Origin of the sequence: Blautia wexlerae DSM 19850, from assembly GCF_025148125.1 — a bacterium.
Taxonomy (GTDB): Bacteria; Bacillota; Clostridia; order Lachnospirales; family Lachnospiraceae; genus Blautia_A; species Blautia_A wexlerae.
In genome coordinates this window covers 2,926,235-3,041,577 of sequence record NZ_CP102267.1, presented here as the reverse complement: position 1 = coordinate 3,041,577, position 115,343 = coordinate 2,926,235, and the positions used below count along the sequence as shown (strand labels likewise).

Annotated in this window: 100 protein-coding genes, 4 pseudogenes, 1 riboswitch and 1 other annotated feature (2 of these 106 running past the window's edge); of the genes and pseudogenes, 90 read left to right on the top strand and 14 right to left on the bottom strand. The window is 40.3% G+C overall.

What is annotated here, in order from left to right; translation table 11 throughout:
- The 10 genes and pseudogenes from NQ550_RS14105 to NQ550_RS14065 form a co-directional block, all read left to right on the top strand.
- Nucleotides 1-186 carry the 3' end of a homoserine dehydrogenase gene (locus tag NQ550_RS14105; RefSeq protein WP_025577274.1) on the top strand. 1,110 nt of this gene lie to the left of the window's left edge, so only the last 186 of its 1,296 coding nucleotides appear in the window; the start codon falls outside the window, past its left edge; the stop codon is at nt 184-186.
- Between the two features lie 343 nt (nt 187-529).
- Nucleotides 530-2,071 (top strand): 2,3-bisphosphoglycerate-independent phosphoglycerate mutase, encoded by a 1,542-nt coding sequence (gene gpmI / locus NQ550_RS14100; protein ID WP_008704048.1) that lies wholly within the window; start codon nt 530-532, stop codon nt 2,069-2,071.
- A gap of 245 nt (nt 2,072-2,316) precedes the next feature.
- The gene (locus tag NQ550_RS14095) at nt 2,317-3,657 is read left to right on the top strand and encodes an MATE family efflux transporter (RefSeq protein ID WP_025577272.1); all 1,341 of its coding nucleotides are present in this window, start codon (nt 2,317-2,319) and stop codon (nt 3,655-3,657) included.
- A gap of 295 nt (nt 3,658-3,952) precedes the next feature.
- Nucleotides 3,953-5,518, top strand: a complete 1,566-nt coding sequence (locus tag NQ550_RS14090) for a L,D-transpeptidase family protein (RefSeq protein WP_025577270.1) — start codon at nt 3,953-3,955, stop codon at nt 5,516-5,518.
- Nucleotides 5,519-5,694: 176 nt separating this feature from the next.
- A complete protein-coding gene (locus NQ550_RS14085) occupies nt 5,695-5,991 on the top strand; it encodes a DUF3784 domain-containing protein (RefSeq protein WP_025577268.1) in 297 nt (98 codons plus the stop codon).
- 195 nt (nt 5,992-6,186) lie between these two features.
- Entirely contained in the window at nt 6,187-7,242 is a 1,056-nt protein-coding gene (gene mutY / locus NQ550_RS14080) for an A/G-specific adenine glycosylase (RefSeq protein WP_025577266.1), read from the top strand.
- Between the two features lie 198 nt (nt 7,243-7,440).
- A complete protein-coding gene (locus NQ550_RS23090; protein WP_416386309.1) occupies nt 7,441-7,599 on the top strand; it encodes a MerR family DNA-binding transcriptional regulator in 159 nt (52 codons plus the stop codon).
- Nucleotides 7,600-7,612: 13 nt separating this feature from the next.
- A pseudogene (locus NQ550_RS23085) lies at nt 7,613-7,873 on the top strand (IS607 family transposase); the annotation flags it as partial.
- Nucleotides 7,821-8,984, top strand: coding sequence for an RNA-guided endonuclease InsQ/TnpB family protein (locus NQ550_RS14070; RefSeq protein WP_259837706.1), 1,164 nt, complete (start codon nt 7,821-7,823; stop codon nt 8,982-8,984). The pseudogene NQ550_RS23085 and the gene NQ550_RS14070, both read left to right, overlap by 53 nt.
- Before the next feature lie 178 nt (nt 8,985-9,162).
- Nucleotides 9,163-10,179: a glycosyltransferase family 2 protein gene (locus NQ550_RS14065; RefSeq protein WP_025580040.1), complete on the top strand. Its 1,017-nt coding sequence runs from the start codon at nt 9,163-9,165 to the stop codon at nt 10,177-10,179.
- A gap of 97 nt (nt 10,180-10,276) precedes the next feature.
- Here the strand turns inward: NQ550_RS14065 and NQ550_RS14060 are convergent, their stop codons facing one another.
- Entirely contained in the window at nt 10,277-10,960 is a 684-nt protein-coding gene (locus NQ550_RS14060; protein WP_025580042.1) for a phosphatase PAP2 family protein, read from the bottom strand.
- A 305-nt stretch (nt 10,961-11,265) separates the two neighbouring features.
- Between NQ550_RS14060 and NQ550_RS14055 the strand changes: the two genes are divergently transcribed.
- From NQ550_RS14055 to NQ550_RS14035, 5 genes are all read left to right on the top strand, one after another.
- Nucleotides 11,266-11,934 carry a response regulator transcription factor gene (locus tag NQ550_RS14055; protein WP_025580043.1) on the top strand — a complete coding sequence of 223 codons (669 nt, stop codon included), beginning with the start codon at nt 11,266-11,268 and terminating at the stop codon, nt 11,932-11,934.
- Nucleotides 11,935-12,145: 211 nt separating this feature from the next.
- Nucleotides 12,146-14,350, top strand: coding sequence for a DNA topoisomerase III (locus tag NQ550_RS14050; protein WP_025580044.1), 2,205 nt, complete (start codon nt 12,146-12,148; stop codon nt 14,348-14,350).
- A 102-nt stretch (nt 14,351-14,452) separates the two neighbouring features.
- Nucleotides 14,453-14,830 (top strand): DUF6483 family protein, encoded by a 378-nt coding sequence (locus NQ550_RS14045; RefSeq protein WP_008704036.1) that lies wholly within the window; start codon nt 14,453-14,455, stop codon nt 14,828-14,830.
- Nucleotides 14,831-14,852: 22 nt separating this feature from the next.
- Entirely contained in the window at nt 14,853-15,521 is a 669-nt protein-coding gene (locus NQ550_RS14040; protein WP_025580046.1) for a YkgJ family cysteine cluster protein, read from the top strand.
- A gap of 9 nt (nt 15,522-15,530) precedes the next feature.
- Nucleotides 15,531-16,328: a helix-turn-helix domain-containing protein gene (locus tag NQ550_RS14035; protein ID WP_025580047.1), complete on the top strand. Its 798-nt coding sequence runs from the start codon at nt 15,531-15,533 to the stop codon at nt 16,326-16,328.
- Nucleotides 16,329-16,414: 86 nt separating this feature from the next.
- On the opposite strand, the pseudogene NQ550_RS22905 reads toward NQ550_RS14035, so the two are convergent.
- Nucleotides 16,415-16,471: pseudogene (locus NQ550_RS22905) on the bottom strand (DUF6783 domain-containing protein); the annotation flags it as partial.
- Here NQ550_RS22905 and NQ550_RS22900 point away from each other — a divergent pair.
- A complete protein-coding gene (locus tag NQ550_RS22900; RefSeq protein ID WP_329280175.1) occupies nt 16,463-16,540 on the top strand; it encodes a DUF6783 domain-containing protein in 78 nt (25 codons plus the stop codon). The pseudogene NQ550_RS22905 and the gene NQ550_RS22900 sit on opposite strands and share 9 nt — an antisense overlap.
- Before the next feature lie 47 nt (nt 16,541-16,587).
- Here the strand turns inward: NQ550_RS22900 and NQ550_RS14030 are convergent, their stop codons facing one another.
- A complete protein-coding gene (locus tag NQ550_RS14030; RefSeq protein ID WP_025580048.1) occupies nt 16,588-18,999 on the bottom strand; it encodes a glycoside hydrolase family 94 protein in 2,412 nt (803 codons plus the stop codon).
- A gap of 78 nt (nt 19,000-19,077) precedes the next feature.
- Nucleotides 19,078-21,777: a GH36-type glycosyl hydrolase domain-containing protein gene (locus NQ550_RS14025; protein WP_025580049.1), complete on the bottom strand. Its 2,700-nt coding sequence runs from the start codon at nt 21,775-21,777 to the stop codon at nt 19,078-19,080.
- 413 nt (nt 21,778-22,190) lie between these two features.
- On the opposite strand from NQ550_RS14025, the gene NQ550_RS14020 reads away from it, so the two are divergent.
- From NQ550_RS14020 to NQ550_RS14005, 4 genes are all read left to right on the top strand, one after another.
- Nucleotides 22,191-23,552 carry an ABC transporter substrate-binding protein gene (locus NQ550_RS14020; protein WP_025580051.1) on the top strand — a complete coding sequence of 454 codons (1,362 nt, stop codon included), beginning with the start codon at nt 22,191-22,193 and terminating at the stop codon, nt 23,550-23,552.
- 131 nt (nt 23,553-23,683) lie between these two features.
- Nucleotides 23,684-24,637: a carbohydrate ABC transporter permease gene (locus tag NQ550_RS14015; protein WP_008704028.1), complete on the top strand. Its 954-nt coding sequence runs from the start codon at nt 23,684-23,686 to the stop codon at nt 24,635-24,637.
- A gap of 3 nt (nt 24,638-24,640) precedes the next feature.
- Nucleotides 24,641-25,486 (top strand): carbohydrate ABC transporter permease, encoded by an 846-nt coding sequence (locus NQ550_RS14010; protein WP_008704027.1) that lies wholly within the window; start codon nt 24,641-24,643, stop codon nt 25,484-25,486.
- 84 nt (nt 25,487-25,570) lie between these two features.
- Nucleotides 25,571-28,069 carry a glycoside hydrolase family 3 protein gene (locus NQ550_RS14005; protein WP_025580053.1) on the top strand — a complete coding sequence of 833 codons (2,499 nt, stop codon included), beginning with the start codon at nt 25,571-25,573 and terminating at the stop codon, nt 28,067-28,069.
- Between the two features lie 162 nt (nt 28,070-28,231).
- Here NQ550_RS14005 and fliB read toward each other — a convergent pair whose 3' ends face one another.
- Together fliB and NQ550_RS13995 are read right to left on the bottom strand one after the other, a co-directional pair.
- On the bottom strand, nt 28,232-29,434 hold the full coding sequence (gene fliB / locus NQ550_RS14000; RefSeq protein WP_025580054.1) for a flagellin lysine-N-methylase: 1,203 nt from the start codon (nt 29,432-29,434) through the stop codon (nt 28,232-28,234).
- Nucleotides 29,435-29,438: 4 nt separating this feature from the next.
- The gene (locus tag NQ550_RS13995; protein ID WP_008704021.1) at nt 29,439-30,278 is read right to left on the bottom strand and encodes an AraC family transcriptional regulator; all 840 of its coding nucleotides are present in this window, start codon (nt 30,276-30,278) and stop codon (nt 29,439-29,441) included.
- A gap of 392 nt (nt 30,279-30,670) precedes the next feature.
- Here NQ550_RS13995 and gnpA point away from each other — a divergent pair, with 392 nt between their 5' ends.
- Nucleotides 30,671-32,827, top strand: coding sequence for a 1,3-beta-galactosyl-N-acetylhexosamine phosphorylase (gene gnpA / locus NQ550_RS13990; protein ID WP_025580055.1), 2,157 nt, complete (start codon nt 30,671-30,673; stop codon nt 32,825-32,827).
- 198 nt (nt 32,828-33,025) lie between these two features.
- On the opposite strand, the gene trpS is transcribed toward gnpA, so the two are convergent.
- Both trpS and NQ550_RS13980 read right to left on the bottom strand, forming a co-directional pair.
- Nucleotides 33,026-34,087 (bottom strand): tryptophan--tRNA ligase, encoded by a 1,062-nt coding sequence (gene trpS, locus NQ550_RS13985; RefSeq protein WP_025580057.1) that lies wholly within the window; start codon nt 34,085-34,087, stop codon nt 33,026-33,028.
- A 456-nt stretch (nt 34,088-34,543) separates the two neighbouring features.
- Nucleotides 34,544-35,755 carry an IS110 family RNA-guided transposase gene (locus tag NQ550_RS13980; RefSeq protein ID WP_259837693.1) on the bottom strand — a complete coding sequence of 404 codons (1,212 nt, stop codon included), beginning with the start codon at nt 35,753-35,755 and terminating at the stop codon, nt 34,544-34,546.
- Between the two features lie 191 nt (nt 35,756-35,946).
- On the opposite strand from NQ550_RS13980, the gene NQ550_RS13975 reads away from it, so the two are divergent.
- The 8 genes from NQ550_RS13975 (at nt 35,947) to ribH (ending at nt 44,795) form a co-directional block, all read left to right on the top strand.
- The gene (locus NQ550_RS13975) at nt 35,947-37,260 is read left to right on the top strand and encodes an IS30 family transposase (RefSeq protein ID WP_173702612.1); all 1,314 of its coding nucleotides are present in this window, start codon (nt 35,947-35,949) and stop codon (nt 37,258-37,260) included.
- Nucleotides 37,261-37,566: 306 nt separating this feature from the next.
- On the top strand, nt 37,567-38,637 hold the full coding sequence (locus NQ550_RS13970) for an IS200/IS605 family accessory protein TnpB-related protein (RefSeq protein ID WP_259837692.1): 1,071 nt from the start codon (nt 37,567-37,569) through the stop codon (nt 38,635-38,637).
- Nucleotides 38,561-38,896: a transposase gene (locus tag NQ550_RS13965; RefSeq protein WP_259837691.1), complete on the top strand. Its 336-nt coding sequence runs from the start codon at nt 38,561-38,563 to the stop codon at nt 38,894-38,896. The genes NQ550_RS13970 and NQ550_RS13965 overlap by 77 nt, the downstream gene beginning before the upstream one ends.
- 283 nt (nt 38,897-39,179) lie before the next feature.
- Nucleotides 39,180-40,670: an AAA family ATPase gene (locus NQ550_RS13960; protein ID WP_025579508.1), complete on the top strand. Its 1,491-nt coding sequence runs from the start codon at nt 39,180-39,182 to the stop codon at nt 40,668-40,670.
- 85 nt (nt 40,671-40,755) lie between these two features.
- Nucleotides 40,756-40,870: riboswitch (FMN riboswitch) on the top strand.
- A gap of 245 nt (nt 40,871-41,115) precedes the next feature.
- Nucleotides 41,116-42,204, top strand: a complete 1,089-nt coding sequence (ribD, locus tag NQ550_RS13955; RefSeq protein ID WP_029677053.1) for a bifunctional diaminohydroxyphosphoribosylaminopyrimidine deaminase/5-amino-6-(5-phosphoribosylamino)uracil reductase RibD — start codon at nt 41,116-41,118, stop codon at nt 42,202-42,204.
- A gap of 1 nt (nt 42,205) precedes the next feature.
- Nucleotides 42,206-42,853: a riboflavin synthase gene (gene ribE / locus NQ550_RS13950; protein WP_025579510.1), complete on the top strand. Its 648-nt coding sequence runs from the start codon at nt 42,206-42,208 to the stop codon at nt 42,851-42,853.
- 164 nt (nt 42,854-43,017) lie between these two features.
- Nucleotides 43,018-44,217: a bifunctional 3,4-dihydroxy-2-butanone-4-phosphate synthase/GTP cyclohydrolase II gene (locus NQ550_RS13945; RefSeq protein ID WP_025579511.1), complete on the top strand. Its 1,200-nt coding sequence runs from the start codon at nt 43,018-43,020 to the stop codon at nt 44,215-44,217.
- Between the two features lie 110 nt (nt 44,218-44,327).
- A complete protein-coding gene (ribH, locus tag NQ550_RS13940) occupies nt 44,328-44,795 on the top strand; it encodes a 6,7-dimethyl-8-ribityllumazine synthase (protein WP_025579513.1) in 468 nt (155 codons plus the stop codon).
- Here ribH and NQ550_RS13935 read toward each other — a convergent pair.
- Nucleotides 44,792-45,877 (bottom strand): RluA family pseudouridine synthase, encoded by a 1,086-nt coding sequence (locus NQ550_RS13935; protein ID WP_025579516.1) that lies wholly within the window; start codon nt 45,875-45,877, stop codon nt 44,792-44,794. The genes ribH and NQ550_RS13935 overlap by 4 nt on opposite strands.
- A 231-nt stretch (nt 45,878-46,108) precedes the next feature.
- On the opposite strand from NQ550_RS13935, the gene NQ550_RS13930 reads away from it, so the two are divergent.
- On the top strand, nt 46,109-47,029 hold the full coding sequence (locus tag NQ550_RS13930; RefSeq protein ID WP_025579517.1) for a ketopantoate reductase family protein: 921 nt from the start codon (nt 46,109-46,111) through the stop codon (nt 47,027-47,029).
- Nucleotides 47,030-47,290: 261 nt separating this feature from the next.
- Here NQ550_RS13930 and pckA read toward each other — a convergent pair whose 3' ends face one another.
- Complete coding sequence (gene pckA, locus NQ550_RS13925; RefSeq protein ID WP_008704006.1) at nt 47,291-48,895, bottom strand: phosphoenolpyruvate carboxykinase (ATP); 1,605 nt, start codon at nt 48,893-48,895, stop codon at nt 47,291-47,293.
- Nucleotides 48,896-49,355: 460 nt separating this feature from the next.
- On the opposite strand from pckA, the gene NQ550_RS13920 reads away from it, so the two are divergent.
- From NQ550_RS13920 to NQ550_RS13815, 22 genes and pseudogenes are all read left to right on the top strand, one after another.
- Nucleotides 49,356-50,120, top strand: a complete 765-nt coding sequence (locus NQ550_RS13920; protein WP_025579519.1) for a PIN domain-containing protein — start codon at nt 49,356-49,358, stop codon at nt 50,118-50,120.
- A gap of 258 nt (nt 50,121-50,378) precedes the next feature.
- A complete protein-coding gene (locus NQ550_RS13915) occupies nt 50,379-50,720 on the top strand; it encodes an arsenate reductase family protein (protein ID WP_025579520.1) in 342 nt (113 codons plus the stop codon).
- A gap of 173 nt (nt 50,721-50,893) precedes the next feature.
- Nucleotides 50,894-51,910, top strand: a complete 1,017-nt coding sequence (locus tag NQ550_RS13910) for an AAA family ATPase (protein WP_025579521.1) — start codon at nt 50,894-50,896, stop codon at nt 51,908-51,910.
- Complete coding sequence (locus tag NQ550_RS13905; protein WP_025579522.1) at nt 51,907-52,428, top strand: hypothetical protein; 522 nt, start codon at nt 51,907-51,909, stop codon at nt 52,426-52,428. The genes NQ550_RS13910 and NQ550_RS13905 overlap by 4 nt, the downstream gene beginning before the upstream one ends.
- 61 nt (nt 52,429-52,489) lie before the next feature.
- Complete coding sequence (locus NQ550_RS13900; protein WP_025579524.1) at nt 52,490-52,966, top strand: DUF1653 domain-containing protein; 477 nt, start codon at nt 52,490-52,492, stop codon at nt 52,964-52,966.
- Between the two features lie 150 nt (nt 52,967-53,116).
- Nucleotides 53,117-53,638: a cysteine hydrolase family protein gene (locus NQ550_RS13895; RefSeq protein ID WP_025579526.1), complete on the top strand. Its 522-nt coding sequence runs from the start codon at nt 53,117-53,119 to the stop codon at nt 53,636-53,638.
- A gap of 88 nt (nt 53,639-53,726) precedes the next feature.
- Nucleotides 53,727-54,329, top strand: coding sequence for an HDIG domain-containing metalloprotein (locus NQ550_RS13890; RefSeq protein ID WP_025579527.1), 603 nt, complete (start codon nt 53,727-53,729; stop codon nt 54,327-54,329).
- A gap of 352 nt (nt 54,330-54,681) precedes the next feature.
- The gene (locus tag NQ550_RS13885; RefSeq protein WP_029677054.1) at nt 54,682-55,278 is read left to right on the top strand and encodes a class I SAM-dependent methyltransferase; all 597 of its coding nucleotides are present in this window, start codon (nt 54,682-54,684) and stop codon (nt 55,276-55,278) included.
- Complete coding sequence (locus NQ550_RS13880) at nt 55,248-57,743, top strand: DEAD/DEAH box helicase family protein (RefSeq protein WP_025579530.1); 2,496 nt, start codon at nt 55,248-55,250, stop codon at nt 57,741-57,743. The genes NQ550_RS13885 and NQ550_RS13880 overlap by 31 nt, the downstream gene beginning before the upstream one ends.
- Before the next feature lie 220 nt (nt 57,744-57,963).
- Nucleotides 57,964-58,110, top strand: a pseudogene (locus NQ550_RS13875) (transposase domain-containing protein); the annotation flags it as partial.
- Between the two features lie 489 nt (nt 58,111-58,599).
- Nucleotides 58,600-60,807 carry an N-6 DNA methylase gene (locus NQ550_RS13870; protein WP_029677055.1) on the top strand — a complete coding sequence of 736 codons (2,208 nt, stop codon included), beginning with the start codon at nt 58,600-58,602 and terminating at the stop codon, nt 60,805-60,807.
- Between the two features lie 29 nt (nt 60,808-60,836).
- Nucleotides 60,837-62,210, top strand: a complete 1,374-nt coding sequence (locus NQ550_RS13865; protein ID WP_029677056.1) for a restriction endonuclease subunit S — start codon at nt 60,837-60,839, stop codon at nt 62,208-62,210.
- A complete protein-coding gene (locus NQ550_RS13860) occupies nt 62,207-63,676 on the top strand; it encodes a hypothetical protein (protein WP_025579532.1) in 1,470 nt (489 codons plus the stop codon). The genes NQ550_RS13865 and NQ550_RS13860 overlap by 4 nt, the downstream gene beginning before the upstream one ends.
- A 482-nt stretch (nt 63,677-64,158) precedes the next feature.
- Complete coding sequence (locus tag NQ550_RS13855) at nt 64,159-64,695, top strand: hypothetical protein (RefSeq protein ID WP_025579534.1); 537 nt, start codon at nt 64,159-64,161, stop codon at nt 64,693-64,695.
- 260 nt (nt 64,696-64,955) lie between these two features.
- Nucleotides 64,956-65,144 (top strand): ATP-binding protein, encoded by a 189-nt coding sequence (locus NQ550_RS13850; RefSeq protein ID WP_173701148.1) that lies wholly within the window; start codon nt 64,956-64,958, stop codon nt 65,142-65,144.
- A gap of 68 nt (nt 65,145-65,212) precedes the next feature.
- A complete protein-coding gene (locus NQ550_RS13845) occupies nt 65,213-65,710 on the top strand; it encodes a hypothetical protein (protein WP_025579536.1) in 498 nt (165 codons plus the stop codon).
- Between the two features lie 120 nt (nt 65,711-65,830).
- A complete protein-coding gene (locus NQ550_RS13840; RefSeq protein ID WP_008703984.1) occupies nt 65,831-66,196 on the top strand; it encodes a PAS domain-containing protein in 366 nt (121 codons plus the stop codon).
- A gap of 108 nt (nt 66,197-66,304) precedes the next feature.
- Nucleotides 66,305-67,108, top strand: a complete 804-nt coding sequence (locus NQ550_RS13835; RefSeq protein ID WP_008703983.1) for an SDR family NAD(P)-dependent oxidoreductase — start codon at nt 66,305-66,307, stop codon at nt 67,106-67,108.
- A gap of 151 nt (nt 67,109-67,259) precedes the next feature.
- Nucleotides 67,260-68,849, top strand: coding sequence for an AAA family ATPase (locus NQ550_RS13830; RefSeq protein ID WP_008703981.1), 1,590 nt, complete (start codon nt 67,260-67,262; stop codon nt 68,847-68,849).
- Between the two features lie 49 nt (nt 68,850-68,898).
- The gene (locus NQ550_RS13825; protein ID WP_020994056.1) at nt 68,899-69,660 is read left to right on the top strand and encodes an inositol monophosphatase family protein; all 762 of its coding nucleotides are present in this window, start codon (nt 68,899-68,901) and stop codon (nt 69,658-69,660) included.
- A gap of 25 nt (nt 69,661-69,685) precedes the next feature.
- A complete protein-coding gene (locus tag NQ550_RS13820; RefSeq protein ID WP_008703977.1) occupies nt 69,686-71,044 on the top strand; it encodes an MFS transporter in 1,359 nt (452 codons plus the stop codon).
- Between the two features lie 79 nt (nt 71,045-71,123).
- Nucleotides 71,124-72,146 (top strand): alpha/beta fold hydrolase, encoded by a 1,023-nt coding sequence (locus tag NQ550_RS13815; protein WP_008703976.1) that lies wholly within the window; start codon nt 71,124-71,126, stop codon nt 72,144-72,146.
- Nucleotides 72,147-72,265: 119 nt separating this feature from the next.
- Here the strand turns inward: NQ550_RS13815 and NQ550_RS13810 are convergent, their stop codons facing one another.
- A complete protein-coding gene (locus tag NQ550_RS13810) occupies nt 72,266-73,606 on the bottom strand; it encodes an MATE family efflux transporter (protein ID WP_008703974.1) in 1,341 nt (446 codons plus the stop codon).
- 26 nt (nt 73,607-73,632) lie between these two features.
- Here NQ550_RS13810 and NQ550_RS22895 point away from each other — a divergent pair, with 26 nt between their 5' ends.
- The 9 genes and pseudogenes from NQ550_RS22895 to NQ550_RS13770 all read left to right on the top strand — a co-directional run bounded on the left by NQ550_RS22895 (nt 73,633) and on the right by NQ550_RS13770 (nt 82,008).
- A complete protein-coding gene (locus tag NQ550_RS22895) occupies nt 73,633-73,785 on the top strand; it encodes a DUF6783 domain-containing protein (protein WP_349826270.1) in 153 nt (50 codons plus the stop codon).
- 325 nt (nt 73,786-74,110) lie between these two features.
- Complete coding sequence (locus NQ550_RS13805; RefSeq protein WP_008703953.1) at nt 74,111-74,383, top strand: hypothetical protein; 273 nt, start codon at nt 74,111-74,113, stop codon at nt 74,381-74,383.
- Between the two features lie 29 nt (nt 74,384-74,412).
- Complete coding sequence (locus tag NQ550_RS13800; RefSeq protein ID WP_020994055.1) at nt 74,413-75,438, top strand: transglutaminase domain-containing protein; 1,026 nt, start codon at nt 74,413-74,415, stop codon at nt 75,436-75,438.
- Nucleotides 75,439-75,493: 55 nt separating this feature from the next.
- Nucleotides 75,494-75,650: pseudogene (locus NQ550_RS22580) on the top strand (MATE family efflux transporter); the annotation flags it as partial.
- Nucleotides 75,651-76,071: 421 nt separating this feature from the next.
- A complete protein-coding gene (locus NQ550_RS13790) occupies nt 76,072-78,693 on the top strand; it encodes a cation-translocating P-type ATPase (RefSeq protein ID WP_025580796.1) in 2,622 nt (873 codons plus the stop codon).
- 161 nt (nt 78,694-78,854) lie between these two features.
- The gene (locus NQ550_RS13785) at nt 78,855-80,360 is read left to right on the top strand and encodes a hypothetical protein (protein ID WP_020994053.1); all 1,506 of its coding nucleotides are present in this window, start codon (nt 78,855-78,857) and stop codon (nt 80,358-80,360) included.
- Between the two features lie 386 nt (nt 80,361-80,746).
- Nucleotides 80,747-81,046 carry a BMC domain-containing protein gene (locus tag NQ550_RS13780; RefSeq protein ID WP_008703970.1) on the top strand — a complete coding sequence of 100 codons (300 nt, stop codon included), beginning with the start codon at nt 80,747-80,749 and terminating at the stop codon, nt 81,044-81,046.
- 3 nt (nt 81,047-81,049) lie between these two features.
- Nucleotides 81,050-81,358: a BMC domain-containing protein gene (locus NQ550_RS13775; RefSeq protein ID WP_330671049.1), complete on the top strand. Its 309-nt coding sequence runs from the start codon at nt 81,050-81,052 to the stop codon at nt 81,356-81,358.
- Nucleotides 81,359-81,504: 146 nt separating this feature from the next.
- Nucleotides 81,505-82,008 carry a gamma carbonic anhydrase family protein gene (locus NQ550_RS13770; RefSeq protein ID WP_008703968.1) on the top strand — a complete coding sequence of 168 codons (504 nt, stop codon included), beginning with the start codon at nt 81,505-81,507 and terminating at the stop codon, nt 82,006-82,008.
- Nucleotides 82,009-82,078: 70 nt separating this feature from the next.
- Here the strand turns inward: NQ550_RS13770 and NQ550_RS13765 are convergent, their stop codons facing one another.
- Both NQ550_RS13765 and eutJ read right to left on the bottom strand, forming a co-directional pair.
- Nucleotides 82,079-82,567, bottom strand: a complete 489-nt coding sequence (locus NQ550_RS13765) for an ureidoglycolate lyase (RefSeq protein ID WP_008703967.1) — start codon at nt 82,565-82,567, stop codon at nt 82,079-82,081.
- A 42-nt stretch (nt 82,568-82,609) separates the two neighbouring features.
- The gene (eutJ, locus tag NQ550_RS13760; protein WP_020994052.1) at nt 82,610-83,446 is read right to left on the bottom strand and encodes an ethanolamine utilization protein EutJ; all 837 of its coding nucleotides are present in this window, start codon (nt 83,444-83,446) and stop codon (nt 82,610-82,612) included.
- A 366-nt stretch (nt 83,447-83,812) separates the two neighbouring features.
- On the opposite strand from eutJ, the gene NQ550_RS13755 reads away from it, so the two are divergent.
- The 15 genes from NQ550_RS13755 (at nt 83,813) to NQ550_RS13685 (ending at nt 96,296) form a co-directional block, all read left to right on the top strand.
- Nucleotides 83,813-84,493, top strand: coding sequence for an ABC transporter permease (locus tag NQ550_RS13755; RefSeq protein ID WP_179961454.1), 681 nt, complete (start codon nt 83,813-83,815; stop codon nt 84,491-84,493).
- 71 nt (nt 84,494-84,564) lie between these two features.
- Nucleotides 84,565-84,969 carry an ATP-binding cassette domain-containing protein gene (locus tag NQ550_RS13750; protein ID WP_008703961.1) on the top strand — a complete coding sequence of 135 codons (405 nt, stop codon included), beginning with the start codon at nt 84,565-84,567 and terminating at the stop codon, nt 84,967-84,969.
- 24 nt (nt 84,970-84,993) lie between these two features.
- Nucleotides 84,994-86,028 (top strand): alcohol dehydrogenase, encoded by a 1,035-nt coding sequence (locus NQ550_RS13745; RefSeq protein ID WP_020994051.1) that lies wholly within the window; start codon nt 84,994-84,996, stop codon nt 86,026-86,028.
- 126 nt (nt 86,029-86,154) lie between these two features.
- Nucleotides 86,155-86,529 carry a class I SAM-dependent methyltransferase gene (locus NQ550_RS13740; RefSeq protein ID WP_008703958.1) on the top strand — a complete coding sequence of 125 codons (375 nt, stop codon included), beginning with the start codon at nt 86,155-86,157 and terminating at the stop codon, nt 86,527-86,529.
- Nucleotides 86,519-86,683, top strand: a complete 165-nt coding sequence (locus NQ550_RS13735; protein WP_008703957.1) for a hypothetical protein — start codon at nt 86,519-86,521, stop codon at nt 86,681-86,683. Before NQ550_RS13740 ends, NQ550_RS13735 begins: the two co-directional genes overlap by 11 nt.
- Before the next feature lie 28 nt (nt 86,684-86,711).
- Nucleotides 86,712-86,840 (top strand): hypothetical protein, encoded by a 129-nt coding sequence (locus NQ550_RS13730; protein WP_020994050.1) that lies wholly within the window; start codon nt 86,712-86,714, stop codon nt 86,838-86,840.
- Nucleotides 86,841-86,957: 117 nt separating this feature from the next.
- Entirely contained in the window at nt 86,958-88,385 is a 1,428-nt protein-coding gene (locus tag NQ550_RS13725; protein ID WP_120062723.1) for an IS66 family transposase, read from the top strand.
- Nucleotides 88,386-88,619: 234 nt separating this feature from the next.
- A complete protein-coding gene (locus NQ550_RS13720; protein ID WP_008703953.1) occupies nt 88,620-88,892 on the top strand; it encodes a hypothetical protein in 273 nt (90 codons plus the stop codon).
- A gap of 29 nt (nt 88,893-88,921) precedes the next feature.
- Nucleotides 88,922-89,944, top strand: coding sequence for a transglutaminase domain-containing protein (locus tag NQ550_RS13715; RefSeq protein WP_020994048.1), 1,023 nt, complete (start codon nt 88,922-88,924; stop codon nt 89,942-89,944).
- A 259-nt stretch (nt 89,945-90,203) separates the two neighbouring features.
- Complete coding sequence (locus tag NQ550_RS13710; protein ID WP_025577079.1) at nt 90,204-90,845, top strand: methylated-DNA--[protein]-cysteine S-methyltransferase; 642 nt, start codon at nt 90,204-90,206, stop codon at nt 90,843-90,845.
- Nucleotides 90,846-90,878: 33 nt separating this feature from the next.
- Nucleotides 90,879-91,208 (top strand): LbetaH domain-containing protein, encoded by a 330-nt coding sequence (locus NQ550_RS22890; protein ID WP_008703942.1) that lies wholly within the window; start codon nt 90,879-90,881, stop codon nt 91,206-91,208.
- A 180-nt stretch (nt 91,209-91,388) separates the two neighbouring features.
- Complete coding sequence (gene pap / locus NQ550_RS13700) at nt 91,389-92,867, top strand: polyphosphate:AMP phosphotransferase (RefSeq protein ID WP_008703941.1); 1,479 nt, start codon at nt 91,389-91,391, stop codon at nt 92,865-92,867.
- A gap of 20 nt (nt 92,868-92,887) precedes the next feature.
- Entirely contained in the window at nt 92,888-93,619 is a 732-nt protein-coding gene (locus tag NQ550_RS13695; RefSeq protein ID WP_008703940.1) for a class I SAM-dependent methyltransferase, read from the top strand.
- A 507-nt stretch (nt 93,620-94,126) separates the two neighbouring features.
- Nucleotides 94,127-94,972 (top strand): S8 family peptidase, encoded by an 846-nt coding sequence (locus NQ550_RS13690; RefSeq protein WP_008703939.1) that lies wholly within the window; start codon nt 94,127-94,129, stop codon nt 94,970-94,972.
- A gap of 115 nt (nt 94,973-95,087) precedes the next feature.
- Complete coding sequence (locus NQ550_RS13685; protein ID WP_008703938.1) at nt 95,088-96,296, top strand: NADP-dependent isocitrate dehydrogenase; 1,209 nt, start codon at nt 95,088-95,090, stop codon at nt 96,294-96,296.
- Between the two features lie 116 nt (nt 96,297-96,412).
- On the opposite strand, the gene NQ550_RS13680 is transcribed toward NQ550_RS13685, so the two are convergent.
- Complete coding sequence (locus tag NQ550_RS13680) at nt 96,413-98,323, bottom strand: ABC-F family ATP-binding cassette domain-containing protein (protein WP_008703937.1); 1,911 nt, start codon at nt 98,321-98,323, stop codon at nt 96,413-96,415.
- Nucleotides 98,324-98,583: 260 nt separating this feature from the next.
- On the opposite strand from NQ550_RS13680, the gene NQ550_RS13675 reads away from it, so the two are divergent.
- The 14 genes from NQ550_RS13675 to NQ550_RS13610 form a co-directional block, all read left to right on the top strand.
- Nucleotides 98,584-99,231, top strand: coding sequence for a redox-sensing transcriptional repressor Rex (locus tag NQ550_RS13675; protein ID WP_022380002.1), 648 nt, complete (start codon nt 98,584-98,586; stop codon nt 99,229-99,231).
- 89 nt (nt 99,232-99,320) lie between these two features.
- Entirely contained in the window at nt 99,321-100,820 is a 1,500-nt protein-coding gene (locus NQ550_RS13670) for a bifunctional ADP-dependent NAD(P)H-hydrate dehydratase/NAD(P)H-hydrate epimerase (protein WP_022380001.1), read from the top strand.
- A gap of 77 nt (nt 100,821-100,897) precedes the next feature.
- A complete protein-coding gene (alr, locus tag NQ550_RS13665) occupies nt 100,898-102,043 on the top strand; it encodes an alanine racemase (RefSeq protein WP_008703932.1) in 1,146 nt (381 codons plus the stop codon).
- A gap of 185 nt (nt 102,044-102,228) precedes the next feature.
- Nucleotides 102,229-102,576: a type II toxin-antitoxin system PemK/MazF family toxin gene (locus tag NQ550_RS13660; RefSeq protein ID WP_020994045.1), complete on the top strand. Its 348-nt coding sequence runs from the start codon at nt 102,229-102,231 to the stop codon at nt 102,574-102,576.
- Between the two features lie 200 nt (nt 102,577-102,776).
- On the top strand, nt 102,777-104,090 hold the full coding sequence (locus NQ550_RS13655; RefSeq protein ID WP_029676808.1) for a hemolysin family protein: 1,314 nt from the start codon (nt 102,777-102,779) through the stop codon (nt 104,088-104,090).
- Nucleotides 104,091-104,131: 41 nt separating this feature from the next.
- On the top strand, nt 104,132-104,863 hold the full coding sequence (locus NQ550_RS13650) for a YebC/PmpR family DNA-binding transcriptional regulator (protein ID WP_008703925.1): 732 nt from the start codon (nt 104,132-104,134) through the stop codon (nt 104,861-104,863).
- Between the two features lie 110 nt (nt 104,864-104,973).
- Nucleotides 104,974-105,726 (top strand): ClpP family protease, encoded by a 753-nt coding sequence (locus NQ550_RS13645; protein ID WP_022379998.1) that lies wholly within the window; start codon nt 104,974-104,976, stop codon nt 105,724-105,726.
- Nucleotides 105,727-105,826: 100 nt separating this feature from the next.
- Nucleotides 105,827-106,714: a sulfide/dihydroorotate dehydrogenase-like FAD/NAD-binding protein gene (locus NQ550_RS13640; RefSeq protein WP_008703921.1), complete on the top strand. Its 888-nt coding sequence runs from the start codon at nt 105,827-105,829 to the stop codon at nt 106,712-106,714.
- Nucleotides 106,714-108,108 carry an NADPH-dependent glutamate synthase gene (gene gltA / locus NQ550_RS13635; protein WP_022379996.1) on the top strand — a complete coding sequence of 465 codons (1,395 nt, stop codon included), beginning with the start codon at nt 106,714-106,716 and terminating at the stop codon, nt 108,106-108,108. The genes NQ550_RS13640 and gltA overlap by 1 nt, the downstream gene beginning before the upstream one ends.
- Before the next feature lie 59 nt (nt 108,109-108,167).
- Nucleotides 108,168-108,399, top strand: a binding site (T-box leader).
- 183 nt (nt 108,400-108,582) lie between these two features.
- Complete coding sequence (pheS, locus tag NQ550_RS13630) at nt 108,583-109,602, top strand: phenylalanine--tRNA ligase subunit alpha (protein WP_025577077.1); 1,020 nt, start codon at nt 108,583-108,585, stop codon at nt 109,600-109,602.
- 104 nt (nt 109,603-109,706) lie between these two features.
- Nucleotides 109,707-112,124, top strand: coding sequence for a phenylalanine--tRNA ligase subunit beta (pheT, locus tag NQ550_RS13625; RefSeq protein WP_025577076.1), 2,418 nt, complete (start codon nt 109,707-109,709; stop codon nt 112,122-112,124).
- Entirely contained in the window at nt 112,124-112,738 is a 615-nt protein-coding gene (locus NQ550_RS13620; RefSeq protein ID WP_022379995.1) for a histidine phosphatase family protein, read from the top strand. The genes pheT and NQ550_RS13620 overlap by 1 nt, the downstream gene beginning before the upstream one ends.
- 430 nt (nt 112,739-113,168) lie before the next feature.
- The gene (locus tag NQ550_RS13615) at nt 113,169-114,809 is read left to right on the top strand and encodes a MotA/TolQ/ExbB proton channel family protein (RefSeq protein ID WP_008703914.1); all 1,641 of its coding nucleotides are present in this window, start codon (nt 113,169-113,171) and stop codon (nt 114,807-114,809) included.
- 15 nt (nt 114,810-114,824) lie between these two features.
- Nucleotides 114,825-115,343, top strand: partial view of an OmpA family protein gene (locus NQ550_RS13610; protein WP_025577075.1) — the 5' portion only. It continues 414 nt past the right edge of the window; the window shows 519 of its 933 coding nt (coding positions 1-519); the start codon lies at nt 114,825-114,827; its stop codon lies beyond the right edge, outside the window.

The window sequence follows — 115,343 nt, the reverse complement described above, 5'->3', positions numbered from 1 at the left end:
TTTGCCAAATATCAGGTCAGTGTTGCACAGATTATCCAGAAAGATACCAAGGTGGAAGGGTGTGCGGAAGTAGTTGTGATCACTGAGAAGGTAAGAGAAGGTGATTTCAGAACTGCCATCGAAGAACTGAGAAACAGGGATTCCGTAAGAAAGATTTCAACGATCATTCGTGTATATGGAAAATAAGTTACTGTTCTTTTCATATATATAGTAATGAAAATGGTACTGTTCACACACCACTATTCCGCGAGGTGTTTTGGCATGAATATGCCAAAATCCCGAGACATACAAGCCAAAATTCCATTGCCGTAGGCAATTTGGAATGAATTTTGGCAACGTTACTGAGAACGGAGTGAACAGTAACTGAAAATGAAACAGATACAAAAAAAGAATTGAAAAATCCTGAGATTTTGATACTATATAAGAGATGTCAGATATAAAAGTTTTATTGTGCAGAGATGATCAGTTTTCTGCTTCTGATATCAGCAAAACAGTTATCAATTATGAATAAACATAAAAGGAGAACATTATGAGTAAAAAACCAACCGTATTAATGATTCTTGATGGATATGGTCTGAATGACAAAAAGGAAGGAAACGCTGTATATCTGGCTAAAACACCGGTTATGGACAAGCTGATGGCAGAATATCCATTTGTAAAAGGAAACGCAAGCGGACTGGCAGTAGGTCTTCCGGACGGACAGATGGGTAATTCTGAAGTAGGACATATGAATATGGGCGCAGGCCGTATCGTATATCAGGAACTTACCAGAATCACAAAAGAAATCCAGGACGGTGATTTCTTTAAGAATGAAGCTCTTCTTGCAGCAATGAAGAACGCAAAAGAGAATAACTCTGCAGTACATTTCATGGGACTTCTTTCTGATGGTGGTGTGCACAGTCATAATACACATCTTTATGGATTACTTGAGATGGCTAAGAGAGAGGGCGTTGAGAAGGTTTACGTACATTGTTTCCTTGACGGTCGTGACACACCTCCTGCATCAGGTAAAGAGTTTGTAGAGGCTCTTGAAGCAGAGATGAAGAAGATCGGTGTAGGTGAGATTGCTACTGTTTCCGGACGTTACTATGCGATGGATCGTGATAACCGCTGGGATCGTGTAGAACTTGCATACAATGCTCTTACAACAGGAGAAGGCGTAAAGGGAACAGATGCACCGGCAGCAGTTCAGGCTTCTTATGACAATGATAAGACAGACGAGTTTGTTCTTCCTACAGTTATCGAGAAAGACGGACAGCCGACAGGTGTTATATCTGATAAAGATTCTGTTGTATTCTTTAATTTCCGTCCTGACCGCGCTCGTGAGATCACAAGAGCATTCTGCGATGATGATTTCCAGGGATTTGAAAGAAAAGCAAGACCACAGGTTACTTTCGTATGCTTCACAGATTACGATGATACCATTCAGAATAAACAGGTTGCATTCCACAAGGTTCAGCTTCACAATACATTTGGTGAGTATCTTGCAGCACACAATATGACTCAGGCGCGTATTGCTGAAACAGAGAAATATGCACATGTTACATTCTTCTTCAACGGCGGTGTGGAAGAGCCGAACAAAGGAGAAGACAGAATTCTGGTTAAATCTCCGAAGGTTGCAACCTACGATCTTCAGCCGGAAATGAGTGCACCTCAGGTTTGCGAGAAACTGGTAGATGCGATTAAATCTGACAAATATGATGTGATCGTGATCAACTTTGCAAACCCGGATATGGTTGGACATACAGGCGTACAGGAAGCTGCCATCAAAGCAGTGGAAACTGTTGATGAATGTGTTGGCAAAGCAGTAGAGGCTCTTAAGGAAGTGGACGGACAGATGTTTATCTGTGCTGACCATGGAAATGCAGAACAGCTGATCGACTATGAGACAGGTGCTCCGTGGACTGCACATACAACAAATCCTGTACCATTTATTCTTGTAAATGCAGATCCGAAATATACACTGCGCGAGAACGGATGTCTTGCAGATATCGTTCCTACACTGATCCAGCTTATGGGAATGGAACAGCCTGCGGAAATGACAGGAAAATCACTTCTTGTAGAGAAATAATATAATACAAAAACTGTGAGAACTGCTTTGCAGACATCAGCAGTTCGTGATATTGACGAAACCCTCTGACACAAATCAGAGGGTTTTTTGTTTGCTTTTGGTGATTATGTAGAAAATCATGGAATTAAAAAACACATCTTGAAATGGAAAATTTTTTCAACTATAATCGCTCTGATATCTGATAAAACAGATATCGAAAACAGCAAATAAAGAGGATTAAAAAAGGATTGGGAGGGTTTATTGGAATGCAGACAGACATGACAGTTGGGAAACCAATGAAGATGATACTTGACTTTACGATACCTGTATTTATAGGTAATGTATTCCAGCAGTTTTACAACATGGCAGATGCCATAATCGTAGGAAAATTTGTAGGAACAAAAGGGCTGGCAGCGGTTGGTTCAACAGGAACGATCATGTTTCTGATCATAGGTTTTCTTATGGGACTGACAGCCGGTTTTACAGTTCTGACCTCACAGAAATTCGGTGCAGGAAAGATGGATGAGATGCGCCAGTCAGTGGGAAATGCGGCGTTACTTTCAATTATCATTTCGGTTATAATGACGGCTGTCAGTATGGTGGGGATGCACTCGCTTCTGACATTAATGCATACACCGGAGGATATTTTTCAGGATGCATATACCTACATTATGATCATATGCGGAGGTATTTTTGCACAGGTATTATATAATATCCTGGCCAGTATTCTGAGAGCACTGGGAAACAGTAAGACACCCTTGTATTTCCTGATTCTGGCGGCACTTTTGAATATAGTACTTGACCTGACGTTTATTATTGTTTTCCATATGGGAGTCGCCGGGGCTGCCTGGGCAACGATCACAGCACAGGGAGTATCTGGAGTGCTTTGCCTGATTTATATCATAAAATGCGTACCGGAATTGAAACTGAAGGCAGATGACTGGAGATTTCGTTCAGAGATTGCCAAAAAAGAAATTCTTGTGGGCATTCCCATGGGACTGCAGTATTCCATCACTGCGATCGGAACCATGATGGTACAGTCTGCGCTGAATATTCTTGGTTCCTATGCAGTAGCGGCATTTACGGCAGGAAATAAGATTGAGAATATTTTTACCCAGGCATATGTTGCAATCGGAACAACAATGGCAACATATAATGCACAGAATATAGGAGCGCGTAAACTGGACAGAGTCAGACAGGGATTTAACAGTGCGCATATTATAGGAATTACCTATGCCATTGTTACAGGTGTGATTATTTTCTTCTTTGGCAAATATCTGTCTTATCTGTTTATTTCAGATAATGCCGCAGAAGTCATCCCTATGGTTGATACTTATGTGAAATGCGTGGCAGTATTTTTCATACCACTTCACTTTGTCAATGCACTCAGGAATGGTATCCAGGGCATGGGATACGGACTGCTTCCCATGCTTGCCGGTGTTGCAGAACTGGCAGGACGTGGAATCACTGCTATGGTCGCGGCAGCTCATAAGAGTTACTTTGGAGCATGTATGGCCAGTCCGATGGCATGGGTGCTTGCCGGAGGACTTTTGATCGTTATGTATTTCTATGTGATGAAGGATATGAAACGCAGACTTGGCCTGTAAAAATAAGAAAAATCACAAGGGATTTGCCAAAGAAAACATTTTTCGGGGATATCACCTGCAAACAGTAATAAAAAATGAGAAAAAGGTGAATAGTAGGTGCAAATTGGAAGAATTATGTTATAATGAAACATGCAGCGCAGGTTTATGTGATCAGTACATAAATTCTGTGTATTGTGAAGCGTATTATTAAGAATTATAGCAAGCCTCTTAATTAACCGAATCAACAGTAATATGATTCAGAAGTAATAGGCTTCAGGAAAAATGAACGGTAACACTTATGTTGAGGAGAAAATAGATGGGCAACAAAGAAGAAAAAAACAACACAGTCCCAAATGGCAGTACGGAAATAACTGGCAGACGCCATAAATCCGCAAGACCGGGGAGAATTTCGTATGTACCGATCAGTGATGAAGATCTTGCACCTTATGAACCACCTGTTCGTAAGAAGTATAAAGGATTAAAAATTACAGGAATCGCAGTGGCAATGGTTATTGTAAGTGCCGGAGCCGCATATGCAGGTATGTCATATTATTATTCGGATAAATTCTTTGAAGGAACATCAATCAATGGTATTGACTGTTCAGGTAAAACTGCTTATGAGGCAGAACAGAAGATTGCGAAGACAGTAGAGAACTATTCCATAGAGGTTGATTCCAGAAATCTGGATCCGCAGACAATCAGCGGAGATCAGATCGGTTATAGTTATGTTTCTGATGGAAGTGTTCTGAAACTTCTGAAAGATCAGAAACCTTATGAATGGATCAGAGGTTTTTTTGAAAAGAAGAGCTATACAGCCGCTGAGAACACGACTTACGATAAAGAAAAGCTGAAAAAACAGGTGAAGGCACTTAACTGTGCACAGAAAGAGAATCAGGTAGCTCCTGAGAATGCATATGTCGCATATGGAGATTCGCAGTTTGAGATTGTTCCGGAGACAGAGGGAAGTAAGCTGGATTTGAAAAATGCTTATAACGTGCTTTCGGAAGCTGTTTCGGGAAATAAAACTTCGGTTGATTTCGACAGTGAGCCGGACGTGTATGTAAAAGCAGATATCACCAGCGACAATCCGGATCTGCAGGCGTCTCTTAATGCATGTAACAATTTCACAAAAGCAAGCATTACGTATACTTTTGGAGATGAAACAGAAACCCTGGATGGAAATACGATCAAGGACTGGCTGAATTTTGATGAAAAAGGACAGCTGATCATGGATGATACATCTTTCAGACAGCACATCGCAGATTATGTGGCGCAGCTTGCAGCGGCCCATGATACGGTGGGAACTGAAAGAGAGTTCCAGACAACAAGTGGGAGAACTGTCAGTGTATACGGTTCTGCATATGGATGGCAGATAGACCAGGCTTCAGAGGTTGCACAGCTGACACAGGAAATCCAATCAGGGACACAGACAACCAGAGAGCCGGTTTATTCTATGACAGCCAATGCACATGGTTACAATGATATAGGAAATACTTATATTGAAGTGGATCTGTCCGAACAGCATATGTATTTCTACCAGAACGGAGAAGATATCTTTGAGTCAGATATTGTTTCCGGTGATATGAGATATTCTGACCGTCAGACTCCGGCCGGTATTTATACGATTTATTATAAGAAGAGCCCGGATGTGCTCAGAGGTAAACAGCTGGCAAACGGTAAATACGAATATGAACAGCCGGTAACGTACTGGATGCCGTTTAATGGCGGTATTGGTTTCCACGATGCAAACTGGCAGCCATACTTTGGTGGAGATCGTTTCATGGAAGGCGGTTCGCATGGATGTATCAATATGCCGCCGGAGAAAGCAGCAGAACTTTATAATATTATTGACTGCAATATTCCAATCGTATGTTTCTATTAATATTGATCAGGAATTACTTTTCTGTAATCTTTTAATTGGAGGTATTGAACAGTTCTCTGAAAAATAAAAACAGGTATGGATATTCCGGGATCATTGTATATGAAACAATAGTCCCGGATTTCTATAAAAAGAAAAAAGGTTCTGTATGGTAAAATGCAGAAAGAAAGGGGAAGGTTATGAATTTTGATTCTTTAAACATCATACTGACAATTGCCGCTTTCATAGTAGGAATAATGCTTCTGACAGGACATGGGGATATTTTCCTGAAAGGTGGAAACTCGGACATCAGTAAGAAGCTTTATGATGAAGAGAAGATGGCAAAAGCAAGTGGAGTTGCGCTTATTTTGATTGGCGTTGTTTCTGCCATAGATCTTTTTACTACAGCACTGGCCTTTAAAATAGCTTACATAGTAGCACTTCTGATCATTATTGTCGGGCTTGTGTGTTATTTGAGATTAAAATGTAAAAAATAATGAATAAGGCAAGAAGGATCGAGATACAGTAAAATGTGTACGGTCCTTTTTATTTTTATGTATTAGCGTTTTTTTCTGTTTTGTGATAAAATGACATACAGGCCAAAATCCAATTGCCACAGGTAATCTGAAATGAATTTTGGCGGCGTTACTGAGAATGGAGTGAACAGTAAATAAACGAGGAAAAGATAAATTATGGTACTTGAAGAGATTGTGCAGCCTCTGGTAAAATGGTACAGGGATAATAAGAGGATTCTTCCATGGAGAGATAAGGACAATGCTTATTATACATGGGTGTCGGAGATTATGCTGCAGCAAACCAGAGTGGAGGCAGTGAAACCCTATTTTCAGAGATTTATCACAGAACTCCCGGATATTCAGTCACTGGCGGAATGTCCTGAAGAGAAACTTCTGAAGTTATGGGAGGGACTGGGATATTATAACCGCGTTCGGAACATGCAGGAAGCGGCGAAAACTGTAAAAGATGAATATAATGGCAGACTGCCTGAAGATTATCAGGCACTTTTGTCGTTAAAGGGAATAGGAAGTTATACAGCCGGTGCCATTGCATCGATCGCATATGGGGAAAAGGTTCCGGCTGTAGACGGGAATGTACTGCGTGTGATTTCCAGAATTACAGAGAGTACGGAAGACATCAGCCGGCAGTCTGTCCGCAGAAAAATAGAACAGCAGGTTTCGCAGATCATGCCCTCAGATTGTCCGGGAGACTTTAATCAGGCACTGATGGAACTGGGAGCTGTGATATGTGTTCCCAACGGTCAGGCGAAATGTGCAGAATGTCCGATTGCATTTACCTGTTTGGCTCACAGACATGATAAAGCGGATATGATTCCTGTAAAAGCACCTAAGAAAGCCAGAACACAGGACAACAGGACTGTGTTTATCATTCAGGACGGAGAATGCACAGCTATCAGGAAAAGACCTGAGAAAGGACTTTTGGCAGGCTTATATGAACTGCCAAATATTCAGGGACATTTAAAAAGCGAAGATGCGCTTTTGTACGTAAAAGAGTTGGGACTTGATCCATTATATATAGAAGAACTTCCGCCTGCGAAACATATTTTCTCCCATATTGAATGGAGAATGCAGGCATACAGAATAAAGGTATCATCCCTAAAGACAACACAGGATAAAGAACTCATTTTTGTAAGTAAAGAACAGTCAGGTAAACAATACGCAATTCCATCTGCTTTTGGAGCGTATGCAAAGTATATCAAGGAGGGCTATTAGCAGTTAAATATAAATTATAAAATTATATGATTTAAGCGTCAAAACCCCTTTTTACTGAATTTAGTCACAATATATTGTTGTAATATACGAAGTGAATATACTAAATACAGTATCCTTGGTTATTAAATTACCCTTTTGACACTCTAATCATTATATAAGTACATGTTGAATTTTATAAGATATTAGAGCAGAATATTATTGAAAGGAGTTGATACTTTGAGTAAATATTATTCTATACATGAATTTTCAAAAATTATAGGCGTATCTGCCCGGACATTACGAAATTGGGATGCCAATGAAAAACTTCATCCGCATCATACTACAGTAAGTGGCTATAGATATTATTCTGATGAGTAACTCAACCAAGTAATTATTGCGATTTGGTTTTGAGCTGATAGAATATATCGCTTCACTTTATAATTGTAAAATTGAGATTATTGATAATACTGAAAAATCCGAACAGCAGGAACTTGTTGAAGATCTGGTTCAGATAATCACAGTATTCAGTTGTAAATTACAAGGAAAACGAGCGAACAAAGCTAAGAAACTTATCCGTGAACTGATACAGGAGGAAACAGATGGTAAAAGCCATAAAAGTAATGTTGATACCAAACAATGTACAGAAAACTAAGATGTTTCAGTACGCAGGTGCTTCAAGATTTGCTTATAACTGGGCTTTGGCCAGGGAGATAGAGAACTATGAAAAAGGCGGCGGATTCATTTCAGATGCAGAACTCAGAAAAGAATTTACGAAGCTTAGACATTCTGATGAATATGCATGGTTACTGAGTATTTCAAATAATGTAACCAAACAGGCGATCAAAGATGCCTGTACTGCGTATAAGAACTTTTTTAAGGGTTTGCAGAAATTCCCAAGATTCAAGTCAAAAAAGAGATCAATGCCGAAGTTCTATCAGGACAACGTTAAGATACGCTTCAGTAATACACACGTTAAATTTGAAGGCTTTTCTTCCAGCAGGAAAGCAAATAAACAAAAAATGAATTGGGTAAGGCTTGCAGAACATGGACGTATTCCGACAGATGCTAAATATATGAACCCGAGAATATCCTTTGACGGATTGAACTGGTGGATCAGCGTATGTGTAGAATTTCCTGACTGCAGGGAAACACTTAATGATGACGGAGTCGGCATAGACCTGGGAATCAAAGACCTGGCTGTCTGCTCTGATGGGACTAAGTATAAGAACATCAATAAGAGTCAGAAAGTAAAGAAATCAGAAAAACAGAAACGCAGGTTACAGCGTAGTATCTCTCGTTCTTACGAGAAAAATAAGAAAGGGGAAAGTTACTGTAAAACAAATAATGTAATCAAAAAGGAAAAACTTTTATTAAAACGAAATCACAGATTAACAAACATCCGTAAAAATTATTTAAATCAGACCATATCGGAGATCGTAAATCGAAAACCAAGATTTATATGTATTGAAGATCTGAATGTCAGCGGAATGATGAAAAACAGACATTTATCCAAAGCAGTTCAGGCACAGGGATTTTTTGGGTTTAGAAAACAGCTTGAATATAGGTGCAGCGATAAAGGGATCCAGCTTATTGTGGCTGATCGGTTTTATCCATCATCAAAGCTTTGCAGCTGTTGTGGAAACATCAAAAAAAATTTGAAGTTATCTGACAGAGTTTATAGATGTGCGTGTGGGAATATGATTGACAGAGATTTCCAGGCATCTATAAATCTCAAGACTTATGGAGAAAAATTTGCAAGCTGACACTGAAATGTTAATACAAATATGTACGGATACGTTAGTCCGGAATTTACGCCTATGGAGAGTACAGGAACTTGTGAGTAGATTGATATTTATATCATCAAAAGCATACTCGTTGAAGTAGGAATGGAACATAGAAGTTTATAACTTTTTATAAGTTTTCTGTAACGGAAACAACAAGATGAAACTGTTAAGTATTGCGATTCCATGCTATAATTCACAGGATTATATGGAGAACTGTATAGAGTCATTGCTGGTGGGAGGAGAAGAAGTAGAGATTCTTGTAATAGATGACGGATCTTCTGACAGAACTGCTGAGATTGCAGATGCTTATGCCAGGAAATATCCGACAATTGTAAAGGCAATTCATCAGGAAAACGGCGGTCATGGAGAAGCTGTCAATGCAGGAATCAGAAATGCTACAGGATTGTATTTCAAGGTAGTGGACAGTGATGACTGGGTAAATAAAGAAGCATATGTACAGATTCTGAAAACTTTATATGAACTGCTCAGAGGTCCGCAGACAGTTGACCTTCTGATCAGTAATTTCGTATATGAGAAACAGGGGGCAACCCGTAAGAAAATCATGCAGTACCGGAAATGTCTGCCACAGGACAGAATATTTGGATGGGAAGAAGTGAAACATATGCCGAAGGGCAAATATCTTCTGATGCATTCCATGATCTATCGTACAAAATTACTTCATGAATGTAATCTGGAACTGCCAAAGCATACATTTTATGTAGATAACCTCTTTGCTTTTGAACCTCTTCCTTATGTAAAGAATATGTATTATCTGGATGTAAACTTCTATCGTTATTTTATTGGAAGAGATGACCAGTCTGTGAATGAGAAAGTGATGATTAAACGAATTGACCAGCAGATCCGTGTGAATAAACTTATGGTAAATGCTTATATTAACTGCAAAAGTACAAATAAGCACCTGAAAAAGTACATGTTCAGTTACCTGGATATTATTACAACTATTTCCTCTATTATGCTTATACGTGCCAATACAGAAGAGTCTCTTCAGAAAAAGAAAGAACTGCTGGAGTATATTAAGACAGAGGATAAACAGGTTTACAGAAAATTGCGTCACAGTCTTTTTGGAAGAGTTATGAATCTTCCGGGAAGAGGTGGAAGGAAAATGTCAGTGGCAGCCTACAAGATTAGCCAGAAATTTTATGGATTTAACTGATGTGCTCTAAATAGCAGAAAATTGTTATAACTGCAAAAAGCAGAATCTCTGAAAGACAAAATGTATTTCAAAGATTCTGCTTTTATTTTAAATCTTTTTAGTTTTCACTTTTTTTTCTTTTTACTTCTCCGAAGCAGACAGTCTGTGAAGGAGCGGAGACTTTTCTTGGATAAAAAACCAGAAAGCCAAATAATGCGAGCGTTGCACCCATGCATACATCAATTACAGAATGCTGTTTCAGGAACATGGTAGACATGATGATCAGTGCAGTCAGGGTGAAAGATGCTGCTTTTATAAGTTTCTTATCTCGCAGTGCTTCACAGTTTGTAAGCGACATATGGATTGCAAGAGAGTTAAACACATGAATGCTGGGTAGGATATTCGTAGGAGTATCTGTACTGTACAGCCATTTTACCACATCTGTAAAAACATTGTCTCTTGGAAACTCTGTGGGACGTATGTGCTGAGCATTTGGATAAACATAGGAAACAATCAGGAAAACAGTCATTCCCATCATAAGGTTAAATGCCAGTTGGTAGTATTCATGTTTGTTCTTATTAAAAAATATAAAATAAATCACAGCCAGGATCATGTATGGAAACCACAGCATATAAGGAACGATAAAGAACTCACAAAATGGAATCCAGTCATCAAATACTGTATGTACGATATGATAGCTGTGAACCGGTCTGTGCTCCAGGTAACTGAAGAGCAGGATATAAATGATGCTGTAAACAGCAATCACAAGTCCATGCCGGTATTTGGAAATAAAACGTTTCAAAATTTCACCTTCTTTGGAGAATTATTTCATACCATACCATATCATAACATCTTCATACTGCTTTTACAAATAAATTTTCTCATAAAGTATATAAAAATTTTATAAAAAAATTCTCAATAAAGTTCAGCGTTTTACAAAGTTTTAACATAAAGCAGAACAAAGATTTTACGGCTTTTTATTATACTGATATCAACTGAGCCGGAGAAATTATAGTGATTTTCGAAAATGTCATGTTGTTTCCGGAGATTGTATACTGGTTTCGGCTTATGGCATTCAGCAAATAATTGTAAATGGAGAACAGAAAAATGATATATTTGGTAGAAGATGATGAGAGTATACGTGAACTGGTGATATATACATTGAAAAGTCAGGGATTTGAAGCAAAAGGATTTGAAAGACCTTCTCACTTCTGGAAAGCCCTGGAAAAGAAAAAACCTGCACTTCTGCTCCTTGATGTGATGCTGCCGGAAGAGGATGGGATTTCCATATTGAAGAAATTGCGTATGCGTCCGGATACACGTAAACTTCCTATTATCATGCTGACAGCAAAAAGCAGTGAATATGATACAGTGGTAGGTCTTGACAGCGGGGCAGATGACTATATTCCAAAACCATTCCGCATGATGGAACTGATCTCAAGGATCCGCGCATTATTAAGAAGAACAGAAGATGACGGCGCAGAAGAATATCGGACAGGAAACCTTTATGTCTGCCCTTCCAGACATATTGCAACTGTAGATAAAAAGAATGTAAATCTTACATTAAAAGAATATGAAGTATTATGTCTGCTTCTGAAAAACAGCGGAACTGTACTTTCCAGAACCCAGCTTCTGAATCAGGTCTGGGGGTATGAATTCGACGGAGAGAGCAGAACCGTTGATGTACATATCCGAACACTGAGACAAAAACTGGGAAGTGCCGGTGAGCTGGTGGAGACAGTTCGTGGAGTCGGATATAAAATTAATATGAAATAAAGTTAAAGAATAACTGGAAACAGGAATTTATCTATGCTATACTTTTAAATATGAGAATTGCAGGAGTTGCAAAGAGCAAAGCAAAATAGCTTTTGATCCTGACATCTTAAATATAAGCAGATGCCAAAAATAAATGGACAGCTGCCCGAAATCAACGGTCAGGGATATCAGAAACCCTGACTGTAGATTTTTATAAGGAGTTATTTATTTTATGAAATCATTAGTAATAGCAGAGAAACCTTCTGTTGCCAGAGATATTGCCAGAGTACTTCACTGTACACAGAAAGGAAATGGTACCCTTGAGGGAAAAGATTACGTAGTCACCTGGGCACTTGGACATCTTGTTACGCTGGCAGATCCTGAGGAATACGATAAGAAGTATATGAAATGGGAAATATCCACACTTCCCATGATGCCGGATCGAATGAAGCTGGTAGTTATTCGACAGACCGGTAAACAGTACAATGCAGTAAAAACGCAGCTGTACAGAAAAGACATAAACGATATTATAATAGCCACAGATGCCGGAAGAGAAGGTGAACTGGTAGCCCGCTGGATTCTTGACAAAGCGGACTGTCATAAACCAATCCGTAGACTGTGGATTTCTTCAGTTACAGACAAAGCTATCAAAGAAGGATTCGGAAATCTGAAAAACGGACATGAGTATGATAATCTGTACAGAGCAGCTGTGGCAAGAGCGGAAGCTGACTGGCTGGTGGGAATGAACGGTACAAGGGCACTTACCTGTAAATATAATGCCCAGCTTTCCTGCGGGCGTGTACAGACTCCTACACTGGCGATGATTGCGAAACGGGAAGAAGAGATACGGGCATTTAAGCCGAAGGAATATTACGGAATCACCCTGAAAGCAGGTGATATCACCTGGACATGGAAGGAACCAAAGAGTAAGAGCTTCAGAACTTTTAATAAAGAACGGGCAGAGGAGATTTCCGATGTTCTCAGAAATCAGTCTCTGGAAGTAACTTCCGTAACCAGCAAAGAGAAAAAATCCTTTGCACCGGGTTTGTATGACCTGACCACACTGCAGAGAGAGGCAAATCGGAAATATGGATATTCTGCAAAGCAGACTCTGAATATCATGCAGCGTCTGTATGAAAATCACAAAGTACTCACTTATCCGAGGACAGATTCCAGATATATTGGAAAGGATATTGTTCCTACAATTAAAGAACGACTGAGAGCCTGCGCAACAGGACCGTACAGAAAACCGGCAGGCGCACTGATGAATCAGCCTGTTCGTGCAAATGGAAGTTTTGTGGATGATAAAAAGGTCAGCGACCATCATGCAATTATCCCTACGGAGCAGTTTGTGCAGCTTGACCATATGACAAATGAAGAACGTAAGATTTACGATATGGTAGTTCGCAGATTCCTCAGTGTGCTGTATCCGCCTTTTGTTTATGAACAGGTGAGCATGGAGGGAATTGTTGCTGGAGAACTTTTTGCTGCCAGCGGGAAAGTTGTAAAAAGTGCCGGATGGAAAGATGTGTATGAAAATACGGACGACACTGAAGAGGATGAGGATACTGCTGACGATGCGCAGAAATTGAAAGATCAGAAGCTTCCACAGATGAAGAAAGGTGAGAGACTGCATATAGAGAATGTATCCATGAATACAGGCAGGACAAAGCCACCTGCAAGATTCACAGAAGCAACGCTTCTTGCAGCAATGGAGAATCCGGTGCGCTATATGGAGAGTCATGATACAAAGGCAGCGAAAACTCTCGGTGAGACAGGTGGTCTGGGGACTGTTGCCACAAGGGCCGATATTATTGAGAAACTGTTTAACAGCTTTCTGATGGAGAAAAAAGGCAATGAAATCCATCTGACCTCCAAGGCAAAGCAGCTTCTGGAACTGGTACCCGAGGAACTGCGCAAGCCGGAACTGACCGCAGACTGGGAGATGAAGCTTGGAAATATTGCAAAAGGTAAAATGAAACAGGAAACCTTCCTGAAAGAAATCAGGAACTATACCTGTGACATTGTAGATGAGATCAAAACCGGACAGGGAACCTTCAGGCATGATAATCTTACAAACAAAATCTGCCCGAACTGCGGAAAGAAGCTTCTGGCAGTGAATGGAAAGAATGCAAAAATGCTTGTATGTCAGGACAGAGAGTGCGGTTATAAAGAAACCCTGTCCAGAACTACCAATGCCCGTTGTCCCAAGTGTCATAAACGTATGGAAATGTATGTGAAAGGTAAGGAAGAGACATTTATCTGTGCCTGCGGCTATAAAGAAAAGCTCTCTGCTTTTCAGGCGAGAAGGGCCAAAGAGGGAGCAGGAGTCAATAAGCGTGATGTTCAAAAATATATGAGACAGCAGCAGAAAGAAGCCAAGGAGCCGGTGAATAATGCATTTGCACAGGCACTGGCAGGATTAAAACTGGAATAACTATATCACTCTCTTGTCTGCGAATCCGCATTCTATGCGATGGGTATAGTTATTTACGAAACGATGTACCAGGTAAAATAAAAAAGAAGGGAAGATAATATTATGGCAGTACAGGATGATCATATGATAAGAAATATTCAGGACGTAGGAAGACTGATCGCGAAGCTTCTGCTTCATGAGCAGCAGCCCAATTACAAACTTCCGGAGAAGGAAGCAGATTACACAGAGGCAGACCGGCTTTTTGCTACAATTATGAAACTGGCAGAAGAAGGCAAGATCAATGAAGCAGAAAACGAATTATATATGGGTATGGTAGAAGATGATGTAGACTATCTGGAACTGGCACTGACCTTTTATCTGTATCTGAATGATATGGATGGAGATTTCCTGGATGATAACGGATATTCAAGGGAGGAAGTTTTGGAAGGTATGAAAGATCTTGCTTCAGACTGGGGTGTTACAGGATTAGAGGCTTTTTGAGAGAAAGGAAAAAGCATAGCATATGCGCAGAGAACAGACACTGGAAGAGATTTCGGATGGTAAATTATATGATTCTAATGATATGGTAAAGGCAGACTGCCATGACTGTGAAGGCTGCTGTGACTGTTGTCAGGGAATGGGAGATTCTGTGCTCCTGGATCCATATGATGTATACAGATTGTCGGCAGGATTACAGAAATCAGCAGAGCAGCTTTTACAGGAATATCTGGAACTGGGAGTGACAGATGGAAATATCCTTCCGCATCTTCGGATGACAGGAGTTAAGGAACAGTGTATATTCCTTAACAGTGAAGGACGCTGTCACATCCACTCTATTCGGCCGGGATTCTGCAGATTATTCCCGCTGGGAAGATTCTACGAGAATGGCAGTTTTAAATATATTCTTCAGATTCACGAATGTCCTAAAACAAACCGCAGTAAGATCAAGGTAAAGAAGTGGGTGGACACACCGGATCTGAAAAAATATGAGAAATTTGTAAATGACTGGCATTATTTTCTGCTGGATGTGCAGGAAGTACTGTACAATGCTGAGGATCCAGATCTGATCAGAAATCTGAACCTCTTTGTGGTGAACAGATTCTATCTCAAACCATATGATCAAAATCAGGATTTCTACATACAGTTTTATGAGAGACTGAAAGAAGGAAAAGAATTGCTGGCATTGGCGTAGGAGAGACATATGAGTTATCAGAACGAATGGCTTCTTTTTGAGGCAGAAGATGAGTTTGATGAAATTAAGCACAGAGAACCGACAGAGGAATTATTGTTCTATCGTGCAGTTGCAAGTGGAGATATAAAAACTGTTAAGAAGAATTGTGAACGGCAGAGATTTACAGAGTGTGATGGTGTGGGAGTACTGTCAAAGAATGCGGTCACAAATATGAAATATCATTTTGTTATCACTACCGCAATGATAACCAGACTCTGTAAACAAAATGGAATGGAGATGGAACAGGCATTTCGCCTGAGTGATTTTTATATTCAAAAGCTGGATGGCATTCATACAGTAGAAGAGGTTCAGAGCCTTCATGATGAGATGGTGATGGATTATACTGAAAAAATGCGCAGATATTTCAGAGACAACACTTATTCTAAACATATCAACGCAAGTAAAGAATACATTTATTCTCATATCAAAGAACGAATTACAATAGAAGATCTTGCAGATTCACTTGGAGTATCTGCGAGCTATCTCTCCAGATTATTTAAAAAAGAAACAGGAATATCGGTCAGTGCCTATATCCGCAGACAGAAGATAGAAATGGCGAAAAATCTTTTGCAGTACAGTGATTATTCGATCATTGAGATTGCAAACCGTCTTTCCTTTTCTTCCCAGAGTCATTTCATCCAGCAGTTTAGGGAAGTTACGGGAATGACACCGGGTAAATACAGGGATGAACATTATATGATACACTGGGATATAGAAAAAGAACTTTGTGTCGCATCAGAGTCGGAACTGAAAAAAGAACAGGATTAATCAAAATATTAAGATAAGTAAAACAGGCGGCTAGAGCGTGTCTGAAAAAGGCTTTCTGCAAGATGTGCGTCACAATTTGTGGTATATTTTGCCCGGATGAGGGCGCCGTAGCGGGCTACGGCAACTGAATTCGGGTGAAATATACCGCAAAGTGGGGCGTGCAGATTGCGGGAATGATTTTTCAGACACGCTCTAGCTTACAGGGAATATAAATTTTCTGTAAGCCGGCCGCTTATTTTCATCTGGTAATATCGGGGGATTAAAGAGTTAATATGACTTCGTTCTTATCCTGAAGAAGGTTTTCAGGGATATAATTATCTGCTAATTTCTGTCCGTTAAGAACCAGACTGCAGCAGCCAGATTCTTTTTCGTCTGGATTTTCTACAGAGATATGAAGCTGTTTTCCACGGAAAACTTTCTCAATCTCAAAGTGTTTCCAGCTTTTTGGCACAGAAGGAGACAGTCGAAGTCCTTCAAGATCAGGGCGAAGTCCGAGGATACCTTCCACACATCCTACCATTACAGTAGAAGCAGTTCCTGTCAGCCAGTGAACATGAGAGCGTCCAAAGTGTTTGCTTGCTTTTCCCTCTGTAAACTGACCATAGCAGTATGGTTCAAGACGACGGATTTCGGCACAGTCATTCTGCGCAGCAGGAGAATTTTCCATAAAATAGGTAAAAGCACGTTCTCCATGACCGCGGAGTGCTTCAGCAAGAATCAGCCAGCCCTGGGATTGGGAGAAAATACCGGAGTTTTCTTTGGTTCCCTGATTATAGATAACTGCCAGTGCACCATCGAAAGCATGCGCATGATAAGGCGGATCCATAAGGATCGCACCATATTTTGTGTTTAGACGTTCGTATACATTGTTCAGTGCAGCGTCTCCCTGTTCAGGGCTGGCAAGACCACTGATGACAGCCCAGCTCTGAGGATTCAGCCACATATTTGCTTCAGGAGCAGCAGCTTCACCGATTCTTTCTCCTGATTCTGTATAACCACGTACGAAGCGGTCGTTATCCCAGCACAGTTCCTGAACTTTTTCGCCAAATGCTTTCTGAGTTTCTTCAAGATACTGTACATATTCTGTATCTTTTTTATATTCGGCAAAGATTTTCAGGATTGTCATTGCATAATAGAACTGTAAAGCAACAAAAGAAGATTCTCCGTTTGCACCCAGACGGAGACAGTCATTCCAGTCTGCATAAAGTCCGGCGGGCATTCCATGAGGTCCAAGGTGATTAAGAGAGAAAGCAACCGCACGTTTCAGATGTTCATATACAGTAGCTTCATCTTTGTTGGCAAAAGGAATCACTTCATCAAGAAAAGCAGTGTTTCCGGTTTCTGAAATATATTTATATACAGTTGGGAAAAGCCATAATGCATCATCTGCACGGTAAGCCGGATGGCCGGTTTCCTGTACATAAGAAGCATCATCCGGAGTATCTTCTTTTCCAGGTGTGTGAGTAAACTTGACAAGAGGGAGTCCGCCACCGTTATTTACCTGCGCAGACAGCATGAAACGAATCTTTTCCAGTGCCATTTCCGGTGCCAGATGGATGATTCCCTGAATATCCTGTACAGTATCTCTGTATCCGTATCCATTTCTGAGTCCACAGTAAATGAAGGAAGCTGCACGGGACCAGATGAAAGTCATAAAACAGTTGTATGCGTTCCAGGTATTAATCATAGTATCAAATTCCGGACTTGGAGTGCTGACTTTAAGATTATCAAGCTTACTGTTCCAGTCAGCTTTTAATGCTTCCAGTTCTTCTGCTACAGTTGGAGCCGGATTTTCGTAACATCTGATTACTTCAGCAGCTTCAGATGACGGTTTCATTCCAAGAAGAAAAGCAATTGTTCTGGTTTCACCTGCTTTAAGAGTTATTTTGCAGGAGAGAGCACCACAGGAGTTTTCATTATAGCTTGTCTTATCACCAAGATCACCACAGACAATACCTTCAGGGTTTCCATATCCATGGTAACTTCCGAGAAATTCATTTTTGTCCCCACAGTAAGAAGAAACCTCAGCACCTGCAAGTCCAAAGAAACGTTCTGTCACATTTTTCTCATCTACATTCTCATTTTCAGGAATTGCATCAAGATTTCCATGAATCTGCTGAGTAATTCTGTTTCCTTCGAACAGTGTACGAGAAATAAAAAGAGAGTACTGTAAATTAACCTGATCCTGTTCGTAATTGCTGTGGTTGGTAAACTCTGCATATCCGCTGAGAGTCAGGTTCCTTTCGTGATCAGAATGATTGGTCACAGATAATGCCCATACTTCATAACTTTTTCCAAGAGGAACATAGTAAAGGGCTTCTGAGTGAATATCGCTGTAGTCGGCAGAAATTTTTGTATAACCGATTCCGTGACGGCATTCGCTCTTATACTGAGCCAGATCTTTGCCTACAGGCTGCCAGGATGCAGACCAGAAGTCTGATGATCTGTCATCGCGAATGTAAATGTAACGTCCCGGCTGGTCAAAGTTATTAAAAACATAGCGCAGGATACGTCCGTTTGCACCGGATTTTGCAAAACTGTAGCCCCCTGCATTATTGGAAATGATTGCACCGTACTCCGGGGAACCCAGATAGTTTACCCATGGTGCAGGTGTTGCCGGATTAGTAATCACGTATTCTCGGTTTTCATTGTCAAAATATCCGTATTTCATATAGTAAATCCTTTCTGTTAGAACAATATTTATAACAGCCTGTCGCCTGCTTTTATGGAGGCTGAGCAGCTATTGTTTTCAGGCAAGTGTCACTGTAATTTCATGAAGATCAGAAGAGAGGTTGTTAATAAATTCTCTGGAGATCATAATATGGGAATCTTCTACGATTTCTATTGCTGTTTTGTCGCAGTCCGCAGCGGCGATATGATAAGAACCATAATCTTTTCTGTCTGTGTTTCGGTAGGTAACATGGAACTGTTTTCCTGCAAAAGTAACAGAGACAGAAGCAGTTCCTGCTTCATCGAACTGTTCTGCCAGAAGTTTTGGATGAACCAAAAGGTTTCCGAAAACTCCACGGACACCAAAGACCTCTGTGATCATGGTAAAAAGATACCAGCTTGCAGCACCTGTCAGATAATGATACATGCCACGTCCGTCTGAACGGAAATATTCAGGAATTCCCGGGTAAATATGGCTGGTATCAAAGTCGAGAGCTGTATCAGACAGAGAACGCAATGCTTTCCAGCCTTCTTTTGCAAAGCCTCTCTGATATAAGGCATTTGCATACATAACTGCCATATGAGAGAAAACAGCACCGTTTTCTTTTTCGCCATAAGCGAAACCGAACATACGTCCCATATCAAACTTCAGTTCCTGAAAATCTGTGTTCAGGCGGTAACCGCCAATTTCTTTTCTGTAAAGATAATGATCTGCGCTTTTTACGATTTTTCTGATCTGCGCATCAGTGGCAACATTTCCCATAATAGAGAAAACCTGGCCCGTGAGCATCATACGCACCTGTTCATGGTGGAAACCTTCCACTGCCTCTCCATGATTATCGTAATAGCTGTTATACCATCCTTCTTCGTTGTCTTTGCCATCAATCCATTCCTGTGAACGGATATGATTTGTCAGCCAGTTGGATTTCTGGATCAGGTTGGCAGCAAGTGTGGAGAGAGAGAAGTTTTTCTTTCTGCCGCTCAGGTTATGCCTGCAGCTTTTGGCATATTCAGTAAGAACCTTTTTCTTTTCAGATACACTGTCAAACATATCTGTCTGGTCGTTCAGCAGGATTTCAATTTCCTCTGACAGTGGGATACTGGTTTCGCCTGCAGATTCCATAAGGCGTAATATGGAAGCAAGAGTGTGGAGATTGCCCGCATAAGCACAGGTAAAGGCAACACTTTCACCATTTTCTGCTGCCATATCCAGGGCATCGTTCCAGTCAGCTCCGCGGAGACGGTAAATATTATGAACACCTACATCATAAAAAGCGGCAAGCTGCTGGATCAGAATGTGCTCCAGAACACTTCCGGTATATACCTGACCGTCTTCGGTGCGCTGTTTATTTCCATATGCGTCATTCCAGAGAGTATCAATTTCTGTGCCGCGCATGGTTTGTGCATCTTTAAAATAAGGAACCTGTTTCTTAAGGATCTCTATATCTCCGGTCTGATTAATATAAAGACTGGTCGTGATTAGCGGCCAGAGTGCATGATCCATCCATACACGTGCGATTCCGTTTCTGTCAGCGATAAAATTGCCGTCACCGTCTCCGATAATAGTAGCATTTGTACCATCAATACGTACGCCGCCATAATTCTTTTCAATCATGGCACCTACATTCTGAGGATTCATCAGCAGAAGAGAAAGACAATCCTGCCACAGATCACGCCATCCGCGTCCACCACGTCCGTAATCATGATGAGGAAGGAAAGAACAGCCAAATAAACGGCGCAGGAATGGCTGGAAACTTACCCATTTCATATAACTGTCAAAGTCAGGATCCTGTGTGTGGAAGTCAACGTTTACCTGTTTTTTCCAGTAAATTCTGGTTTCTTCCAGTGCATTTTTTACTTTATCGGAAGTATTGTATTTTTCAAAAATATTTTCAATTTCTTCTTTACTGTCGGCAATACCTGATAATAAAATAAAGTCTGTTTTTTCACCGGGAGCCAGTGTGAAAGATGAGAAACAGAAAGCACCCATTGCTTCCTTTCCTGCTGCCAGACTGTGTGCGGGAACTCCTTTATATCCTTCATATACTGTGCGTGGATGTGTATAGGTACCACCTTCTCCGATAAAATCTTCTACAGTCGGATAATAGGAAATCGGATTTTCTCCCTTTCCGGAACAGCCATTTACATAATAGATTTTATGATTTGGCTGATGTCCACGCTCGTCAAATGACATGGTGGGGCAGACGTTGATTCCATGTTCTGTTGTCTCGATACGATGGAGCATGGAAGTGACATTTCGATGATCACGAATGTTATCTGCACTTCTTCCGTAAACAGGAATTGCACCATATGCAGTAAATTTCTGTACAGTATCTGTCTGGTTTTCAATTGTCACATACATAATCTCCACATTATCACTTTTGGGGATAAAAGAAGTAACTGTGGAGATGAGCCCAAGTTCTCTGGAAGTCCTTTTCAAAGTCTGCCACATGAATCCGGCGGTTAGTTCACTGTCTTCCTGCCTGTCAGTAAAACGGTCGGCTTCCTGCTGAGCAGAGGAACCTGTTACTGAATAAGGAATGTGTCCTTCTTTTACGATCCAGAAATTTCTGGAAGAACGATTGTTATGAAGATTTTCGGAACTGACCGGTTCCAGCAGGAAGGTATCCTGATCAATTTTGCTGTCACCTCCAAGCACTGGTGTGACGGAACTTTTCAGACCTGCTTCTGATGCAAGAGGAAAATAAAGATAACTGGTATTTTCCGGTCTGTTCACACAAAAGCTTCCATGATTATCAATAAACTTAATATGTTTCAACATTTTTCTCCTTCCATAAATATTGTATGGAAATTATATCGGAACTGAGATCTTTCGGAAATAAGAAACATGAAGTAAGTATCAGAATCATGACATAAAATAACACAATTCCAGAAAAATATATGAGCAGGTAATGAATCAGATTGCGAATATTCATCTGGCTGATTTATAGAAAAATGGTACTTTTTATACAAAAATACTAATAAAAAAACAGAAAGATTATGATTTTAGGAAAGATTTCCTTATTAAATGACAAAATCTGTCTGTATATAAAAAGAACACAATGAGGTCATGAATCTGACATTTTGGTGGAAATTATAATATACCCGAAAAGCAGTTTAAGCTATAATCTGATACATCAGGTGAGGCAAGAAACTCACAAAGAGAAAAAAAGAAAAAGGAGGGCTTTTTTAATGAAAAAGAAAGCATTAGCTGTTTTACTTACAGCATCCGTAATTGCAGGTACAATGGGCGGAACCGCTACAATCGTACATGCAGATGAAGAAGGAAAAGTAATCAATATTTATTCCTGGAATGATGAATTCCGTCAGCGTCTGGAAGCAGTATATCCTGAAGTAAAAGAAACATCCAAAGACGGAACAGTAACAACATTAAACGATGGAACAGAAATTCACTGGATCATAAATCCAAATCAGGATGGTGTTTATCAGCAGAAACTTGATGAAGCTCTTATGAATCAGGCTGATGCATCAGCAGATGATAAGGTAGATATCTTCTTATCAGAAACAGATTATGTATACAAATATACAGATGCAGCAGCGGATGTGGCAATGCCTCTGAAAGATCTTGGAATTGATCCTGACAAAGATCTTGCAGATCAGTATGACTTTACAAAAACAACTGCATCTGATGCAGATGGAGTACAGAGAGGATCTACATGGCAGTGCTGCCCTGGACTTCTTGTATATCGTCGTGATATTGCCAAAGATGTGTTCGGAACCGACGATCCTGAAGAAGTAGGCAAGAAAATGAAAGACTGGGATACAGCAAAAGCTACAGCTGAAGAACTGAAAGCAAAAGGATATTACACATTTGCTTCTTATGCTGATACATTCAGACTGTATGGAAACAGCATTTCCCAGCCATGGGTAGAAGACGGTGCAACAACTGTTAATGTGGACCAGCAGGTAATGAACTGGATCAAAGATTCCAAAGAATGGCTGGATGCAGGATACCTGAACAAAACTGTAAAAGGTCAGTGGAATGATGACTGGAACAAAGCTATGGGATCTGAATCCAAAGTATTTGCATTCCTCTTCCCGGCATGGGGAATTGACTTTACATTGAAACCAAACTGGGATGGAGAAGACGGAGAATGGGCTGTTACAAATCCACCACAGGAATACAATTGGGGCGGTTCTTACATCCATGCAGCAACAGGAACAGATAATCCGGAACATGCAAAAGATATCATTCTTGCACTGACAGGAAATAAGGACAATTTATTAAAGATTTCCAAAGATTATTCTGACTTTACAAATACAAAGAGTGGTATGCAGGAAGTTGCAACAGATGATACTTTCGCATCTGACTTCCTTGGCGGACAGAATCCATTTGAATATTTCGCACCGGTTGCAGAGAACATCAAGATCGCACCACTTTCTGCTTATGACCAGGGATGTGTAGAACTGCTCCAGAACGCTTTCAGCGATTACTTCCAGGGTCAGGTAGACTATGACAAAGCAAAATCAAACTTTGAAACAGCAATCAAAGAACGTTATCCGGAAATCCAGGAAGTTAACTGGGCTGAATAATAAACGCTTTTGAATTGACAGTTAAAAAGTTTCAGGTGTAAATAACCTGTACAGATGCATTTGTATTTGCCAGACACACATGAACGCGATGTGTGTCTGGCGCTAATATGTAAAGGAAGGAATGCTGAACTATGAAAAAAAAGAAAAGCATCAGCTATGCAAAATGGGGATACATCTTTATCCTTCCATTTTTTATAACTTTTTTAATCTTTTCTTTGATTCCGCTGGTAGATACTGTACGTTATAGTTTCTATGAATATTATCGTTCAGGAATTAAAGAAATCGGACCGAATTTTATTGGAATTGCAAACTATCTGAGTCTGTTGAAGTCAGATATGCTCAAATACAGTGCTAATACACTGATTCTGTGGGTAATCGGATTTGTACCGCAGATTGTGATCGCACTGGTTCTGGCATGTTGGTTTACAGATGCGCGTCTGAAGATCCATGGACAGCAGTTTTTCAAGGTTGTTATTTATCTTCCTAACCTGATCATGGCTTCTGCATTTGCATTATTGTTCTTTACCATGTTCTCTACCAACGGACCGATTAACTCTATTCTGATGTCTCTGGGATGGGTTAAAAATCCGATAGATTTCATGGGTTCTGTAATCGGAACCAGATCTCTGGTCGGATTTATGAACTTCCTGATGTGGTTTGGTAATACAACAATTATGCTGATGGCTGCTGTTATGGGTATCAGTATGGATATTTTTGAAGCATCTGAACTGGATGGCTGTAACAGTATCAAGAGATTTTTCTATATCACACTGCCGCTGATCCGTCCGATCCTTGCTTATACACTGATCACATCTATCATCGGTGGTCTTCAGATGTTCGATGTTCCTCAGATTCTTACAAATGGACAGGGAAATCCGGACCGTACATCTATGACTCTGATTATGTTCCTGAACAGCCACTTAAAGAGCAAGAACTATGGTATGGCAGGTGCACTGTCCGTATATCTGTTTATTGTCAGCGGTATTTTATGTATGATCGTATATAAGATGACAAATGACACAGACCCGGACGGATCTAAGAAAGCTGCAAAGAAAAAAGCAAAAGAAGAAAGAAGGAGGAGATAAACTATGAAACCAAATACATCAGGTCGTGTGCGCAGTATTTTTGTTCATCTTGTGCTGATCTTTTTATCCTTCCTGTGTCTGTTTTTCTTTTACATTCTGATTGTAAATGCAACACGTTCCCATGCGGATCTGCAGAAAGGATTTTCAGCACTTCCCGGAAAATATTTTCTTGAGAATCTGAAGAATGTGGCAAATGACGGAAGTTTCCCGATGTTCCGCGGTATTCTTAACAGTGTTGTTGTATCTTCCTGCAGTGCTGCACTTTGTACATATTTTTCTTCTTTGACAGCTTATGGTCTATATGCTTATGATTTTAAAATGAAGAAAGCAGCTTTTACCTTTATTATGGCAATTCTTGTTATGCCTACACAGGTAACAGCAATGGGATTTTTACGACTGATCACAAAGATGGGAATGTATGACTCTTTACTTCCGCTGATCATTCCATCCATTGCATCTCCGGCAGTCTTTTACTTTATGTACAGTTACCTTCAGTCTTCCCTTCCTTTATCCCTTGTGGAAGCGGCAAGAATTGATGGCTCCGGAGAATTCAGAACCTTTAACAGTATTGTACTTCCGATCATGAAACCGGCAGTAGCAGTACAGGCAATCTTTACTTTCGTAGGATCCTGGAACAATTACTTCGTTCCTGCCCTGATCATTCAGTCAAAGAGCAAAATGACAGTGCCGATCCTGATTGCAACTCTGCGTGGTGCTGATTATATGAACTTTGATATGGGTAAAATTTACATGATGATCACTGTTGCGATCGTGCCAATCATTATTGTATATCTGCTTTTATCCAAATACATTATTGCAGGTGTAACACTTGGTGGTGTAAAAGAATAATGAGAATTAAGAACCCCCATAGAGAGAATGCTATGGAGGTTCTTTTCATGAGAATTATAATATTAAAAACAGGAGTATAATTATATGAAGAAATGGATTTACAGTGGAACTAGAGAAGAACAGCCGTCAGAGAGAGAACTGATGCATGGAAAGCTTGCCAGAAAAGCGGCGTCAGAAGGCATTGTTCTGCTGAAAAATGAAGGAATCCTTCCATTAAAGAAAGATACAGCTGCTGCACTTCTTGGGTATGGAGCAGAGAAAACCGTAAAGGGTGGAATTGGTTCTGGAGATGTTAACAACAGAAAGAATATTTCTATTTATCAGGGACTGAAAGAAGCAGGAGTAAAAATTGTAAGCGAAGACTGGATCAGCGATTATCACAATCGCTATGAGCAGGCGAGAGAGGCGTGGAAAGAAAAAGTTCTGGAAGAAGCTAAGAAAGTAGATAATCCTTTTGATGCCTATGCAGAGAATCCTTTTGCAATGCCGCTGGGACGTAAGGTGGTAGAGGAAGATATCTGTGAAGCAGATGTGGTGATTTATGTGATCAGTCGTATTTCAGGAGAAGGAAAAGACCGCCGCAAAGTAAAGGGAGATTACTATTTAAGCGAGAGAGAAGAGGAAGATTTACGTTATCTTGCAGAAATGAACAAACCTGTGATCCTTATTCTTAATGCAGGTGGTCCTGTGGAGCTGACAGATATTCTGGAACAGACAGACAATATAAAAGGAATCTTAAATATTTCTCAGCTTGGTCAGGAAGGGGGAGATGCACTGGCTGATGTACTTCTGGGAAAAGAAGTGCCGGGCGGTAAACTGACAACAACCTGGGCAAGGCGATACGAGGATTATCCGGCTTCAGAAGAGTATGGGTATCTGAATGGCAATCTGGAAAAGGAAAAATACAAAGAAGGTATTTATGTAGGTTACAGATATTTTGACAGCTTTGACAAAAAGGTGATGTTTCCGTTTGGGTTTGGTCTTTCTTATACTATGTTTGAGATGAAGTGTTGTAGCATAAATATGGAAGAAAGTAAGATCAGAGCAGAGGTTCAGGTTACAAATACAGGAAATGAATATGCTGGTAAAGAAGTGGTACAGATTTATGTTACGCTTCCGCAGACAGAACTGGAAAAAGAGTATAAGAGACTGGCAGGTTTTGCAAAAACCAGACTTCTGAAGCCGGGAGAAACACAAACACTTACTGTTGAGATTCCACAGAAACAACTGGCTTCTTTCAATGAGGAAACACATACATGGATAGTGGAAAAAGGCAAATATGGCATTCTGGTCGGAAACAGTTCAGACAAACTGAAACTGGAAGCAGTTCTGGTAGTTTCAGATGATACAGTACTGGAACAGATGGATAAAATCTGTCCGCTTCAGGAAGAACTGGAACAGATTTATCTGACAAAAGAATTGAAAGAAAAATCTGTGCAGAGACAGGAAAAACTGATAACAGCGCAGGTTCCGGAATATTATTTTAAACCTGCGATGATACCGGCAAAATCGGAAAATGCCGGAAAAAATCAGGAAAATCTGACAGAGGAAGAAAAAAGATTTGTTTCTGTTCTGGAAGACAGAACTACAGAAGAGCTGATTCCTCTGCTTTATGGAAAGATTTCAGAGAATATCAGTACTCTTGGTGCAGCAGGGATTCGAGTACCGGGATCAGCAGGTGAAACCTGCGGTACTTTGGAAGAGTATGGAATCCCCTCTCTTGTTATGGCGGACGGTCCGGCAGGTATCCGCCTCAGACAGTGGTATGAAGTAGATAAAGAGACAGACAGCATCTATGAAATGGGAGTTCTTGGTTCACTGGAAAATGGAATTCTGGAACCTGGTGTGCATCATGAGAATGCAGACACTTATTATCAGTACTGCACAGCTTTTCCTGTAGGAACAGCACTGGCACAGACCTGGGATACAGATCTCATGACAGAGTTTGGAAAAGCAATCGCAGAAGAAATGGAAGAATTTCATGTAAATCTGTGGCTTGCACCGGGTATGAATATTCACAGAAACCCATTATGTGGAAGAAATTATGAATATTATTCAGAAGATCCATATCTGTCAGGGATGCTGGCAGCAGCAGTGATCCGGGGTGTTCAGAGCAAGTCAGGATGTGGCGTAACAATCAAGCATTTTGCATGTAATAATCAGGAAGATAACCGCATGGGTGTTGACTCCTGCGTATCCGAACGTGCGCTCAGAGAAATCTATCTCCGCGGATTTGAAATTGCAGTAAAAGAAGGAAATCCTGTTTCTATTATGACTTCCTATAATCTTATCAACGGTATTCATGCGGCGAACAGCAAAGATCTGTGCATGACAGTTGCCAGAAAAGAATGGGGATTTGACGGAGCAATTATGTCAGACTGGAACACAACAGTTCCGGAAGATGGAAGCGTTCCATGGAAATGTGTGGCAGCAGGCAATGACATTATCATGCCTGGAAATCCGGATGATGATAAGAATATTCGCCAGGCATATAAAGAAGGTAAACTTACAGAAGAAGAAATCCGAAATTGTGCCGGACATCTGGTATCTATGATCCGTAGATTAGAGCGTACAGATTGTTGAAATGATTTTTCAAACATGCTCTAAATGAAAACAGATAGAATTCTGGCATATGCTGAAAATACAGTAATGAGAGGACAATATTAATTATTAAAATCAATCGGAAGACCATCAGAGGCCTTCCGATTGATTTAGTGCTCATAATAACTGGATTTTTTATTTGCATCAGCAGATTTTCAGCAGATTTTCAAAGGAGAAAATCTCTTTTTCAGACATTAATTCTTCAAATCTGTTCAGGTTAAGATCTGAGTGTTCCAGTTCTCTTGAAAACTGATAACAGATACGGATCTGGTCATCCAGCTTAAACTGCCGGTTGTTTTTCAGATAGGTTCCCACATTTAATTCATGGATGAACAGGGTGCACACAACTGCCATTTTCACCTTGGCGAAGATCTCATCATCATAAACTGCACCGCAGAAATAGGTATAGATCCAGTAAACAAGAAGCTGTTCCTCCTGAATCTGCCAGTCCGGATAAGAGAAATCAAATTCACTTTTCTGCCAGGAATAAAGATTTCCGGAGTCAGACTGCGGATCTGTATTTCCATTATACAGTGGAGTCAGACAATTCTTTAAGTATTCCTGCCATCCCGGGCGCAGAACCTCCATTTCCGGGACAACAGTTTTCCACATTTTTTTAAATAATTGTTCTGGTGTATTTGCGCAGGCAGATGCAGCAGAACTGTTTTCTATGTTATCTGCATTTATACGAGAGTAAATTTTGTTGCAAAATCTATCTCCGTATCCGGAATCTTCATGTCGTTTTCGCATTTCTTCCCATTTAAAGAGTTCATTTTTATTTACACATAACTGGAAATCATGTGCAGCAGCCAGAAGTTTCCACAGACGTTTCTGCATGGGTACAGCTCTGTCCTGGATGATATCTATAAGCATATTACGGGTGTCCATAAGTGCAGTGAACAGGAAATAATCAAAGTCATCATAGACTTCTTCTTTTGCCTTTTTTTCTTTTGTGATAAAGTGTACCTTTTCTTTTTGGGAAAGTAAAATCCTTGCTGCCTCCGGACAGGAGAGCGACAGGGAAATCTCACGCAGACCTTCAAATTCTTCAATATGTCTAGGATAATTTCTGCAGGTTCTGCAGAACATTTCCGGTCCTGCTTCTGTGTAGATATCACACAGGTTCTCTTCGTTGAGAAAAGCACAGCGTCTGTTATACTGGCGGAAAACATGTTGTTTCCAGTCAATATCATTGTGCAGGCGATTGCGGAACGGACCTTTAAAGTGCTGGTACTTCTTCAGTGTCTGATCGTCAATCACGATCTGCCATCCTGCGCAGCAGGTATCCGGACAGGCTCCTGCAATGCAGGAAAATTCTTTATAGTAGTTTGGAAATGTGTATTGCATGATATTAAATAGGATCCTTTCTTTTTTTCTTAAGTTTACGGTAAGTTCCTGCAGTCATGCCACAGGATTTGCGAAAGCTCTGGGAGAGATAACTCTGAGAGGAGAATCCTGTGAGATGTGCAATATCTGAAATCCCGTAATCAGTATTTTCCAGAAGCTCCTTGCACACTTCGATGCGTTTCCGGTTCAGATAATTGATAGGAGAAATCCCATAATATTTTGTAAATTCATGACTCAGATAATACTTATTAAGATGACTGAGTTCTGAGAGGTGATCCAGAGTAATATTTTCTCCGTAATTGGAGTCAAGATAACGCTTAATATGAGCGCATTCTTTACTTGGATGCTGGGCGGTGATCAGTTCAAATGGTGAATCCGTAATGCGCCGAAGCTGCAGGATCAGAATATCCAGCATATGACTGCAGATGGTTTCATATCCTTCAGACTGTCTGTCCAGCTCCTGAAACAGAGAATTAAAGTAAAATAACAAATCTGTTTTCTTTTCACGACAGTTAAAAATGCGATACTCTTTATGACCGTTAAAGGAAAAACATAGTCCATCCACACCTACAGTAAAATAACTCAGAGGAGGACTCCCTTTGGAGATTTCAGTGTGATTGATATGTGGATTAATGATGACCAGATCGTCCTTTGAGATTGGGAAAATCTGATCCTCGATCAGAAAATCTCCCTGACCGTCACGTACATAGAACAATTCTGTAAAGGCATGAGAGTGAGGAATACTGGGCCAGTCACCCTCGTAGCGGGAAGAAGAGGTATTTAAAAGTGTAATATTTTGAGCTGTTGGGTGTTCGGGGCTGAAACGAAATGATTGTGAGCTCATGGCAGATTCTCCTTTCTTCTGTTTACGGCAGATGAGTATATTTGTAGCAATTTTGTTGGCGGATTCTGAATGATAGTATTTTATATCGCAAAAGATATAACTGAGATTCTTCAGGATAATTAGAATAAGTGCATAAAAAATGATAAAAATAAAATCAACATCAGTTATTAAGGTAAAAAATAGAAGGCTTTTCAGATAGCTGATAACATATTTTCTATAATACCATAATTTTTTTGTAAGAGCAAGATTTCTAAAAAACAAAGCAAAAAGTGAATTGAAAAAAATTTTGAAAGAAAGTATTTTATAAACAGATAGACTGAAAATAATGTGATTACAGAAGCGAACGGACAGTAATTATCCGCTTGTCAGCAAAATGAAGGAGGTAACAGAAAATGGGAAAAGGTCGTGTAACCATACCAACTGACCTGGATGTAGTTCCACAGACACTGGAAATGATAGAAGAGTGGGGCGCTGATGCTATACGTGACTGTGACGGAACAGAATTTCCGCAGAAATTAAAAGACACAGGTGCCAAAATTTATGCAACCTACTATACAACCCGTAAGGACAATGCGTGGGCGAAAGCACATCCGGAAGAAATCCAGCAGATGTATATTATGACATCTTTCCATACAGCGGTTGCAGATACACTGGAGATTCATCTGATGGATCACCTCTATCCGGATATGCTTGCAGTCAACACAAGAGATGATATCCGCAGATGGTGGGAAGTAATGGATCGTACCACAGGAGAGCCGGTACCGACAGATCAGTGGTCATATGAAGAAGAGACAGGAAATGTAGTGATCTTATCTGCGAAACGCTTCCATGAATATACTGTAAGTTTCCTGGCATATATTATGTGGGATCCTGTACATATGTACAATGCAGTAGTAAATGACTGGAAAGACGTAGAACCGCAGATTACATTTGATGTGCGTCAGCCAAAAACAAAAGCTCATTCCCTGGAACGTCTGCGCAGATTCCTGGATACTCATGAGTATGTGGATGTTGTGCGCTTCACTACATTTTTCCATCAGTTTACTCTTATATTTGATGAACTTGCAAGAGAGAAATATGTAGACTGGTTTGGCTATTCAGCTTCAGTCAGCCCATATATTCTGGAGCAGTTTGAGAAAGAAGTGGGCTATCCTTTCAGACCGGAATATATCATTGACCAGGGATACATGAACAATACCTATCGGATTCCCTCAAAAGAATTCAAAGATTTCCAGGCATTTCAGAGACGCGAAGTTGCAAAGCTTGCCAAAGAGATGGTAGATATCGTACATGAATACGGAAAAGAGGCCATGATGTTCATGGGAGATCACTGGATTGGCATGGAACCGTTTATGGACGAATTTGCATCTATCGGACTGGATGCTGTAGTTGGAAGTGTTGGAAATGGTGCGACTCTGCGTCTGTTCAGTGATATTAAGAATGTAAAATATACAGAAGGACGATTTTTGCCATACTTTTTCCCGGATACGTTCCATGAAGGCGGCGATCCTGTAAAGGAGGCAAAAGTGAACTGGGTAACAGCAAGAAGAGCAATCCTTCGAAGCCCGATCCAGAGAATCGGATACGGCGGATATCTGAAACTTGCCCTGGAATTCCCGGATTTTGTACAGTATATCAAAGAAGTCTGCGAAGAGTTCCGCACTTTATATGATAACATTCAGGGAACGACTCCTTATTGCGTAAAACGGGTAGCAGTCCTGAACTGTTGGGGAAAGATGCGCTCATGGGGTAACCATATGGTACATCACGCCATCTATTACAAGCAGAATTATTCTTATTTCGGAATTATCGAAGCATTAAGCGGCGCACCGTTTGATGTATCATTTATCAGCTTTGACGATATCAAAGCAGACAAAGATCTTCTGAAGAAATTTGACGTAGTGATCAATGTGGGAGATGCGGACACTGCACAGTCAGGCGGCGAGAACTGGATCGACGAAACAATCATCACAGCAGTCAGAGAATTTGTATATAATGGCGGTGGATTTATCGGTGTAGGAGAACCGGCAGCACATCAGTGGCAGGGCAGATTCATTCAGTTAGATGATGTACTTGGAGTAGAAGAAGAACATGGATTTAACCTGAATACAGATAAATATAACTGGGAAGAACACAGAGATCATTTCATCCTTAAAGATGCAGAAGGCGAGATTGATTTCGGTGAAGGTAAGAAGAACATTTATGCCTTACCGGAAACAGAAATCTTAATCCAGAAAGACCAGGAAGTGCAGATGGCTGTAAAGACTTTCGGTAAAGGAAGAGGCGTTTATATCAGCGGACTTCCATACAGCTTCAAGAACAGCCGCGTGCTTTATCGTGCAGTCCTTTGGTCAGCATCCGCAGAGGAAGAACTTCACTGCTGGTATTCAACCAACTACAATGTAGAAGTACATGCTTACGTAAAAAATGGAAAATACTGCGTAGTCAACAACACTTACGAACCACAGGATACAGTAGTTTACAGAGGTGATAGAAGCAGTTTCCGGTTACATATGGAGGCAAATGAGATCAAATGGTATCAGATATGAAAGATATCGGATAGATTTTATCTGTAAAATAGATTGAAAAGAAAGTCAGTGAAGAAATAACAGAACAGGTTCAGACGTGAGCAGAATGCTTTTGCCTGAACCTGTTTTGATGTGTCAATAAGTTGTTTTTTGAACAATCTTGCGTTTGAATTTCTTATTTACGCATTGTTGTCGGTCGCTGTAGCCACCGGCATATAATTATTTGATTAAGCTGTTATCATCAAAGTAGTTGATCTGCATTGCCGAACGAACATCATGAAGTGTCTGTGCAGCTTTTGCTTCAGCAATCCTGCTTCCCTCTTTGAGGATATCATATACATCATCAAGATGCTGCTCCCAGTATTTACGTCTCTCGCGGATTGGAGAAAGCTCTGCCTGGAGTACTTTATTCAGGAATTTCTTAACCTTGACATCACCCAGACCGCCGCGTGTATAATGAGCTTTCAGTTCATCCAGATTCTGATATTCAGGCAGGAACTCTGCGAAATATTCCGGTTTACAGAATGCATCCAGATAAATAAATACAGGGTTTCCTTCCACACGTCCCGGATCTTCCACACGAAGATGATTTGGGTCTGTGAACATGGACATAACCTTCTTCTTAACATCAGCTTCTTCATCTGAAAGGTAGATGCAGTTTCCGAGAGATTTGCTCATTTTTGCTTTTCCGTCAATACCTGGCAGACGTAAGCATGCTTTATTGGATGGCAGAATAATCTCAGGCTCTGTCAGAGTTTCACCATAAACAGTATTAAATTTGTGGACGATCTCCTTGCACTGCTCGAGCATTGGAAGCTGATCTTCGCCAACCGGAACAGTAGTAGCGCGGAATGCAGTGATATCTGCAGCCTGGCTGATTGGATAGCAGAAGAATCCAACAGGGATGCTTGTCTCAAAATTACGCATCTGGATTTCAGATTTAACTGTAGGATTACGCTGTACACGTGCCACAGTAACAAGGTTCATATAATAGAAAGTAAGCTCTGTAAGCTCCGGAACCATGGACTGGATAAAGATAGTGGATTTCTCAGGATCAATGCCGCATGCAAGATAATCCAGGGCGACCTGAAGGATGTTCTGGCGAACTTTTTCAGGGTGTTCAGCGTTATCTGTTAATGCCTGTGCATCTGCGATCATAATATAAATTTCATCATATAAGCCGGAGTTCTGTAAACGAACACGCTCGGATAATGAACCAACATAATGTCCAACATGAAGGCGGCCTGTTGGGCGGTCACCGGTTAAAATAATTTTGCTCATTTTGCTCTCCTAAAAGTAAATTTCGATTTTCCAGAGAGTTTCTGGAAATTCTCAGTTATCCCTATTATAAAGCCTGCGGATGTTACCGTCAATGATTTTGGGGGAATAAATGAGGATATAATGTTACTGTTGTTACTGTTCACACACCACTATCCCGCGAGGTGTTTTGGCATGAATATGCCAAAATCCCGAGACATACAAGCCAAAATTCCATTGCCGCAGGCAATCTGGAATTTTGGCTACGTTACTGAGAATGGAGTGAACAGTAACGATATAATTTTTTGAATAATTGCGCGTCGCATTCTCGTTACTTTAGTGATACTTTAGTGAGCTTTAGCCTGCAAATAAAAAGTCAATACTAAAATTGAAGAAAGTTAAAAAACTTTACAGGTTAAAAATTAGGCATTAAAATAAGGCCACCACAACCAGTGCTGGCCTGAAAGTAAAAGTTTTGAATTAGCTTGGATCAGGAAGAACAGAAAGATATTCTTTCACTCGTCCATAGTATATTCTGAGAAATTTATTAGCACCTGCAGTCATATAAACATAGTAAGGCTTACCCTGGGTGCGTTTTCTGTCCATGAATTGATATACAGGATCATCCTGAGGCATGGTTTTGATAAGAACATCCATTACTTGAAAAAGAGTCTTTCTTAAATTTGAAGATCCACGTTTGGATGTTGGGACGCTTTTTTGTGTATAGGAACCAGATTCGTTTACCCCAGGATCAACTCCGGCGAATGCAGCAAGGGCTCCTTTATGCGTGAATCTGGTTACATCACCGATCTCAGCCATAAGCTGTGGACCGAGAGATGGACCAATCCCTTTAAACTGCATGACAATTGAGTATTCAGGAAGCTTTGAGGCAGTCTCGTTCATGAGAGTGCGTATTGTTTCGACAGTAACGGAAGTACTGTTGAGCTGATCGATAGCTTGTCTGATGATATGTTTGGTTATTTCATTCTTAGGAAATACTGGAACAAGTTCCTTTGTTTTGGTGTAAATTTCTTCCGCTTTTGATTTATTGAAGGCATATTTTTTGCGCTTGCACCAGTTCTGATAATGTTCAACAAAAGCGTTTAGAGACATTTTACGAATGCAATCTACATGCCAGTATGTAGAGACAAAATCAACCCATTTCTGGGAACCATCACTGCGGGTGGGACTATTGAAATAAGTATTTGCATTTGGATAGGTCTGGTCAATGAGGCCAATAAGATTATTTTTCATAGCCGTTTTTTGTTTCACATAGAAATGGAACTGACGATTCATGACCTTTAGCTGAGCGCGTAATTCATTTGTAATACTATACGGTTCAAGACTTTGCCATTTGTCAAGAGCGTAGCAGGCAATCTTGACAGAATCAGCTTTGTCGGACTTGATTTTGCGAAGAGAATCGTTATTAAAATCTTTGACCAACTTGGGATTAACAGCACTGACAAAGAGATCTGCTGCTGAAAGCTGGTGAGCAAGTGCTTCGTAGTAGCGGCCGGTATGTTCCATTACAACCCGGGATTCACCTTCGATAGAATGAATAAGTTTAATAAGTGAATGGATATCACTGGATGTGTGCTTAATCTCAAAAGGAGAGGATACAATCTCCCCAAATGGTCTCAGAATTGTAACCATACTTTTACCTTTTGAAACATCGATACCTACTGCGTTCATAAATTTATCACTCCTTAAAAAATATTACTTAAATGAAAAACTAAATTCCGGTTTTGGACCAAATGCAAGAGTAAATTCCATATAGGTCGAAGTTACTTTTGCACACATATTTGCCATATTGTCTTTGATAATCATTACTCCGTATAATGTACTTGCAGCTGATTGCCTGCCTGTGCAGATTGGAGATAATTATGAAAAATAAAGGCAATCAGAAACATTTAACATTTGAACAGCGTGTTGATATCGAGAAAGGTCTTACTGAGAATAAAAGCTTCACTGAAATTGGACGGATTATTGGTAAAAATCCATCTACCATATCAAAGGAAGTACGTCTCCACGCACATACAAAAGAACGTCCGGATTCAGGTTACACTCACCCGCCATGTATTCATCGCAAGAACTGTAAGGTGACATGCTTGTGTGATAAGATGTGTGGCATTCATTGTAAGCTTTGCAGAAAACCATCCTTTCGCTGCACTGATATATGTCCCGCATATGAGACAGCTGAATGTGAGAAACTGAATAAACCTCCCTACGTATGTAATGGCTGTGGTAAAAAGACCCATTGTCTTATGCCCAGAAAGTTTTATTCATCCAAATATGCCCATGATGAGTACCGTAGCGTGCTAGTCGATTGCAGAGTCGGCATTAACCAGACTCCGGAAAGCATTCAATCCATGAATGATTTATTGGTTCCATTGATCAAGGAGAAGCATCAGTCCATCGGTCATATTTATGCTACTCATGCAGAAGAATTGGGTTGCTCCAGAAGAACACTTTACTCCTACATCAATGATTGTGTATTCGATGTCCGCAATGGTGACTTAAGACGTTCTGTACGTTATAAGAAACGCAAGAAACCTACACAGACCAGTGCAAAAGATCGTTCTTATCGTCAAGGTCATAACTACGAAAATTTCCAGAATTATATGAAAGATCATCCAGATATAAATGTTGTGGAAATGGACTGCGTGGAAGGAATGAAAGGCGAAAGCTGCGCCCTCTTGACCTTTACATTCCGCAACTGCAATCTTATGCTTATGTTCCTGTTGGAATATCAAGACCAGGAATGCGTGTTAGAGGTCTTTGTATGGCTTGAAACAGTGTTAGGACAGGATGCATTCAAAAAGCTTTTTCCGGTGATCCTCACGGATGGAGGTTCAGAATTCTCAGCTCGTGAAGAGATGGAGAAATTCTGTGACGGAAGTAAAAGCACGACGGTCTTTTACTGTGATCCATACAGCTTTTGGCAAAAAGGTGCCTGCGAAAAGAACCACGAGTATATCCGCTACATCCGTCCGAAAGGGAGTTCATTCGCTGATTTAAATGACGAGAAAGTCAGACTTATGATGAATCACATAAACAACGAAAAAAGAGACAGTCTTAATGGACATAGCCCATATGAACTCTCTCTTTTACTCTTGGACAACAAACTGCACAAAGCATTAGGATTAAAGGCAATCGCACCTGATGATGTTATGCTTAGTCCAAAACTTATAAAATAAAATAGTAAAGCACAGGCAGATTTCACTGCACCAGAATTTAGTCTTGCACATAAGGCATGTGGAATTTAGTCTCGCACACTATTTTCAGATGCCCGGTTAGTATGCATAAAAACATAAATCATGAGTGCTTACAGGTTTATTATAAGACAAAAAAATAGAATTGTTAAGGTGCATTACAGAATTTAATCCCGCATAGTTACTGAGATAATCCACAGCTGGAATTTAGTTTTTCATTTAAGTAATATAACCATAGGTAGTAGAAAAAACAACAGAATCTGAGAAAAGAGTTATCAGGGAGAAATAAAAATGCAGATAATATCCAGTTATGGTGTGGAATTACGAAAACAGAATATCCCAATCCGCCAGACACTGGAGATCTACCGTTCTGCTGTCAGCTATCTGATTGGGATTTATGTGCAGGTATGGGAAGAATTAGCAGAAATCCCGGATGCAAAGAGGCGTTTTAATGCTGCAGAACATCTGGTACATACTACGAAGAAAAACCATGCCTGTTTTGATTTTGATATCCGGTTCCCAAAGATGCCTTCCTATCTGCGCAGATCTGCCATCCAGCATGCACTGGGGACAGTATCCTCTTATAAAACACGGCTGGATCTATGGGAAAAGACCGACGGAAAGAGCGGGAAACCAAAGCTTGTATATGAAAACCACGCCATGCCGGTCTTCTACCGTGATGTCATGTATCGTGAAGGCGCGGAAGGGAAAGACGAAGCATACCTGAAACTCTATGACGGTCATGACTGGAAATGGTCCTGTGTACGTCTGGATCATACGGATATGGAATATCTGAGAAAATGCTGGTCAGGGAAAAAGGCATCTGCCCCGACTCTGGAAAAGAGACACCGGAAGTATTTTTTGCGTTTTTCCTATAAAGAGGAAGTAACACTTAACAAAACACCTGTGAAAGAACAGATTATCTGCAGCGTGGACTTAGGGATCAATACCGATGCAGTCTGTACGATCATGCGGGCAGACGGAACTGTCCTGGGAAGAAGATTCATAGATCATCCCAGTGAAAAAGACCGGATGTACCGTACATTGGGACGGATCCGCAGATTCCAGAGGGAACATGGCTCTGCGCAGACACAGGGAAGATGGGCATATACGAAACGTCTGAACACAGAACTGGGTAAAAAGACTGCAGGTGCGATTGTAAGATATGCGGAAGAAAACCATGCAGATGTGATCGTGTTCGAGTATCTGGAGATGCAGGGGAAGATATCGGGAAAGAAAAAACAGAAACTGCACCTGTGGAGAAAAAGAGATATCCAGAAGTGTTGTGAACATCAGGCACACAGGAAAGGGATGCGGGTATCCAGGATCTGCGCATGGAATACCAAAGAGACTGGCTTATGATGGTTCCGGGGCGGTAACACGTGACTGGGAAAATCACAGCCTCTGTACTTTCCAGACAGGAAAACGATATAATTGTGACCTGTCAGCATCCTATAATATAGGGGCGAGATATTTTATAAGGGAACTTTTAAAACCCCTTCCGGCAACGGAAAGGTCTTTACCGGAGGCAAAAGTCCCTCCTGTAAAGCGTAGAACCTCATGCGTTTATGCAGATCTGAGGAAACTCCATTCAGAAATGGAATGTTTAAAAGCAGCATAGATACAGGCAGATATACAGTGGACTACCTGTAATGTGGGAACCTGCCATATCTGGCATGGGAAATGCGCATAACTGCGTACCTAAGTTACAGGCGTATCCGCCGATATTCAGTCGGACGCCTAAAGCGTCTGGAAGCATGTGACTTCAGTCATGTGAGGCTCACTAATTATGCAATAAATACATTTACAGAATTGATAAAAAGAAAAGATTCTGCTAGAATAATAAAGAGTTGTACATTAAAAATTACACACTGATTAAGGATAAAATAAAAGGAGTATTTACTATGCCAGTATTTGATTTCAGCGGTGCTTCAGACAAGAAAACAGGCGTACAGTCTGAATGTACCTACACTACGTTCCAGTCCAATGAAAAGGAGACTTCCCCTGAGAAACCGATCATGATCCTGGATAACAGCAGCCGTCAGTGGAAACATCATTCCTGCGGTATTTTTACTAATCCGATTAAACGTACATCCTTTGAATTTAAAGAAGATGACGGCGTTTTCAGTGCAGATATTATCAGTATTGATTCAAGATTTGTAAGTCTTCTGAAATGGCTTGGGGAGAATCATATCAATGTGCGTCTTTCTGGAGAGAATAAAGAGAATGGTTATGCAGTTTATAAGATTCGTGAAACCGCTTTTGGCGGCGGCACGAAACTCTCCGCAGAGGACGGATTTCTTCAGTTTATGATCGAGAGACTTCTTGCAAGCAGTGCACCTGCAGAGCTTGTTGAGGATGAAGATGAGGAAGAAGCAGGGGACGAGATGAAGCTGACAAGCATTCAGAGCATCACTGATTTTATGACCTGCGCAGGCAGAACCCTGCCGGATAATATCCGTCTCTGGGCGAGAAGAAACCTTGCAGTTGCCCGTTCACACGAAGTATCTCCAGAGGAGAGACGTCATGCTCAGAGAGCACTTTCCATCATGATGAATGTACAGTGGAAGAGCAATTATTTTGAAGCAATCGATCCTCAGGAAGCCCGCAGGATCCTTGATGAGGAACTCTACGGAATGGAATCTGTAAAGCAGCGTATCATTGAAACAATCATACAGATCAACCGTACCCATACACTTCCTGCATACGGACTTCTCCTTGTAGGTCCTGCAGGTACAGGCAAATCTCAGATTGCCTATGCAGTTGCCCGTATTCTGAAACTGCCTTGGACAACTCTGGACATGAGTTCCATCAATGATCCGGAACAGCTTACAGGAAGTTCCAGAATCTATGCAAACGCAAAGCCCGGAATCATTATGGAAGCTTTCTCGGCAGCAGGAGAATCCAACCTTGTATTTATCATCAACGAGCTTGATAAAGCAGCGTCAGGTAAGGGCAACGGAAACCCTGCAGACGTACTTCTTACTCTGCTTGACAACCTTGGATTTACAGATAACTATATGGAATGTATGGTGCCTACAGTGGGCGTTTATCCTATTGCTACGGCAAACGATAAGTCCCAGATCAGCGCACCTCTGATGTCCCGTTTCGCGGTGATCGATATCCCGGATTATACATCAGAAGAGAAGAAGATCATCTTCTCCAAATACGTTCTTCCGAAAGTTTTGAAACGCATGAGCCTGAAAGCAGAAGAATGTGTAGTAACAGAAGACGGTCTGGATGCCGTCGTTGAATTGCATAAAAATACAAGCGGTATTCGTGATCTGGAACAGGCAGCAGAGCATATCGCAGCCAATGCCCTGTATCAGATTGAAGTAGATCACCTGACAGGTGTGACATTTAATGCAGAGATGGTAAGAGGGTTACTTTCCTGAAAAAAATCTTGACAGAGATAAAAGTTAAGAGTATACTGTCAGACATCAGCAAGGTAAATTGCAAAAATTGCTGATAAAAATAAAATAAGATCTTCAGGGCAGGGTGCAATTCCCTACCGGTGGTAAAGCCCACGAGCCGTAAGGTATGATTCGGTGCAATTCCGAAGCCGACAGTACAGTCTGGATGAAAGAAGATAACAGTAGAGATACAGAAGAATTAACTGATCTGTGAAAGCTGACTGCTCTGGAATAATTAATTTATTCCAGAGCTTTTTTATATGAATTAAAGTGATTTCAGTGATGAAATAAAGAGTCAGATTCATCGGAAGATAATTCATATCAAATATTAATTACCAAGCCCTGGATGTTGAAAGAACACCGGGGCTTTATTTTATGGAATTGTTATAAAAGAGCAGGAGATGATGGATTGAAAAACACAACGGATATGGAACAGGACAGGCAGTATATGAAAATGGCTTTGGAACTGGCGCAAAAAGGAATGGGTTTTACAGCACCTAATCCGATGGTGGGTGCTGTGATCGTTAAAAACGGAAGAATCATTGGCCAGGGATATCATAGAAAATATGGCGAACTTCATGCGGAGAGAGAAGCTCTGGCAGTGTGTACGGAAGAACCCAAAGGAGCATCTATATATGTTACTTTAGAACCCTGCTGCCATTATGGAAAACAGCCTCCATGCGTGAATGCAATCTTGGAGACCGGAATCAAACGCGTGATCATCGGATCATCAGATCCTAATCCGCTGGTTGCAGGAAAAGGAATCCGGATTTTGAAGGATCATGGAATTGAAGTAACAGAAAATATTTTAAAAGAAGAGTGTGATAAATTGAATGAAGCATTCTTTTATTACATCCAAAATAAAAAACCGTATGTGGTCATGAAATATGCAATGACTATGGATGGGAAAATTGCCGCTTATACAGGTGAATCCAAATGGGTGACAGGAGAAGCTGCCAGAATTCATGTACAGGAACAGCGACTGAAATATACAGGAATTATGGTCGGGGTGGGAACTGTGCTGGCAGATGATCCGATGCTCACCTGCAGACTGGAAAACAGCAGAAATCCTGTGCGTATTATCTGCGATTCCCATCTGAGAACACCACTGACATCTAAGATTGTAAGAACAGCAGTGACAATTCCTACAATCATTGCAAGCAGCAGTAAAGATCAGCAGAAGATAAAGAATTATGAAGAGCTGGGATGCCAGGTTCTGTATGTTCCGGAGAAAAACGGACACATAGATTTAAACAGATTAATGGAACTTCTGGGAGCTGCAAAGATAGACAGTATTTTGCTGGAAGGAGGGGGTTCTTTAAACTGGTCAGCACTGGAAAGCGGTATTGTTCAGAAAGTTCAGACCTATATAGCACCCAAACTTTTTGGAGGCGAAGAAGCAAAGACACCGGTGGAAGGAAAGGGATTTCCTGATCCTGCCAGTGCAGTATTATTAAAAAACAGCGAAATAACCAGATTAGGAGATGATCTTCTCATAGAGAGCGAGGTGAAGTGAAATGTTCACGGGAATTGTTGAAGAACTTGGAACTGTGAAAAAAATAAAAAAAGGAGCAAATTCAGCGGTATTCACGATACAGGCAGAGAAAATACTGGATGACCTGAAAACAGGAGACAGCGTAGCTGTAAATGGAATCTGCCTGACTGTAACAGCGTGTCTGAAAGATGGTTTTACGGCAGATGTGATGCACGAGACATTAAATCGTTCTGCACTGATTCAGCTTTCTCCGGGACAGCATGTAAATCTGGAAAGAGCAATGCCTGCAAATGGAAGATTTGGAGGACATATTGTCGCAGGACATGTGGATGGAACAGGAAAAATCACGGAAGTTCGCAGAGATGATAATGCTGTCTGGTATACCATTCAGGCTTCACCAGACATTATGAAATATATTGTGATAAAAGGTTCTGTGACAATTGATGGAATCAGCCTTACAGTGGCAAAAGTCTCAGAAACAGATTTTTCCATTTCTGCAATTCCTCATACAGTAAAAATTACCGTTCTTGGGGAACGTAAAGAAGGAGATATCGTTAATCTGGAGACAGACATAATTGGAAAATACGTGGAAAAATTAATAATACCTGTGAAAGAACAGCCGGTAAAAAGCAATATCACACGGGATTTCCTGAATAAGTATGGATTTTGACAGAATTAAGCAAAAAGCAGTTATTCGACTGGTGCAGAATTGTGCAGTGAATGCTTTATCTGCCTGACATGGACCAGATAAGCTGCCAATGCGAATGATTTTGCCCTCTTAACAGAAGAAAAATATATGGTATCAGAAAAATACATCGCATAAGGAGAGAAAAAATGAACGGATTTGATTCAGTAGAAGAAGCTTTGGAAGAACTTCGAAATGGAAAAATTATTCTGGTAACGGATGATCCGGACAGAGAAAATGAAGGAGATTTTATCTGTGCAGCAGAGTTTGCCACAACAGAAAATATTAATTTTATGGCTACCCATGGAAAGGGACTTATCTGTATGCCAATGTCTGAGGAATATGTAAGAAAACTGCACTTCCCGCAGATGGTAGCAGAAAATTCTGATAATCACGAAACGGCTTTTACTGTTTCCGTAGACCATGTCAGTACCAGTACAGGAATCTCCGCAGCAGAACGTTCTGTTACAGCCATGAAATGCGTAGATGAGAATGCAAAACCCGAAGATTTCAGACGTCCCGGACATATGTTTCCGCTTCTGGCAAAGAAGAATGGGGTGCTGGAAAGAAACGGACATACAGAGGCAACTGTAGATCTCTGCAGACTTGCCGGATTAAAACAGTGTGGCCTGTGTTGTGAAATTATGCGAGAAGACGGCACTATGATGAGGACCTTTGAGTTACGGGAACTTGCCAGAAAGTGGAATCTGAAATTCATAACGATCAAAGATATTCAGAATTACCGTAAATGCCATGATATTCTGGTGGACCGCGTGACGACTACAAAAATGCCTACCAGATACGGAGAATTTATGGCATACGGATTTGTAAACCGTCTTAATGGTGAACATCATGTGGCGCTGGTAAAAGGTGAAATTGGAGATGGAAAAGATGTTCTGTGCCGTGTGCATTCGGAGTGCCTGACAGGAGACGTGTTTGGATCTCAGCGCTGTGACTGCGGACAGCAGTTTGCAGCAGCTATGTCCCAGATTGAAGAAGAGGGAAGGGGAATACTTCTTTATATGAGACAGGAAGGACGAGGAATCGGACTGATCAATAAACTCCGTGCTTATGAACTTCAGGAACAGGGAATGGATACACTCGAAGCGAATCTGGCACTTGGATTTGCCGGGGATGAAAGAGAATATTATATAGGTGCGCAGATTCTGAGAAATCTGGGAGTAAAAGAACTGCGCCTGTTGACAAATAATCCGGATAAGGTTTATCAGCTGGAAGAATTTGGAATCAAGATCAAAAAGAGAGTTCCGATCCAGATGAATGCGACAGCATATGATCTGCACTATCTCAAAACAAAACAATTACGGATGGGACATATTCTGAAGTATTAAATGCGGCAGAGAATTTTTAACGTAACAATAACGTTACCGAAAATAAAACTTACTTTGTATAAAAACCTGTACAGGTTAAAAATAAATTTACAGATGAAAGGATTAAAAAAATGAAAACATTAGAAGGAAAATTAGTATCAGATGGAATGAAAGTAGGAATTGTAGCAGCACGTTTCAATGAGTTCATTACTTCTAAACTGGTAAGCGGTGCAATGGATGGACTGACACGTCATAATGTAAAGGAAGAAGATATTCAGGTAGCCTGGGTGCCAGGTGCTTTTGAAATCCCGCTGATCGCGTCCAAAATGGCAAAAAGTGGAAAATATGATGCTGTGATCTGTGTTGGTGCAGTGATCCGTGGAAATACCAGCCATTATGATTATGTATGCAACGAAGTTTCCAAAGGTATTGCATCAGTGTCATTGGAAACAGGAGTTCCGGTATTGTTCGGAGTACTTACAACAGAGAATATCGAGCAGGCAATTGAGCGCGCAGGTACAAAAGCAGGAAATAAAGGCTATGACTGTGCACTCAGTGCCATTGAGATGGTAAATTTAATAAAAGAACTTGAGGCTTAAATAGAGCCAGGGCCAAAAAATGAAACCAGCTCACGAAAATCGAAAGGCAATGGAGCTTCCAGTGAGATAAATTCATCTTTGAAAGGATGCTGAAAAGAAACTCTCCATGCATGAAGTGCCGCACGTTTGAATGGATGTCGCAAGCATGATACTGGAGCTATATCTGCATCCTTATTAGGTGACTGTTTTTCAGTAATATTTTTTTCATACAACGAATCCCCAAGAAGTGGATGCCCAGTCGAAGACATATGGACACGGATCTGATGGGTACGTCCGGTGTCCAGTTTAAGTGTGACAAGTGACCAATCCTGACTGGTAAAGAGAGTATGATAATGAGTAACTGCTGTTTTGATTTTTCCTGATAATACAGAGGAATGTAAGGAAAGATCAGCAGCAGTTTTCATTTTCAGATGATTCGCAGGGTCCTGTATCAGCGGCAGATTTATGGTATGCCAGACATCAGGGGCATCTACAGGCAAAGCACCGGATACAACAGCAAGATACTGCTTATGGATCTTGCATGGAGACTTTACAGATTGAAGTCTCGAAGCAGCCACCTGATTCTTGGCAAAAATCACAATCCCGGAAGTTTCCTGATCCAGCCGTCCTACTGGACGGACGCAGACAGACTCATTTTTCTCTCGAAAGTAGTCGGCAACAAGATTGGAGAGACTGTCTGCATAATGTATTCCTGTCGGATGCGTAACCATTCCCGCCGGTTTATTAACTGCCAAAATATCTGTATCTTCATATACAATATCCAGAGAAAGAGAAGCTTCGGAAACTGGAATTGAAGCTTTATCACAATGAAGGCCTGCTTGAGTTTTACTACCGATTTTGAAATTATAATTTTCAAGATGTGCAGAAGCAGTCTGCGCTTCCTCCAGACAAACACGGATCACATCACCGGGATATGCTGTCTCAGTCACACGACAGCGTATCCCGTTTTTTGTAATCCCATCCAGTCGAAACTTCGCCTGACTGATCTGTCGTTTCGTAAGTCCTGCATTCTTTTTCAGGAATGCTTCAATTTTAATTTCTGCAGTTTGTTCATCTATTCTAAATTCCAGATATCGTTCCATCTTGATGATTCCTTTGCACAATTAATCGTATGGATAATTATTGCCATATTGTTTATATCCGTTTTACTGATGTCAGAGTTGGATAAATATTAATATATTGATATTACAGGTCAAAAAATAAACTGTCAATGCAAAATTATGTCGACGTAATGCATAAATATACTGAAGAAAAATTACAATTGTGCTATGATAATATAAGAAACAAACTATGAAAGCGGGGCAGAAAAAACTATGAAATACTTAATCATCGGAGCCGGCGGAACCGGCGGCGTTACCGGATATTATATGAAAAAAGCAGGCAAGGATGTAACTCTGATCGCCCGAGGCGAACACCTGAAAACAATCCAGGAACAGGGCCTTACCTTAGAAAAAATGTGGGACAAAACCGAAGAAACGATCACCATCCCGGCTACAGACATGGAACATTACACAGACCATCCAGACGTAATTTTTGCCTGCGTAAAAGGCTATTCCCTGGATGAAACCATTCCATTTATCAAACAGATCGCAAAGAAAACAACCATTGTAATTCCGGTCTTAAACATCTACGGAACCGGCGGAAAGATGCAGAAACAGCTTCCTGAGCTCCTTGTAACAGACGGATGCATCTACGTCTCCGCAAACATCAAAGAACCAGGCAGACTACTCCAACACGGCCAGATCCTGCGTATCGTATTTGGTGTGCGTGACAAAGCAGAATCCAGACCAGAACTGAAAGAAATCCAGAAAGACTTCTGCGACAGCCACATCGACGGAATCCTCTCCGAGAATATCCGCCGCGAAACTCTGGAGAAATTCTCCTACGTTTCCCCAATCGGTGCAGCAGGGCTCTACTACCACGCCACAGCCGCAGACTTTCAGAAAGAAGGCGAAGCCAGAGAACTCTTCAAAACCATGATAAGAGAAATCACCGCACTCGCAGAAGCCATGGGAGTCCCATTCCAGAAAGACATGGTAGATGTAAATTTAAAAATTCTCTCCAACCTAGCACCGGAAGCAACCACATCCATGCAGAGAGATATCATGGCAGGAAAACAGTCCGAAATCGACGGATTAGTCTATGAAGTAGTAAGAATGGGCGAAGAATACCACGTTCCGGTACCTGCATATAAGAAAGTGGCAGAGAGTCTTAGAACTCTGGTAAAAAAATAATAGAAGAAAGTGGGATGGTGTACAAATTAATACCAGAAATAGAAAACATTACTTTTAAGAACAATAAGTTTTTGATGCAGGGGATATCAATATTATTATAAACAAATTTATTGAAATAGATAAAATGATATAAGGAACCTGAAATCAGATATGAATATAGGGAAAGCAAAAGAATTTGTTGTCTGATATTTGGAACAGTACAAAAAAGGGATGCGAATCATTCGCATCCCTTTCGTATCATTTGGACAATTTAAGTTATAATTATAACTGAGGACCAGCTGCAACAAGTGCTTTACCAGCAGCGTTTCCTTCGTATTTAGCAAAGTTCTTGATGAATCTTCCAGCAAGATCTTTTGCTTTTTCTTCCCATTCAGAAGCGTCAGCATATGTGTCACGAGGATCAAGGATACCTGTGTCTACGCCGTTAAGCTCTGTAGGAACTTCGAAATCGAAGAATGGGATCTTCTTAGTAGGAGCGTTAAGGATATCTCCGTTAAGGATTGCATCGATGATACCACGAGTATCTTTGATGGAGATACGTTTTCCTGTTCCGTTCCATCCTGTGTTAACCAGGTAAGCTTTTGCTCCGCTCTTTTCCATTTTCTTAACAAGTTCTTCTGCGTATTTTGTCGGATGCAGTTCAAGGAATGCCTGTCCGAAGCAAGCAGAGAATGTAGGTGTAGGCTCTGTGATTCCACGCTCTGTACCAGCAAGTTTAGCTGTGAATCCAGACAGGAAATAGTACTGAGTCTGAGCTTCTGTCAGGATAGATACTGGAGGAAGTACTCCGAAAGCGTCTGCGGACAGGAAGATTACGTTCTTAGCTGCCGGTGCAGAAGAGATCGGGCGAACGATGTTTTCAATGTGGTTGATCGGATAAGATACACGAGTATTCTCTGTTACACTCTTATCTGCGAAATCAATCTTGCCTTCAGCATCAAGTGTTACGTTCTCAAGAAGAGCGTTACGTTTGATTGCATTGTAGATGTCCGGCTCAGATTCTTTGTCAAGGTTGATAACTTTAGCGTAGCATCCGCCTTCGAAGTTGAATACGCCGTTGTCATCCCAGCCATGCTCGTCATCACCGATCAGGAGACGTTTCGGGTCTGTGGAAAGAGTTGTTTTACCTGTTCCGGAAAGACCGAAGAAGATAGCTGTGTTTTCGCCGTTCATATCTGTGTTTGCAGAGCAGTGCATGGAAGCCATGCCTTTAAGTGGAAGGAAGTAGTTCATCATAGAGAACATACCTTTCTTCATTTCTCCGCCGTACCATGTGTTTACGATAACCTGCTCTTTAGTTGTGATGTTGAACATTACAGCTGTTTCAGAGTTAAGGCCTAATTCTTTATAGTTTTCAACTTTAGCTTTGGAAGCGTTGTATACAACGAAATCTGGCTCGAAGTTTTCAAGTTCTTCAGCTGTTGGCTGGATGAACATATTTGTTACGAAATGTGCCTGCCAAGCAACTTCAACGATGAAACGGATAGCCATACGAGTATCTTTGTTAGCACCGCAGAATGCATCTACTACGAAAAGTCTCTTGTTGGAGAGCTCTTTTTTAGCGATTTCTTTTACTGCATTCCATGCTTCCTGAGTTGCAGGATGGTTATCGTTTTTGTATTCGTCTGTTGTCCACCATACTGTATCTTTGGAGTTCTCATCCATAACGATGTATTTATCTTTAGGAGAACGTCCTGTGTAGATACCTGTCATAACGTTAACTGCACCAAGTTCGCTGACCTGACCTTTTTCAAAGCCTTCCAGTTCCGGTTTGGTTTCTTCTTCAAATAATACTTCATAAGAAGGATTGTAGACAATTTCTGTAGTTCCGGTAATGCCATACTTGCTTAAATCGATTTTTGCCATCTTACGTTTAACCTCTTTTCTTCGTTAATGAAAGCGCCTGTTTAAACAGGCTTAAGATACCTTACCATAAAAGCGAATGGGTATCGCTTCTCTTTTACTATTATACATATTTAACGCTTAAAATCAACAGGATTTTTGCCTTTTTTTGAATTTTGTTAAAGATTTATCAACTGGAATTTGATGAAAAATCCGTCATTTTTCACAAAAGGTATGTAAATTTATTATAGTGGCAATATGGGAATACTATTCGTGGATATGATAATATTCTGTCTGACTGGAACAGGCAGGAAAGACAACCAGGAAATACTAACCAGGAAAGCTGCCACTATGTGGTTGTGCTGATAAAAGATGCATGTTAAAATAGGAAAGAATTATCCGGCTGAAAAATGACAGAGTATTATACAGCAGAGAAAAATAAAGGTTACTGTGAACGGAGTGAACATTAACAAATAAAGAGAGGATGAAGATTATTAAAACTTATTATTTGATTGATTATGAAAATGTAGGAAGTGAAGGCTTCAAAGGATGCGAAAAATTACGGGAAACAGATATTATCCATCTTTTTTATACAGACAACAGCAGAAAAATAGACCTTGATATTATCAATGATCACGGAGAAGCAAAGCTGGTCACACATAAAGTACCGACAGGAAATCAGTCAGCAGATATGCATCTGGGATCTTATCTGGGATATCTGATAGGAAAAGAATGCACAGGTCAGGATGAAGAATGCAAAATTGTTGTAATCAGCAAAGATACAGGCTTTGACCATATTATAGAGTTCTGGAAAACAGAAAAAGATGTGAAAGTCTCCAGAAACGAAAAGATTTCCGGAAAACAGGTGCATACAAGGAAACAGGTAAAAAAACAGACCGGTAAAGAAAAAGACGGACAGATGACCGAACAATCCGGTCAGAAAACAGAAAAACAGTTGGATGAACAACCTGAAAAACAGTCTGTCAAACAATCAGAGAATCAGAATACAAAAAAGCCAAAACAAAAGATAATTGATATGAATGCCGGAACAAAGAAATTACAGCAGGAACTGGTATTGGTTCTCGACAAGGCAGGCATGCCAAAGGAAGTGGTAAATTATGTTTCAACAACTGTGGAAAAAAACGCAGAAGACAAAAACAGAAAACAGCAGATTTACAGATCTATCATTTCCAAATACGGACAGACAAAAGGACTGAATATCTATAACCATATTAAAAAGAAAATCTAATGGAATAAAAAATAACGGAATAAAAGAAGGAGGCCGGGAATCTCATCGATTCCCGGCAAAAGTATGAAAAAGAAAAAGTTTTATTTGCAATTACTCTTTGCTCTGTACAGGTAATAATATAACCGGAAAATGTGAGAAATATGTGGTGAGAATTTGAAAAAAATGTGAAATGGATGGAAATTTAAAATGAACAGGCAGGAAAAGAGAAAATATAGCAGGAACAATAATTCTTAAAAAAATGGGAGAAAGCATTAGACTATGAATATACAAATATTCGGAACAAAGAAAAACTTTGACAGCAAGAAAGCAGAACGCTATTTCAAAGAACGGGGAATTAAATATCAGTTTATAGATATGAAAGAAAAAGGCTTAAGTAAAGGAGAATTCCAGTCTGTCTGCCAGGCAGTTGGTGGTTATAACAAGCTGATAGATACTGACTGCAAGGATAAAGACCTGCTGGCATTGATCACTTATATCGCAGAGGAAGACAAAGCAGAGAAAATCCTCGAAAACCAGAGTATCATCAAAGTCCCTGTGGTAAGAAACGGAAAACAGGCGACAGTAGGATATCAGCCGGAGATATGGAAGAACTGGAAGTGATAATTATAGCCTTTTACAAGCTTTCAGATTTTACAATATTATATTGAATAAAATAGCTGTTTGACATATTTATATGTGTTATAATATAAAATTATTATAGAAGTTACTTTATATTGTCGTGCGACAGATATAATGAACTGATTTATAAAAATGGAAATATTGAGGTGATGGAAATGCCATTAACAAAGATTGCAGCAGAGAATTTTACGGTATTTGAAGATATAAAGATTCCTTTTTGTGAAGGATTAAATGTATTAGTTGGTGAAAATGGTGTGGGAAAGACTCATATTATGAAATTAGCCTATGCAGCATGTCAGGCTTCCAAACATGATGTGTCTTTTTCACAGAAAACAACTATGTTATTTCGTCCTGATCAGTCTGGAATTGGACGTCTGGTAAACAGAGGAAAGAGTGGAAGCAATAAAGCCATGGTTTCTGTGGAATCTGATACTGCCAAAATAGGAATGACATTTTCAACCAAAACACGAAAATGGGATGCAGAGATTAATTCAGAAGAGAAATGGGAAAAGCAGATGTCTGATCTCACAAGCGTATTTATTCCGGCAAAAGAGATTTTGTCAAATGCCTGGAATCTGGATGCTGCAGTAAAAATGGGAAATGTGGAATTTGATGATACGTATCTGGATATTATTGCGGCTGCCAAAATTGACATTTCCAGAGGAGTGAATTCAACTGTAAGGAAAAAATATCTGGATATTTTACAGAAAATCAGTAATGGGAAAGTAACATTGAATGAGGATCGTTTTTATTTAAAACCTGGTACACAGGCAAAGTTAGAATTTAATTTGGTAGCAGAAGGATTACGTAAAATTGCTCTTTTATGGCAGTTGATAAAAAACGGGACACTGGAGAAGGGATCCGTTTTGTTTTGGGACGAGCCAGAAGCAAATATCAATCCGAAATATATTCCGGTGTTGGCAGAATTGTTGATCATGCTGGAGACAGAAGGTGTACAGATTTTTGTTTCTACACATGACTATTTTTTGTCCAAATATATTGAAGTAAAGCGGAGACAGGACAGCAAAGTGCAGTACATTTCCTTATATAAAAATGAAAACAGCAAAGTATTATGTGAGATAGCTCCGGAATTTGAATTGTTGGAACATAATACAATTATGGATACATTCCGTCAGTTGTATCGAGAAGAAATCGGGGTGGCATTAAAGTGAGCGTTATACCAGAATCAGGAATGAATTTTGGAAAATATGATGAAAAAGATTTATTTCATATTGAAACATCTGAAATTTATAAAAAACTTGGAGATGGAATCCCAACGGTTGAGTTTATCCTGAAATATAATGAAAATAATATAGTGTTTCTGGAAGCAAAGAAAAGTTGTCCAAATGTGGCGAATCGATATGAATCGAAAGAAAAAGAACAGAAATTCGAAGAATATTATGGTTCAATAACTGAGAAGTTTATATCATCTTTGCAGATATATCTGGCGGCAATTATGAACAGATATCAGGATACGTCAGAGATAGGAGACAATCTTCGATCAGTAAGCAATATGAAAGATGTAAAATTAAAATTTATTCTGGTTGTAAAAAACGCAGAAGATATTACGTGGCTAGCTGGGCCATTGGCAGAATTAAGAGCCAGATTGCTTAAGGTCAGAAAAATATGGGGTGTTGAGGTGGTTGTTTTAAATGAAGAACTTGCTGGAGAATATAATCTAACGTGTTAGAGCGTGAAATCAGTACTTTTCTAATTACATGAAGTAAGAACTATATACAGGAGATGATAAAATGGCAAAGATCAGAATCATAAAGAAAAATAATGACTGTAGCATGGAGTATGAAGTAGGTGATATTTGCGAGGTCACAGGTACCTGGTATGGCGGTGTCCACATCAACGGCCGTTCCGGAATTCCGGTTTCCCTTGATAAAGAAGAATATATGGAACTCAATACAGAACCGGAAGAACCTGACAGTGCGGAAAATGAAAATACATCGGAACCACCGGAACACAATATCCATGCAGGCGACATTGTACAGCATTTCAAAAGAGAATGGGTATCCCCGGATACTTCCGAATATCTTTATAAAGTCCTTGCAGTAGCCCATCACACAGAAAATGGTGAGAAACTGATGATCTACCAGGCACTCTATGCACCTTTTAAGATCTGCGCCAGACCCTATGACATGTTCATGAGTGAAGTGGACAGAGAAAAATATCCGGATATTAAACAAAAGTACAGATTTGAGAAATATGCTGCAAAATAGATGATTGATATTTCAGTAAAGCAGGCACTTCTGCCTGTACAAAAGCACTTTGTTGTTGTATAGTAATAACAAATAATAACAGCATACGTTTCCAGAGATTTTATAGCATTATCTGAAAAAATGTGCAGAAAGAACGAAAGGGAAGGAAATATGCAGAAGGTATTAGTAGTTGTAGACATGCAGAATGACTTCATCGACGGAGCTCTTGGAACAAAAGAGGCAGTTGCCATTGTACCTGGTGTAAAAGAGAAAATCGAAAATTTTGATGGAGTTGTTCTTTTTACCAGAGACACCCATGAAACTTACTATCTCGACACCCAGGAAGGAAAGAATCTTCCTGTACCGCATTGCATCCGTGACACTGAAGGATGGCAGATCAGAAGCGAATTAGATGCACTCAGAAAAACAGAACCCATTGACAAAGAAACTTTCGGTTCCACAACTCTGGCAGGAGAATTACAGATGTTAGATGAAGATCAGGGAATCGAAAGTATCACATTCGTAGGTTTATGCACAGACATCTGTGTTATTTCCAATGCACTTCTGGTTAAAGCATCTCTCCCGGAAGTTCCGATCATCGTAGACGCTAAATGCTGCGCAGGCGTAACACCGGAAAGCCATGAGAATGCACTGAAAGCAATGGAAGCATGTCAGATCCAGATTGACAGATAAACTGCAGAGCAGTTATTCAGTTATAAACAAGCAGTAAAGCAGATGATTTTATCCACCTGACAATTCAGATATGAGGAGTGACAAAATAATGAAAACAATTACACGAGATGAGGCATTCACATTATTAAAGAAATACAACAAGGATCCCTTCCACATTCAGCATGCCCTGACTGTAGAAGCAGTAATGAAATGGTATGCCAATGAACTTGGCTATGGCGAAGATGCAGAATACTGGGGAATTGTAGGGCTCCTCCACGACATCGACTTTGAACTATATCCGGAAGAACACTGTCTGAAAGCTCCGGAAATGCTCCGCGAAGCAGGCGTAGGCGAAGACGTGATCCATTCAGTTGTATCCCACGGCTACGGTATCACAGTAGGATGTGGCGCAACCATTGACGTAGCACCGGAACACGAAATGGAAAAAGTACTCTTTGCAGCAGACGAACTTACAGGACTTATCTGGGCAGCAGCACTTATGAGACCATCCAAAAGCACAAAAGACATGGAACTCAAATCCCTCAAGAAGAAATACAAGAGCAAAGGCTTCGCAGCAGGATGCTCCAGAGAAGTTATTGAACGCGGCGCTGACCAGCTCGGCTGGGAACTGCAGAGGCTTCTCACTATGACACTGCAGGCAATGGCAGACTGCGAGGATGAGATTAAGGCAGAGATGGATGCGGAAGAGTAATGGAATGTCTGATTTATTGACTTATTACCAGAAATGAATGATGGAATCAGAGAACCAGACTGTATGTAGGGGAAGAAACCTATGTGCAGTCTGGCTTTCTTTTTTATATGGAAGTTGATGAAAGAGAAAAGATATCAAAAAAGAAATATGCAACAGTTTTTGCGTATTATAGATAAGTGAATATAACAAAAAATGTCTGACGAAAATTGTTGCTGTTTATGTCAAAAAAATGTATAATATGTCACAAAGAAGTTAGATTTATCAGAAAAATTAAGGCATAAGAAACAAAACAGGTATTTTGCAGATAAAACAGGAGTGAAATCAGTGCTGGATGGCATTTGGTAGTAAATATATGGCAGATATAGATAAAACATTAAAATATTACAACGAAAATGCGCAGTCTTTTGCCTCTGGGACTGTTTCGGTAAAGTTTACAGAAGTGCAAGATAAATTTCTGGAGAAACTTAACCCAGATGCGTATATTCTTGACTTTGGCTGCGGTGCAGGTAGAGATACAAAGTACTTTCTGAGTCGTGGATATCAGGTAGATGCAGTTGATGGTTCAGAACAATTGTGTCGGATTGCAAGTGAATATACGGGAATCAAAGTCAGGCAGATGCTGTTTCAGGAATTGGATGAAAAAGAAAAATATGATGGCATATGGGCTTGTGCATCTATTCTCCATTTGCCGAAAAAACAACTGCGTGAAGTTTTGAAAAATATGTATGCAGCATTGAAATCGAAAGGATGGATTTATACCTCTTTCAAATACGGAGAATTTGAAGGTGAACGGAACGGAAGATATTTTACCGATTTTACGACAGATACATTTAAAGATTTCATACATGACATGCATGGCCTTAAAATAGAAGAACATTGGATCACAGGAGATGTCCGACCGGGAAGAGGTGAGGAAAAATGGCTGAATTTACTTCTGCAGAAAAAGTAAACATCGGGTATGAAAACGAATATTCCACAGATGCAATGACTGGCGGACCGGATAAAAGAAGACAGCTATATTATCAGCTGATACAGAGCATGAAAAAAGCAGAAAGCGTTGATATCATTGTCTCTTTTCTTATGGAATCCGGAGTGAGAATGTTGCTGAAAGAACTGGAACATACTTTAAAACGTGGAGCCAAAATCCGAATCCTGACAGGAAACTACCTTGGAATTACACAGCCATCAGCACTATATCTGATCAAAAGAAAACTTGGTGACAGAGTTGATCTTAGATTTTATTGTGAAAAAGGACGTTCTTTTCATCCAAAGTCTTACATTTTCCATTATACAGATCACAGTGAACTTTATATCGGTTCTTCCAATATTTCCAGAAGTGCGCTGACCTCAGGAATAGAATGGAATTATCGGTTCAGCAGTCAGAAAGACCCAGAAAACTACAAAGAGTTCTTTCGTACATTTGAAGATTTATTTGCGAATCATTCCATTATCATTGATGACAAAGAATTAAAACGTTACTCCCAGAACTGGCATCGTCCGGCGGTGGCAAAAGACCTTGACAGATATGACTTTACAGAGTCGGAAACAAATGATACGAAAATAAAACCTTTATATGAACCAAGAGGAGCACAGATCGAGGCATTGTGCGCATTGGAAGATACAAGAGCAGAAGGAGCACAGAAAGCACTCATTCAGGCTGCAACAGGCATCGGGAAAACATTTTTGGCTGCTTTTGATTCAAAAAAATATGAGAAAGTGTTGTTTGTTGCACATAGGGAAGAGATTCTGAAACAGGCAGCAGTTTCTTTTCAGAATGTAAGGAATTCCAAAGACTATGGATTTTTTATGGGAGAAGAGAAGTGCACAGATAAGCCACTTATATTTGCTTCGGTAGCGACCATTGGAAAACCGGAATATTTAAATGAAAAATATTTCGATCCAGATTACTTCAATTACGTGGTGATTGATGAATTTCATCATGCAGTCAATGACCAATATCGAAGAATTGTAGAATATTTCAGACCGCAGTTTCTCCTTGGACTGACGGCAACGCCTGAGAGAATGGATGGCAAAAATATATATGAAATCTGCGATTATAATGTGCCGTATGAGATTTCACTGAAAGACGGAATCAATAAGGGAATGCTGGTTCCGTTTCATTACTATGGAATTTATGATGAGACTGACTACACAAAGCTACATATAGTTAAGGGGAAATATGCAGAAGAAGAACTGAACAGAACTTATATCGGGAATGCTTACAGGCATGAGTTGATTTACAAATATTACTGCAAATATGGCTCCAGGCAGGCATTAGGATTCTGCTGTTCCAGAAAACATGCAGAAGAAATGGCAAAAGAATTCGGTAAAAGAGGAATTCCGTCGGCAGCAGTTTATAGTAATGCAGATGGAGAGTTTTCCATGGATAGAGCAGAAGCGATTGAGAAACTGAAAAATGGAGAAATCAAAGTTATCTTTTCAGTGGATATGTTCAACGAAGGCGTAGATATTCCATCAGTCGATATGGTAATGTTCCTGCGTCCGACAGAATCCCCGGTTGTCTTTCTACAGCAGCTTGGAAGAGGATTGCGCAGAAATAAGGGAAAAGAATATCTCAATGTTCTGGACTTTATCGGCAATTATGAAAAAGCGGGAAGAGTCAGGTATTTGCTGACAGGGAAAAACAAAACAGGAAAAGAAACATATTATCCGGCAGATAAAGCGGATTATCCAGATGAATGCTTCGTTGATTTTGATATGAGATTGATTGATCTGTTTGCGGAAATGGACAAGAAACAACTGACAATCAAAGAACAGATCAGAAATGAGTATTTCCGGATCAAAGAATTGCTTGGCAAACAACCAACCAGAATGGATTTGTTTACTTATATGGATGATGATGTGTATCAGATGGCGGTCACACATTCGAATGAGAACCCGTTTAAAAAGTATTTGAATTATCTGGAAGAATTGGATGAACTCACAGATGAGCAGAAAAGACTCAGCCAGGGAATAGGAAAAGACTTTATAAATCTGCTGGAAAACACCAACATGAGCAAGGTGTATAAAATGCCGGTACTGATGGCTTTTTATAACCATGGGAATGTGAGAATGGAGGTGTCAGAGGCGGAACTTCTGGCAAGCTGGAAAGAATTCTTCTCTACAGGAACAAACTGGAAAGATTTAGAGAAAGAGATTACATATGAAGAATATCGCAAGATTTCGGATAAGAACCATATCCAAAAGATAATGAAAATGCCGGTACACTTTCTGTTAAAATCTGGGGAAGAATTCTTTGTGAAAAAGGATGGCGCGGCGTTGGCATTGAGGGATGAAATGGAAGAAATTGTGAAGGAGCCAGTGCTGGCGGAACAAATGAAGGATGTTATTGAGTATAGGGCGATGGACTATTATCGGAGACGGTATAAAGAGCAGATAAAAGCACTTTTATAGTGATGGATAAGATGCGTATGGAATCAGAAAATTATGTGTATAAAAAAGAAATAGACTGGTCTACATTGATGGAAGGCATTCATGAAATGATTTTTCTGGATAAAATGAACATGAATTGCGTAAATCGAGTGAATTGCGCGAAATCATGTTAAAAATGTTGTTGGAGTGATTATCTCAGAAATATGATAAATTGAAAAGGTACTGGTTATTGAGGATTAACAATAGTTCAGTGATCATTAATAGTATCACAGAAACTGCAAAGGCAAATAATTTGAAACCATTTGACCATTTCGAATATTGGCTTACGGAGATTCCTAGACATGTAGATGACAAAAATAAAGAGTTTCTTGCAAAACTTCTGCCATGATTGGATACATTGTCAAAAAATATTAGAAAACCGTAAAAAGTCAGTGAGAAATAAACAGATAGCAAAAGCGGTCTGTTATTTGTTAAGGCATTTGGCTTCTATCGTTTAATATAAAGCAAACTGTAGGAAGGTTTTATAAACTGTAGCCATGTATCAGTTATTCGGTACATGATATCACGATATCCATCACTCCCGGATCTGTTTTTGAGGTAAATAAAAATCGTTAAAGCCAGTAAAATCAATAGATTAGGGCTTGACAGAAGAAAGATACGTGAGGGCTATCGCATATAACAAGCTATGGAAATTGCTGATTGCTAAAGAAATGACAAAGGTATAATTAAAGGAAACTATTAGAATGGGTTTTGGTATGTTGGCTAAACTAGAAAAGAATCAACGAGTAAGCTGAAAGAATATACAAATAATTTCATTGTAATTTTGGCGATATTATAGATTATATTATAGATTATATTATAAAGAGGAGCATTAACGATGAAAACAAATGAGGCGATAAAGAAAATTATTTTAGAAGGACAAAATAATAACTTGATAAAAATAAGTGATGATTCATCTACAATAACATATATAAATCAAAATATATCTAGGAATTATAATAATCCTGAAGAAAAAATACAGGCTGAAACTTTTTGTGAATTGGTACTAAAATATAACTATCCTGTTGAACAGGTTCAACAATATGTGAAGGTAACGGTAGGCTCAGACGTCAAAGAAGCAGATATTATAGTATATAATGATAGTGCATGTAAGAAGCCACATATTATTGTTGAGTGTAAAAAAGAAGAGACAACAGAGCAAGAGTTTAAACAGGCAGTTCGCCAAGCATATGCATATGCTTTTGCTACTGCGGGAACTGTAAAATATATTTGGGTTACTTCTGGAATCAAAGATGAATACTATTCTTTTGATAAAGAAATAGATAGTAGAGAAAGTGTAACTGATATTCCGCAATATAAGGTAGAAAGACTAGCAAGTTATAAATTTGCAAAAAATGGAGGGGTTACTGAAGACGGACAAAAACTTTCTCCATTATATACTGTTGAAGAGTCAGAATTAACGAATCGTTTTAAGCAAGCACATCAGGCCTTATGGGGTGGGGGAGAATTAAATCCGTCAGAAGCCTTTGATGAGCTTGATAAGTTGATTTTTTGTAAAATATTTGACGAAAAGAAAAAACGTAAAAATGGTGAACCTTATGATTTTCAAATTATTAAGGTTGAACCCAAAAGTAGAGATAAAAGAGATATTGAAAAGGCAGATAGAGAAACAACAGAAAACCTTTTGAAACGATTAATATCCTTATATGAAGAGGGAAAAACGATTGGTGAAAGAAAAAATGATACTGAAATTTTTAGAGAAGGTATTAAGCTAAATGCAGCAAAAGCTCGTACTGTGGTAGGTTATCTTGAAGGTGTAGATTTACTACACACCGACCTTGACAGTAAGGGAAGAGCCTTTGAAACTTTTATGGGATCATTTTTTAGAGGAGATTTTGGACAATATTTTACCCCAAGGAATATTGTAAGCTTTATTGTTGATAGTCTACCAATAGATGAAAGTAAGCGTGTCCTTGATACTTCATGTGGCAGTGGTGGATTTTTACTTCATGCTCTTGATAAAGTTAGGAAAGCGGTAAGAGAATTTTATGAGATAAAAGAAAGTGAAAAAGAGACCCAAGAATGTCATGATCAATGGCATGATTTTGCTAAGTATAACTTGTATGGTATTGAGATAAATGAGCAAATCTCAAGAACTGCCAAAATGAATATGATAATCCATGATGATGGACACACGAATGTTGTATCTGCAGACGGACTTATTTCTCCAGATGATTTACGCTTAAAAACAAATAATGATGGATTCAAGGAAAATTCTTTCGACTACATTATTACGAATCCTCCATTTGGGTCAATCGTGAAGCAAACTGAAAAGGCATATCTACATCAGTATAAGATGGGAATTAAAGACGTTGATTGGCTTAATCCAAATAGCAAAGTTTCTGAAAGACCTAGTCAAAGTACGGAGGTTTTATTTATTGAGCAAGCAGAAAAATATCTTGTCGAAGGTGGGTATTTGGCTATAGTTGTGCCTGATGGCGTACTGACTAATTCAAGCATGCAATATGTACGGGATTATATTAGCGATACATTTAGAATTGTCGCCATAATTTCTATGCCTCAAACTGCTTTTTCTGCTAATGGTGCAGGTGTAAAAAGTTCTGTAATGTTTTTAAAAAAATTTTCAGCATCAGAAAAACAAACTCGTATTGATTTAAGAAACAATATACAAAACAATTTAATTTCTAATTCTGAGGATGGGATTAGATTGTTTGAACTTTTGAAGAAAAAGAAAGGTGAAATTTCTAAGATAAATAAGCAAATTAAGCAGGCAGAAAAGAAACAAAACAAATCGGAAGTTGAAATATTAAAAAATAAAAAGCAAGTAATTACCGAAGAGTATGATGAACAAATTGAGTTTACAAAAGAAACTCTCTCAGATATGTATTTAGAACAATACAAACGTATATTAAATGACTATCCAATTTTCATGGCAATTGCAGAAGATATAGGCTATGACGCTACAGGCAAAGAAACGAAAGGAAATGAATTGCCTGCTATTTCGGAAGAGCTAGTAAAATTTATCAAAGCAATAGAAGAAGGGAACGACCGTTTTTTTCAATAAGCCCCAATTTTGATGAAAACATTGTTTTTTTGAAAACTTGGGGTGAGATTGACGAGCGGTTAGATCCGGCATTTTATCTGAACATAATATTGCTTGAAAAAAATATAATTTCTAAATCTGCTCACTTAGTCAGCACATTTAAGAAAAAAGTAAAAATGCAACGTGGACGTTTTGGCCATAGACCTAGGAATGATCCACGATATTATAATGGAATTTATCCCTTTATACAAACTGGCAATATAGTAAAGGCAAGCTCAAGCAATGAGATGATAGAGTTTACTCAAACATTGAATGAGTTAGGACTTTCAACAAGCAGGCTTTTTGACGAAAAAGTGGTGGTCATTACTATTGCTGCTAATATTGGATACACTGCTATCCTTGACTATCCTGCGTGTTTTCCAGATAGCCTTGTAGCACTCACGTCTAAGGATGATTCTATATCATTAGAGTATTTGAATGTATATATAAGATTTATACGTGATTATATTGAAAAGCTTGCTCCGCAAGCTGCGCAAAAAAATATTAATTTAAAACAATTAAGTAAATTGCCTATAATTGTTCCAGATATGGATAAGCAAAAATTGATTGTTTCTATAATGGAAAAGGCGTATACAGAAAAGGTGAATAAGGAAAAAGAAGCTAAAATTTTGCTTAATAGCATGGATGAGTACCTATTACAAGAACTTAGTTTTGATTTATCTCCAGCAAAAAATATTACGCTAAAAAATAGAATATTTTATGTCGATTCAAATGAGTTGACTGAAAAAAGATTTGATCCATTTTATTATCAAACTCATTATAGAGATTTTGAGGCAAATACCTATAATAATAGATTTATCAAATTGGGGAATTTTATCACAAGCATTTCATATGGTGCTTCTGTTGAGAATTGTTATACAAATGAAGGGATACCTTTCTTGCGGATTACGGATTTGAAAGAAAATGAAATCAATAGTGAGGAAATCGTGTATCTACCAATTAAAATGGAAAAAAAAATATCTTCAAGTCGAGTTCAAAAAGGAGATATTCTGATTAGTCGTAGTGGAACAATAGGAGTATGCAGTATGGTAGATGAGGCACATGATGGATTTGCATTTGGATCATTCATGATTAGGTTTTCACTTTCTGATATTAATGAAAAATTTGTAGCATATTTTATAAATAGCAGCATAGGTAAGATGTATTTTGAACGGAATAAGATAGGAGCAGTGCAAGAAAATATTACTATTCCAATAATAAAATCGTTGCTCGTTCCAAACATTACCAGAGAAAAGCAAAATAGTATTGTGCGGCATCTAGATGATATTAAGGATAATGCCACAAAATTGAAACAACAATCGGTAAAATCTATTGAAAATGGGTTACTGAAGATTAAGCAAATTTTATTAGGTGGTGAATTATGAGACTTACTGGTATTATAGACTATACCATGGATAATTTTTTGTGCGTTCGTGGATTTGCATCTATGTTGCAATTATCTGAGATTTCAAAAGCAGATGAGAAAATTCAGAGAGATTTAATTGACGATCATCGTGGAGAAATGGAGAATTTTTTGTCTGATGGTAGATTTACATTTTTTCCTGAAGTGATTCTTGGGGCAAATATGTGTGGCACAGAAATGGACAAGGATAAAATAAATACTTTAAGAGAGACTGTCCGTGCTGAAAGTAAATCATTGAAAATTAAAATTAATAATATTAAATATGTTATTAAGCGTAATGCCGTCAAAAAAGAAAACAATGATTTAGCTTTTGATGTTACGCAAACAGTTATCATGCAGTTTGACAAGGATTCCCTAGTTGGAAAAGAATTTTTGAGGATTGATGGTAATCATCGTTTAAGTGCAGTAAATGAATATTCTACTTATGCTCATAAGCGCATTCCATTTTGCCTTTTATTATTCAGAGATGCAGAAGAAACGGACAAGTTTTGTAGAGCTTTATTTTACAACATTAATACAAAGCAGATACCTTTAAAAATGGAGCAAAACTTAAAAGTTATTATTGAAAGTGAACAGGCTTTTGACGATGATACCCTTTTAGGGGATCCCTCTTTTGGTGAAAATTATTTTTGGACCAGACAAATAATAAAGCATATTGAGTTATCAGATTATCCTTTTTTGAAATTGTTTATAGCAGATAATAAATTTACATATTTTGTAGAAGTATTAAAATTATTGTTTGACAATAAACTTATAAAAGAAGATGAAGAAGGTATGTGTTTGGTAGAAACAGCACTCAAAGAAATAAATGGTGCTTTAAAAGATGCGGCTTTAATTGAAGTTCCAAATAATCTAGCGGTAATCGGTGCTTTTTCATATTATAAACTATTAGACGAACGCAAAGCAAATGAATTTCTAAAATGGGTAAAGAAAAATAATCTTACTCAAATTTCTGATATTCATATTTGTGATGTTATCAATATTTATGATAAAATATATGATAACTCGCCTAAAAAAGTATTTATGTCTATGTGGTTTAATAAAAAAACAGAGGATACATATAATCAAGTAAAGGATGTTAAAGAAATAGTAGCGAGAGATTATAATGTTGAAATTGATATTATAAAAGTGGATGAGCATAAAGATGGGTATTCAGATGTGATTAGCAAAAGGATTATTGATGGTATCAATAGCTGTGATTTACTTATTGCAGACTTGTCATATGGGAATAAAAATGTGCACCATGAAATTGGTTATGCCCAAGGGAAAGGAAAAAAAGTTTTATTAATTTATCAAAATAGAGAAGGTACATTAGCATCAGATGAAATAGGATCTAATCTTTCAATGCATGACCAATTAAGATTTACTACATATGGTGAGCTTAGAGAAGGATTGCTTAAAAAAATTAAAGATATATTTTCGCTGTAAATAAGGTTTACATAGCTGATTGATTTTATGACGCAAAATCAATTGGATAATATACTGAGGGTCTGATCATGCGTCCAGCAAAGGGTATATAGTCCGGTGGGTGGAGGCCCCATCAAATAAGCTGCTAACCAGAGCATTTGAAGCGAGTCTTGAGTCTGTTGCGGTAACGCGTAGGCTAAGCGTAGACAGCAAGATAGCAGGGATAGCTATAGAGCACCGAAATCCCAAAGTATCAGAGGGTCGACACCGTGGTCAGGGTGGAAGACAATATATGCACTTATCGTTATGGTGAGATTTTACATGCCTCTGCGGTGTTGTTGAAACTATTCATGTCAGACAGGGACTATATGTCAACTGGAGAGAACCTGTATTTTCTTTTCAGAGTGTGTAAATGAAAAGTCGTAATTTTTGGAAAGAATTAGAGAAAGCGCAAATTAAAGAAATGGAAGAAAACAGAGTATAGGGTACTCTATGAGAGGTCCATGTCAAAGCACGTGAAAATTATATTTGGAAGTGAGGAAACCAATATGCATCATGATTTAGATATTCACCCAATCCCGGAGAAGGTTCTTTATATTAATGACCTTACAATAGCGGATACAGCATCGTATTATGAAACCAGAAAACAATATCAGAAAGCCCTTACCGGAGAGACCCGTGCCAATGGCGGAATTCTTCCGGATGATAATGTCAGAATTTATGTGCCTTTGGATCTGAATGCAAATCAGATTTTACACAGGTTGCACCAAATATACAGAGTCATGGGAAGCCCTGATGATATGAATGAATCTGATTTCTGCGTTGAAACAGGAAAAATTATTGCCCAACTGAAAATATATGATCAGGTATGGGTGGCAAGAGATTTAAAAAATGCTGTAAAAATTAATGCTAATATCCACAGCCCCAAGGGAATTCAGCTGGCCAGGGAAATCATTTCTGTTTTGATGGAGGATGAGGGATGTGCAGAGTGTTTTCCATATGATATTATTTCCGAATTAAAGACAGAATTTGGAATATGATTCTAGTCGGATACAATATAATTTAAGTGATAAAATATCGTAAAAGAGTATACTGAGGGTTTGACCATCTAACTAACCGATAAATAAAATAATGAATTAGTAAAAAGTTGATGAAAAGTCTATAAATGTAATGTGACATTGGAGTTTAGCGCAATAGAGTTTGAATATTGTGGATCGCTTGAATTGTTGGAAGAATTCTTTCATAAATATATTAATATTAGAAGTTGTCAGTTATTAAGGATTAATCCTGAAACGAAGAAGTGGAATTGCTCTATGGCAACAAGGGCGAATCGCAGGGAAACCAGGTATTTGCCGATTTGCTGCCTCATCTGATTAGGGTAATAGAAAATGTCGGAATGCTGATCATTGATGAATTTGGCAATAGTATTCATAATAAATTGGCTGAAAAAATTATTGAATTCTTTATGGAGAATGTTGCTTTACGCTAAAATGGTTTCATGCTATCATTATTTTAGTTAAAAATTTTGATGGCATGAAGCTATTTTTGATTGGAGGCATGGAAGATTTGAACTTTAACTATTGCTATAAAATTACTTATGAATCAGGGGAAACTTATGACAGACGAAGAAATGAGCTGTCAGTAGAAATTTCAAAAGAGGACTATAAGAAAATTATAACAGGAGTATTACAGGAAAGACCGATTGAGCAGATTGAAGGGATTTCGGATGTAATTGATAAAATGACGGAAAATGTTGAATTTGCGGATCGTTTTATGAATAAAAATGGTTCATTAAGAAAAACACCATTAAAGAAAAAAAGAGCTATTTCAAAACTTGAATTTTTTATTCCAGAATATGAGTATCGGCGATTAAAAAAGATGAAGGATCCAATAGAGACATTGGAACGCCCAGTGGAACATATGACTGTTTATCGGAATGATGGTTCCAGTGTGACTTTGACAGCGGAGAATGGACGTGTGAGTATTGTTGACTCCAGGGAGAAGAATGTAAGGCATATTATTGAGGCAGATTATTTTGTTTCGAAAATTTTGTAATAATTTATTATAAATACCATTGATGGTGTCCGTATGTATGCCAACGGATATTTAAAGATATTTGATGTGGATAGTAAACTATTAGACGAAAGAAAAAAATGAAAGGACATAAAAAAATATATGATTAGTTTTTATAAGAGTATTGTTGACCAGGACAGGGCTTCGATTGTTATATGCAACCTTAAGCATGAGATTATCTACATGAATCCGGCAGCTGTTAACAGCTATGCGAAGCGAGGCGGTGATAAACTTATTGGAAGAAGCCTGTTAGATTGTCATAATCAGGAATCCAGGGATAAAATACAGAAGGTAGTGGACTGGTTTGCGGCAGATGAGAGCCATAACCTTGTCTATACTTTCCATAATGAGAAGCAAAATAAAGATGTTTATATGGTGGCACTCAGAGAAGAGGGAAGACTGATAGGATATTATGAAAAACATGAATATCGAAACGCAGAAACTATGAAACAATATGATTTGTGGTGATGTTATGGCACAGGACGAATGGTGCAGGCAGTTATTCAAGAATGAGGAAATACGACAGAAACTCACCCGTGTGGTAAGAAGAAAAAATGGAATGAGGTAAGTAACAATATGGAATCAAAACAGAAAAGAACAGCTCTTGTCACTGGCGGAAGTTCCGGAATCGGACGATGTACTGTAGCAGCATTGAGTAAGGCTGGCTATATAGTCTATGAGTTCAGTCGCCGGGATGTTCCGGTAGAAGGCGTGAAGCATATGTGCGTAGATGTGACAGATGAGGCTTCCGTGCAGGAAGCCGTTGGGCAGATCCTTTTGGAAAGAGGAAGTATCGAGATTCTTGTAAACTGCGCAGGTTTTGGTATTTCCGGGGCGGTGGAATTTACAGAGTTAAAACAGGCGAAAGCACAATTTGATGTAAATTTTTTCGGAACTGTCAATGTAAGCAGAGCTGTTCTTCCTTCTATGCGCAGACAGCACAGAGGGCATATTGTCAATATCAGTTCTGTGGCAGCGGTGGCACACATTCCGTTTCAGGCGTTTTATTCAGCCAGTAAAGCAGCAGTGTCTTCTTATTCCTGCGCGCTTGATAATGAAGTAAGTCCTTATGGTGTCAGGGTAACAGCAGTAGAACTTGGAGATATTCATACCGGTTTTACCCAGGCCAGACAAAAGATAGTTTTGGGTGATGATGAATACGGTGGCCGTATTTCACACGGTGTCAGTCAGATGGAGAAAGATGAACTAAGTGGGATGTCGCCGGAGATTATTGGTACATATATTGCGCGAATTGCACAGAAAAAGAACTGCGCACCAATTTGTGTGGCGGGTGTGAAGTATAAGATTCTGAGATTCTTATGTAAAATTCTGCCGTGTACATTACGGGGAAAGATTGTTGGTTCTATTTACGCAAAATAATTGAGATTATTTTATAGAATTCCGATATAGCCCGGGTGTCTGGATATATAACAGTTTTTTTCAGCTTTACGTTAAAATAGTTTCATGCTATCATTATTTTATTAAAAATTTTGATAACGTGAAGCTGTTTTTTGATTGTGGGGTGTAAGGAATGGGTAGATTTGTAAATCCTGATAACAGTGCATTTCAGGTGGCACTGAATTCTCCGATATATGTGGATAAAACCGGATTGTTGGAATATACAAACAGCGTACTTAATACAACAGAAGCTTATATCTGTAACTGCAGACCACGCAGGTTTGGAAAATCATATGCTGCAAATATGCTGGCCGCTTATTATAGTAAAGGCTGTAATTCCGAAGAAATGTTTTCAGGGCTGGATATAAGCAGGGAATCCGATTTTAAGACGCATCTTAATAAGTATGATGTGATTCATCTTGATATTCAGTGGTTTCTGGCAAATTGTGATAATGTGGATAATGTTGTAGCGTTTATTACGAAATCCGTACAGGCTGAATTGAGAGAGATTTACCCTGGTGTTCTGCCTGAAGAAGAGATAAGTTTGTCGGAAAGTCTTTCGCGTATTAAAAATATTGTTGGACAGAAATTTATTATAATTATTGATGAGTGGGATGTTCTGATCAGAGATGAAGCGGCAAATAAAAAAGTACAGGAAAAGTACATTAATTTTTTGCGGGCGATGTTCAAGGGAACGGAACCGACAAAATATATTCAGTTGGTGTATCTTACAGGTATTTTGCCGATAAAGAAAGAAAAAACGCAGTCTGCATTAAATAATTTTGATGAGTTTACAATGCTTGATGCAGGAGTGATGGCGCCATATATTGGATTTACAGAAGCTGAAGTGAAGGATCTTTGCGAAAGATATCACAGAGATTTTGAGAAAGTAAAATATTGGTATGATGGTTATTTGCTGGAGGACTATCAGGTATATAATCCTAAAGCAGTAGTAAGTGTTTGTGTGCGGGGCAGGTTTAGAAGTTACTGGTCTGAGACTGCTTCTTATGAAGCAATTGTTCCTTTTATCAATATGAATTATGATGGTTTGAAAAACGCTATAATTGAAATACTTTCCGGTGCTTCGATTAAAGTGAATACAGCTGCTTTCAAAAATGATACGGTGAATATACAAAGCAAAGATGATGTACTTACGTATTTGATCCATCTTGGTTATTTGGGATATAACCAGAATAGAAGAACTGCATTTGTTCCAAATGAAGAAATCCGGCAGGAATTGACAATGGCGGTTGAAAGCAGAAAATGGAATGAGATGATTACTTTTCAGCAGGAATCAGAACATTTACTGGAGGCTACGCTGGACATGGATGAAGAAGCAGTTGAAGAGGGAATTGAGAAAATCCATACAGAGTATGTTTCGAATATTCAGTATAATAATGAGAATTCTTTGAGCAGTGTACTTGCAATTGCATATCTGAGTTCAATGGAATATTATTTTAAACCAGTTCGTGAACTGCCGACAGGACGTGGGTTTGCAGACTTTGTATTTATTCCAAAACCAGAATACGTTTCCAGTTATCCGGCGCTTGTCGTAGAACTTAAATGGAATAAGAATGTCAAGACAGCATTACAGCAGATTAAGGAAAAACAATATCCGGATTCAGTTCTGGATTATACCGGAGATATTTTGCTGGTTGAGATAAACTATGACAAGAAGACAAAAGAACATCAGTGTCTGATTGAAAAGTATGAGAAATTATAAAAGTATTGATAAAACGGAAACCATTTTCTATTGAGAGGTGACAGATAATATGGAACTAAAGGAGAAAACTCCACATACGATATTAAATGAAATAATTGAAGCGGCAAAAGAATGCGGACAGGTTATGCTTCAGGCGGACAGGGCGAATTTTGGCATTAAGGATAAGGCAGGAAAAGCAAATTTTGTTACGAAGTATGATTGCAAAATTCAGGAAATGCTAGAAAAAAAGTTGTCTGAGATTCTTCCGGAAGCGGAGTTTTGGGGGGAAGAAGAGGATTGCCAGATTAACAGAAATGCAGAATATATTTTTGTGGTGGATCCGATTGATGGAACTACCAATTTTATTAAAGATTATCATATGAGCTGTGTATCTATTGGATTGATTCGAAATGGAAAGAGATATATGGGAGTCGTGCATAATCCGTATCTTAATGAAACTTTCTATGCGATTTCCGGTGAGGGTGCATATATGAATGGAAATGCGATTCATGTATCGAAGGATGATCTGGCAAACAGCATTGTTTTGTTTGGTTCATCACCGTATAATACGGAGCTTGCGAAGGCATCCTTTGAATTAGCTTACGAATATTTTCAAAAATGCCTTGATATCCGACGAAGCGGATCTGCAGCACTTGATTTATGTGCCATAGCATCAGGAAGAGCGGAAATTTATTTCGAGCTTATTTTATCTCCATGGGATTTTGCGGCAGGTGCACTTATTGTTGAAGAAGCAGGCGGAATTGTGACGACTGTTGAAGGAGAAGAACTTCCATGCTTGGAAAAGAGTTCGATTCTTGCAAGAAATAAGTAGTAGTTCTGAAATCTGGAGGTGCACGGTGAAAAAGTTAACAACAGGGAAAATATGGCAGTTTGCAGCCGGACAGTTTGGATGGGCGATGTTGTCCGGGATTATTTCTAACTGGCTTGTATATTTTTATCAGCCGGATAAGACAGCCATCAGTCAGGGACAGACAGTGTTCATTCCACAGGGGCTGGTGGTCTTTGGCATATTTACTATTATTGGCGGAATTACAGCTTTCGGAAGGATTTTTGATGCTTTTACAGATCCAATGATCGCCTCTTTATCTGACAGATGTACGTCAAAGAATGGGCGAAGAATTCCGTTCCTGAAATGGGCATCTTTACCGCTGGCGCTTTCTACAGTACTGGTTTTCTGGTCACCGGTTAATAAAAACAGCTGGATCAATGGAGTGTTTTTGCTGATTATGATTCTGGCGTACTATCTTTCCATTACTGCGTACTGTACACCATATAATGCGCTGATTCCGGAACTTGGACATACCCAGCAGGAAAGACTTAATATTTCCACAGTCATTTCCTTTACATTTATTGCCGGAACTGCAGTGGCGTATCTGGCACCTACGATATGGGGGATGTTTATTCCTGCTTTTGGCAGAGTTGGTGCTATCCGTATGACCTTTACTTTGATGGCGGCTATAGCGTTTATCTGTATGCTTGTGCCGGTATTTTGTATCCGTGAAAAAGACTATGTAGATACGGTTCCTGCAAAAGAGTCAGCTTTTGGATCTCTTGCAGCTACTTTTAAGAATGGAGAATTTCGCAAGTTTGTGGCATCTGATATTTTCTACTGGATTGCACTTACCATGTTTCAGACAGGTCTTCCATTTTTTGTCACCAGTCTTTTGAAACTTCCGGAAACAATGACAACTTTGTATTTTGTGGGAATGACAGCGTTGTCTCTTGTATTTTATATTCCGGTAAATAAGCTTACTCCTAAACTTGGAAAGAAAAAGATGATCTTGTTTGCATTTGCAGTATTTAGCCTTGCTTATTTTTATACCGGATTTATGGGAAAAATGAGTTTTATTCCGGCATCGGTGCAGGGACTGATCCTGACAGTCGTGGCGGCTCTTCCTATGGCGATTTTCGGAATTCTTCCGCAGGCTGTTGTGGCAGATATTTCGCAGAGCGACTCGATTACATCAGGAAGCAATCGTGAAGGAATGTTTTATGCGGCGAGAACATTTGCGTTTAAACTTGGGCAGAGTATTTCTATGTTGATATTTACAGCAGTCTCGACGATAGGGGCAGCAGAGGGAACTGGTTATAGAGTTGCTGCTTTTGGGGCAGCAGTATTCTGTTGTATAGGCGGAATTATACTGGTATTTTATAATGAGAAAAAGATTAATGGGATTATTAACAGGCACCAGTGAAGATTATAATACAGGTATGTATCGAATGGTGAAAAGCAGATAGCAACAGAATTATGAAAAAGCAACAGGAGTACATATAATGGAAATAATACATGAGAATGAATATTTGTATAAAATGAATGATGAAATAGAACCATATCTTGCAACGCACCGTCAGGAGGGGTACATTTCTGGTGCAGAGGATCATCTGCATCGAAAAGACACGGGGATAGTGGGGAAAATTCATGTACAGCGCTACCTGGCAGAGAAGCCGAAAGGCGTGATTATAATCAGTCATGGCTTTACAGAAGCAGCGCCGAAATATGAAGAGATGATTTATTATTTTCTGAAGGCTGGATATCATGTGTATATGCCGGAACATATGGGACATGGACAAAGTTATTGCCTGACAGCAGATCCATCTCTTGTACATATAGATACCTGGAAGCGATATGTGAGAGATTTTTTGAAAATATGCCATGTAATTAAAAAAACATATCCTGAACTGCCGTTAGTTCTTTTTGCACATTCTATGGGTGGGGCGATTGGCACAATTGCAGCTGCATGGGAGCCGCAACTGTTTCAGAAGATTATATTGAATTCTCCTATGCTCCGCCCGCTCACCGGAAATGTTCCCTGGCCATTGGTGATTGCTATTGCACAGACGAAGTGCCTTTTGGGAAGGGAGGAAGACTATGTGGCTGGTCAGAAGCCTTATGATGGTAGTGAGACTTTCGAAACCAGTGGATGTACTTCCAGACCAAGATTCGAAAAATATAATGAGATGCGTAAAGAGAATAAAAAATTCCAGGTTAGTGCAGCTTCTTATGGGTGGCTTCTGGCGTCTGTAAAAATGAGTTGGTACATAAAATATTGTGGATGGAAGAAACTGACAGCACCTGTTTTGCTATTTCAGGCAGAAAGAGATGATTTTGTATCTGTAAACGCATTGAGAAAATTTGCAGAGAAAATTAATCATAGAGGAATTACTTCCTGCGAATATGTTTACCTGCCGGGAACCAGACATGAGACCTACCGCAGCGATGACAGGACGATGGAAATGTATTTAGATAAGATTATGAAGTTTATGGATTCAGGCATGGTATCTGACAGTTGTACGTGATTCGTATCTTAATGAAATTTTCTATGCGATTCATGTATCGGAGGATAATCAAATAATGGAAATGGTTTTCTGTTATCAGCATCTCTACTAAGAGAACTGATAACAGGAAACCATTTTTATTATTTGGCTGAGTTTTTATTTAACAGCCGGAAACAGATTACAAAAAAGATAATTCCATATACAGTTGTGATAGGTGTCGCCATTCCAACATAAGTCAGAGATGTTTCCGGTAATCTCGACATAATGATAGATACCGGAATTCGGATGCAGAATGCGGAAGTGATTCCCTGGATCATAACAGGAATACTTTTTCCACAGCCATTAAAATATCCGATACTGCTGAAAAGTACACAAGTCAGTATACAGTCGGCAGAGAAACCTTTCAGGTAAGCGGCGCTCTGCGCGATTACCTCGGAATCATTGGTAAAGAAAGAGGATAATACTCCGCCTCCGAAGAATCCTACCATAAAGATGATGATTCCAACGGAACATCCGGTAATAATTGCAGTGTAAAAACCCTTCCATGCCCGGCTTTTCTTTCCGGCACCGATATTCTGCGCAACAAATGCTGATACACTCTGCATGATAGAGGACGGAACCAGCATAATAAAGGAAACGATTTTCTGTGCAATTCCATATCCGGCAGATGGCATCAGACCCATCTGATTGATAACAGAATTTACGACAAGAAATGAAATCTGAACCGTTGTCTCCTGAAGTGCGATCGGTATACCTACGTTTAATATTTTTCCAAGCTCTTCTTTATAAATCCGACATTGTTCTCTGGAAAATTCTATAGGCATATCCTGCTTTCTTAATACAACGACAGAACAGACGACAGAGACAAACTGTGCAAATACAGTGGCAATGGCGGCACCCGCAACATCCATGTGAAATACTCCAACCAGAAGCAAATCTCCCAGAATATTTATGACACAGGCAATTCCTACGAATAGAAGTGGAAGGTTTGCATTTCCCACACCTCGCAGCACACCGCTGATTACATTGTATGCAATGATAATAACGATACCGGCAGAACAGATTCTGATATAAAGAATTGTTTTGTCAAAGGATTCAGCCGGTGCCTGTAAAAGATGCGCAATTCCTCCGGCGGCAAATTCCAGTACAAATGTCATGATGACAGCAATGATCAGAAAAAGAATGATCGTAGTTCCGACCGCATTTCCTGCTTCTTTTGGTTTTTGTTCTCCGATGTGATGCCCGATTATTACGGTGGAGCCCATTGCAAGACTTGTAATGATAAAAGTAGCCATCTGCATAAAGGAACTTCCTGTTCCTACTGCGGAAATACTCGAGGCATTTCCGAATTTTCCAACAATCAGCAAATCAACTGCGCCATACGCAGCCTGCAGGATCAATGCTCCAAGCACGGGAATGGCAAACCGAAGCAAAGATTGGAACACAGGTCCTTCTGTAAAACTTATTTCTTTTTTCGACATTTTTTCCTCCTGAGAATGTGGATTGAATGCTTCAGATAGTAACGAGTGTACCAACAAATTGTGACGCACATTTTACAGAAAGCATTTTTCAAACACACTCTATTGATTGCTTGTTATCTAAAGCATTTAGATATTATCAGTATAACATAGTTATTGCGCACATTCTACTGTCACGTTGATAACCTTGTAAGTCTTGGAGTTACTGTGTTACTGTTTACTCAGTGCCTTGTAACAATCGTTACTGTTCACTCCGTTCACAGTAACGTAGCCAAAATTCATTCCAGATTGCCTGCGGCAATGGAATTTTGGCTTGTATGTCTCGGGATAGTGATGTGTGAACAGTAACTAACAATCTTTTTCCATATCAAATAAGCTCCATATTCTGATTGCGAATATCAGTTGAAGTATGTTACTATGAGAAAAAACATAGCTATATCATATGATTTTTGATGAAGTAAATCAGATGGCTGGTGACACAGAAACATGATAAGAAAGGCAAAAAACATGGCATCAGAAAGAACAGAAGAACTATACAGGGTTTTGCTCAGCAAGGGCTATCCGAAGGAGCTTTGTGCTGAGATTGCATATAAAAATATGAATACAGATTATACTGCAACCAGAATGCTGGGTTATTTATATCGGTATACAAATCCTAAAATCGAAGATCTGGTAGATGAGATGCTGGCGATTTTAAGTGATCGGGCGCAGATAATAGAGAAAAAGGAATCTGAACATGCGCAGGCAGTGATCAGTGAAATGTACCGGAAGGGATTATAAGTGACGAAGAACTTGGAGATAAGATAACAATGGAGCAATATTATTACAACCATATGAATAAGGCGCAGCAGGCTGCATATCACAGCATTCTTAGCGGTGTGAAAAACCTGGCGGATGAATTTCAGATTCCGGCATTAGAGGGAGAAGAACTTTATAATGTATTTTTTCAGATGCGTCTGGATCATCCGGAGATATTTTGGGTGAGCAGTTATAAATACCGGTATTATAAAGACTCTCCGAATCTGATTTTTATTCCGGAGTATCTTTTTGATAAAAAGAAGATTTGCGAACATCAAAAGGCTATGACTGCCAGAGTTGAGAAGCTGATTCGTCCGGCTCAGAAGCTGTCTGAGTGGGAGAAAGAGAAGTATGTACATGATTTTATCTGTGAAAATATCCGCTATGACAAACTGAAAAAATCATATTCCCATGAAATTATCGGACCGTTGGGGCAAGGAGTTGGTGTTTGTGAGGGAATTGCAAAAGCAGTAAAGGTTTTGTTAGATGCACTGGGAGTCTGGTGTGTGATTGCAATCTGTGGAAATAATCCTGAGAAGGGAATTAAGTATCGCCACACATGGAATATTGTAAAAATAGGAGGTACATATTATCATCTGGATGCGACCTTTGATAATACCCTGGGAAAAGATCGTGAAACTTCTGAAATCCGCTATGATTATTTCAATCTGGATGATTCACAGATTTTCAGGGATCATGAGCCTCTTATTGCGCCGGCGCCTCACTGCGGTGATCATGAGCACTTTTACTATAAGGAGAAGAAGCTTTCTTTTACTAAGAAAGAGGATGTGTATAAACGTTCTTTGCAGGCGGCGAAGAAAGGCAGGGTACTTATTTTTCACTGGAGAGGCGGCTATCTGACAAAGGAAGTACTGAAGGAATTGCTGGAACTTATCCGGAAAGCAGGAGATGAGAAAGACAAAACAGCAATGGTCAGCATAAACTGGCCGCAGGCAGTTATTCGTGTTCAGTATACGGATATGCAGGTACAGGAGAGTGTGACAATAGAGGAAGCGAATGAGGGGGAAAAGGAGTAAGATAGTTGGCTTTTTTGTGATAAAATAAAGAAAAAACGGGAAGGTATCAAAAATTATGAAAAAGGATTCAAGAATGACAGAGGGAAGTATCTCTGGAAAGATTATCTTTTTTTGCCATTCCACTGTTTCTCGGAAATCTGTTTCAGCAGTTGTATAATACAGCAGATTCCCTGATCGTAGGCAATTTTCTTGGAAGTAATGCGTTGGCTGCTCACAGAAAACCCGAGACATACCGCGCGAATTTATGCGGCTAGCATAAATTAAGTTTGCGAAGCAAACGATACTCCTTGGGCTTTGCACAAGGAGGTTCATATTTCCTGCATCGCGAAGCGTGTTGCTGAGAATGGAGTAAACAGTAACTTTTTGCCCGATGATTTACAAAATATCTTGACAGAGGTATTGATTTTGTTATAGTATTAGATTCAATAAAGGGGAGTAACCTACGTTTGAAAATCTGCGTTTGCAGTGTCGTCAGTACGGTGGAGACATCCGGCGCTGCAAGGAAATGGTGAGACTTTTATTGCATTTTTTGTTATGCAATAAGGGTTTCTTTTTTATATCATTTTATTAAAAATCCTTCATTGCATAAAAAATTACAGTTGGTGAATATTTGCAAAAAAGGAGGCAAAGGTAATGAAGGAAATCTATCAACAAACAGTAGAAGAAGTTCTGGATCACGTGGAAAGCAGGGAATCAGGGCTTACCAGTGAACAGGTTGAAAGATCCAGAGAGAACTGTGGATGGAATGAGCTTGCAGAAGGAAAGAAAAAAAGTATTTTACAGATTTTCTTTGAACAGTATAAGGATTTTCTGGTGCTGATATTAATTGCATCGGCAGTGATATCCGGTATGCTTGGAGATGTGGAAAGCGCAGCGGTTATCGTGATCGTTATTACGATTAATGCGATTTTGGGAACCGTACAGACAGTAAAGGCTGAGCAGTCTTTGCAGAGTTTAAAGAAGCTTTCCGGACCGGAAGCAAAAGTATTGCGTGATGGTGTGGCTGTCCAGCTCCCTGCAAGAGAACTGGTTGTGGGGGATGTGATTCTGCTTGAAGCAGGTGATATGATTCCGGCAGATGGAAGACTGATTGAAAATGCAAGTCTTAAGGTGGATGAAAGTGCTCTTACCGGTGAAAGTCTTGCGGTTGAAAAGAGCATGGACACTATTTTGGCAGAAGCACCACTTGGCGATCGGACAAATATGCTGTTTTCCGGAAGCTTTGTTACATATGGGCGTGGCAAAGCAGTTGTAACAGATGTAGGTATGCAGACAGAGGTTGGAAAGATTGCGGGACTTCTGAAATCGACTTCTGAAAAACAAACGCCACTTCAGGCAAATCTGGATGATTTTGGGAAAAAGCTTTCGATTCTGATACTGATATTTTGCGGAATTCTGTTTGCAATCAATGTATTTCGTGGTGAGAAGATCAGCAGTGCATTTATGTTTGCAGTAGCGCTTGCAGTTGCAGCAATCCCGGAAGCGTTAAGCTCTATTGTGACAATCGTTCTTTCTTTTGGAACACAGAAGATGGCAAAGGAGCACGCAATCATTCGTAAGCTTCAGGCTGTGGAAGGCCTTGGGAGTGTATCTGTTATCTGTTCGGATAAGACAGGAACGCTCACACAGAACAAAATGACAGTAGAAGATTATTATATTGATGGAAAAAGGATTTCAGCAGCTGCAATTGATGCAGCAGATCCGGCACAGAGATGTCTTTTGGATTACAGTATTTTATGTAATGATTCAACAAATGAAAATGGAGTGGAGATCGGAGATCCGACGGAAACGGCATTGATCAATCTGGGCAGCAGATGCGGAATAGAGGCTGCCGATGTAAGAAATCTTTATCCAAGAGAAGGAGAGCTTCCTTTTGATAGTGACCGTAAGATGATGTCAACACTTCACAGAATCGATGGCGAGAACAGGATGATTGTAAAAGGTGCTGTTGACAGGCTTCTGGAACTGACAGAGAGGATTTGGACAAAGGATGGAGTCCGGGAAATTACAGAAGCAGATAAAGAAAAGATCCAGATGCAGAATCAGGATTTTTCGATGGAAGGGTTACGGGTACTGGCGTTTACTTATCGTGAAATTCCGGAGAATCATATATTGACGATGGAAGATGAGAAACATCTGGTATTTCTTGGCCTGATTGCTATGATGGATCCGCCCAGGGAAGAATCAAAGGCTGCAGTTGCAGAATGTATAAAAGCGGGAATCAGACCGGTCATGATAACGGGAGATCATAAGATCACAGCAGCGGCAATTGCAAAGAGAATTGGAATCTTACATGATCTGTCGGAGGCATGCGAGGGTGCTGATATTGAAAATATGAGTGATGAGCAGCTGAGGGAATTTGTTCCGAATATTTCTGTGTATGCAAGAGTGTCACCTGAGCACAAGATCCGTATCGTCCGTGCATGGCAGGAGAAAGGGATGATCGTGGCAATGACCGGAGACGGTGTGAATGATGCTCCGGCATTGAAGCAGGCAGACATTGGTGTCGCAATGGGAGTGACTGGAACCGAGGTTGCAAAGGATGCCGCAGCAATGGTACTTACAGATGATAATTTTGCAACAATTGTAAAAGCAGTGGAAAATGGGCGAAATTTATATCAGAATATCAAGTATGCGATCCAGTTTCTTTTGTCAGGAAACTTTGGCGCGATTCTGGCAGTTCTTTGTGCATCGCTTGCAGGACTTCCGGTTCCCTTTGCACCGGTGCATCTGCTGTTTATCAATCTTTTGACAGACAGCCTTCCGGCAATCGCACTGGGTGTGGAGCCTCATAGCAGTGAGGTGATGAATGAGAAACCAAGATCTGCAGACGAGTCAATACTGACAAAAGATTTTCTTGGTAAGATCGGGCTGGAAGGTTTTGTGATCGGTGTGATGACAATGATTGGATTTTTGACAGGATATTACCAGAATGGTGCATTGCTGGGAAGTACCTACGCTTTCGGAACACTTTGCCTGGCACGTTTGTTTCATGGATTTAACTGCAAATCGGATCATCCGGTTATCTTTACAAAACGTTTCTTTAATAATAAATGGCTTCAGGGAGCATTTGCACTTGGGTCAGTACTTATTACAGCAGTACTGACGGTTCCTGGACTTCATTTTCTGTTTAAAGTGGAGACGTTGAACCTGATGCAGCTTGGATGCGTATATCTGTATGCGTTTGCCAGCCTTCCGATTATTCAGATGCTTAAATGGATACGCATGAAATTAAGAAAAAGAGGGGAAAGATAGTGAGTCTTTCCTCAGGTATGCATCGGAAGCTTTTGGCTTTTTATGGTAAGGGCGAAAATGTAATTTTACTGAAGTTTTGGAAACAGCAGCTATATACAAGGCTGCTGTTTTTGAGTATAATAGTAGAAATAAGCAGTGCAAATTGAGGAAGGATCATTCAAATGATAGTTAACAAGTGTTCGGAAAATTTACTTAAAAAATCAAAAAAATTATATGAGAATTACAGGGACAACTGTACAGTTGTCCAGAGAATGCTGGAAAAATATAAAAAGATATATCCCAATATTTCTGATTATTCTATTATGCATTTTATAGATATTGCAGAATTTTGCGATTTAATAATGGACAGAAAGAAACTGGAAGGCTTGAATGAAGATGAGTGTTACTGTCTTTTGCTGGCAGCCCTGTTTGCGCATACCGGATTTGGTTTAAATCAGGAAATCATGAACAGATATATAAACAGACTGGGAATTCAAAAGCAGACTCAATCGCTTACATTCCTGCAGATCATGAGCAAATATCATGTTTTGTTCAGTGCGTGTCTGATAGAAGAATATGGAGATATATTTGAATTTCCGTCAGAGAAACATAAATATGCCATAACCAGTATGCTGTATTTTATTGGCGGAAACAGCGATGATATAAATCAGCTGGAAGAAATTTTGGTATTAGACAATAAAAATACTGTCAGATTGAAGGATCTGGCAGCAGTTCTTGTGGTTGGAAATCAGCTTGCAGAATTGAAAAATATAAATCCTGATCTGGATTATGAGGATTTTGATAAATATAATTCTGAAGAGATTGTTGGATTTGTTGAAAGAAATGTCGTAAGAAGCATTTCTGTTAAAGATGGTAAACTTGTGATAGAAGCAGGTGGATCGGATTCAGCATATGCACTGATTGAAAGAAAAGTCAATATAATTATCAATAATTTTAATAAGATTCTCAGAAGTCTTACTCATGAGTCGGGTGACAATACCAGTCTTTTTTGCATTGATTCGATAGAGCTCAAGTGTGTTCTGTCTGCTGAAAATTCAGAGAAGATCTATCTTAATAAAGAAATTGAAGAATCATGGACAGAAGAGGATATTGAATTTTTTCATAAACTTTCTTTTGAAGAAAGAGTATTTTATGCGGATTATCTGTCTACAGAGTTTGAGATCACCAAATTTCTTATGGACTTTGCAAAAATAAATAAAGCAGTACTTGCGGGATTAGAGTATAGAGTAAAATCACCGAAGTCCTTATATAATAAGCTTTATCAGAGAGTAGAGAAGTCTTTTTTTGATTCAATAGCGGATGTTATTCGTTATACAGTGATACTGGAACCGAAAGAATATGTTGAACAGATACGATCTGTGACAGATGCTCTGTATGAGAAAAACTGGAAGATATATTCATTGAAAAATTATTGGGTCAATGACAGCTTTCCGTATAATGGCGTAAATGCAAAGTTTAAAAACTCACGCAACTATCGTATTGAAATCCAGTTCCATACTCAGGAAAGCTTTGATGTGAAAATGAGTGAGGAAGATCATAAACTGTATGAACAAAGAAGAGTTTTAGAACCGGGCTGTGATGAATATAACAGAATATTACAGTTACAGCTGAAATTATATTCAGATATGGAATATCCTGAAAATATTGCAGATTTAGAAAAAATTTAACTGAATCAAGTAAGTCCTCTGCTTCAATTGCAAATATCCGTCTGACCCTACAGCATCAAATGTTACAGCAGGAGGTACCGGATAATTCCGGGTCATTTGATGCATGACGATTAAAACCTGACAACAGCAGATTGTTGTTCTCCATATTAGTATATGTTCTGCATAGAAGCCTGTGAATGGTTGTAAGAGAGAAGATTTATGAAAATAGTGAAAAATAAACAATCCAACAGATAAACTCTTGAAGATGATGTGGTATTGTGTGGCATTATGTGAATTTTTGTGAGATTTCAGTAGAAAATAGCTTGTGATTATAATGAAAACAAGGTATACTAGTATAAAAGACAGCAGTCGGGAGAACCATTTTCCCGTCTCGTAAGGAGGATAAAATGGCAAAAAACTATGATGGCATGGCAGTTGGGGCATTTGAACTGGATAACCTGGTAGCTTGCTTTGTCGCTCTCGATGCAGCATCCAAGGCTGCAAACGTAACGATTCAAAGCGTCGAACGAAACCGACTGAAAAGCGGAGCATGTGTAAAAATACGCGGCAGTGTTTCTGATGTGAATGCAGCAATGGAAGTGGCCTTAGAGACAGCCAAACCCCTTGGCAAGATTGTTTCTCACACAGTGATCGCATCACCTTCCGCAGATACTGAAGTGGCACTTAAGATGACCATTAACAAATAGAACATGTCAGGAGGAAATGAGAAGATGTCATATGGAGCATTAGGATTAGTAGAGGTTGTGGGAAGCTGTAATGCAGTAGTTGTCCTTGACCAGATGCTGAAAACATCAGATGTGGAATTCCGTACCTGGCATACCAAGTGCGGAGGTCACGCAACTATATTCTTAAGTGGCGATATAGCAGCAGTAAAGGCAGCAGTAGATGCTGTAAAGGGAAACCCGCCCTGTGAAATTATAGCAGCAGCTGTAATCTCAGCACCGTCTGAAGAAACATCAAGACTGGTGAAAGAAGAGGAAGAAAAACACCATAAATAATAGCTAAGAGGACTTTCTGTAAATCAGTAAATGAAATGCAGAAAGTCTTTTTGGAATATGTATAAAGATTCTGCAGTAAAGAAGTGTCAGGGTATTGAAAATGATGTGAAGGTAGTATTAAATCAAGAAGGCAGGTATTTCGGAAGATGGATTATAAGAGTGTAAAAATATCAGAAGATGCAAAAATTGCAAGGCAGTCAGTGGTTATTGGAGATGTAACTATCGGGCGTGACAGTTGTGTTCTTCATTATGCTGTGATACGTGGCGATGATGCTCCGATCGTGATTGGTGAGGAATCTAATGTTCAGGAAAACTGTACGATTCATGTAAGCCGTAATATGCCGGTACATATTGGGAATAATGTGACAGTTGGACATAATGCAGTGCTTCATGGATGTATGATCGGTGACCGTACATTGATCGGAATGGGAGCGGTTGTTCTTGATGGTGCCAGAATAGGTAAGGATTGTATCATAGGAGCAGGAAGTCTTGTGACAAAGAATACAGTGATACCGGACGGTTCTCTGGTGATGGGAAGTCCTGCAAAGATTAAACGAAACCTTACATGGGAAGAAAAGCTGGGAAATCTTGAAAACAGTAAAGAGTATGTTTCTGTGTCTGCCGAAATGCAGAAGCAGGGTGTATTGTAAAAATCAGACAATAAAAATATCCCAGGAACTTTATGTAAAAACAGTGGAGTTCCGGGGATATTTATGTATATCAGACAGTAATCTTAAACCAGTCTTTTTCTTCAAAATCTACTACTGTGCAGTCATTTGCATAAGTGCATTCCGGAAGAATGATCATGGCATGGAGTACTTCATTGTTTAAAGGAAGAGGACATAAATGCCAGATAGCAGTATTGATCTTCACCATAGTTCCTTTTGGAACTATGAATGCTCTGGTAAGTTCCGGAACAGGTGCGCCTGCAGAAGCCGGTGCTACATGTATGATCATGTCATCATCCAGTGCAACAATTCCTTCCCAGGTAGTTGTGTGATATTCAGCAGCTTTAACGATGCGTTCATCTTTATGTACTGCAATAGGTGAAAAACCAATGGATCCCATACAGGTACCGGAAATACGGTCTGGATAAAATTTATGTATTTCACCATGTAATGGATAGCCTTCTGGCTCTGTCATGCTGAAAAATGTACCAAATGGTGCAAAATCTGCAGCATTGATTTTTGTTGCTTTTAGTTCTCTCATGGTATAATACCCCCTTATATAGTATTTTATGAAAAGTTTTGATTATTTTTTGTGTGTGACTGGTGGAAGATCACAGTGATAAGCGATACCCAGTGGGGTTACCAGCAGAGGATGTACCGGACGATAAACAGGTAGCCCAAGCTTTTTTTCAAATACGCCTGTGAAATCTTCAAAACTTGCGGAACCGCCTACAACATATACAGCGGGTACCTGGTAGCCTGTGAGAAATTTCTGAGTGATCGTGGCCATTTTTTCTACCGTTGCTTTGATTACAGGGAAAATTTCAGCTTCTTTTGAACGATCTGTTTTTAAAATTTCAGCTTCTTCGTATGGGATGTTATAGTGCCCTGCTACAGTCATGGTCATGTGACTGCCGCCGGTAGCTTCATCGTCTGTGTAGATTACTTTGCCGTTTTTGAGAATACTGATTCCTGTAGTGCCTCCACCTACATCCACTACAGCGCCGTCTGAAATCTTAAGTACAGCAGCTGCAGCGGTGGGTTCGTCTACGATATTGGAAACCTCAAAACCTGCACCCTCCAGCACATATTGAATACTTTTTGAACTTCCTTCGGAAACTCCGGGTGGGATTGCAGCTGCAGCGTAAGGAAGTTCAGTTTTCAGTTTTTCTTCAAGTTCAGCCTTCAGCCGTGTAACAAGCTGAACAGATTCATAATAATTGACGATCACGCCGTCTCTGATAGCCTGGGAGGGAGCGGATATGCCAGCAATCGGACGGTTGGTAGTGTCTACAACTGCCAGAACTGTATTAGCTGTACCCAAATCCACACCTACCTTCAGGCGGCCTTTGAATTTTTTGCATTCACCGGTTTGAACAAGATCGGCGAAATTTGATAAAGTTCTGTTTTTCAATTCCATATCTGTATACTCCTGATATTTTATTTTATAGATGAGATCGTTTGACATTGTTACTGCTCATTCCGTTCTCAGCAACATGTTTTTCGATTTTTGCTGTTTCAGAAAAAACAACAAAAAATTGCAAACAGATATTATATATTATAGAATAATCAGTATGGAAAAGCAACAAAATATGCCGTCAGGTTATGAAAAGAATAGAAAAATTATTGGTAAATATCAAAGTTTTCATTAAATATTTTTTCATTGTGTGATAAAATATTTAATGAACTTAAATACTTCTTGAATTCTTAAATAAAGAAAGGATGCTATACAGGAATCCGCATAGTGGCAGTGTTTTTCTGGATTACAATCTGGCAGTTTGCAAGTATGTATCTGGGACAGGAGATTCTTCTAGCATCTCCTGTTTCTGTTGTCCGAAAGCTTTTTGAACTGAGTTTTACCGGGAATTTCTGGCAGTCTGTTGGATTTAGTTTTGTGCGTATTGTGACAGGATTTCTTTTGGCTATGTTTTTGGGAATCTTTCTGGCAGTGTTGGCATATTGGTCAAAAACAGTGGAAATCCTGATAGCACCTGTAATTGCGGTGGTCAAATCTACACCTGTGGCGTCTTTTATCATTTTGTGCCTGATATGGATACCGTCCAGAAATCTGTCAGTTTTTATTTCTTTTCTTATGGTTCTGCCTGTGATATATACGAATATCCTTGAGGGAATACGGCAGACTGACAGTAAGATACTGGAAATGGCAAAAGTATTTCAGGTGAATCCCGGAAGAAAGATCAGATATATTTATGTATCGCAGGTACTACCTTATTTTCTCTCTGCATGCAGGCTTTCACTTGGGATGTGCTGGAAAGCAGGAGTGGCAGCAGAGGTTATCGGAGTACCCTCAGGTTCTATTGGTGAGAAACTGTATAATGCAAAAATATATCTGAATACTCCTGATCTTTTTGCATGGACGATTGTGATTATTGTGATAAGTTTTGTATTTGAAAAGTGTTTTCTTGGAATTGTAAGCAGAGTAGTTTATATGATAGAACATAAATAACGGAGATTTTGATTTATGGTAATTTTCTTAAATGCGTTATTTGTGAGGTTTGTTACAGGTGGAGAAAAGATATGGATATAAAGGTAGATCATGTCAGTAAAGCATACGGAGAGCAGCAGATACTGAGAGATTTGTGTTGCGTTTTTCCAGAAGGGAAAACCACTTGTATAAGAGGAAGATCCGGATGTGGAAAAACTACACTGATACGGCTTCTTCTGGGGCTGGATATTCCGGATAAGGGAAAAATAGAAGTGATAAGTGACAGGAAGATCAGTGCAGTATTTCAGGAAGATCGCCTGTGCGAAAATCTGAGTGCTGCTTCCAATATAAGACTGGTATGCACAGAAACAATTGATTATATTTTAAAAAAGACCGAGGGAAAGACATTGATCTTTGTTACCCATGAAGAACAGGAAGCAGTTTGGCTAAAGGCAGACAAAACATTAAAATTTATGAAGGATCATCTGATAAAATAATCCGGAAAGTGATGGGATAAAATAATGCAGACTTATACATATGTTTCAAAGGGAAAATTTGAATTAATGGAAAAACCAAAACCAGTACTTACGCATGAACGAGATGCAGTTGTAAAGGTAACGCTTGCAAGTATCTGCTCAAGTGATCTGCACATTAAACACGGAAGTGTTCCCCGTGCAGTTCCTGGTATAACTGTGGGACATGAGATGGTAGGTATTGTTGAATCAGTTGGAAGTGCTGTAACTCATGTAAAACCAGGGGATCGTGTGACTGTAAATGTAGAAACCTTTTGTGGTGAATGTTTTTTCTGTAAAAAAGGTTATGTAAATAACTGTACAGATGAGAATGGCGGATGGGCTCTTGGCTGTCGTATAGATGGTGGTCAGGCAGAATATGTAAGAGTTCCGTTTGCTGACCAGGGACTGAACAAAATTCCGGAAGGAGTTACTGACAGACAGGCTTTGCTGGTAGGAGATGTTCTTGCCACTGGCTATTGGGCTGCACGTATTTCTGAGATCACAGAGGAGGATATTGTGCTGATTATTGGAGCTGGTCCTACAGGGATTTGCACTTTGCTAAGTGTTATGCTGAAAAATCCAAAGTGTATTATTATGTGTGAAAAAGATGAAAACAGAATTCATTTTATTAATGAACATTATCCGGAGGTTCTTACTGTCTCGCCGGAGGAATGCTTTGATTTTGTCCAGGACCATAGTGATCACGGTGGAGCTGATGTAGTTCTTGAGGTTGCGGGAGCGGAATCTACATTTCGTCTGGCATGGGAATGTGCAAGACCAAATGCAACTGTGACAGTGGTTGCACTTTATGATAAGGCTCAGGTACTGCCACTTCCGGATATGTATGGAAAAAATCTCACATTCAAAACAGGTGGAGTGGATGGATGTGATTGTGAGGAAACCCTGAAACTGATCGCAGAAGGTAAGATTAATACAGAACCACTTATCACACATACCTATCCGCTTAGCAGAATCGAAGAAGCATATGAACTTTTTGAAAATAAGAGAGATGGTGTGATCAAAGTAGCGGTAGAGTGTTAGAGCGTGTTTCGAAAACGATGTACTAGCAGGATTGCTGTAGATGAAATGAGCAGGTCTGTGAAAAAAATATCTGGAGCAGTTTCTTTTTTGAAAAAAGGAATTAAGTAATGAGGAGATGACGAAGTCTTGAATAAAGCATATGAACAGGAAATAGAAATGTGGAATCAGGTTTTTAAAGAATGTACACCTGTAGATTTAAGAAAGTTAGATTTGAAAGTGGAAACCATGTTTGATGAAGCTTTAAAACTATTTGCGGAAAAAACAACAAATGTCCTGGATTTTGGATGCGGAACCGGAGATATTTCTACACATAAGGTTCTGGGGATTGATGCCTCAAAAGTGGGTATTCAATTTGCAAATGAAACAGCAAAACTCAGTGAGTATAAAACTGCCACGTTCTTAGAAGGCGGAGAACATATGATAAGTTTCCGGCAGTTCGCTTTTTTCCTGTGTTTCTGCTATACTTTTGTCAGGAAAGAGAGGACGGCTTATGAACATTGATTTAAGAGAAGAACTTAGAAAACGTGATGAACTTCTTGACGGTTATCTCAAGCAGATTGAGATCCAGGAAGAGTTTATCCAGAAGCAGAAAGAAATGATCGAATTTCTGGAAGACCATATTTCAAAGATCACAGATATTATCAGCGGCGTCTGACAGATAAAACTATGCCGGGGGAAAAAGTATGCCTGATGCTTATGACCGTATTACACTCCTGTGCCGCCTGAAAGCTGCACAGACCAGAAATAAAGAACTGGAATCCGGAGAAAGATATGTCCGGCTGAAAGAGCTTCATCAGAAGGAATGCAGGTAATATGGATCCAGGATCCTGGAACTGCAGAAAGAAGCGGCGGATGCCCATAAGGAAACGATACGTGTCCGTAATTACTGGTTCCAGGTACTGGAAGATATGCTTCTGGAGTTTGAAAAAATGCAGAAGAAAACGAAACAGGAGCTCCAGGAGATGGAAAAGCGCGCCCTGAAAGCAGAAAAACAGAGGGATGATGCACTGGATAAGGTAAAAGAACTCCAGCACCAGTTTTATGAAACAGCAGTCAGGCTGGAAGAAGAACAGGGAAAAAATCTGAAACTCCGTGCACAGATAAACCGTGATTATGAAAATTCTTCTATCCCTTCTTCCAAAACACTCCGGAAGAAAAAGATCACGAACAGCAGGGAAAAGACCGGAAGGAAACCCGGAGGCCAGCCAGGCCATAAGGGACACTGCCGCAAAAAACAGGAGCCGACCCGGCCGGCAATCCTTCTCCCGCCTCCGGAAATAGTCCTGGAAGACAATTCTTTTAAAAAGACATCAAAAACGATCATAAAACAACGGGTAGGCATCCGCATGCTCCTGGATGTAACAGAATATCATGCAGATGTTTATTATAGCAGTCAGACGGGAGAACGCGTTCATGCTCCATTTCCGGCCGGAGTCATTGATGATGTGAATTATGACGGCAGCATCCGGGCATTTCTGTTTCTTCTTAACAATGACTGCTGTACATCGATCGATAAGAGCAGACAGTTTCTGTCAGGCCTGACCGGTGGAAAACTGAATATCTCAAAAGGAATGGTGAGCAGACTCAGCAGGGAGTTTGCCTTAAAAACGGAAGCTGAGCGCAGGGCTGCTTATGCAGATATGCTGCTTTCCCCTGTCATGCATACAGACTGTACAAATGGCAGGGAAAACGGAAAGGGCTGCCAGATATATGTCTGCGCAACGCCGGACGGAAAAGCCCTGTATTTTGCCCGTGAGAAAAAAGGGCATGAAGGGGTAAAGGACACGGTCACTGAAGATTACCAGGGGATCCTTGTACACGATCATGACCGGACCTTTTATAATTATGGAACGGATCATCAGGAATGCCTTGCCCATGTGCTGCGCTATCTGAAAGGTAGCATGGATAATGAGCCGGACCGTACCTGGAATAAAGATATGCATTCACTGGTACAGGAAATGATCCATTTCCGGAATGGATTACAGCCGTCTGAGGAACTGGATCCCTGTAAGGTCTCTGAATTCGAAGAAAGATACCGTAAGATACTGGAGACCGCCCGGAAGGAATATGAAAATGTTCCGGCAAACGATTACTATAGAGACGGGTATAATTTATTTCTGAGAATAGAGAAATATATGCAGAACCATCTGCTGTTCCTGCATGATCTCCGGGTACCTGCCACTAATAATGAAGCAGAAAGGCTTCTAAGGAATTATAAGCGGAAACAGGCGCAGGCCGTGACATTCAGAAGTTTCGAGAGCATCGATTACCTCTGCCAATGCATGAGCATGCTTGTTTTGATGCGCTTAGAAGAACCAGAAAATATATTTGACAGAGTGTCCAGGATATTTGGATAAAGAAAACCGATGGCTTTAACTGTTTTTCAGTTTACACCATCGGTTTTCTTAAGTCCAGTTAGCCCTTGAACAGTAACACAATCTTTTTTCCATATCAAATAAGCTCCATGTTCTGATTGCGAATATCAGTTGAAGTATGTTACTATGAGAAAAAACATAGCTATATCATATGATTTTTGATGAAGTAAATCAGATGGCTGGTGACACAGAAACATGATAAGAAAGGCAAAAAACATGGCATCAGAAAGAACAGAAGAACTATACAGGGTTTTGCTCAGCAAGGGCTATCCGAAGGAGCTTTGTGCTGAGATTGCATATAAAAATATGAATACAGATTATACTGCAACCAGAATGCTGGGTTATTTATATCGGTATACAAATCCTAAAATCGAAGATCTGGTAGATGAGATGCTGGCGATTTTAAGTGATCGGGCGCAGATAATAGAGAAAAAGGAATCTGAACATGCGCAGGCAGTGATCAGTGAAATGTACCGGAAGGGATTATAAGTGACGAAGAACTTGGAGATAAGATAACAATGGAGCAATATTATTACAACCATATGAATAAGGCGCAGCAGGCTGCATATCACAGCATTCTTAGCGGTGTGAAAAACCTGGCGGATGAATTTCAGATTCCGGCATTAGAGGGAGAAGAACTTTATAATGTATTTTTTCAGATGCGTCTGGATCATCCGGAGATATTTTGGGTGAGCAGTTATAAATACCGGTATTATAAAGACTCTCCGAATCTGATTTTTATTCCAGAGTATCTTTTTGATAAAAAGAAGATTTGCGAACATCAAAAGGCTATGACTGCCAGAGTTGAGAAGCTGATTCGCCCGGCTCAGAAGCTGTCTGAATGGGAGAAAGAGAAGTATGTGCATGATTTTATCTGTGAAAATATCCGCTATGATAAACTGAAAAAATCATATTCCCATGAAATTATCGGACCGTTGGGGCAAGGCGTTGGTGTTTGTGAGGGAATTGCAAAAGCAGTAAAGGTTTTGTTAGATGCACTGGGAGTCTGGTGTGTGATTGCAATCTGTGGAAATAATCCTGAGAAGGGAATTAAGTATCGCCACACATGGAATATTGTAAAAATAGGAGGTACATATTATCATCTGGATGCGACCTTTGATAATACCCTGGGAAAAGATCGTGAAACTTCTGAAATCCGCTATGATTATTTCAATCTGGATGATTCACAGATTTTCAGGGATCATGAGCCTCTTATTGCGCCGGCGCCTCACTGCGGTGATCATGAGCACTTTTACTATAAGGAGAAGAAGCTTTCTTTTACTAAGAAAGAGGATGTGTATAAACGTTCTTTGCAGGCGGCGAAGAAAGGCAGGGTACTTATTTTTCACTGGAGAGGCGGTTATCTGACAAAGGAAGTATTGAAGGAATTGCTGGAGCTTATCCGGAAAGCAGGAGATGAGAAAGACAAAACAGCAATGGTCAGCATAAACTGGCCGCAGGCAGTTATTCGTGTTCAGTATACGGATATGCAGGTACAGGAGAGTGTGACAATAGAGGAAGCGAATGAAGGGGAAAAATAGATGTAATAAACAGCTTAACTTTTTCCGTGTGAGGATAGAGCTTTTTAAAAGAATGTGATCAGAGTGAGAAAACAGCCGAGATGTGGGACAGGGAATTAAAAGAAATCAGGAAGCAGGAACAGTATAGGAAAGCTATATCATGTATGGAAGAGGAACAGTATGATAAGGCAATAATTTTGTTTGAGGGACTTCCAAGAGATTATGAAGATGTCAGAAATAATTTCAGGGAATAAGGGTGAAATAAATGAATCAAAATTGCATGATTACACGAGAAGCAGCGTTGGAATTCGGTTTATCATTTCAGAATACATATACGGAAAGACCTTTCCGTGATCAGAACTGGCAAGTGGTAAGAGCGAGGGAAAACAAAAAAATTTTTTTATGGATCTATGAACGAAACGGTTATGTTAATCTGAATGTAAAAGCAGATCCGGAGTGGCGTGATTTTTGGCGAAGTGCCTATGAATCTGTACAGGCTGGTTATCATCAGAATAAGGAACATTGGAATACCATTATTCTAAATGGGACGGTACCGGATAAAGATATTAAAAGAATGATATCCGAAAGCTATGATCTCGTAACATACAGCCCGACAAAGAAGATTTATGAGGCAGTGAAGCAAATTCCGAAAGGATGCGTTGCAACTTATGGTCAGGTTGCCGAAATGGCAGGGAATCCGAGAATGTCGAGAGCGGTAGGGAATGCCCTCCATAAGAATCCGGATCCGGGGCATATTCCCTGTTATCGGGTAGTGAATTTCAGAGGAGAACTGTCAGGGGCTTTTGCCTTCGGCGGTAAAGATGTACAGAAAAAGCTACTGGAAGCAGATGGAATTGAGGTTGTCAATGGAACGGTGGATTTAAAAAAATATGGATTGACGCAAAGAGATGATAAACTGTGAGAAAACAGATACGGATGATTACCTTATTATCATTTGAATGCTGCTTTTGATAACGGCCTGAGAAAGGATTACGGAAATTCTGAAATCCGATATGATCATTTTTATTATAAAAAGAAGAAGCTGTCTTTTACCAGACAGGAATTTTGTAATGCTCATCAGCTGGGGGCGGGCAAATCTTTCCGGATCTGCCTGGCAAAGGACTGTATTATAGGTGCAGGAAGCCTGGTTACCAAGAATACTGTGATACCGGATGGTTCTCTGGTAATGGGCAGTCCGGCCAGGATCAAACGAAATCTCACCTGGGAAGAATATTCTGAAAATATTGTGGCTTTAGAAAAAATCCATAGTAATCCCATAAAATAATGCAGTTAAAACAATTCAGTAGTGATATCATACACCTGCTTTACGATAAACAGATTTCATGTTATGATTATTTCAGTTGAATTTGAGATATTCTATTAATGAAAAGGGTAACTATTCAACAGTCTCTGATTGTGAGAGTATTGAACAGTTACGAAGAAAAATAAAAGGAGGATCAATGTTATGCTTACAACATGGACTCCGGCACATATGCCGGAAAAAGAGGAAATCAAAATCCGTCTGCAGACAGCAAGAAGTCAGCTCTATGATTTTCAGATGAAAATCAAGGAACATAAGATCCCGGTAATCGTACTCTTTGAAGGCTGGGGATCTTCCGGCAAGGGAAGTACGATCGGAAAAGTCATTAAGAATATTGATCCGCGTTTCTTTAAGGTTGCCACTATGTCAGCTCCCACAGCAGAAGAACTGAGATATCCATTTCTGTATCGTTATTTTAAACAGATTCCGGAAGCCGGAAAATTTACATTTCTGGATTCCGGCTGGATGGAGCAGACTTGTAAAGACTGTCTGTCGGGCGAGATTGAAGGCGAAGGTTATACACAGCGGATTGACAGCATCCGCCGTTTTGAGCGACAGCTTACAGATAATGGTTATCTGGTGCTGAAATTCTTTATGCAGATTGACAGGGATGAACAGAAGCGGCGTGAAAAATTACTTCTGGATCATAAAGACACCAGATGGCGTGTGTCAGACTTTGATAAATGGCAGAATGAACATTACAAAAAATGTGCAAAAATATTTTCTCAGTATCTGTCTGACACGAATGTTTCCTCTGCACCATGGTACATCATAGATGCCAGTGACAGAAAATGGGCGGAACTTCAGGTGCTGGAGACTATGGTAAGCAATATTGAAGTTGCCATGCAGAATCAGGCACATTCCGTTCCGATTTTGCAGAATGTATTCCCTCTGGAGCAGATTCCCCGTCTGTCGGATATTGATCTGAGAGATAAAACAATGGATGACGAGGAGTACAGGGGAGAACTGAAACAGCTCCAGAGTAAACTGGGGGAACTCCATAATAAACTGTACAGGAGACGTATTCCTGTGATCATCACGTATGAAGGCTGGGATGCGGCAGGCAAAGGAGGTAACATCAAACGTATTACAGAAGCTCTGGATCCCCGGGGCTATGAAGTACATCCAATTGCAAGTCCGGAACCACATGAGAAGGCCAGACATTATTTATGGCGTTTCTGGACAAGACTTCCGAAAAATGGGCATATCGCTATTTTTGACAGAACCTGGTATGGCAGAGTTATGGTAGAACGTCTGGAGGGATTTTGCAGTGAAAATGACTGGAAACGTGCCTACAACGAAATGAATGAGTTTGAGAAAGAACTTAAAGACTGGGGTGCAGTCATTATTAAATTCTGGGTACAGATCGATAAGGATACACAGCTGGAGCGTTTTCAGGAGAGACAGAATAATCCGGAGAAACAATGGAAGATCACAGATGAGGACTGGAGAAACAGAGAGAAATGGGATGCCTATGAAGTGGCCGTAAATGAGATGCTTCAGAAGACAAACACTTCCTTTGCACCATGGCATGTACTGGAATCTGTTGACAAGAAATATGCCCGTATCAAAGCACTCAGAATTGTGATCTCTGAAATAGAAAAAGCATTAAAAGAAAATTAAATTTTGCGGGAAATGTGTAAATGAATGATAAGATAACAGTCTGCCTGGGTAAGGGCGGGCAAAGAGAAATGGCAGAATCTTTTGCCAGAAAGAACAATGTTCCGATTATGGACAAACCGGGAGAACATCTGACAGTAATGTTTGACTCCCGGGGCGTATCACTTACCGGTTATGGCCTGACATATCAGGGAGATTTTGAAGGAATGCTGCACAGAGTCACAAACGGAAGACTTTCCCATGAAATGCTGGTACGTGCGGTCAAAACAGAGGGAGAACATCTGAAAGCAATTGATGCCACTGCAGGTATGGGGGAGGATGGTTTCCTTCTTGCAGCATATGGCTATGAGGTGACATTATACGAACAGAATCCGGTGATCGCCGCACTTTTGAAGGATGCGCTCCGGCGTGCCAGAAAGCATCCCGTATTAAAAGACATTGCTTCCAGAATGAAACTGGTGGAGGGTGACAGTGTGTCATGTATGGAGAAACTTATGGATCCGGTAGATGTGATCTATCTTGATCCCATGTTCCCGAAGAGACAGAAATCCGGTCTGATAAATAAAAAACTTCAGCTGATCCAGAAACTTGAACCTCCATGTTCTGAGGAAAAAGATCTTTTTGATGCAGCTATCAAAGCCGGACCTTCCAGAATTATCGTAAAACGTCCTCTTAAGAGCGTCTGTCTTGATGGAAGAGAGCCTTCTTATATATTAAAAGGAAAAGCAATACGATATGACTGTTATGTGATGTAGAAGGTTTATCAGCACATTGCAGCAGCCCTTTATTTTTGAGGGCTGCTGCAATGTATTTTTTTCCATTCCCGGATAAATTCCATTTGTTCCTGATCGGAGATTTCCTGGGAGGCAGCGTCATTTCCGGCAGCTACACAGCAGAGCAGGACGAAGGTCTGAAAGAGTAAAAATACCAGTATCAATAATAATGCAGTCATAATTTGTCTCCTTAATATTATGCAGATGGTTACAGTTATTTTATGAAATTGCTATAAGGATATTTTCGGGATTTCTGTAACAGATTCTGTATATGCCTGTTGTTTTGCATATCAGAAGTATCTGCATATCATGGAAGCTTTATACATTTTATTTACAGAAAAACGGAGATATGACAGGAGAAACTGTCGGACACAAAAATATAATCTTCCGAATAATTTAAAGTAAGACGCAAATGTTCATTGTCTTTGTAGCGACCTGATGAACAGTTGCGGTAAGATTTCATTATCCAGATGATTCGGAGGATTTTTTATGAAGAATTCAGATGATTCCGGATATACAGGAAAGCACGTGGGTGTGTGTGTTCTGGATACCGGGATTTTTCCTCATATAGATTTTACAGGGAGAATACTTGCGTTTCAAGATTTCATCGGACATCGTATCAGACCTTATGATGATAATTCTCATGGAACCCATGTATGTGGGATCATTGGCGGTGACGGAAGGGCTTCGGAAGGACGGATCAGAGGAATTGCCCCCGGGTGTAGCCTGATAGTTCTGAAGGTGCTCGACAGAACGGGAAATGGCAGGAAAGAAGATGTTTTACAGGCTTTTCGCTGGATCCTGGAGAATAAGAGATATTATGGGATACGTGTAGTGAATATCTCGGTGGGAACAACCTGTAGGAGAGCAGAAGATCACAGAGTTCTGATCGCAGGTGTGGAACAACTTTGGGATGCAGGTCTGGTGGTAGTGGCTGCGGCAGGAAATCAGGGACCGAAGGCAGGAAGTGTGACAGCACCGGGAAGCAGCCGGAAGATTATCACAGTAGGCTCCAGCGATCTGCTTACAGGACGGACTGCCATATCAGGCAGGGGACCTACATTTGAGTGTGTTTGTAAACCGGATCTGGTTGCACCCGGGAATCATGTTCTTGCCTGTGCACCGGGAGCAGATAACGGATATGGAGTGAAGAGTGGTACTTCTATGTCTACACCTCTGGTTGCAGGGGCAGCAGCATTGATGCTTGAGAAGAATCCGGAGCTGACTAATGTTCAGATCAAGATGAAATTGAAAGAAAGTGCCAGGGATATGGGATTGCCAAAGAATCAGCAGGGATGGGGAGAACTGGATCTGGAACGCTTTATGGAACTGTGATCAGTAATCATTTTATTTGGCAAAATATTGCTTTAGTGTATAAAAGCATTGACGAACGGTCTGTTTTCGGCTATCATGATAGTTAACTGGATGAGAGCCAAAGAGGAGGATTAACATGAAAAAAATTCAGATGCAGACACCACTTGTGGAGATGGATGGAGATGAGATGACCAGAATTCTCTGGAAAATAATCAAAGATGAACTTCTTCTTCCGTATATTGATTTGAACACTGAGTATTATGACCTTGGTCTGGAATACAGAAATGAAACGGATGATCAGGTAACTGTTGATGCAGCAGAGGCTACAAAGAAGTACGGCGTAGCAGTGAAATGTGCAACTATCACTCCTAATAAGGCAAGAATGGAAGAGTATACCTTAAAGAAAATGTACAAGAGTCCTAACGGAACGATTCGTGCAATTCTCGACGGAACTGTTTTTCGTGCCCCAATCGTAGTGAAGGGTATTGAACCATGTGTTAAGAACTGGAAGAAACCGATCACCATCGCACGTCATGCCTATGGTGATGTGTATAAGAACACAGAGATGTATATTGACGGTCCCGGAGATGCTTATCTGGTATTTGAAGGTGCAGACGGACAGCAGAGAAAAGAGCTGATCCATCATTATGAGGGACCGGGTGTGCTTCAGGGTATGCACAATCTGGATGATTCTATCACAAGTTTTGCAAGATGCTGTTTTAATTATGCACTGGATACAAAACAGAACCTGTGGCTTGGCGGCAAGGATACGATCTCCAAGATTTATGACGGACGTTTTAAGGAAATCTTTGCAACTATTTATGAAGATGAGTTTAAGGAGAAATTCGAAGCAGCAGGCATTGAATATTTCTACAGCCTGATCGATGATATCGTAGCTCGTGTCATGAAGGCTGAAGGCGGATTTATCTGGGCCTGCAAGAACTATGATGGAGATGTTATGAGCGATATGGTTTCTTCAGCATTTGGTTCTCTGGCTATGATGACATCTGTACTGGTATCTCCACAGGGATATTACGAATATGAAGCTGCTCATGGAACTGTACAGAGACATTATTATCGCTATCTGAAAGGTGAGGAGACATCTACTAACTCTGTAGCAACTATTTTTGCATGGACTGGAGCTCTGAGAAAAAGAGGTGAGCTGGACGGCAATAAAGAATTGATGGAATTTGCTGATAAACTGGAGAAGGCGACTCTGGAGACGATTGAAAGCGGTAAGATGACAAAAGACCTTGCGCTGATCACTTCTCTTGAGGATGTGACAGTACTGAACAGCAAAGATTTCATCCTTGCCATCAGAGAGAGACTGGATGAAATTTTATAATTTCAGAAATTATCCGGTAATGTTTCTATAACATTATAAAGTTCTCCGGGCAGGATCACACTGCAGCGGAGAAACCTGTAAAAAGTTATAAACTGCGAAAATGGGAAGAACCTGCATTATGCAAGTTCTTCCCATTTTTCATATAATCCTTCTAATTCTTCGGTAATGGCGGCTTTCTCTTTGCTGAGTTTCGCACATTCTGCCACATTTGTGCAGATATCCGGGAGAATCATGGTTTCGTCGATCTCTTTATCTCTGGTTTCAAGTTCTTCAATGCGGGCTTCTACTTTTTTTAGTTCATTCTCTCGTTTTCGCTGGCGGGCCTGTTCTTCTTTCTGCTGTTGCCAGGAAAGCTTGTTATCAGAAGCCTGCTTTGCTTCTGTCACAGCCTGAGCGGCAGCCGGAGCATATTTTTCCGTCAGCTCTTCTTTTTTCTCCAGATAATAGTCGTAATCTCCGATATAATTTACAATTGCCTGATTGGTCAGATCCAGGATCCGGGTAGCTGTCTGGTTGATGAAGTAACGGTCGTGGGAAACATAGAATACTGTTCCAGTGTAACTGTTCAATGCCTCTTCAAGAATCTCTTTTGAAGCGATATCCAGATGGTTGGTGGGCTCATCGAGGATCAGAAAGTTTGCTTCGGACAGCATCAGCTTGGCGAGGGAAACACGACCTCTTTCTCCGCCGGACAGAGCGGAGATCAGTTTGAATACATCATCCCCTGTGAAAAGGAATGCTGCCAGCATATTTCGAATTTCTGTTTCCGTAAGTGTGGGATAAGCATCTGAGATTTCCTCAAAAATAGTTTTCTCCATATGAAGAACATGGTGTTCCTGGTCATAGTAGCCAATCTGTACCTTGGAACCAAGAGTAAATCTGCCGCTGTCTGCATCAATCAGCCCATTGATGATCTTTAACATGGTGGTTTTGCCTGTGCCGTTATTGCCAATCAGGGCTACACGTTCTCCACGTTTGATCTCAAAGGAGATGTCACTGAAAAGTGTCTGTCCGGGAAAAGATTTGGAAAGACTTTCCACAGTAAGGACATCATTTCCGCTGACAAATCTTGGTTCCAGGGAAATGCGCATCTGATTCTGAATCTCCTGTGGTTTATCAATGCGCTGGACTTTATCCAGCATTTTCTCGCGGCTTTCCGCACGTTTGATGGATTTCTCGCGGTTAAAGGATTTCAGCTTGGCAATGACTGCTTCCTGATGTTTGATATCCCGCTGCTGGTTCAGGTAGGCTTTGTACTGGGCGTCACGCAGCTGGGCTTTTTTCAGGGCATAGGCAGAATAGTTGCCACTGTACATACGCATATTTCCTGCTTCGATTTCCACAACTTTTGTTACGACTTTGTCAAGAAAGTAACGGTCGTGGGATACGATAAATACAGCACCCGGGTAATTCAGAAGATAGGTTTCCAGCCAGGAAATACTCTCCATATCCAGATGGTTGGTAGGCTCATCCAGAAGAAGAATGTCAGGGCTGGCAAGAAGCAGTTTACCCAGAGCTACGCGGGTTTTCTGGCCGCCTGAAAGAGTTTCTATCTGGCGTTCGAAATCTTCTTCTGTGAAACCAAGACCTTTTAATACACCCATGATCTCACTTTTGTAAGCGTAACCATTTTCCAGTTCAAACTGGTGACTCAGTCTTGTGTAAGTATTCATCAGGCTGTCCAGAGCATCTCCGGTGGTGGTTTTCATTTCCTGTTCCAGAGAGCGCAGACGGTTCTCCATATCAATAATGTGCTGTTTGGTGGAAATCAGTTCTTCGTAAATGGTATGATGGCCATGAATGTCCTGATACTGGGCAAGGTAGCCGATATTTTTATCTTTGGCAAGTACCACGTTTCCTGAATCCGGGGAGAGCTCATGCATAATGATTCGCAGCAGAGTCGTCTTGCCTGCACCGTTATTGCCGATGAGAGCTGCCTTTTCGCGGTCTTCTATATGGAAACTGGCATCCTTGAGAATGATTTTTTCGCCAAAGGATTTACAGATATTCTGACATGATAAAATCATAGGAATTCCTCCGTTTGTAATTTGTCCGCGTACTATTATAATCGAAAATGCCTGTTTTTGAAAGCATTTTAAGAGATTTTGTCCAGAGAAAAGAAAGCACCGGATGGATGCATGGAAGAAAATATGATATTCCGGGGAATTTTTCAGAATGAAATTGATAAAAAAATACAGAAATATTTGGTCAAAAAGTACAAATTTAATTTGACAATAAAATAACATCTGGGTATAATTGACATAGATAAGCTAAGGAGGGAAAATTTGTGGAAGCTAAGGAAATTTCGAAAGCGGTAATCAAGCGTCTGCCGCGGTACTACCGCTACCTCGGTGAATTGATGGAGGAGAATGTAGAGCGTATATCTTCAAATGATCTTAGCAAGAAGATGCATGTGACGGCTTCCCAGATTCGTCAGGACTTAAATAATTTCGGTGGTTTTGGTCAGCAGGGTTACGGCTATAATGTACGCTATTTGTATACAGAAATCGGTAAGATCCTTGGGCTGGATACTGTACATCCGATGATTATTCTGGGTGCCGGTAATCTGGGACAGGCATTGGCCAATTATGTGGATTTTGAAAAGCGCGGATTTAAGCTGGTTGGTATTTTTGACGTCAATCCTGTACTTGAGGGGATTGCAGTTCGTGGAATTGAGATTCAGATGTTGAGCGATCTTCCTTTGTTTCTGAAGGAGAATGAGGTTGAGATCGCGATCCTGACTCTTCCTAAAAACAAAGCCAAAGAGATGGCAAAGATTTTAATTGATAATGGAATTAAGGCAATCTGGAATTTTGCACATATTGATCTGGATGCCCCGGAGGATGTAATGGTAGAGAACGTACATCTTTCAGAGAGTCTTATGACTTTGTCCTATAACCTGAGTGAGTACAGAAAGGAACATGAAGGTATGTAAGGGATAACTGTGAAACACAAGGCTGTGGTCATCTGATCACAGCTTTTCTCTTGTATGTAAATGTGTTATTGTAAACAGGAGGTGAACAGATGAGAGAGATTGTAACTGCTGTTGAGATGAAAGAACTGGATCATAATACGATTCAGAAAGCCGGGATATCGTCTCCGGTACTTATGGAGAGGGCGGCATTAAAGACGGTTGAGGAGATTGTACAGAGATTAAAGAATAAAGAAAAAGAGAAAATCCTTGTGGTCTGCGGAACCGGCAACAATGGCGGAGACGGATTGGCGATTGCCAGACTGCTTCAGTTGAGAGGAGTCAGAACCTGGTATTATATTGCGGGTAAGGAAGAGAAAATGACTGCTGAAACTGCCGGACAGCTTAAAACAGCAGAATATTATCAGGTGCCCCGGGTGCATAACCTGGATCTGGATGAATATACTACTATAGTAGATGCCATCTTTGGGGTTGGACTGAGCAGACCTGTAGAGGGAAAATATGCAGAGCTTATCAGTACAATGAACCGGGCATCTGCGTATAAAGTAGCTGTGGATATTCCATCCGGGATTGACTCAGATACCGGATTTGAGAAGGGGATTGCATTCCGGGCAGATCTTACGGTTACCTTTGCTTTTCGCAAAAGAGGGCTGTGTTTTTATCCCGGACGCATGTATGGCGGTGAGATCGTTGTTACGGATATCGGAATCTATTCCATACCCGGAAAGAAAATCTGTATGCATCATCTGGAACGTGAAGATTTGAAAATGCTTCCGGAGAGAGTTCCCTATGGAAATAAAGGAACCTTCGGTAAGGTTCTTCTTATAGCTGGCAGCGAAGGAATGTGCGGAGCTGCATATCTGAGTGCAGCAGCTGCTCTGAAAAGCTCTGCGGGAATGGTGAGAATTCAGACCGTGGAGGCCAACAGGATTCCGTTGCAGACACTGTTGCCGGAAGCCATGATCACCTGTGATTTTGATGAGAAAAAAAACCAGGCAATGCTTGACTGGTGTGATGTGCTTGTGATAGGACCGGGTCTTGGAACTGGAGCGCAGAGCAGGGAAAGAGCTCAGTGGTTCCTGGCGAAGGCAGCTGAGTGTAAAAAAACAGTAATTCTGGATGCAGATGGCCTGAATCTTCTGTCAGTCCATGACAACTGGAAGTGTTTTATCGGGGAACATGTGATCCTGACACCTCATATTGGTGAGATGAGTCGTCTGTGCGGAAAAGAAATCGGTAAGATCCAGGATTGTCTGGCACAGACTGCAGCTGATTATGCAAAGGAGTCTGGAGCGGTTTGCGTTCTGAAGGATGCCTGTACTGTGGTGGCAGATGCTTTTGGAGATATGTATTTGAACATTTCGGGTAATGCAGGAATGGCTACAGCGGGAAGTGGAGATGTGTTAAGTGGTGTGCTTGCCGGTATACAGTGTATGTACCTGGCAGCAGAAAAGAAATTTTCTCCTGTTATGCTGGCTGCACTTGGTGTATATGTGCATGGGCTGGCAGGTGATCTGGCTGCTGAAACAGTAGGGCAGCGAGGGATGACCGCAGGAGATATCATCTGTTTTCTGCCGGAAATACTAAGATAGAATATTCATTTTGAGGCAGTAAATCTGTGAAACAATTTGCAGATATTAACATGAAAAAATAACAGAGGAAAATTATTATGAAGAAAGATAGCAGAGTAAAAGCAGTCATTTCACTGGATGCAGTAGAACATAATTTCCGGGAAATGAGAAAAAATATTGCAGAAGAGACAAAGATGATCGCAGTCATAAAGGCTGACGCTTATGGACATGGCGCGGTGCCGGTTGCACATCTCATTGAGGATTATGATTATATCTGGGGATTTGCGGCTGCAACTGCGGAAGAAGCGATTCATCTGCGAGAAGCCGGGATTACAAAACCAATCCTGATCCTTGGAATTGTTTTTGATGAATATTTTCCGGAACTTGTCCGTTATGAGATCCGTCCTGCAGTGTGCGAATATGAGGAGGCAAGGAAACTTTCAGACGAAGCGGTTCTGCAGAAAAAAACTGTACATATTCATATTGCTCTGGACACAGGAATGACCAGGATCGGTTTTGCGGATGCACAGGAAAATGTAGAGGAAATTAAAAAAATTTCAGAACTTCCAAATCTTGAGATTGAGGGTATGTTTACTCATTTTGCAAGAGCAGATGAGTATGACAGAAGTCCGGCTATGGTACAATTGGAGCGGTATCTGGATTTTTCAAGACGCGTAGAAGAGGCAGGAGTGGAAATTCCTCTGCATCACTGTTCTAACAGTGCGGGCATCATACGTATGCCGGAAGCAAATCTGAATATTGTCCGTGCCGGAATCACAATTTATGGAATTTATCCTTCTTCTGAGGTGGAGAGAGATATTGTAAAGCTTGAGCCGGTTATGGAACTTAAGAGTCATGTGACTTATGTGAAGGACGTTCCTGCCGGAGCAGCGATCAGCTACGGCGGTACTTATGTGGCTGACAGGAAGCTTCGTGTGGCAACTGTTCCGGTGGGCTATGCAGACGGCTATTCCAGGCAGCTTTCCAATAAAGGCTGGGTTCTGATACATGGACAAAAGGCTCCGATCCTTGGCAGAGTCTGTATGGACCAGTTTATGGTAGATGTGACTGAGATTGGTGATGTGAAGAAGGGCGATGAGGTAACACTGATCGGCAGAGACGGGGATGAGTTTATCGGTATTGAGGAGATTGGTGATCTCTGTGGCAGATTTTCCTATGAGTTTGCCTGTGATATCAGCCCGCGTGTGCCGAGAGTCTATATTAAAAACGGGAAAGAAATATAATGTTACTGTTTGCTGAATAGAGACGAAGTGAGCGATAACTGATTTTTATATACCACGCATGTATACACAAGAAAAAGGTGGAAATACTTTATCTTAACCGGACAGGAAATATCCGGCTGATAACAAGGTTTCTTCTTATGGCAATGTTGTAAATTGAAACCGGAAAGAATCGGAGTGTGAATTGTGTGGTAATTAAAAGAGGGGATATATTTTATGCTGATCTTCGCCCTGTAGTGGGGAGTGAACAGGGTGGAATCCGGCCGGTTCTGATCATTCAGAATAACGTAGGTAACCGGCACAGCCCTACAGTGATCTGTGCTGCTATTACATCAAAAATGAACAAGGCTAAGCTTCCTACACATATTGAGATCAATGCGGAACTCTATGGGATTGAAAAAGATTCTGTGATTTTGCTGGAACAGCTTCGTACTATAGATAAAAGAAGATTAAAAGATAAAGTCTGTCATCTGGATGATGCGATGCTGGATAAGGTGAATCATGCACTTGAGATCAGTCTGGAGCTTACGTTCTGATTTTACTTTTTAAGGGATATATCATCTGATCCGGTATTGCGATTTTTTGGCTTGCATGTCTCGGATAGTAGTGCGTGAACAATAAATGAACAGTAATTTTTGGTATCTCTGTCCGGTCAGTATCTTGACGATTAATGGAGAAAGTGATATATTTTACCAGTAATTACGCATATTCAATAAGGAGGAGACTGAATAATATAATGGAAGATGGCAGTAGTATGCCCCTCTGGGGCTTATTTGTTTTACTGTTACTGTTGTGGCTGAATGGAATCTTTTACGGGTTTGCCGCAGCGCTGAGAAACATAAGTGAGAATGATACACAGAAGAAAGCAGAGGAAGGCGATAAAAAAGCACAGATGCTGATGACTCTGATCGACAAACCGGCGCAGTTTGTCAATGTAATTCCGCTGATCGTAATGGCATGTGGTATTTGTTTTGGTACTTTTCTGGTCCCATATGCTGTGGATGCATTTTATCCATACATAAAGCATGTGCCTGCACTGATCCTGGTAATGGCATTGTGCGTGATTTTTCTTGCTGCAATCGGTATTCTGGCTTTTCGGCGGGTTGGTACTTATCATCCTGAAGCTTATGCATATAAGTATCTGAACCTGGTACATTTCTGGCTGAATCTGTTAAAGCCTTTTACTGTATTTGTCACCTGGATCGCCAGACTGGCAGCAGTGCCTTTTGGTGTGGAGATAAACCGTACAGAAAAGTCTGTCACAGAAGAGGAAATCATTTCCATTGTAGATGAAGCTCATGAACAGGGCGTCATCCAGGAGAATGAGGCGGAAATGATCCAGAATATCATATCTTTTAATGAGACAGAAGCCCATGATATCATGACTCACAGAAAGAATGTGGTGGCCTTTGACGAGGAGATATTGCTCAAGAACATGATTGACACTATGCTGGAAGAGGGGAATTCCCGTTATCCGGTATATGAGGAGAATATTGACAATATCAAAGGAATTGTCCATTATAAAGATGCGCTTAAGTTTATGACACAGAATCCCTGGGCGAAGTTCAAACCGTTGAAGGAACTGCCCGGAATTATCCGCCAGGCATCCCTGATTCCTGAAACAAGGGGGATTGGAGATCTTTTTCATACTATGCAGGCCAGAAAGATCCATATGGCAATTGTTGTGGATGAATATGGCCAGACAGCCGGGATCGTTACCATGGAGGATATTCTGGAGGAGATTGTCGGAGATATTCTGGATGAATATGATGAGGATGAAATTACGATCCGCGCACAGAAAGATAACAGTCTGATCATTGACGGGCTTGCTTATCTGGAGGATGTGGAAGAAGAGTTGGATGCAGATTTTGGGGATACAGAGTTTGAAACACTGAACGGTTATCTGACCAATATTCTGGGACATATTCCTACAGATAAGGATGTTGATACAAGCATAAAAGCGATTGGATACTGCTTTACGATCTTGTCTATTGGTAATAAAACCATTGGCAAGGTTAAGGTGGAGCGGGATAATAATGTTGCTGTATAAACAGCAGCAGATAAAAATAATTAACAAAAGGAGAAAGAAAGATGTCAGGACATTCAAAATTTGCAAACATTAAGCATAAGAAAGAGAAAAACGATGCAAAAAAAGGTAAGATTTTTACAGTAATCGGACGTGAGCTGGTTATGGCTGTCAAAGCAGGCGGTCCGGATCCGAATAATAACAGCAAACTTCGTGATGTAATTGCCAAAGCGAAAGCAAACAACATGCCAAACGATACAATTGAACGTGGTATCAAAAAAGCAGCAGGTGCTGATTCTGCAGATAACTACGAGAAAGCTGTATATGAAGGATATGGTCCGAACGGTGTTGCTATCATTGTTGAGACTCTGACAGACAACAAGAACCGTACAGCAGGTAATGTACGTAATGCATTTACAAAGGGTAACGGAAGCATCGGAACTCAGGGATGTGTATCCTATATGTTTGATCAGAAAGGTCAGATCATTATTGACAAAGAAGAGTGTGAGATGGATGCAGACGAGATTATGATGCTTGCTCTGGATGCCGGTGCTGAGGACTTCAGCGAGGAAGAGGACAGTTATGAGATTCTCACTGCTCCGGATGATTTCAGTGCAGTTCGCGAAGCTCTGGAAAAAGCAGGTCTGCCTATTGCAGAAGCACAGGTTGCCATGATTCCTCAGACTTATGTGGAGCTTACAGATGAGCAGGCACTCAAGGATCTTCAGAGAACTCTGGATCTTCTGGATGATGACGATGATGTCACAGATTACTGGACAAACTGGGATGAGCAGTAAAATACCGCAGGTATATTGAGACTGCCTGTTTTGGGTTATTGCTGTCGGACATGTATAGTTTATAAAAGAAACACACATAATACCTCCATAGAGAAAATGGAGGTATTTTTATGTCTGAAAACAGATATGGAGAAAAAAGAGAAGAGTCTGAAACAGGGATGAAGCTGCAAAACTGTGAGACACAGGAGTCAGAAAATAAAGTTCAGGAAAGTACCAATGAGCAGATCAAAGATATGGGACAGGTGGTTTTAAACAGCAATTCCCGAAAACACAAGGTAGAGCTTCTGACCATCATTGGTGAGGTGGAAGGTCATGAGTCTGCACCCTCCCATTCCAAAACTACAAAATATGAGCATGTACTTCCAAAGCTTGCCATCATTGAGGATGATGAAGAAATAGAAGGATTGCTGATCCTTTTAAACACAGTGGGAGGAGATGTGGAGGCTGGGCTTGCCATTGCAGAGATGATTGCCTCATTAAGTATACCAACAGTGTCACTGGTTCTGGGCGGCGGACATTCTATCGGAGTTCCGATGGCCGTATCTGCGGACTATTCTTTCGCAGTACCAAGTGCTACGATGGTGATCCATCCGGTACGTTCCAATGGTATGTTTATCGGAGTGGCTCAGACTTACCGGAATATGGAGAAAATTCAGGACCGTATCACTACATTTATTTCCGAACACTCCAGAGCATCTCAGAAACGTCTGGAAGAGCTGATGCTTGATACTTCTCAGCTGGTAAAAGATGTAGGAACCATGCTGGAAGGAAAAGAGGCGGTAAAAGAAGGGCTGATCGATGAGGTTGGCGGTATTAAGGAAGCGTTGGCAAAATTATATGAAATGATAGAAAAAGAGTGTTAAAAGTGAAAAAAATCTTATATATGCTACAAATCAACCCTTGCCATATGTCAGATTTTGGCGTATTATTAATAGAGGTTTATTATTTGCGAGGAGGAAAACCATGTATAAGATTTTAAAAGCTGAAACACTGGCAGCTAAGATCCATCTTATGGTTGTACACGCACCGCGTGTTGCAAGCCATTGTCAGCCAGGACAATTTATTATCGTTAAGTTAGATGAGAAGGGTGAGAGAATCCCTCTTACTATCTGTGATTATGATCGTGAAGAAGGTACGATCACAATCGTATTCCAGGAGATTGGTGTATCTACCATCAAGATGGCAGAATTAAAAGCAGGAGATGCATTCCGCGATTTCGTAGGACCTCTTGGATGTCCTTCTGAATTTGTTGAGGAAGATATCGAAGAATTAAAGAAAAAGAAAATGGTATTTGTTGCCGGCGGGGTTGGTACAGCCCCTGTTTACCCACAGGTAAAATGGCTCCATGAACATGGAATCACAGCAGATGTTATTCTTGGTGCAAAAACTAAGGATATGGTTATCCTTGAGAAAGAACTGGGAGAAGTTTCCAATCTTTATGTTACTACAGATGACGGTTCCTATGGCCGTGCAGGTATGGTTACCAAGACTCTTGAGGATCTGGTAACAAATGAAGGCAAACATTACGATGTCTGTGTAGCGATCGGACCGATGATCATGATGAAATTTGTCTGTCTTCTTACCAAGAAGCTTGGCATTCATACAATTGTCAGCATGAACCCGATCATGGTTGACGGAACAGGTATGTGTGGCGCATGCCGTCTTCAGGTTGGCGATGAGATTAAGTTTGCATGTGTAGACGGACCGGAATTCGACGGACATCTCGTTGATTTCGACCAGGCTATGAAGAGAAGCCAGATGTATAAGACTGAAGAGGGACGTGCATTACTGAAACTTCAGGAAGGTGATACCCATCATGGCGGATGTGGACATTGTGGAGGTGACAAGTAATGGCAGATGCAAAGATGTTAAAGAAAGTTCCTGTAAGAGAACAGGATCCAAAGGTGCGTGCAACAAACTTTGAAGAAGTTTGTCTTGGATACAATCAGGAAGAAGCAATGGAAGAAGCACAGAGATGCTTAGGCTGTAAGAAACCGAAATGTGTGGAAGGCTGTCCTGTATCCATTAATATTCCTGGATTTATTGAAGAGATTAAAGAGGGAAAGATCGAAGAAGCATACAAAGTGATCGGATTATCCTCCGCACTTCCGGCTATCTGTGGACGTGTATGTCCTCAGGAATCCCAGTGTGAGGGTAAATGTATCCGCGGAGTCAAAGGTGAAGCTGTTTCTATCGGTAAGCTGGAGAGATTTGTTGCTGATTATGCTCTGGAACATGATATCAAACCTGTTGGAGCAGAAGTTAAGAACGGACATAAAGTTGCAGTGATCGGTTCCGGTCCTTCCGGACTTACCTGTGCAGGTGATCTTGCAAAAGCTGGTTATGATGTAACTGTATTTGAAGCTCTTCATGAACTTGGAGGTGTTCTTGTTTACGGTATTCCGGAGTTCCGTCTTCCGAAACAGAAAGTTGTTAAGAAAGAAATTGAAAAAGTTAAAGAATTAGGTGTTAAATTCGAGACTAATGTTGTTATCGGTAAATCCACAACAATCGATCAGCTGATCGAGGACGAAGGATTTGAAGCTGTATTTATCGGATCAGGTGCCGGACTTCCAATGTTCATGGGTATCCCGGGTGAGAATGCAAGCGGTGTATTCTCTGCCAACGAATATCTTACAAGAAGCAACCTGATGAAAGCTTTTGATGATTCTTATGATACACCGATCGCAGCAGGAAAGAAAGTAGCAGTTGTAGGCGGTGGTAATGTTGCTATGGATGCTGCCAGAACAGCTTTAAGACTTGGTGCTGAAGTACATATCGTATACAGAAGAAGTGAAGCAGAGCTTCCTGCACGAGCAGAGGAAGTTCATCACGCAAAAGAAGAGGGAATCATCTTTGATCTTCTTACTAACCCGAAGGAAATCCTTGTAGATGAGAACGGTCATGTAAAAGGTATGAAGGTTGTCAAGATGGAACTTGGTGAGCCGGATGCTTCCGGAAGACGTCGTCCGGTTGAAATTCCGGGATCTGAATATGACATGGATGTAGATACAGTTATCATGTCTCTTGGTACTTCCCCGAACCCTCTTATCTCTTCTACAACAAAAGGTCTTGAAGTCAATAAGAGAAGATGTATCATTGCTGAAGAAGAAACAGGTAAGACATCTAAAGATGGTGTATATGCCGGCGGTGATGCTGTTACAGGTGCAGCTACTGTTATCCTTGCCATGGGTGCAGGTAAAGCTGGTGCCAAAGGTATCGATGAATATCTTAAAAATAAATAATGTAAATGGTACTTGACAGATTTTGACGTCTGTGGCATGATTACTAGTGTTGATAATCATGAAAAGCTTAGAAGGTGTTTACAGGGATTTATTTTCCGTCAGAGAGAGGAAGCCATCGGCTGGAAGCTGCCTCAGGTTCAGATATTTCCTGAATTTCCCACCGGAGCCGCATTTCTGAATGACAGTATTTACTGAGTAGGAAATGACGTTACTGCGCGTTAAGCAGACCGAGAGCCTGTAGAAAATGCAGGAAGCAGGGTGGTACCGCGGATATTTTGCTCCGTCCCTTTAGTGGGACGGAGTTTTTTGTTTGCCAATTCTGCTATTATAACATGAATTGCGAGAACTGCTTTTGCAACGGAGCGATTTGTGGCTATCAAGTCAGAGTCAGATTTTACGTTACTGTTCATTCTGTTCTCAGTAACGATTTTTCTTCTCTGACATTATGACATAAAGGAGAAAGAGAACATGGATATGAAAGAAAGACTTCAGGAACTGGCTGAAGCAGCCGGAAAACGGATCAGTAAATCCGAAGGTCTGGAAAAACTGAACGAAGTACGTGTGGCATACCTTGGTAAAAAAGGTGAATTGACTGCAATTTTAAAGAGTATGAAAGATGTTGCACCGGAAGAGCGCCCGAAGGTTGGACAGCTTGTAAACGAAACAAGAAGCAAGATAGAAGCACTTCTTGATGAATCTAAACAGAAACTGGAAGAAGCAGCACGTGAAGAGAAGATGAAACAGGAAGTGATTGATGTGACTTTACCTGCAAAGAAAGCTAAAATCGGTCACCGTCACCCGAACACCATCGCCCTGGAAGAAGTAGAGCGTATCTTTATTGGTATGGGTTATGAAGTAGTAGAGGGACCGGAGGTAGAGTATGCGGATTACAACTTTACTAAACTGAATATTCCGGAAAATCATCCGGCACGTGATGAACAGGATACTTTCTTTATCAACGATTCTATCCTTCTTCGTTCCCAGACTTCACCGGTTCAGGCACGTACTATGGAGAAAGGAAAGCTGCCGATTCGTATGATCGCACCTGGTCGTGTATTCCGTTCAGATGAAGTAGATGCAACACATTCTCCTTCTTTCCATCAGATCGAAGGTCTTGTTATTGACAAGAACATCACTTTTGCAGATCTTAAGGGAACTTTGCAGGAGTTTGCACAGGAATTATTCGGACCTGAGACAAAAACTAAGTTCAGACCACATCACTTCCCGTTCACAGAGCCAAGCGCAGAGGTGGATGTATCCTGTTTCAAGTGTGGTGGTAAAGGCTGCCGTTTCTGTAAAGGTTCCGGCTGGATTGAAATCCTTGGCTGCGGTATGGTTCATCCGAATGTATTAAGCATGTGCGGAATTGATCCGGAAGAATACACAGGATTCGCATTTGGCGTAGGTCTTGAACGTATTGCACTTCTGAAATATGAGATTGATGACATGAGACTGCTCTATGAGAATGATATCCGTTTCCTGAAACAGTTCTGATGAAATGACTGTCTGAAATAACAGAGCTATGCAGCCAAGAGGAAATTTCTGTCCGGGAAAGCTGCTATAAGTCTGAGCTATAATATAGAAAGAGGATTAACAAAATGAATACTTCATTATCTTGGATTAAAATGTATGTGCCGGATCTTGATGTGACAGCACAGGAATATACAGATGCCATGACACTGACAGGAACAAAAGTGGAAGGCTTTGAAAAACTGGACGCAGATCTGGATAAGATCGTGATCGGTCAGATTGAAAAAATTGAGAAACATCCGGATGCAGATAAACTGATCATCTGCCGGGTGAATATCGGAACAGAGACTGTACAGATTGTTACAGGCGCTCCTAATGTAAAAGAGGGAGATAAGGTTCCTGTTGTTCTTGACGGCGGACGTGTTGCCGGTGGACATGACGGAAAGAAAACACCGGGTGGAATTGAAATCAAAAAAGGAAAACTTCGCGGAATCGATTCCTATGGTATGATGTGTTCCATCGAAGAGCTGGGAAGCACAAGAGAAATGTATCCGGAAGCACCGGAATACGGAATCTATATTTTCCCTGAAGACGCTGTTGTAGGCGAGAGTGCGATCAAGGCACTGGGCCTGGATGATGTTGTCTTTGAATATGAAATCACATCCAATCGTGTTGACTGCTACGGCGTACTGGGAATTGCAAGAGAAGCGGCAGCTACGTTTAATGAGAAATTCTGTCCTCCTGTTGTAGAGTGTAAGGGAAATGATGAAAAAGCTTCTGACTATGTAAAAGTAACAGTAGAAGATCCGAAACTTTGTCCACGTTACTGCGCAAGAGTCGTAAAGAATGTTAAGATCGGACCATCTCCGAAATGGATGCAGAGATGTCTGGCTTCCAATGGAATCCGTCCGATCAATAATCTGGTAGATATTACAAACTATGTAATGGAAGAATTTGGTCAGCCAATGCACGCATATGATCTGGACAGGATTGCAGGAAAAGAAATCGTTGTACGTCGTGCAGAGAATGATGAGAAATTTGTAACGCTGGATGGACAGGAACGTACCATGGATGATCAGGTACTGATGATTTGTGACGGTGAGAAAGCAGTTGGTATTGCCGGTATCATGGGTGGAGAGAATTCTATGATCACAGACGATGTAAAAACCGTTCTTTTCGAGGCTGCATGTTTTGATGGAACAAATATCCGCCTTTCTTCCAAGAGAATCGGTCTGAGAACAGATGCTTCCGGTAAATTCGAAAAAGGTCTTGACCCGAACAATGCGCAGGCAGCTATCGACAGAGCATGCCAGCTGATGGAGGAACTTGGGGCAGGTGAAGTCGTAGGTGGAATGGTAGATATCTGCAATGAAGTAAGAGAACCATCCAGAGTTCCTTTCAAACCGGAGAAGATTAATGCTCTTCTTGGAACTGACCTGACACCGGAAGAAATGCTTGCTTATCTGGCAAAAGTAGAACTGACCTATGACGAAAAAACAAATGAGATCGTAGCTCCTACTTTCCGTCAGGATATCCATTATGTAGCTGATGTTGCAGAAGAAGTTGCAAGATTTTTCGGATATGATAAGATTCCGACTACTCTGCCTACAGGTGAAGCTACAACAGGTAAGCTTCCGTTTAAACTTCGTATTGAAGCAGTGGCACGTGATATTGCGGAATATTGTGGTTTCTCTGAAGGAATGACCTATTCTTTCGAAAGTCCGAAGATATTTGACAAATTAAGACTTCCGGTTGACAGTAAGCTCCGTCAGGGAATCGTGATCAGCAATCCTCTGGGAGAAGACTACAGTGTCATGAGAACAACTACTTTAAACGGTATGCTCAGTTCTCTGGCTACGAACTATAACAGAAGAAATAAAGATGTACGTCTCTATGAACTTGGTAATGTATATCGTCCGAATGCACTTCCTCTTACAGAACTTCCGGATGAGCGTATGCACTTTACACTTGGTATGTATGGAAACGGCGATTTCTTTGACATGAAAGGTGTATGTGAAGAGTTCTTTGAGAAAGTAGGAATGAGAGATAAAGTAGATTATGATCCAAACAGCGGAAAAACTTACCTTCATCCCGGAAGACAGGCAAATATGGTTTATGATGGCAAGGTTGTGGGCTATCTGGGAGAGGTTCATCCTCTGGTTGCAGATACTTATGGAATCGGTGATAAGGCATATGTGGCAGTGATTGATATCCTTACGGTTCTTGAATTTGCAAGCTTCAACCATAAATACACAGGAATTGCAAAATATCCTGCAGTAACCCGCGATTTAAGTATGGTCGTTCCGAAAACCGTTCTTGCAGGACAGATTGAACATATTCTGACTCAGAGAGGTGGAAAGATTCTGGAGAGTTATCAGTTATTTGACATTTATGAAGGAAACCAGATTAAAGGAGGATATAAATCCATGGCTTATTCTCTGGTATTCCGTCACCATGACAAGACTCTGGAAGAGAGCGAGATTACAGCTGCAATGAAGAAAATCCTGAATGGTCTGACAGACCTTGGAATCGAGTTGAGAAGTTAATGCTGATTTATGTATTAAGACATGGGATAACTCAGTGGAATAAACTGAAAAAAGTGCAGGGGGCAATGGATATTCCCCTTGCACCGGAAGGAATTGAACTGGCGAAAAGAACAGGAGAAGCATTAAAAGATGTTCCGTTTGATATCTGTTTTACCAGTCCTCTGGCAAGAGCGAGACAGACAGCACATTATGTGCTGGGAAACAGGCAGATTCCTGTTATTGAGGATAAAAGAATCCAGGAAATTGATTTCGGAGTTCTTGAAGGAAGCCGGTTTAAGGATGAACAAGGGAAGATCATCAGCCATGAAATGGAAATTTTCTTTGAAGAGCCACAGAAATTTGAACGTCCTCAAAACGGCGAAAACATTTCTGATATCCTGAAACGCACCAGAGAATTCTGGGTGGAGAAAACGACAGATCCTGCTCTGGCAGACAAAACAATTCTTGTTTCTTCTCATGGATGTGCAGTTCGTGCACTGCTTCAGAATGTTTATCAGGATCCGGAACATTTCTGGCATGGATGTGTGCCTCCAAACTGCAGTATCAATCTACTTGAAGTGAAAGATGGAAAAGCCAGATTTCTGGAAGAAGATAAAGTTTATTCTGAAATATAACAATTCTGTAAAATAATCCGGTGGAAAACTGTGCTTTGAGTACAGCTTTTCTGCCGGACTTTTAATATATTTTGTTACTGTTTATACACCACTATCCCGAGACATACAAGCCCAAACTCCATTGCCGCAGGCAATCTGGAATGAATTTTGGCTGTTACTGTTCACTGGTAATATCCCGCGAGGTGTTTTTTGTGAGCGAAGGTCACAGAAAAACCGAGATATACCGCGCGAATTTATGCGATTAGCATAAATTCTGTGCATCGCGAAGCGTGTTACTGAGAACGGAGTGAACAGTAACTTTTGGCTACGTTACTGTGAACAGTAACTATATTTTTACTTGTGACAGATATGACGTTGTGATATGATATACGAAAAAGGAAATTGTCTGTAATTTTGTGCAGAATCTGCAAATAATCACAGGAGGTGTATTATGGGCAAAAAAATTATGAATACGGTTCTTTTTCTGGTGGTGCTTGGCGGATGTGTTGCCATGACGCTGCTGACCGGGAATGGTTCATCAGGCACGATGATTTATAACTTTGCATTCCTCGCTGTTATGGCTGTGATCTATCTGGCCGGACTGTTTGGCGGTATGTTTCGGGTAGACAGCATTGGAGAGGCTCTTGCAAGAGGAACGCAGGAGCTTTCCAGTATATTCAAAATACCCGGAAAAGCCAAAAGCGAAGATCTTTCCTGCCTGAAGGGGATGTTTGAACATAAATATCTGGATGACAGAATGGACAGCTTTGTAGATGCCATGGAGAAAAACCAGGAAGGAATCGGAGATGTTGAAGATTACATAAATGAGGACGAGATTGATCTTCATGTACATAAGAAGATTCTGGAAATGGCACCGGATATTTTTACCAGCCTTGGTATTCTTGGTACTTTTATTGGTCTGGTATGGGGGCTTAAGAGTTTTGAGCCATCCAGCTATGAGACAATGACTACCTCTGTATCTGCCCTGGTAGATGGTATCAAAGTAGCATTCCTTACTTCTATCTATGGAATTGCATTTGCACTGATCTACAGTTCCGGAATGAAAAGCGTTTATTCCGGAATGGATGCGAAGCTTCAGGGATTTCTGGAGAGATTTCATCTTTATGTACTTCCGGCGGCTGAGAGCGAGTCAAGAAACCTGATGCTTGCAAGTCAGAAGGTTCAGACAAAAGCCATGAAACAGATGGCAGAGCAGCTTACCTCACAGATGGCAGAGAGTTTTGAGAAAGCAATCAATCCTACTTTCCAGAAGATGACAGAATCTCTGGAGATTCTGACAGAATCTGTAACAAAATGTCAGGAGGATGTGGTTCAGGATATCCTGCGTACTTTTTTGCGGGAGATGAACGGTTCATTTAAAATGCAGTTCACAGATTTCAATGAAGCTCTTGTACAGCTGAAGGAAGCGCAGAAAGAAAATATTGATTATACTACAAGGCTCTATCAGACGATGAGTAATCAGCTGAATACCTCATATGCAAAACAGAGCGAAGCTATGAAAGACCTTGTAAATGAACTGGGACAGGTTCAGGGCCGTTATATGTCTACGGCAACAAGAATCACACAGGATAATCAGGAAATCCAGAAGCTTCAGCAGCAGGATTATCAGCGCATTGCGGATTATCTGCATGAATCCGAGAAATCTTCTGCCAAATTCTGGGTTGCCTGCAATCAGACAATGCAGAAATATGTGGAAGCTGCCGCGCAGGGAATGGAAAAGGTTTCGGCTGCAAATCAGGCAGGAAAAGATGTGCTTGAGGCTAACCGTAAACTGGTAGAACAGTTGGATGTAAAGATGAAAGACTTTGTATCTTATCAGAAGATGACTTACGAGACAATGGAAGAGGTACGCAGACTCTTTGCAGATATTTCTGTTCAGAAAGAAGACAACAATATTTATCTCTCAGGCGGAAAATCAGCTCAGAGTGCGGCACAGAAAGAATCTGTGGAGGAAGTACGCAAACTTCTGGAGGAACAGAGCGAGCGTCAGGAAGCACTTCTGGAGGAGATGAACAAAAATATGAAGAATATTTCCAAAAACCAGAAAGGTAAATTCAGCTTATTCAAATAAGAAAAGGAGAGAAATATGCGCAAAAGAAAGAAATCAGAAGAGGGCGGATTTAATGTCTGGCGGTCTTATTCTGATATGATGGCCGGTGTTCTGCTCCTTTTTATACTGATTATGTGTGTGACTCTTTTTCAGGCTCAGAAAAGTTATAATGAGAGTATTAAGGAGAGAGATGACAAGATAGCTCTTCAGGAGCAGTATACAGCGGAAATTCTGGCACAGCAGAGTGAGCTGGACGAGAAAAACAGCAAGCTGAGTTCCCAGGATGAACAGCTTGACAAGCAGAAAAAGCTTCTTGCAGAACTGGCAGCACAGTTAAAGGAACAGCAGGCCAGCCTTGATGAAAAAACATCTCTTCTTGCCACACAGCAGAAGAAAATTGATAATATCATCGGTGTCAAGGCAGATGTTATTGAAGCATTGCAGAAGGAGTTTTCCAAAAACAATGTAAGTGTTGATATTGATGCTCAGACAGGTGCTCTTACCCTCAATGCAAATGTATTATTTGACTATGATAAGTCAGAACTGACAGATGAG

Excerpts from the sequence above, each read along its gene's own strand:
- gpmI (WP_008704048.1), top strand. The coding sequence starts at position 530 with ATGAGTAAAAAACCAACCGTATTAATGATTCTTGATGGATATGGTCTG.
- NQ550_RS14095 (WP_025577272.1), top strand. The coding sequence starts at position 2,317 with ATGCAGACAGACATGACAGTTGGGAAACCAATGAAGATGATACTTGAC.
- NQ550_RS14090 (WP_025577270.1), top strand. The coding sequence starts at position 3,953 with ATGGGCAACAAAGAAGAAAAAAACAACACAGTCCCAAATGGCAGTACG.
- NQ550_RS14085 (WP_025577268.1), top strand. The coding sequence starts at position 5,695 with ATGAATTTTGATTCTTTAAACATCATACTGACAATTGCCGCTTTCATA.
- mutY (WP_025577266.1), top strand. The coding sequence starts at position 6,187 with ATGGTACTTGAAGAGATTGTGCAGCCTCTGGTAAAATGGTACAGGGAT.
- NQ550_RS14070 (WP_259837706.1), top strand. The coding sequence starts at position 7,821 with ATGGTAAAAGCCATAAAAGTAATGTTGATACCAAACAATGTACAGAAA.
- NQ550_RS14065 (WP_025580040.1), top strand. The coding sequence starts at position 9,163 with ATGAAACTGTTAAGTATTGCGATTCCATGCTATAATTCACAGGATTAT.
- NQ550_RS14055 (WP_025580043.1), top strand. The coding sequence starts at position 11,266 with ATGATATATTTGGTAGAAGATGATGAGAGTATACGTGAACTGGTGATA.
- NQ550_RS14050 (WP_025580044.1), top strand. The coding sequence starts at position 12,146 with ATGAAATCATTAGTAATAGCAGAGAAACCTTCTGTTGCCAGAGATATT.
- NQ550_RS14045 (WP_008704036.1), top strand. The coding sequence starts at position 14,453 with ATGGCAGTACAGGATGATCATATGATAAGAAATATTCAGGACGTAGGA.
- NQ550_RS14040 (WP_025580046.1), top strand. The coding sequence starts at position 14,853 with ATGCGCAGAGAACAGACACTGGAAGAGATTTCGGATGGTAAATTATAT.
- NQ550_RS14035 (WP_025580047.1), top strand. The coding sequence starts at position 15,531 with ATGAGTTATCAGAACGAATGGCTTCTTTTTGAGGCAGAAGATGAGTTT.
- NQ550_RS14030 (WP_025580048.1), bottom strand. The coding sequence starts at position 18,999 with ATGAAATACGGATATTTTGACAATGAAAACCGAGAATACGTGATTACT.
- NQ550_RS14020 (WP_025580051.1), top strand. The coding sequence starts at position 22,191 with ATGAAAAAGAAAGCATTAGCTGTTTTACTTACAGCATCCGTAATTGCA.
- NQ550_RS14015 (WP_008704028.1), top strand. The coding sequence starts at position 23,684 with ATGAAAAAAAAGAAAAGCATCAGCTATGCAAAATGGGGATACATCTTT.
- NQ550_RS14010 (WP_008704027.1), top strand. The coding sequence starts at position 24,641 with ATGAAACCAAATACATCAGGTCGTGTGCGCAGTATTTTTGTTCATCTT.
- NQ550_RS14005 (WP_025580053.1), top strand. The coding sequence starts at position 25,571 with ATGAAGAAATGGATTTACAGTGGAACTAGAGAAGAACAGCCGTCAGAG.
- fliB (WP_025580054.1), bottom strand. The coding sequence starts at position 29,434 with ATGCAATACACATTTCCAAACTACTATAAAGAATTTTCCTGCATTGCA.
- NQ550_RS13995 (WP_008704021.1), bottom strand. The coding sequence starts at position 30,278 with ATGAGCTCACAATCATTTCGTTTCAGCCCCGAACACCCAACAGCTCAA.
- gnpA (WP_025580055.1), top strand. The coding sequence starts at position 30,671 with ATGGGAAAAGGTCGTGTAACCATACCAACTGACCTGGATGTAGTTCCA.
- trpS (WP_025580057.1), bottom strand. The coding sequence starts at position 34,087 with ATGAGCAAAATTATTTTAACCGGTGACCGCCCAACAGGCCGCCTTCAT.
- NQ550_RS13980 (WP_259837693.1), bottom strand. The coding sequence starts at position 35,755 with ATGAACGCAGTAGGTATCGATGTTTCAAAAGGTAAAAGTATGGTTACA.
- NQ550_RS13975 (WP_173702612.1), top strand. The coding sequence starts at position 35,947 with ATGAAAAATAAAGGCAATCAGAAACATTTAACATTTGAACAGCGTGTT.
- NQ550_RS13970 (WP_259837692.1), top strand. The coding sequence starts at position 37,567 with ATGCAGATAATATCCAGTTATGGTGTGGAATTACGAAAACAGAATATC.
- NQ550_RS13960 (WP_025579508.1), top strand. The coding sequence starts at position 39,180 with ATGCCAGTATTTGATTTCAGCGGTGCTTCAGACAAGAAAACAGGCGTA.
- ribD (WP_029677053.1), top strand. The coding sequence starts at position 41,116 with ATGGAACAGGACAGGCAGTATATGAAAATGGCTTTGGAACTGGCGCAA.
- ribE (WP_025579510.1), top strand. The coding sequence starts at position 42,206 with ATGTTCACGGGAATTGTTGAAGAACTTGGAACTGTGAAAAAAATAAAA.
- NQ550_RS13945 (WP_025579511.1), top strand. The coding sequence starts at position 43,018 with ATGAACGGATTTGATTCAGTAGAAGAAGCTTTGGAAGAACTTCGAAAT.
- ribH (WP_025579513.1), top strand. The coding sequence starts at position 44,328 with ATGAAAACATTAGAAGGAAAATTAGTATCAGATGGAATGAAAGTAGGA.
- NQ550_RS13935 (WP_025579516.1), bottom strand. The coding sequence starts at position 45,877 with ATGGAACGATATCTGGAATTTAGAATAGATGAACAAACTGCAGAAATT.
- NQ550_RS13930 (WP_025579517.1), top strand. The coding sequence starts at position 46,109 with ATGAAATACTTAATCATCGGAGCCGGCGGAACCGGCGGCGTTACCGGA.
- pckA (WP_008704006.1), bottom strand. The coding sequence starts at position 48,895 with ATGGCAAAAATCGATTTAAGCAAGTATGGCATTACCGGAACTACAGAA.
- NQ550_RS13920 (WP_025579519.1), top strand. The coding sequence starts at position 49,356 with ATGAAGATTATTAAAACTTATTATTTGATTGATTATGAAAATGTAGGA.
- NQ550_RS13915 (WP_025579520.1), top strand. The coding sequence starts at position 50,379 with ATGAATATACAAATATTCGGAACAAAGAAAAACTTTGACAGCAAGAAA.
- NQ550_RS13910 (WP_025579521.1), top strand. The coding sequence starts at position 50,894 with ATGCCATTAACAAAGATTGCAGCAGAGAATTTTACGGTATTTGAAGAT.
- NQ550_RS13900 (WP_025579524.1), top strand. The coding sequence starts at position 52,490 with ATGGCAAAGATCAGAATCATAAAGAAAAATAATGACTGTAGCATGGAG.
- NQ550_RS13895 (WP_025579526.1), top strand. The coding sequence starts at position 53,117 with ATGCAGAAGGTATTAGTAGTTGTAGACATGCAGAATGACTTCATCGAC.
- NQ550_RS13890 (WP_025579527.1), top strand. The coding sequence starts at position 53,727 with ATGAAAACAATTACACGAGATGAGGCATTCACATTATTAAAGAAATAC.
- NQ550_RS13885 (WP_029677054.1), top strand. The coding sequence starts at position 54,682 with ATGGCAGATATAGATAAAACATTAAAATATTACAACGAAAATGCGCAG.
- NQ550_RS13880 (WP_025579530.1), top strand. The coding sequence starts at position 55,248 with ATGGCTGAATTTACTTCTGCAGAAAAAGTAAACATCGGGTATGAAAAC.
- NQ550_RS13870 (WP_029677055.1), top strand. The coding sequence starts at position 58,600 with ATGAAAACAAATGAGGCGATAAAGAAAATTATTTTAGAAGGACAAAAT.
- NQ550_RS13860 (WP_025579532.1), top strand. The coding sequence starts at position 62,207 with ATGAGACTTACTGGTATTATAGACTATACCATGGATAATTTTTTGTGC.
- NQ550_RS13855 (WP_025579534.1), top strand. The coding sequence starts at position 64,159 with ATGTCAAAGCACGTGAAAATTATATTTGGAAGTGAGGAAACCAATATG.
- NQ550_RS13845 (WP_025579536.1), top strand. The coding sequence starts at position 65,213 with ATGGAAGATTTGAACTTTAACTATTGCTATAAAATTACTTATGAATCA.
- NQ550_RS13840 (WP_008703984.1), top strand. The coding sequence starts at position 65,831 with ATGATTAGTTTTTATAAGAGTATTGTTGACCAGGACAGGGCTTCGATT.
- NQ550_RS13835 (WP_008703983.1), top strand. The coding sequence starts at position 66,305 with ATGGAATCAAAACAGAAAAGAACAGCTCTTGTCACTGGCGGAAGTTCC.
- NQ550_RS13830 (WP_008703981.1), top strand. The coding sequence starts at position 67,260 with ATGGGTAGATTTGTAAATCCTGATAACAGTGCATTTCAGGTGGCACTG.
- NQ550_RS13825 (WP_020994056.1), top strand. The coding sequence starts at position 68,899 with ATGGAACTAAAGGAGAAAACTCCACATACGATATTAAATGAAATAATT.
- NQ550_RS13815 (WP_008703976.1), top strand. The coding sequence starts at position 71,124 with ATGGAAATAATACATGAGAATGAATATTTGTATAAAATGAATGATGAA.
- NQ550_RS13810 (WP_008703974.1), bottom strand. The coding sequence starts at position 73,606 with ATGTCGAAAAAAGAAATAAGTTTTACAGAAGGACCTGTGTTCCAATCT.
- NQ550_RS22895 (WP_349826270.1), top strand. The coding sequence starts at position 73,633 with ATGCTTCAGATAGTAACGAGTGTACCAACAAATTGTGACGCACATTTT.
- NQ550_RS13805 (WP_008703953.1), top strand. The coding sequence starts at position 74,111 with ATGGCATCAGAAAGAACAGAAGAACTATACAGGGTTTTGCTCAGCAAG.
- NQ550_RS13800 (WP_020994055.1), top strand. The coding sequence starts at position 74,413 with ATGGAGCAATATTATTACAACCATATGAATAAGGCGCAGCAGGCTGCA.
- NQ550_RS13790 (WP_025580796.1), top strand. The coding sequence starts at position 76,072 with ATGAAGGAAATCTATCAACAAACAGTAGAAGAAGTTCTGGATCACGTG.
- NQ550_RS13785 (WP_020994053.1), top strand. The coding sequence starts at position 78,855 with ATGATAGTTAACAAGTGTTCGGAAAATTTACTTAAAAAATCAAAAAAA.
- NQ550_RS13780 (WP_008703970.1), top strand. The coding sequence starts at position 80,747 with ATGGCAAAAAACTATGATGGCATGGCAGTTGGGGCATTTGAACTGGAT.
- NQ550_RS13775 (WP_330671049.1), top strand. The coding sequence starts at position 81,050 with ATGTCAGGAGGAAATGAGAAGATGTCATATGGAGCATTAGGATTAGTA.
- NQ550_RS13770 (WP_008703968.1), top strand. The coding sequence starts at position 81,505 with ATGGATTATAAGAGTGTAAAAATATCAGAAGATGCAAAAATTGCAAGG.
- NQ550_RS13765 (WP_008703967.1), bottom strand. The coding sequence starts at position 82,567 with ATGAGAGAACTAAAAGCAACAAAAATCAATGCTGCAGATTTTGCACCA.
- eutJ (WP_020994052.1), bottom strand. The coding sequence starts at position 83,446 with ATGGAATTGAAAAACAGAACTTTATCAAATTTCGCCGATCTTGTTCAA.
- NQ550_RS13755 (WP_179961454.1), top strand. The coding sequence starts at position 83,813 with ATGTATCTGGGACAGGAGATTCTTCTAGCATCTCCTGTTTCTGTTGTC.
- NQ550_RS13750 (WP_008703961.1), top strand. The coding sequence starts at position 84,565 with ATGGATATAAAGGTAGATCATGTCAGTAAAGCATACGGAGAGCAGCAG.
- NQ550_RS13745 (WP_020994051.1), top strand. The coding sequence starts at position 84,994 with ATGCAGACTTATACATATGTTTCAAAGGGAAAATTTGAATTAATGGAA.
- NQ550_RS13735 (WP_008703957.1), top strand. The coding sequence starts at position 86,519 with ATGAACATTGATTTAAGAGAAGAACTTAGAAAACGTGATGAACTTCTT.
- NQ550_RS13730 (WP_020994050.1), top strand. The coding sequence starts at position 86,712 with ATGCCTGATGCTTATGACCGTATTACACTCCTGTGCCGCCTGAAAGCT.
- NQ550_RS13725 (WP_120062723.1), top strand. The coding sequence starts at position 86,958 with ATGCAGAAGAAAACGAAACAGGAGCTCCAGGAGATGGAAAAGCGCGCC.
- NQ550_RS13720 (WP_008703953.1), top strand. The coding sequence starts at position 88,620 with ATGGCATCAGAAAGAACAGAAGAACTATACAGGGTTTTGCTCAGCAAG.
- NQ550_RS13715 (WP_020994048.1), top strand. The coding sequence starts at position 88,922 with ATGGAGCAATATTATTACAACCATATGAATAAGGCGCAGCAGGCTGCA.
- NQ550_RS13710 (WP_025577079.1), top strand. The coding sequence starts at position 90,204 with ATGATTACACGAGAAGCAGCGTTGGAATTCGGTTTATCATTTCAGAAT.
- pap (WP_008703941.1), top strand. The coding sequence starts at position 91,389 with ATGCTTACAACATGGACTCCGGCACATATGCCGGAAAAAGAGGAAATC.
- NQ550_RS13695 (WP_008703940.1), top strand. The coding sequence starts at position 92,888 with ATGAATGATAAGATAACAGTCTGCCTGGGTAAGGGCGGGCAAAGAGAA.
- NQ550_RS13690 (WP_008703939.1), top strand. The coding sequence starts at position 94,127 with ATGAAGAATTCAGATGATTCCGGATATACAGGAAAGCACGTGGGTGTG.
- NQ550_RS13685 (WP_008703938.1), top strand. The coding sequence starts at position 95,088 with ATGAAAAAAATTCAGATGCAGACACCACTTGTGGAGATGGATGGAGAT.
- NQ550_RS13680 (WP_008703937.1), bottom strand. The coding sequence starts at position 98,323 with ATGATTTTATCATGTCAGAATATCTGTAAATCCTTTGGCGAAAAAATC.
- NQ550_RS13670 (WP_022380001.1), top strand. The coding sequence starts at position 99,321 with ATGAGAGAGATTGTAACTGCTGTTGAGATGAAAGAACTGGATCATAAT.
- alr (WP_008703932.1), top strand. The coding sequence starts at position 100,898 with ATGAAGAAAGATAGCAGAGTAAAAGCAGTCATTTCACTGGATGCAGTA.
- NQ550_RS13655 (WP_029676808.1), top strand. The coding sequence starts at position 102,777 with ATGGAAGATGGCAGTAGTATGCCCCTCTGGGGCTTATTTGTTTTACTG.
- NQ550_RS13650 (WP_008703925.1), top strand. The coding sequence starts at position 104,132 with ATGTCAGGACATTCAAAATTTGCAAACATTAAGCATAAGAAAGAGAAA.
- NQ550_RS13645 (WP_022379998.1), top strand. The coding sequence starts at position 104,974 with ATGTCTGAAAACAGATATGGAGAAAAAAGAGAAGAGTCTGAAACAGGG.
- NQ550_RS13640 (WP_008703921.1), top strand. The coding sequence starts at position 105,827 with ATGTATAAGATTTTAAAAGCTGAAACACTGGCAGCTAAGATCCATCTT.
- gltA (WP_022379996.1), top strand. The coding sequence starts at position 106,714 with ATGGCAGATGCAAAGATGTTAAAGAAAGTTCCTGTAAGAGAACAGGAT.
- pheS (WP_025577077.1), top strand. The coding sequence starts at position 108,583 with ATGAAAGAAAGACTTCAGGAACTGGCTGAAGCAGCCGGAAAACGGATC.
- pheT (WP_025577076.1), top strand. The coding sequence starts at position 109,707 with ATGAATACTTCATTATCTTGGATTAAAATGTATGTGCCGGATCTTGAT.
- NQ550_RS13620 (WP_022379995.1), top strand. The coding sequence starts at position 112,124 with ATGCTGATTTATGTATTAAGACATGGGATAACTCAGTGGAATAAACTG.
- NQ550_RS13615 (WP_008703914.1), top strand. The coding sequence starts at position 113,169 with ATGGGCAAAAAAATTATGAATACGGTTCTTTTTCTGGTGGTGCTTGGC.